Below are 96,546 nucleotides of genomic sequence, written 5' to 3'. Positions count from 1 at the left end.
GATCTGCACTGGCATTCCGGCACCCACCCTGCCGCCTATGGTGCTACGCTGGACCTGACCATCGGCAATGATGCCGGGGTGCTGGGACGGATTTGCACATTGATCGGTGAGAAGAAGGCCAATATCTCCAACCTGGAATTCATAGACCGCAAACCGGATTTCTATCGCCTGATGATCAGCGTCGAATTGCGGGATGTGGAACAGTTGCATTCGTTGATGCTGGCGCTCGAGGCCGAGGGTGACGTGGCCTCGGTCGAGCGCTACAGGGAAAAGGCCAAAGCGGGCGCCGCGGCCGGGTAAAGGCCGACAGGCAGGGAAAGGACATCCAAGCGTGGTTTTCAAGCGCCGAGATCGACGCTCTCCGCTGCAGGTGCTGTGGGAACTGATCTGGCCGCGTGGCGGTTGGACCCGAGCCTTTCACTATGTCAAACACCGGGTCCGCCGTCTGCCGGACCGGCCCGAACGTATCGCGCGTGGCATCGGGGCTGGGGTGTTCGCCTCGTTCACACCGTTTTATGGCATCCATTTCGTGATCGCGGCGGTTCTGGCACGGCTGATCAACGGCAATATCCTGGCCGGGCTCAGCGGGACATTCTTCGGCAATCCGCTGACCTATGTGCCGATCGGGGTGATCTCTTTGCAGACCGGCCATTTCCTTTTGGGGACCGAGTTTCACGAAGGCGCCAAACAGGGCCTGATGCGCAAGTTTGCCCGTGCCGCGGGCGACTTGAAGGATAATTTCCTGGCGCTCTTCACCGATCGCGACGCCGACTGGCAGGCACTCGACCTGTTCTATGAAGAGGTGTTCTTTCCCTATCTGGTTGGTGGTATCGCACCGGGTATCTTTGCGGGTGTGCTCTGTTACTACCTCAGCCTGCCGGTTATCAGCACCTATCAGAAACGCCGCCGCTCCAAGATCAAGGCCAAGTTCGAGGCGATCAAGAAAAAGGCGCAGGCCGATCTGCCAAACCCGGAAAATCCCGGCTAGGGTCGGGCGCGAGCGAGTCGGAAAGGAAATCCCGTCATGTCTGTTCCCCACCTGCGTCTTGGCGTGAATATCGACCATGTGGCGACCGTGCGCAACGCGCGCGGCGGTGCCAGCCCCGACCCGATCCGTGCCGCCATCCTGGCCGAGCAGGCCGGTGCCGACGGCATCACCGCGCATCTGCGCGAGGATCGCCGCCATATCACCGATGCCGATATCGACGGGTTGATGGCGGCGCTCGACGTGCCGCTCAACTTCGAGATGGCCGCAACCGACGAGATGCAGAAGATCGCGCTGCGCCACAAGCCGCACGCAGTCTGCATCGTGCCCGAAAAGCGCGAGGAACGTACCACCGAAGGCGGGCTTGAGGTCGCGCGCGAGGAAAACCGGCTGGCCCATTTCATCGCGCCGCTGCGCGAAGCGGGTTGCCGGGTGTCGATCTTCATCGCCGCCGACAAACGCCAGATCGAGGCCGCGCACCGGATCGGCGCGCAGGTGATCGAACTGCATACCGGGGCCTATTGCGATGCCCATGCCGAAGGCGATTTCGCCAAGCGCGACCGCGAGTTGGAGGCGATGCGCGAAATGTCCGCCTTTGCCCATTCGCTGGGGCTGGAGGTGCACGCCGGCCACGGCCTGACCTATGACACGGTGCAGCCGGTCGCAGCCTTTCCCGAGGTGATGGAGCTGAATATCGGCCATTTCCTGATCGGCGAGGCGATCTTTCGCGGGCTCACACCCGCCATCGCCGAAATGCGCCGCCTGATGGATGAGGCGCGGGCATGACCCGGGCGCAAGACTTTTTCAAAAAGTCTTGCCCAAAGTTTCCGGAAAACTTTGGGACACCGCAATGATCCTGGGTATCGGCACCGATCTGGCCAATATCGAGCGGATCGAGCGCACGCTCGACCGCTTCGGTGACCGCTTTCGCAAACGCGTCTTTACAGAGATCGAGCAGCGCAAGGCCGAGCGTCGCGCCGACACTGCCGGCACCTATGCCAAGCGCTGGGCCGCGAAAGAGGCCTGTTCCAAGGCGCTGGGCACCGGCCTGCGCATGGGTATCGCCTGGAAGGACATGGCGGTCAGCAACCTGGCGACCGGTCAGCCCGTCATGCAGGTCACCGGCTGGGCCGCCGAGCGTCTGCGCGAGATGACGCCCGAAGGCTACGAGGCGATCATCCATGTCACCCTGACCGACGATCACCCCTGGGCACAGGCCTTTGTCGTGATCGAGGCGCGCCCGCTCGCCGAGGCGGGGGAGGTGAACTTGACTTACCCCGCCCCGCCCCGCATGTAGCCCCCGAAACGCCCGCAGCAACTGGAGAGCCTGATGGCCAGCAAAGCCGCCAAGACCGGAAATGCCTTTGTCGAGACGATCAAGACCATCGTCTATGCGCTGCTGATCGCGGGCGTGTTCCGGACGCTGTTCTTTCAGCCGTTCTGGATCCCCTCGGGCTCGATGAAGGAAACGCTGCTGATCGGCGATTTCCTCTTCGTCAACAAGATGGCCTATGGCTATTCCTATGCCTCGTGCCCCAGCCTGGTATTGCCGCAATTCGGCATCGACATCGACGCCGAGGATGTTTGTGGCTGGGCCAAGGGCGATAATGACCGCCTGTTCGGCGGCACGCCCGAGCGTGGCGACGTGGTGGTGTTCCGTCACCCGGTTTCGGGGCGCGATTTCATCAAGCGTCTGATCGGCCTACCGGGCGACCGCATCCAGATGAAGGACGGCGTCCTCTACATCAACGATCAGGCGGTAAAGCTGGAAGATGACGGCGTGTTCGAAGAGCTGGCCGAGGCGCAAGGCCCCCAACGCCTGCGCCCGCGCTGCGAGAACGGTCCAGTGGGTGAGGGCGGCATCTGCCAGAAATCGCGCCAGATCGAGACGCTGCCCAACGGCGTCAGCCACAAGATCATCAATATCGGCAATCAGGCCTCGGACCATACCGGCGTCTACACGGTGCCCGAGGGACATTACTTCTTCATGGGCGACAACCGCGACAATTCCAGCGACAGCCGCCTGCCGCAATCGGCGGGCGGGGTCGGCTTTGTGCCTTACGAGAACCTGATCGGCCGGGCCGACCGCATCATGTTCTCGTCGGCGGGCCGGTCGATGCTGTTCTTCTGGACCTGGCGCAGCGATCGTTTCTTCAAGGGGATCGAGTGAAGCTTTCGGCAGAGATGAAGGCCTTTGAGGCGCGGCTGGGCTACTCTTTCGAGCGGCCCGAGCTTTTGGTGCGCGCGCTGACCCATGGTTCGATCTCCTCGGCCACCCGGCAGGACAATCAGCGGCTGGAGTTTCTGGGCGACCGGGTGCTGGGGCTGGTGATGGCGACGGCATTGCTGGAGGCGGACAAGGACGCGACCGAGGGTCAGCTGGCACCCCGCTTCAACGCGCTGGTGCGCAAGGAGACCTGCGCCGAGGTCGCCCGCGAGGCCGATCTGGGCGCGGTGTTGAAACTGGGCCGCTCCGAGATGATGTCGGGTGGACGGCGCAAACTGGCGCTGTTGGGCGACGCGATGGAGGCGGTGATCGCCGCCGTCTATCGCGATGGCGGTTTTACCGCCGCCGAGGCGGTGATCCTGCGGCTGTGGGGGGCGCGTATCCATCAGGTCGAGGCTGACGCGCGCGACGCCAAGACCGCGCTTCAGGAATGGGCGCAGGCGCGTGGCCAAACCCCGCCGCGCTATACTTTGGTGAAACGCTCTGGCCCCGATCATGCGCCGGTCTTTACCATTCTGGCGGAACTGGCCGATGGCCGCCGGGCCGAGGCCACCGCCGGGGCCAAGCGGCAGGCCGAACAGGCCGCCGCGCGCAAGCTGCTCGACGGTATGGATTAAGGTCCGCGATGCTGGCCCGCCTCGCCCTTCTGTTGCCCGCGCTGGCGCTGGGATATTGCGGGCAGGATGAGACCGCCACCGCCTATGGCGCCGCCGGGCAGGCCTGGCAGGTCGAGAGCATAGACGGCACCGCCTTTGTCGCCGAGGCAACGCTGCGCTTTCCCGAACCGGGCCAAATTGCGGGGCAGGGGCCGTGCAACAGCTTTACCGCCCGGCTGGACGCGCCCTATCCGTGGTTCGAAATCGCCGATCTGGTCGCCACCCGCGCCGCCTGTCCCGAGTTGGAGGCCGAGGGGGCGTTCTTCGCGGCGCTTCTGGCGATGGAACAGATCGAGGTCTCGGGGGCGGTGCTGATCTTGAGTAATGAGGCTGGGCACGAGATGCTTTTCAGGGCAACCGACTGATCAGGTCGATCAGCCGCCCGCGCGCCTGTGGCAGCGGCGCGTGGCCCAGGGCGGGCGCGACTCGGTGTTCCAGAAAATAGCCGGTGGTGCGCAGGGCCTGCGCGATCTCGGGGTCCGGCGCCGGGCCTTCGCCGCGCAGGCAGGGCGGCAGTGGCAACAGCCGCTCGGCCCATTCGCCAGCTGCCCCCGCGCTGACCGCGCGCCCGCTGCGCGGCGAGACATAGACCAGATCGTCGCTGGACCCGGTCACCGCGCAGCTGCTCAGATCAAGGCCAAAGCCCAACGCGTCAAGCAGCGCCAGTTCCCAGCGCAGATAGGCCAGCGGCCAGATCTCGTCCTGCCCAAGCAGGTCCAGAAGCTGTTCGGACTGCTTGTATAGTCGGGGATGCGCCTCGCGCTCGGGCAGACAAAAGGACAAGAGAGAGACGACCGCGTTCAGCCCGGCCAGCGCCAGTCGCCCTGACATCGCCGCCGCCGCGCGCGAGCGCAACGGTTCCACCGTGAAACTGCCCAGATGCTCCTCCAGCCGGGCGCGCCAACTCAGGTCGAGCTGCGCTCCCGGTTGCAGGATCGGCGCGATGCGGCGGCTGGTGCCACCCCGTACCACGCCCGCATGGCGGCCATGGCTGGCGGTAAAGGTGTCGATGATCGCCGAAGTCTCGCCATGGCGACGCACGGAAAGCAGGATGCCCTGATCACGCCAATCCATGTCGCCCCTCACGCTCGTTCGGGGACAGAATGGCCGCATCCGGGGGCAGACCGCAAGGCCCGCCCGCGCGGCTCAGGCCCGTCCGGGCCTCAACCGCATTTGGAATGGCCGCAGCTGCGGCAGGTCATGCAGCCCTCGACCATCTGCATGTCGAACTGGCCGCAGCTGGGGCAGGCCTTGCCACGCGGCGCGTCGCCGTTCACCACCTGCGCCTGCGGGTCCGATTTCAGGCCCATGCCCTCGCCTTCGAGAAAGCCGATGGCGATCAGGTGCTGTTCGATCACTCCGCCGATGGCGGCCAGGATCGAGGGGATGTACTTGCCCTTGACCCAGGCACCGCCGCGCGGATCGAACACGGCTTTCAGTTCCTCGACCACAAAGGACACATCGCCGCCGCGCCGGAACACCGCCGAAATCATCCTGGTCAGTGCCACGGTCCAGGCGAAATGCTCCATGTTCTTGGAGTTGATGAACACCTCGAACGGGCGACGGTGGCCGTTGATGATGATGTCGTTGATGGTGATGTAGAGCGCATGCTCGCTGTCGGGCCACTTGATCTTGTAGGTGTTGCCCTCAAGGTGTTCGGGCCGGTCCAGCGGCTCGGACATGTAGATGACGTCGCCATGGGGGGTCTGGGGTTCGGCATCGGATTTGGCGACGATGGTGGGGGCGGAGTTTTCGCCGAAAAGCAACCAAGATGGTCCTACACCGAGTGTTTTGGCTAGGCGGGTTACAAGGTCAATCGAGGCGGTGCTTCCATTCTCCAATTTGGAAATATGAGCTTGAGACACACCGACGGCTTCAGCAAGCTCTGCTTGTGAGAGAGATTTTTCTTTTCTGGCGTCTCTCAACCGTTGCCCCGAAACAGGTTTCTCCTCAGCCACACTCAACACACTCCCCGTCACATCATTCGGCCGGTACGTCGTGCAGCCCTTGCAGCCCAGATCCCAGGCCTGCATGTAGACATCCTTGAACGCGTCGAACGAGATATCCTCGGGGCAGTTGATCGTTTTGGAGATCGAGCTGTCGATCCATTTCTGCGCCGCCGCCTGCATCCGCACGTGATCGGCGGGCGCCAGCGTCTGGGCGTTGACGAAATAGTCGGGCAGGGGGGTGTCGCCGAACTTGTCGCGCCACATCTGCACGGCGTAATCGACCACCTCTTCTTCGGTCCGGCTGCCGTCTTTTTGCAGCACCTTGCGGGTATAGGCATAGGCAAAGACCGGCTCGATCCCCGACGACACGTTGCCGGCATAGAGCGAGATGGTCCCGGTGGGCGCGATCGAGGTCAACAGAGCGTTGCGGATGCCGTGGGCGCGGATCGCCTCGCGTACATCCTCGTCCATGGCCCGCATGGTGCCCGAGGCCAGGTATTTCTCGGCGTCAAACAGGGGAAAGGCGCCTTTTTCCTTGGCCAGCTCGACCGAGGCGAGATAGGCGGCGCGGGCGATGGCGTGCAGCCAGTCTTCGGTCTGTTTGGCGGCCTCGTCGCTGCCATAGCGCAGGCCCAGCATCAAGAGCGCATCGGCCAGTCCGGTCACGCCCAGCCCGATCCGGCGCTTGTTCTGCGCCTCGGCGGCCTGTTCGGGCAGCGGGAATTTCGAGGCATCGACCACGTTGTCCATCATCCGCACGGCGGTGGCGACCAGCTTTTGCAGCGCCTCGGGGTCCAGTTCGGCTGCGTCTTCGAACGGGTTCGTCACCAGCCGTGCCAGGTTGATCGAGCCCAGCAGGCAGGCGCCATAGGGCGGCAGGGGCTGTTCGCCACAGGGGTTGGTGGCAGCGATGGTCTCGACATAGTTCAGGTTGTTGGCCGCGTTGATCCGGTCGATGAAGATCACGCCCGGTTCGGCATAATCATAGGTGGCCTGCATGATCTTGTTCCACAGGGTGCGTGCCTCGACCGTGTGATAGACCTTGCCGTCGAATTGCAGCTCCCACGAGCCGTCGGCCTTGACCGCCTCCATGAAGGCATCGGTGACCAGCACCGACATGTTGAACATGCGCAGGCGGGCAGGGTCGGATTTGGCGGCGATGAACTGTTCGATATCGGGATGGTCGCAGCGCATGGTCGCCATCATCGCGCCCCGGCGGGAACCGGCGGACATGATGGTGCGGCACATGGCATCCCACACATCCATGAAGCTGAGCGGCCCCGAGGCATCGGCGGCCACGCCTTTCACATCGGCCCCGCGCGGGCGAATGGTCGAGAAATCGTAACCGATGCCGCCGCCCTGCTGCATGGTCAGCGCCGCCTCTTTCAGCATCTCGAAGATGCCGCCCATGCTGTCGGGGATGGTGCCCATGACAAAGCAGTTGAACAGCGTCACCTGCCGCGCAGTGCCCGCACCGGCGGTGATGCGCCCGGCGGGCAGGTATTTGAAATCCTCCAGCGCGGTGTAGAATTCCCGCTCCCAGCGGTCGGGATCCTGTTCGACGCGGGCCAGATCGCGGGCGATGCGGCGCCAGCTGTCCTCGACCGTCTGGTCGATCGGGGTGCCGTCCGCCTGTTTGAAACGGTATTTCATGTCCCAAATCTGCTCGGCGATGGGGGCGGCGAAACGGCTCATCGGATGATTCCCTCGTGCTGGAAGAGATATCCAGATTAAACCAAATGTGAGGATGGCCACAACAGCTTGATGCCCGAGCGCGGTGAGCTACAATATCAAGGTGGTCTTGGGACGACTCTGTGGGAAAGCTGTGGATAACTACGTCAATCTGATCAAGCTCAGCGTCGGTTCGGAAAGTGTCGACAGTTTGGCCGAATGGCAGGCGATGCGCCGGGCGCAGACCAAGGACGGATTGCCGCGCCATGTCACCCGCATGTGGCCCAAACGTGAGTCCGAGATCCTGGCGGGCGGGTCGATCTATTGGGTGATCAAGGGGTTGATCCAGTGCCGCCAGCGGGTGCTGCGGATGGACGAGGTCACCGGACAGGACGGCACCCGCCATTGTGCGCTGGTGCTCGACCCCGAATTGCACCGCACCCACAGCACCCAGAAACGCCCGTTTCAGGGCTGGCGCTATCTGAACCCTGCCGACACACCGCCCGACCTGCCCAAGGGACGCGCGCAGGACGATGCGTTGCCCGAGGACCTGAACCGGGCCTTGGCCGAGATCGGGGTGATCTGAACCTCAGCCGGTCCAGGGGCTGTGGCGCAGGATGTCGGAGAATTCCTCGACCAGCTGCGGGAACTGGGTCCGGGTGTGGATCAAGAGCGACACGCTGCGCTGTTCCTCCAGCCCGGCGATGGGGCGGAATGTCAGTTCTGTCGGCTGAACCCGTGCCACCGAGCGCGGCAGGATCGTCACCCATTTGCCCGTCCTCACCATCGCCAGCAGCGAATGGGTGTTGTGCACGGTGATCCGGGCGCGGGGCAGGGCGGCGTGTATCTCGGGCGCCTCGATCAGCCCGCACAGGCTGTTGCGGATGAAGCCCGAGGCAAAGACCGCGTCGATATCGGGTGCCTGTGGTTGCTGTGCGAGCGGATGACCGGTGGCGCAAAGCAGGCCGTATGCGTCCTCGAACAGGGTTTCGCTTTCGACCCCGTTCAGCACCGGCTGGCCCGAGACAATGCCCAGATCGGCCTGCCCTTGCAGGATCGCATCCACCACCCTGCCGCTATCCATGTCACGCAGTTCCAGATCCAGTGAAGGGTTGCGGTGCATCATCGTCTCGATCGCGCCAGGCAGCGCCAGCCCCGAGGCCGAAGGGATCGACGCCACCCGCAAGATCCCTTGCGGCGCCCGCGCCGCCGCCTCGATCGCCTGTATGGTATCGTCGAACTGGCGCAGCTGCTGCTGGGCAAAGCGGAACACCTCTTGCCCCAGCGGGGTCAGGCGGTTCTTGCGCTCGTTCTCGAACAGGCGCTGGCCCAGATGTTCCTCAAGCTGTTTCAGGGTCATCGACAGCGCGGACTGGGTCCGCCCCATCCGCATTGCGGCATCGGCAAGGTTTCCTGTTTGTGCAACAGTGCTGAAACAGCGCAGCATCTCGATCTTGATCATGAGTTCAGAAAACCTGAAATTTCATTAAGAAGTTTAAGTTTGACCGATATGGTGCGCGGAGTCCACCATGACCCAATTCATTCGAGGAACTGGGCCAGAGGCATGTCGGACACAAAACTCAATCTCATCGCGGGCGAATGGCTGGCGGGCGAAGCTGAAATCGAAAACCGCAACCCGTCGGACCTGAGCGATCTGGTTGGTATGTTTGCCCAGGCCAGCGCCGATCAGCTCGATGCGACGCTGCTTCAGGCCCGGCGCGCACAGGCGGAATGGGCGGCTTACGGGATGGAGCGCAAGCAGGCGGTGCTGATGTCCATCGGCACCGAGCTGATGGCCCGGGCCGAGGAGTTGGGCACGCTACTCAGCCGCGAAGAGGGCAAACCGCTGGCCGAGGGCAAGGGCGAGGTCTATCGCGCCGGTCAGTTCTTTACCTATTACGCCGCCGAATGCCTGCGCCAGCTGGGCGAGAATGCCGACAGCGTGCGCCCGGGCGTCGAGATCGACGTGCGCCGCGAGGCGGTGGGCGTGGTCGCGGTGATCAGCCCGTGGAACTTTCCCACCGCCACTGCCTCGTGGAAGATCGCGCCCGCGCTTTGCTATGGCAATGCGGTGGTGTGGAAACCGGCCAATATCACCCCGGCCAGCGCGGTGGCGTTGACCGAGATCATCGCGCGCCAGGACGTCCCCAAGGGCCTTTTCAGCCTGGTCATGGGTTCGGGTCGCAGCATTGGCCAGCGGCTGGTGGAAAGCCCGCTGGTCAATGCGATTTCCTTCACCGGCTCGGTGCCGGTGGGCAAGGGTATCGCGTCCGCCGCCATCCAGAACCTGACCAAGGTTCAGATGGAGATGGGGTCCAAGAACGCGCTGGCGGTGATGGACGATGCCGATCTGGATCTGGCGGTGACGCTGGCGCTGGGCGGTGCCTTTGGCGGCACTGGGCAGAAATGCACCGCAAGCTCGCGGCTGGTGGTGCATGCCGCCATCCACGACGCCTTTGTCGAGAAGCTGGTGGCGGGCGCACAGGCGATGAAGGTGGGCCATGCGCTGGCCGAGGGCACCCAGATGGGCCCGGTGGTAAGCCAGCAGCAACTGGCCGAGAACCTCGCCTATGTCGATCTGGGCAAGTCCGAGGGCGCCGAACTGGCCTGCGGCGGCCAGCGGCTCGATATGCCGCAGGACGGCTATTACATGTCGCCCGGCGTGTTCCTGAACACCACCAACACCATGCGCATCAACCGCGAAGAGATGTTCGCGCCGCTGACCAGCGTGATCAAGGTCGGCAGCTATGACGAGGCGCTGAGCGTGGTGAACGATACCAATTTCGGCCTGACCTCGGGCATCGTCACCCAGTCGCTGGCACGCGCCACCCATTTCCGCCGCAACGCGCGCACCGGGGTGGTGACAGTGAACCTGCCGACGGCGGGCACCGATTACCACGTGCCGTTTGGTGGCCGCGGTGACAGCTCTTACGGGCCGCGCGAACAGGGCAAGGCGGCGGCCGAGTTCTATACCACGGTCAAGACCGCTTACATCAGCGCGGGGGCACCACAATGAGCTATCGCATCGACGGCCTGCAATATGCCAACTGGTCGGAAAAGATCTTTCGCCAGCTGCGCGCGGGCCATGTCGATGCGGTGCATGTCACCATCGCCTATCACGAAAGCTTTCGTGAGACGGTCCTGAATTTCGAGAAATGGAACCGCTGGTTCGAACAATATCCCGACCTGATCATGAAGGGGCAATGGGCCCGCGATATCGACATCGCGCGCGAGACCGGGCGCACCGCGATCTTTTTCGGGTTCCAGAACCCCAGCCCGATCGAGGACGATATCGGGCTGGTCGAGATCCTGCACACGCTGGGCGCGCGTTTCATGCAGCTGACCTATAACAACCAGTCGCTGCTGGCGACCGGCTGTTACGAGGCCGAGGATGCGGGCATCACCCGCATGGGCCGTCAGGTCATCAAGGAGATGAACCGCGTGGGGTTGGTGGTGGACATGAGCCATTCCGCCGACCGCTCGACCATCGAGGCCGCCGAGATCTCGGAACGCCCCATCGCCATCACTCATGCCAACCCGCATGACTGGGCCCCGGCCCTGCGCAACAAGCGTGACGACGTGATCCGGGCGGTCACCGAAAATGGCGGCATGCTGGGCTTTTCGGTCTATCCGCACCACCTCAAGGACAAGTCCGACTGCACGCTGGACAGCTTCTGCGAGATGATCGCGCGCACCGCCGAGCGGTACGGCGTCGAACATCTGGGGATCGGCACCGACCTGTGCCAGGACCAGCCTGACAGCGTGGTGGAATGGATGCGCACCGGGCGCTGGTCCAAGGAGATCGACTTTGGCGAGGGTTCCGCCAGCGCGCCGGGCTTTCCCCCGATGCCGCACTGGTTCCAGGACAATCGCGATTTTGGAAATATCGAGAACGGGTTACGCGCGACCGGCCTGAACAAGGACGAAGTGGCCGGGATCATGGGCGGGAACTGGTACCGGTTCTTTGCCCAGAACTTCGTCCCGCAAGGATAAGAAAGATGGACACAGCCCCGAACAGGCAAATCCAACGCAGGGATCCGGCAACAGTCATGCGGCTGTCGCGGCTGGGGTCGCTGCATCAATGCCGCCTCAGCTTCATGCGCATCCTGACCCGGCGCATGGCGCGCGAGAACTGGAGTTTTTCGCGCCCGGTGTTCCGCGTCGACGCGGCGGGCGTGGGCCATGCGGTCTATACCGCGCAGGGACCCGAACGTGCCTATTCGCTCGTGGCCTTTGCCCATGACCTGCCGCCCGAGATGCGCTCGGATCGGGTGATCGCCACCGCCTGGGACGCCACATTCACCCTGTTCGATGGCATCCCGACCGAGGATGATATCGCGCGGCTGTCGCAGAACGTGCCGCTGCAAGAGGCGGGCCGGGTCAGCGAACGCGAGATCTCGGTCAGCCGGGCCAACCGGTCGGTGCGGCTCTGGGCGCATGTGGTCGACGCGCTCGCAAGCGGGCAACAGCCCGACCGCGCCGAGATCGACAAGGTGGGCTATCTGATGCGCACCACCGCCGTCTATGGCTCGGGCAAGCTGGGCGCGGCGGATCGCGAGCAGATCGCTGACCGCCCCGAGATGCAGGTGCCGTTTCAGGCCGAGATGCTGTCGGTCTATCTGACCCGTGTCTTCGTGCGCGATCTGGTGCAGCACATGGCGCGGGCCAAGGGCGGCGAAGGCGCGGTCGATCTGGACCCGGCGCTGGCCCGGCGCATGGGGATCGGCAATTCCACCGGCCTGGGCATGGCGCCCTATATCGTCAATCACCCGGTCCTGTTCAACAACTGGGTCATGGCCCGTGAAGAGGCGATTGCACGCGTGCGCGGTGTTGCCACCGCCAGCCCCGACGCGGCCGCGCGGTTTCGCCGGATGCTGAGGCGCAGCGAGGTGTCGCTGGGCCAGTGGCGTTCCGAACACCCGATTCAACTGGCGAAACTGACCGATCTGCGCCGCGACATTGAGGTGCTCTCGCGCCATGTGGCGGGCGACGACCTGTTGAACGATCATCCATGGGACCGGCTGATGCGCTGGGCAGAGGGTGCGCTCAGCGAGGAGGGGCAGGAACTGGTCGCCTCGCTGATCCTTGAACCCTATCCCGATCTGGTGGACGGTCTGGCCAGCTGCATGGCCGACGGCAATCCGGGCGCGTTTCGCATCGACGGTGCGATGCCGATCTCGGAGCTGCGCGAGTTGATCGCGGCCAGCTACGCCTGGGCCTTTGACCTGGACTGGTCGGCGCCCGAAAACTGCGCCCGCGCCTGGTATGTGTCCGAGGAGAAGCTGGAACCGCGTCTGGGCGAGCGCTTTGACGAGCCGATTGCCGAGTACGAACAGCCGCTGGCGCCTGCCCGCGATGCGGCACTCGCGCATGCCGCGCTGGCCGATTGGGACGGCGCCCGCCCGGTGGCCGAGTTCCTGCTGGCCCATCCCGAACACCGCCATACCGTGCGACGTGCGCAGATGAGCAGGCTGGCCCCCTATGGCGAGATCCATGACAACACGATCAGCGCCTCGGTGCTGCCCATCGACATGCTGCGGGCGAAACTCGCCTTCTTTGGCGCCATCCATTTCGACCCGCGTTCCGACCGCTGGGTGCGGATCTGCATGTATTCCGGCGCCCCTTACCCCGAGGAGCTTTCGCCCGAAACGGCGGATGACTGGGTCTATCCCGAGGTGCCGGCATGAGCTTTTCCCTCAACGAGATCGAGGCCACCGCCAAGCGCGCCACGCGCGGCGCGGGCTATCCCTGGGGCCTCGCCGAAGAAGCGGCCAAGGCCACGCGCTGGCTGGCCGCCCATGACATTGACGCCTGCGCCGAACTGGCCGGGCTGCTGACCCGGGTCGACGGGGTGCCACTTGCGGATCTTTCTCCTGACCCGAAGGGCACGACCTGGGTCGCGTCGGGCGGAACGATGTGCCCGCTGGCGGTAGGGGCCGCGCTGTCGGATCGCGCGGCACAGCTGGGTGATGCCGGGATCCGGCTGGAACAGGTAGCCCGGCCCGCGCTGCTGGTGCCTTTTGCCGCGCTGATGGCGCAGCAAATCGGCCGCCCGGTCACCCTGCGTTGGGAGGGCGGCGGTGCCGTCACCGATGGTGCGGCGCTCGATCTTTCCGGAACGGCGCCGGACCAAGCGCCTCTGGTCGAGGTGACCTCGGGCGCCCAGATCGACGCCGTGACGCCTATCCGCAGCCGCGCCCAGCCCGCGCCCGAGGCCTGGGCCACCCTGAACCGCCTTGCCCATCGCACCTATGCCCCGGCGACCGAAGAATCCCGGTTGAAGGGCGCAGGTGCCGGGCTTTCCGACAATGACTGAATCGAGGACCCCATGACCGAAACCCGCACCCTGAGCCTGGACGAGATCGAAGATCTGAGCTTTCGCGCATTGGTGGCTGCAGGTACGTCCGAGGCCAATGCACGGCCATTGGCCGTGGCCACCGCCGCGACCGAGGCCGACGGCATCGCCAGCCACGGCCTGCTGTATATCCCGATCTATTGCGAGCATGTGCAATGCGGCAAGGTCGACGGGCGGGCCGAACCCCGGCTTGACCGTCCCGCGCCCTCGGTACTGACTGCGGATGCAGCGACCGGCTTTGCCCACGCGGCTATCGACCTAGGCTTTGACCAGCTGATGCCGCTGGCGCGCAGCCAGGGCGTGGCCGTTCTGACCGTGCGCAACAGCTATAACTGCGGGGTGCTCGGCTATCACACTGCCCGTCTGGCGCGCGCCGGGCTGGTGGGGCTGGGCTTTACCAATGCCCCCGCTTCGATCGCGCCCTCGGGTGGCTCGAAACCGGTGGTCGGCACCAACCCGTTCTCGCTTGCCGTGCCGGGCGAGGATGGTGAACCGGCGATCCTGATCGACCAGAGCGCCAGCACCATCGCCAAGAGCGAGGTGATGAAACATGCCCGCGAGGGCAAGCCGATCCCGGTTGGCTGGGCGCTGGATGCCGACGGCAACCCCACCACCGACCCCGAGGTCGGGCTGAAGGGCTCGATGGCACCGTCCGGCGGCTACAAGGGAGTAGGGGTTGCCCTGCTGGTCGAGACCATGGCCGCGGCGCTCACCGGCGCTACTCTGGGCATCGACGCTTCGCCCTTTTCCGGTACGGCGGGCGGGCCGCCGCGCACCGGACAGTTCTTTATCGCGATCGACCCGGGCGCGACTTCGGGTGACCGGTTTGCCCCATTGGTTGCGCGTCTGGCGGGGGCGGTTCATGACCAGGACAACGCCCATTTGCCCGGCGACGGGCGTCGCGCCCGCCGACTCCGCTCGCGCGAAGAGGGGGTCGCGGTCAACGTCGCGACCCTCGAACGGATCGAAAAGATCATCGCGGCATAAGCGACATTTCAAACGTCGTTTCCGCGACAAAAACCATCGGTCCTGCGTCACTCTGACCGGCGTGGGATCGCTAGAGTAAGCAAATTGTTGCGTCAGGGAGGGATCGCATGTCAATAAAACCACCGTTCACCGAGATCGAGGTCAAAAGGGCCGCGTCCGGTTTCTATCAGGGGCATAGCGTCGAAATCGCTCTGTTCTCCAAAGCGATCATGGTCGGCCTGGTTCTTTGGGCCCTGGTCTGGCCCGCGAATGCCAATGGCGTTCTGGGCAGCCTGAACTGGCGTCTGCTGGAGGACTTCAACGTCTTCTATATCGTCATCGTCGGCTTCTTTGCCGTGTTCCTGTTCGTGCTGGCGGCCCTGCCGCAGACCGGCAAGCGGATCATGGGCCGGCCCGGCGAGGGCACCGAGTTCTCCAACTTCTCCTGGTTCTCGATGATGTTCGGAGCCGGTCTGGGCGTCGGCCTGATGGTGTTCGCTACCGCCGAACCGCTGGGCCTTTGGGGCTCGAACCCTGTCGTGGTTTCGGGCGCTGTTGCCGGCAACTCGGAGGAGGCGCTGCAATCGGCCTATCGCTATACCTTTGCCCATTACGGCTTTCACGCCTGGGCGATCTATGTGGTGACCGGCCTGGCGCTGGCCTATTACGCCTATACCCGTGACATGCCGCTGACCATCCGTTCGGCGCTGACGCCGCTGTTCGGCCCGCTGATGAACGGGTTTCTGGGCCATGTGGTCGACATTCTGGGCGTGGTGGCAACCATCCTGGGTGTGTCGGTGACCATCGGCTTTGGCGTGTCGCAGTTCATCGATGGCATGTATGCCATCACCGGCATGGAATGGATGATGGACATGACCGGCGAGGCGCCTGCACCGGGCACCGTCGGCCTGATCTCGGGTCTCTTCGTGATCATGGGGCTATCGGTCATTTCGGCGGTGTCGGGCGTGGGCCGCGGCGTGAAGTACCTTTCGAACCTGAACCTGGTGATGTCTCTGATCCTGCTGTTCACTTTTGTGGTGTTCGGTTCGTTCCTGTTCGCCATGACGACCTATGCCACGGCGCTGGTGGACTATATCCTCCACTTCCTGTCGATCAGCTTTGGCGCCTATGGCCCGCAGGATCCGGCCGCTTTTGCCGCTGCTCTGCCGACTGAGGCCGCCCCCTATGCCGACGCGCTGCGCGGTGGGGCGACCAATGCCTGGGGCTCGTTTGACGGGTTCAAATCCGGCCTTGAAGGCGAAGCCGCCGCCCTGTCCGACGAGGTTCTGGCGGCAGCCTATGCCGCGGGTGAGCCGGGCCGTCAATTCGGTTGGCAGGCTGGCTGGACCACCTTCTACTGGGCCTGGTGGATCGCGTTCTCGCCCTTTGTTGGCCTGTTCCTGGCGCGCATCTCGCGCGGTCGCACGGTGCGTGAGTTCATCGTCGGCTGCCTGTTCGCCCCGGCGCTGGTCTGCTTTGCATGGATGACCATCCTGGGTGGCACCGCCATCGACCTGGAACTGACCGGCAATGCCAATGGCGCCATCATCGGCGCGTCGAACACCGCCAAGCTGTTCGTGACCCTGGGCCAGATGCTGTCGGGTGGGTTCCTGTCGGCAATCACCGTCATGTGCGTGGTGCTGATCATGACCTTCCTCGTCACTTCGGCGGACTCGGGCATCCTGGTGATGAACACCATCATGTCGGGCGGCGATCAGGAAGTCGGCAACAAGCACAAGATCGTCTGGGGCGTGATCCTGACCGCGGTGATCGGTACGCTGCTGATCGCGGGCAAGACCAATGGCGGCGCAGACCCGATGGAGGCGCTGAAGAGCGCGATGATCATCGGTGCTCTGCCCTTCACTGTGGTGATGGGGCTGATGTGCGTGTCGCTGGTCAAGGCGCTCTATCGCGATGGTAAGCGCGAAAAGCTTGGTCTGACCGTCGGCAAACCGGCCGAATAAGCCAATGTTCCGGGCGGTTTGCCGCCCGGCCCCAACTCTTGCAGACGGACCCGTGCCGCAACGGCGCGGGTCCGTTTCGCTTTCGGGTTACGCCGTCGCCAACAGGGCGCGCAGCATGTCCAAAGCCGGGTCCATCTCTGCTTCTGAGAAGGCGCAGAACCCCAGGATCAGCCCGTTGCCGCGTCCCGGCACCGCGCAATAGCGCGAGAGGGCGGACACGGTCAGCCCCGCCGCAAGGGCGCGCTCGGCAAGTGCCGTGTCGTCAAGGCCGGGGTGCAGGTGCAGCACCGTCTGCATTCCGGCCTGATGGTCGGTGGCGGTTCCATATTCGGCAAACTCCCGTGCCAGCCGGTCCAGCAGATAGCGCCGTCGCTCGCCATAGACCCGGCGCACCCGGCGCAGATGCCGGTAGAACTCGCCGCTCGACATGAACTCGGCCAGCGCCTGTTGCGGCATCGAACTGGCCCGCACGCCAAAGCGGCGAACGGTCTGGCGGAACGGCTCCAGCAGTGGCTCTGGCGCAATCAGGTAACCCAGTCGAAGCGCATTCGAGAAGATCTTGGAAAACGAGCCCACATAGATGGTACGGCTTAGTGGATCAAAGCCCGCCATGGCGGGGATCGGACGTCCGGCATAGCGGAACTCGCTGTCGTAATCGTCCTCTATGATCCAGGCATCGCCGGACCGCGCCCATTGTGTCCAGGCACTGCGACGGCTGGGGGACATGGCACCGCCCAGCGGATAGTGATGCGAGGGGGTCAGCACCGCCAGTCGCGGCGCTGCGTCGGGTGGCGGTAGGGTCGCTCCTTGTTCATCAAGCGGCAGAAACACCGGCTGTAGCCCCTGTGCCGTGGCAAAGCTGCGCAGCGGTTCGTAGCCCGGATCCTCCAGTGCGATGGCGTCGCCAGGACGCGACAGGGAGCGCATGCACAGTTCCAGCGCATCGGTGGCCCCGGCAGTGATGATGATCTGTTCCGGCGCGGCTTCGACCCCGCGCCAGTCACGCAGATGCGCGGCAATGGCGCCGCGCAGCGCCGGATTGCCAAAGGTGTCGCCGGTCGTGAACATCGCTTGCGGGTTCGACCGGCAGAGCCGCGCCACGGTGCGCGCCCATTGCCGATAGGGAAACAGTCGCATGTCCGGCGTGCCCGCCACGAAAGGACGCGCTTTGGCGGGGGCGGTTTCGACCTGCGTCGGTCGGGTACGTGCGGCCGGAGGGGCGGTCTCGACTTCCCCCATGGCACAGACGACATGGCCCGAGCCTTGGCGTGCGCGCAGATACCCTTCGGCCACCAGCTGCTCATAGGCGGTTACCACCGTCGAGCGGGACACGCCTAGCTCCACTGCCAGAACCCGGGTGGGCGGCACCGCTGTGCCCTCGGGCAGGGCGCCGGTACTGGCGCGGGTTCGGATGGCGGCACAGATTTGTTCAAAGACGGGCACCGGGCTGTCGCGCTCAATCGATATTGCGGGCCAAGAGGTCTGGCTCATGAAATTGGTCTGCCTGTTTGTTCTGATTTTGGAAGTTAACTGCTGTCCGCCTTGCGGGCAAACAGAGACTAGCTCAGGAGGGGCGGAGATGGCGGAACGCAGAAACGAACTGGGTCAGCCTATCGGGGTGGCGCTGCCGGGTTGGCGGGGATGCCCAAGACCCGAGCGGCAGCAGATGGAGGGCAGCTTTGCCCGGCTGGAGCCGTTGCAGGCGGCGCGTCACGGCGTTGATCTCTGGCATGCTTTCGCCGCGGATACCGAGGGGCATGGATGGACCTATCTGCCCTTTGGCCCGTTTGACGGGCAGGCCGAGCTGGAGACGTTCCTCGACACCATGAGTCGGGGAGAGGATCCGCTCTACTTCGCCATTTGCGACAAGGCCAGCGGGCAGGCGCAGGGGATCGCCAGCTATATGCGCATCCAGCCCGAGCATGGGGTGATCGAGGTTGGCGGTATCGCCTTTGCGCCGGTTCTGCAACGCAGCCGGGTGGCGACCGAGGCGATGTTCCTGATGATGGCGCATGCCTTCGACACGCTGGGCTATCGCCGCTACGAGTGGAAATGCGACGCGCTGAACGCGCCGTCGCGCCGGGCAGCGGAACGGTTGGGGTTTCGCTATGATGGTTTGTTCGAACAGGCCATCGTCTACAAAGGCCGTAATCGCGACACGGCCTGGTTTTCGATCCTGGATCGGGACTGGCCCAAGCTGCGGGAGCGCTTTGCCGACTGGCTGGCGCCCGAGAATTTCACCCCCGACGGCCAGCAACGCCGCAGTTTGGGCGACGACCGGGCCTAAGCCCGGTCCACATCCACAAAGGTTTCGTTATAGCACGCGCCCCGCTCGATATCGGTACGGATATCCGAGGGGATCAGCACATTCACCGTCTGCCCGGTGGAGGAGCTTTCGAGCCAAGTGCCCTTGGGGCTGTAGAGGACACCGGGCCGGGTGGCGTCGGTGATCTTCAGCCGCAACGCCACCGCGCCACGCCCATTGCGCAGAACCACGGGGTCGCCATCGCTGAGATCCAGCCGCGCGGCATCTTGCGGATGCATCTCGACCGTCTCGGGGTCAAGGCTGTCCGCGTGCCCGCCAAAGGTGGCATTTGTCCGTTTCGACGAACTGGGTGTGATCAGGGTGAAGGGCAGGTCGGGCGCAACCGGATCATGGCACGGCACGCCGCAGCCGAACCGATCCTCCAGATCCTGACTGTAAAGCTCGATCCGCCCCGAGGGCGTGGCGGGCAGCACGGTGTCGCACATCACCAGCGGCGCATCGGAAGGCCTTGCCATATCCAACGCGCGATCGGTCGGCATTTGACTGGGCGCATGGCCCCCCAAACGCGGATCGGTGCCGTCTATCGCCTGGTCCATCAGCGCTGCGTCACTGTCGCGGAACTCGGGCTCCTCATAGCCGAACCGGGCGGCCAGCCTGCGGAAAATCTCGGTATTCGGCAGGCTCTCGCCCACCGGCGCAATCACCGGTTCGGCCCGTTGCAGCCAGGTCTGCCCATAGGCGCCATAGATATCGTCGAACTCGAAATGACTGGCGGCGGGCAGGATCACGTCGCAATAGGCCATGCTGTCGGTCACGGTCACATCGGCGCCGACGATGAACAGATCCGGCCGGTTGAGCGCGCGGATCATATTGGATTGGTCCGGATGGGTGGCCACCGGGTTGTGGTTGTAGATCATCAGCGCACGGATTGGCGGGTCGAGCGTGTCGTCCAGCAGATGCGCCGCCACATCGACGATGTTGAACACCCGCGTTCCGGGCTGTTTCAGATGGTCACCCTGAAGTCGTGCCGTGGTGCGGGGAAAGGCAAGACCCGGTTTGGCGATCACGCCTGCGCCGGGGCGGCCATGCTGGCCGGTCAGCGCGTTCAGGGCCATTGCCGCGCGCAGGCCCGCCCCGCCCGAGCGGCCGCGCTCGATCCCGTTGCCCAGAGAGGTTGCCATTGTGCGTGCCCCCGCGATCCAGTCGGCCAGCATGTGGAACTCGACCGGGGTCAACCCGCAATGGCGCACCACCGCGTCCACATCATGGGCGCGCGCAGCCTCCAGATACCGGTCGGCGCCCAGCACCCATTTGTCGATGAAACCATGGTCCAGCGCGCCGCGTCGTTCCAGCTCCGCCGCCAGCGCCAGTGCCAGCACCACGTCCGAGCCGGGGCGGAGTTGCAAGTGCAGATCGCATTGTTCGGCCAGCTTGATCCGGCGTGGGTCGATCACCACAACCCGACCACCCGCCGCACGCACCCGTTTCAGAACCCGCATCAGATGCAGGTTCGAGACGGTGACATTGTTGCCCCAGACCAACACCAGATCTGCCTGTTCCGCCTGCTCCGGCGGCATGCCGGGGGCAGAACCATAAAGGCTGGTATAGGCAGTGCCGCGCACGCCGCCGCAAAGCGGTCCTCGATCCAGCATCGTCGCCCCCATCCGGTAAAAGAACCGCCGGTCCATCGACCCGCCTGCCAGCTCTCCATGCGGGCCAGCATAGTTCAGCGGCAGCACCGACTGCGGCCCATCTGTGGCGATAGCGCGAGAGAACCCCTCGTGGATCAGGTCGAGCGCAACCTCCCAGCTGATGGGCTCGTACGCTCGCGAACCGCGCGGCCCGGTGCGGCGCAGGGGGTGGGTCAGCCGACGGGGACCATGAACGAAATCAGGGTAATAGCGCGCGACCTTGTTGCAGATAACCGCGGCTGTAAACGGATTGGCCGCAGACCCACGTACCTGCGCAACCCGGCCGTCCTCGACAGTGACGCTCAAACTGCACGTATCAGGGCAATCCAGCGGGCAGACAGAGGGCAGGGTAAGGGTCATCTTGGTCTCCGATCAGAAGGTGAGAGGCCAAGATAGCCAAACAGGACTGGTCGAAAATGGCCAAAATAAGTCATAATAAGCAGACCAATCAACGGCGAGCATCCGCAACTCAGCCTTGGACCGCATCACTGCGGCCTTAAGAACACGTTTTAAGAGACTGGAAACAAAGTTCTTCCCCTATCAGCAATAATTTGCTACCGAAAAGCTAATAAAAAAACTGAGGCAGGCAGACGGTTAATGAAAACGGGCTTTCGTGGCACGTTCGTCATTTCCTGGTCGCAAACGGATTTGGATGGTCTTGAGGGGGCTCCCCTCGACGCGCTGACTGCGGGGGCGGTCTGGTCATGGCGTGGCGAGACCGTGCAGGTGGATGGACCCACGGGTGTATTGCGACTGGACCGGGCGGACGGAGAAGAGGCGCTGCGCAAACGCGCGGCCCGCAAGGTGAGGCGTCTGGTGGGGGCCGCGGTGCAGCACCGCACCGATGTCGAGGCGGTCGAGGTCGAGGACCCGCTTATGGATCAGGCCTTTGTGGTCACCAACGGGGCGCAGAGCTATACCATCACCCTTATCGAAACAGGCAATGGCACGCCGCCGCTGCTGATGTTCATCGACGAATTGCCACCGCGCGATACCGATCTGTGGGTGGTGCATCACAACCTGAACAGTGCCGATCCGCTGCCGGGCGCCCGCGAACGCGGCGGCGTGATCTGTTTCACCCCCGGAACCCGCATCGCCACGCCGACCGGCCCGCGCCTGATCGAGGAGCTGCGCGAAGGTGACAAGGTCCAGACCCGAGACAGCGGCCCGCAGGAAATCCAGTGGATCGGTCAACGCCGGATGACCGGCGCGCGGCTGTTCGTAATGCCGCATCTGCGCCCGATCCGCATGCGGGTGGGGGCGCTGGGCATCGACCGGCCCGATGCCGAGTTGCTGGTCTCGCCCGAACACCGGATGTTGTTGCGTGGCCCGACCGCGCAGGCGCTGTTCAACACCGACGAGGTGCTGGTGCCGGCGCGCGACCTGGTCAATGACAGTACGATCATGGTCGACCTGTCCCTGCGCGAGGTGACCTATGTCCACCTTATGCTGCCCAGCCACCAGATCCTCTGGGCCAACGGCATCGAAACCGAAAGCTTTCATCCCGCCCACGCGGCGCTTTCGGCGCTGGCCGAGACCGACCGGCGGCGGCTGTTGCAGCGCATGCCCGAGATCGAGGCCGACCCGTATCTCTATGGTGGCTTTGCCCGGCGCAGCCTGACCCCGACCGAGGCGGCGTTGATGTTGCACGAGGCCGCTTGAGGCCGATCCCGGATGCGCGGGCGGATCATTCCGCGCATCCCCTGCAAAACCCCTGTTGACTCCCCCTGCCGCGCGGCTATAAGCGCGACTTCATTGGTGTTGGTGGCTCCCGCAAGGGATTGCCTGTCATGCCGCAAGGCAAGAGGACAACGCCCTTCATAGTGGCCTTTGCGGGCCTCGACCATATCGAAGGAGATCAGCCGTGACCAAACGCACGTCTGCCAAGTACAAAATCGACCGCCGGATGGGTGAAAACATCTGGGGCCGTCCGAAATCCCCGGTCAACCGCCGCGAATACGGCCCCGGCCAGCACGGCCAGCGCCGCAAGGGCAAGATGTCCGACTTCGGCCTCCAGCTGCGCGCCAAGCAGAAGCTGAAAGGCTACTATGGCGACCTGACCGAGAAGCAATTCCGCCGCATCTACGGCGAAGCCGAGCGTGTGAAGGGCGACACCGGTGAAAACCTGATCGGCCTGCTGGAACGCCGCCTGGACGCCGTCGTCTACCGCGCCAAGTTCGTGCCGACCGTCTTTGCCGCCCGTCAGTTCGTGAACCACGGTCACGTTCTGGTCAACGGCAAGCGCGTCAACATCCCGTCCTACCGCGTGAAAGAGGGTGACGTGATCGAGGTGCGTGACCGCTCCAAGCAGCTGGCCTCGGTTCTCGAAGCCGTGTCGCTGGCCGAGCGCGACGTTCCAGATTACCTGGAAGTCGACCACTCGAAGATGACCGCCACCTTCGTTCGTACCCCCCACCTGGGCGATGTGCCCTACGCGGTGGTGATGGAACCGAACCTGGTCGTCGAATACTACGCCAAGAACTGATCCGTTCAGCTCTTACGAATTCAGAAAGTCGCGCATATTCTGCGCGGCTTTCTTTTGTCCGGGTTGACCCTGTCGGTCCCTGTGGTATCGCGCGGCCAGTGCCCTTGAGCAACTGGAGCCTGCCGCCATGACCGCCAGCAAACGTATCGTCCTGTCCAGCGATCACGCCGCCATCGACCTGCGCCGCGCGGTTGCCGACCATATCTCGGCCCAGGGTTGGGAGGTGGTCGATATCGGCCCGCAAACACCCGAAAGCACCCATTACCCCAAACATGGCCGCGCGGCGGCAGAGCGGGTCGCCTCGGGCGATTGCAGCCTGGGCATCATTTTGTGTGGCACCGGTCAGGGCATCATGATGGCCGCCAACAAGGTTGCGGGCATCCGTTGCGGTGTCTGTTCCGACACGTTCTCGGCCCGGATGATCCGCATGCATAATGACGCCAACATGCTCTCGATCGGCGCGCGCGTTTTGGGCGAGGGGCTGGCGCTGGATATCGTCGATGCGTTTCTGTCTGCCGAATTCGAAGGCGGCCGCCATGCAACTCGCGTGGACATGATCGAAACGACCGAGGATTAAAGCGGCAGCGGCCGCCCCTCGGCAATCGCCTCCATCGCGAAATAGCTGGTGACGCTGTCCAGTTCGACCTTTTCAATGAGCCGCTGATAGACCTTGTCATAGCTGGCCATGTCGCGCGTCACCACCTTGAGTTGATAGTCGTAGTCGCCCCCGATGCGGTGGAAATCCACCACTTCGGGGATGGTCAGCACATGTGTGCGGAACTTCTGCAGCCACTCCGCCGAATGGTGGCGGGTGCGCAGCATGACAAAGACCACCAGATCCAATCCAAGCTTCTCGCGCGCGACGCGGGCGGTGGAGCCTTTGAGCACGCCCTCATCCGTCAGCGCCTTCAACCGCCGCCAGCAGGCATTCTGCGACAGCCCGACCCGGTCGGCCAGGTCCCGCTGGCTGAGCGAGGCATCACGTTGCAGCTCTTTCAGCAACCTCGTGTCAATGTGGTCTATATTTTTCATATCTTCTATCAAATGACACGGAAATCTGGAAAATCAACTAAAGATAGGTGAGAAATTCTCTGTTTTGTTAGTTCAATCTGCCTCCATCAGCAGGAGGCCGCAGACATGACCCTTTCCCAGTTTCGCCAAGTGATCGAAGCCGATGCCCGCGCCGGACGCTTGGCCAACGGGCTGATCGGAGAAGGGGTGATGATCCCCTGCCTCAACGGGGACGTGCCGCTGGTCTATGCCGATTACGTCGCCTCGGGCCGGGCGCTGCGGCAGGTGGAGCAATACATTACCGAACATGTGCTGCCCTTCTATGCCAACAGCCATACCGAGGCGTCTTTTTGCGGATCGTATATGACTCGTCTGCGCAGGGAGGCGCGGGACGAGATCGGCCGGTGTGTCGGCGCCACGGAAGACGACGCGGTGATTTTTGCCGGGTCGGGCGCCACTGCCGGATTGAACCGGCTGGTCAGCCTGTTTGGGATTGGGGAGGCTGACCGGCCGGTTGTCTTTATCGGACCCTATGAACATCACTCCAATATCCTGCCCTGGCGCGAAAGCGGCGCCAAGGTGGTCGAGATCCCCGAGGCGCCCGAGGGCGGGCCGGACCTAGTCGCGCTGCAAACGGCGCTGCGTGCACACGCGGGCAGCGACCTGATGATCGGTGCCTTTTCTGCGGCCTCGAACGTGACCGGCATCATCACCGACACGGTGCCGGTGACCCGCCTGCTCAAGGCGCATGGCGCCCTGTCGGTCTGGGATTATGCGGGTGGCGGGCCCTATCTGCCCATCGACATGGGTGAGGGCGGGTTGCGCAAGGATGCCATCGTGGTCTCGCCGCACAAGTTTCCCGGCGGCCCCGGCGCCTCGGGCGTTTTGGTGGTCAATCGCGGCGCGGTGCGGCGCGACGTGCCGACCTGGCCCGGTGGCGGCACGGTCAGCTTTGTCTCGCCCTGGGGGCATGACTACAGCCCCGACCTGGCCGCGCGCGAAGAGGCGGGCACCCCCAACGTGATCGGCGATATCCGCGCCGCGCTGGCCTTTGTCGTCAAGGACGCGGTGGGCGCGGACGAGATCGCCCGGCGCGAGGCGCTTTATAACGCCATGGCGCTGGAGGGCTGGGCCGATAACCCGCATCTGATGCTGCTGGGCACCGACAAGGGTCACCGGCTGCCTTTCTTCTCGTTCCAGGTGCGCGACGACGCTGGCCGCCCGGTGCATCAGCAGCTGTTCACCCGGATGCTGAGCGACGTGCATGGCATCCAGGCGCGCGGCGGCTGTGCCTGTGCCGGTCCTTACGGCCACCGGCTGCTCGGGATCGACCGGGCCACCTCCGAGGCGCTGCATGCCGATCTGGCCGCCGGGCGCGAGATGCACAAGCCCGGCTGGGTGCGGCTCAACTTCTCGTATCTCATGAGTGAGGACACGGTGCGCTTCATCATCGACGCGGTGAACGACCTGTCACGCCGGACCGGAGACTATGTGCCGCTCTATCAGGGGGATCCGGCCACCGCGCGCTTCAAGGCCGCATGAGGGAATTGCGTCTTTTCTCAGACGGATGAGACCGGTATGAGGGGCTAATCTTCAGGAGCGCCCCGCATGAACCAGTTCACCCCGCAGCCCGGCATCATGGACATCGCCCTTTATCAAGGCGGCAAGGCCCATGTGGACGGCGTGGCCAATGTGATCAAGCTCAGCTCGAACGAGAACCCGCTGGGCCCCAGCCCGGCCGCGGTCGAAGCGATCCGCGCCACCGCGGCGCAGGCGCATCGCTATCCCAGCACCGATCATGCTGAACTGCGCGCCGCCATCGGCGCGGTGCATGGGCTGGACCCCGACCGGATCATTTGCGGTGTCGGCAGCGACGAGGTGCTGCAATTCGTGGCCCAGGCCTATACCGGTCCGGGGGACGAAGTGATCTATACCGAGCACGGGTTCTCGATGTACCCGATCTTGGCGCGGATGGCGGGGGCGACCCCGGTTCAGGTGCCTGAGCGTCAGCGCGTTGTCGATGTCGATGCGATCCTGGCCGCCGTCAACGACCGCACGCGGCTGGTGTTCCTGGCCAATCCGGCCAACCCCACCGGCACCATGATCTCCGAGGCTGAGGTGACCCGGCTGGCGGACGGTCTGCCAGGCCATGTGCTGCTGGTGCTCGACGGGGCCTATGCCGAATTTGTCGAGGGGTTCGATGGTGGCGCCGGGCTGGTTTCGGCCCGCGACAACGTCATCATGACCCGCACGTTTTCCAAGATTTACGGGCTGGGCGGGCTGCGCATCGGCTGGGGTTATGCGCCGCGCGCGATCATCGACGTGCTGAACCGTATCCGCCAGCCCTTTAACCTGTCGACCATGCAGTTGGCCGCGGCCGAAGCAGCGGTGCGCGATCAGGACTGGGTCGCCCGGTGCCGGGAGCAGAACACCATCTGGCGGGGCTGGCTGGCCGCTCGGCTGGCCGAGCTTGGCGTGCCTTCGGACGTGTCCTGCGCCAATTTCATCCTGTCCCGTTTCGCCGATCAGGATGAGGCCGAGGCCTGCGACCTGTTTCTGCAATCGCGCGGCCTGATCGTGCGCCGGGTGGCCGGGTATAACCTGCCTCAGGCGCTCAGGATCACGGTGGGGGACGAGGCCGGCTGCCGTGCCGTGGTCGATGCCGTGTGCGCCTTCAAGGAGGGTCGCCCATGAGCCCGGTCTATGACCGCGTCGCCCTGATCGGTCTGGGCCTCATCGCCTCGTCCATGTTCTGGGCGATCAAGCGCGCCGGACTGGCGGGCGAGGTGACCGGCTATGCGAGATCAGAGGCGACCCGCGACACCGCGCGCCGGATTGGCCTGTGCGATCGGGTTTGTGACAGTGCCGCCGAGGCGGCCGAGGGCGCCGATCTGGTGGTGCTCTGCGTTCCGGTGGGTGCGATGGGGCAGGTGGCGGCGGAAATCGGCCCGGTGCTGAAACCGGGTGCCACGGTGTCCGATGTCGGCTCGGTCAAACGCGCGGTGATCGACGCGGTGGGACCGCATATTCCCGAAGGCGTGCATTTCGTCCCCGCCCACCCGCTGGCCGGGACCGAGCATTCGGGGCCGCAATCGGGCTTTGCCGAGCTTTATGACAACCGCTGGTGCCTGCTGGTGCCGACTGAGGGTAGCGATCCGCAGGCTGTAACCCGGTTGCGCGCCCTTTGGGAGGGCATGGGCGCCAATGTCGAAGAGATGGAGGCCGATCATCACGATCTGGTGCTGGCGGTGACCAGCCATGTGCCCCATGCCATCGCCTATACGATGGTGGGGGTGGCCGACCATCTGCGGCGGGTGACCGAAAGCGAGGTCATCAAGTATTCGGCGGCGGGGTTCCGGGATTTCACCCGAATCGCGGCATCGGACCCGACCATGTGGCGCGACGTGTTCCTGAACAACCGCGAGGCGACATTGGATATCCTGGGCCGGTTTACCGAGGAGTTGTTCATGCTGCAACGCGCCATCCGGATGGGCGACGAGACCTATCTGTTCGACTATTTCACCCGCACCCGTGCGATCCGCCGGGGTATCATCGAGGCGGGGCAGGACACCGACGCCCCTGATTTCGGCCGGGTCAAGGGCAAGCCCACATGACCGGGCGCGGGCGTTTCCTGTCAGCGCTGGTGCTGGCGTTCTGGGCGTTACCGCTGGCGGCGAATGCACCGGCGCGGTCGCTGCGGCCCGAGGCCCGCGCGGCTGCCGCCGACCCCGTTATTCAGGCCGCCATCGCTGTGGCGACTGAGGAGGCTGCCGCCTCGGTGGCGGTTACCCGGATGCGCCCGAACCTGCGCCCGCCCTCGGAACAGGAGATTCTGGCCGCCGCCACGCCAACCCGCCCAGACGCGCCCGGCCTTGACCTGTCGCCGCGGCCCGAGCTGCGCCCGAAAGAGGTGGAGGAACGCGCGCTGTTCGGCCGCAAGAAGCGGATGAAGGGCGCGGTCTGCGGAAACCCGGATATTCAGGGCAGTGCGGCAGGCCGGGTTCCGGGCAAGATCAAGGGTTGCGGCATCAAGGACGCGGTGCGTGTCACCTCGGTTTCGGGTGTACGGCTCAGTACCCCTGCGGTGATGGAATGCGGTACGGCCGAGGCGCTGAATCACTGGGTTGCGCGCAGCGTCAAACCGACCTTTCGCCGTCGCGGTCCGGTGGTCGAATTGCAGGTTGCCGCGCACTACGCCTGCCGCACGCGCAACAATCAGCGCGGCGCCAAGATCTCGGAGCATGGCAGGGGGCGCGCGATTGACATCTCGGCCTTTGTGATGAATGACGGCGAACGGATCACCGTGCTCGAAGGATGGAAGCGCGGCGCAACCCGCAAGATGTTGCGGCAGGTTTGGAAAGAGGCTTGCGGCCCGTTCGGCACCGTCCTGGGTCCCGAGGCGGACCGCTATCACAAGGACCATCTGCATCTGGACACGGCCCGTCACCGCGGCGGCCCCTATTGCCGCTGACGCTTTTGTGTCCTAGCGCAGGATGATGCGCGGCGCCGGTCCCAGCGGGATTGGTCCCAGCGTCACAAAACCCTTGCGAAAGCCCAGTTCCACATCCAGCGCGTCCGGGTTGCCGCCCAGCCCCGCCAGCATGGTCAGCACCCGGCTCAGCGGCTCTGCGGCCTGCTGGGGCAGGGCGCCCGCCTGCTGTGCCATCGCCACCATCTCGCGCCAGTTCTCGGCCTTCAGCGCCACCGCTCCGCTGGGGATCCCGTATTCGTCGACGCTGACCTTGCCGGCGGAGAAGAGGCGCAATTCGCCCCAGGCGGCCTCGGCGAGCGAAAGGTCGATCTCGACCGGTTGCGGGCGGCGCTCCTCGAGCGCGGCGCGGTCCCAGGGGCGGTCGAATGTCACCGCCATCGAGATCTCGGCCCGTTCGAAACTGCGCGGCAGCCCCTCGGCCCCGCCCATGGCGTGGCGCAGGTCGCGACCCGGTGCCAGATCGCTGAGTTCGGCGTGCAGCACATAGGATTCGGGTTGATCCTGTTGCGTCATCGACAGGGTCAGCGCATCGGCGTCGGCCAGAACCTCGCCATCGCGGGTGACCGACCATTCGCCCGCGCTCAGCCCCATCGTGCGCAGTTCCAGCACCACCCCCGGCGCCAGATCAAGGTCGGCGCGCATAGCCTCGGCCTCGATCACCAGGGTCCGGTCGAAATAGGACAGCCGCTGAGGTGTGTCGGGAAACAACAGGCTTCGCCGTCCGGGCCAGATCGCCGGGCTTTGCAGCACCAGCCGGTCGGCCTGCCAGGCGGTGCCGGTGTCCGGATCGGCCAAAGCCGGAGCCTCGATTTCGATCCGGTGACGGAAGGGATAGCCCGACAGGCCGGTCTCGGCAAATTCGGCCTGCCAGCCGCGCGCGGCCTGCGTTTCGAACCAGGTCACGACCGAGCCGCGCAGGCCGAACCCAGCAACCGCCCAATAGCCCGACCAGACCACCGCCGCCAGCAGCGCCACCCGCACCAGGTTCAACATCGCCTGCCCCTTTTGTCTCTGCTCGATTTCCTGTTTATAGGCCGAAACGGGCAAGGACCAGCATGATGACGATGTGGGTATTCGGATACGGATCTTTGATGTGGAACCCGGGTTTTCCGGTGGCAAGGCGCGAGTTGGCGACGCTGAACGGCTGGTCGCGATCATTTTGCATGAGTTCGATCCACCATCGCGGCACCGAGGAAAAACCGGGACTGGTGCTGGCGCTTGACGCCGTGCACGACGCACAGTGCCGCGGCATCGCCTTTGCGGTCGAACCGGGGCACGAGGCACGCACTCTGGACGAGTTGCGCGAACGCGAGCTGATCTCCTCGGCCTATCTGGAGCGTGAGCTGGATGTGGCGTTGGATATCGGTGGTCTGGTGCGCGCGGTGACCTATGTCATCGATCCCCACCACGAGCAGTATTGCGGCGGCATGCCACTGGAACAGCAGGCGCAAATCATTGCCACCGCCATCGGTGGGCGCGGCCCCAATACCGAGTATCTCTACAACACCGCGGCCCATCTGGCGGAAATCGGTCTGGGCGATCCCGATCTCGACTGGCTTTCCGCCCGTGTACGCGAGATTACCGCATAAATCCTTGGCGTTGCGCCTCTCTTTTCGATAGGTTCGGGTCAGAGCAGTCAAGGGTTCAGGAACGCCACGTATGGCCCAGCCAGACCGAGAAGCGAGGCCACAATTCTCGCACCCGACCCGCCAGATCCTGATGATGCTGATCGTCATCGGCCTGTCGGGTTTTGGCGTCTTTGTCGCCATGCCGCGCGTCTTGCCGGTGTTTCAGGCCAACCCCTATCTGAACGGGTTCATCCTGCTGGTTTTCCTCATCGGCGTGCTGGCCTGTTTCTGGCAAGTGGTGCAACTGATCGGGTCGGTTCGCTGGATCGAGGAGTTCGCCGCCGGGCATGAGCGCGAGGATACCAGACCGCCCTCGATGCTGGCGCCGCTGGCTTCGCTGCTGCGCTCGCGCGCGGCTCGGATGCAGATCTCCTCCAGTTCCACCCGCTCGATCCTCGACTCGGTGGCTGAGCGGATCGAGGAAGAGCGCGAGATCACCCGATATATAACTAACGTACTTATTTATCTTGGACTTCTTGGCACGTTCTTTGGTCTTGCCACCACGATCCCGGCAGTGGTGGACACCATCCGCAGCCTTAATCCGCAGGAAGGCGAAGAGGGGCTTGCCGTTTTCAACCGGCTGATGACCGGGCTTGAGGCACAGTTGGGTGGCATGGGCACCGCCTTTGGTTCGTCGCTGTTGGGTCTGGCCGGGTCTCTGATCGTCGGACTGCTGGAGCTGTTCACCGGCCACGGACAGAACCGGTTTTACCGCGAACTTGAGGAATGGCTGTCGACGATCACCCGGGTCGGGTTTTCCTCGGGCGAGGAGGGACACTCCGAAAGTGGGGCCATTGCCGGGGTCCTCGACGCGATGGTCGAGCAGATGGATGCGCTGCACGCCATGTTCGCCACTTCCGAAGAGGGCCGGGCCGAGGTCAATGGCAAGCTGGGGGCGCTGGTCGATACCATTGCCGAGATGAACCAGCGCCAGGCCGAGACCGAGGATGTGACCGCCGCGCTTGACCGGGTGGCGGCGGGGCAGGAGGCGCTGATCGACTTCCTGCGCGAACAGGGCGCCCATGACGGGCTGGACGCTGAAAGCCGGATGCGCCTGCGCTCGATCGACGTGCAGATGCTGCGCATTCTCGAGGAGATTTCGGCCGGTCGGCAGGAAAGCATGGCCGAGCTGCGCAAGGATATCGAGCTATTGGCCAAGGCGCTGTCGGTTCCGCGCCGTCAACTGCGCGGCGTCACCCGCGACGAGGGCTGATCCATGGCCCTGTCGCGCCGCACAGGACACAGGTTTCAAGGGTCGGTCTGGCCGGGTTTCGTGGATGCGATGACCGGCCTTCTGATGGTGCTGACCTTCGTACTAACCATTTTCATGGTTGTGCAGTTCGTGCTGCGCGAGACCATTTCCGGGCAAGAGGACGAGCTGGACGCGTTGGCGGGCGAGGTTGGGCGGCTGGCGCAGGCGTTGGGGCTAGAGGAACGCGCCAACAACCAGTTGCAGGCGCGGTTGGGCGCGCTCAACGCCACGCTCAACGATACCCAGGATGATCTGAGCCAGGCGCAGGCGCTGATCGCCTCGCTGACGGTCGAACGCGACCGCAGCCGCGCCGCGCTGGACGAGGCCGCGACCCGGATTACCGCCTTCGAGGCGCAGGTCGCCGCGCTGTTGGCCGATCGCGACCGGGCGCTGGGCGATGTGGCGGCGCTTGAGGCCGAGCGGGGCCGGCTTCTTAGCGAACAGGAGGCGTTGAACCTGGCACTGGCGCAGGCTCGTGACGAGATCGACGACCGGGCCGAGGCGGCAAGGCTGGCCGCAGCCCGGCGCGAGGCGTTGGAGGCGATGATCGCCGATCTGCGCCGCTCGGGCGAAGAGAACGCCGCGCAGATCAGCACGCTGGAACAGCAGCTGAGCGAGGAAGAGGCCGCCCGACTGGCCGAGGCCGCCGCCGCTCAGGCCCTGCGGGAAAAGCTTGAAAATGCGGATGCGGAACTCACCGCGATGACCCTTGCGCTCGAGGCGCAGCGCCGTGAGGCCGAGGATACGCTGACCCTGCTGGCGGCGGCGGATGCCGCGCGCGAGCAGCTGAATGCGAAACTGGCCGAGGCGCTGGACCAGATCGAGGCCGCACGCGCGCAGGCGCGCGAGCGCGACGAACTCGCCGAACGTCTGACACGGGTGCTGGGCCAGATGGAGGTGGCCCGCTCCGAGGATGCCGCGCGGGTGAATGCGCTCGAGGCGGAGTTGGATCGTATCCGCGCCGAAGGGGGCGAGACCCGCGCCGCGCTGGCCGCAGCGCGCGCCCATGCGGAAGAAACGCAAAGCGCGCTTGAAGCGGCCCTGGCCCGGCAGCGCGCCGCCACCGTGGCGACCCGCTCGCAATATCAAGATGAGCTTGACCGGCTGCAATCCGAACATGCCGCGGCCCGTGAGGCGCTTGAGGCGGAACTGGCCAAGGCCCGCGCCGAGGCTGACACCACCCGCACCGATCTGGAGGCGCGTCTGGCGCGTGGCGAGGCCGAGGCGGCCAGCGTCCGAGCCGGGCTGGAGGCTGAATTGGCGCGCGCGCGCGCCGATCTGACCGCCGCGCGCGCCGCCGCCGATTCCACCGCCGAAGATCGCGCCTCGGTCGAGGCGCGGCTGCTGATGGCGCTGGAAACGCTGGAACGTGCGCAGGCCGCCGCCTCGGATAACGAGGTGTTGCAGCGGCGCCTGCTGGCGGCGCTCGATGCGCAGACCGAGGCGGAAGGCAGTGCCGCCCGCCAGCGCAGCCTGGCCGAGGAACGCGCCGCGCTGCTGGCGCAGGCCCGAGCGGCGTTGAGCGAGGAACAGGCGGTCTCGACCGAGGCGCAGCGCCAGACCGCACTGTTGAACCAGCAGGTCGCGGCCCTGCGCAACCAGCTGGGCAGCCTTCAGGCGTTGCTGGATGATTACAAGGCCCGCAACGCCTCTGCCGAAGTGCAGTTGCAAAGCCTGGGCCAGGACCTGAACGCTGCGCTGGCCCGTGCCGCCTCCGAGGAGCGCAAGCGCCGCCTTCTGGAAGAGGCCGAGCGCAAGCGGCTTGAGGAGGAGGCACGCGTACTGGCCGAACAGGCCAAGGATCTGGAGCGCTATCGCTCTGAGTTCTTCGGGCGGCTACGCGACGTGCTGGGTAATCAGGAAGGCGTGCGGATCGAGGGCGACCGTTTCGTGTTCTCGTCCGAAGTACTGTTCGATCCGGGTAGCGCCGATCTGTCGCCCGAGGGTCAGTTCGAGATCGCCAAGGTGGCTCGTATCCTGCGCGCCATCGCCGCCGATATCCCGCCGGAAATCAACTGGGTGATCCGGGTCGATGGGCATACCGACAACGTGCCGCTCTTGGGCACCGGCAAATATGCCGATAACTGGGAGTTGAGCCAGGGCCGGGCACTGTCGGTGGTGCGCTACATGGTCGATGCGCTGGGTCTGCCGCCTGACCGCCTGTCAGCGAACGGGTTCGGCGAATACCAGCCCGTCAATCCTGCGGATACGGCCGAGGCGCGGGCGCAGAACCGGCGGATCGAACTGAAGCTGACCGAGAAATAGCGGCTAGTTCACCGATACCGCTGACCGTACCCGGTCAACCTCGACCCCGCTGCGCAACAGCGTTGCTGTACCTTGATATATTCCACCGGGCCAGGACGCGCCCTTGAGCCGTCGGCCCGCGGCGCGAAAGAATTGGGCCTGGGCGCGGTCCAGCGCCGAATCCTGCTGGATCAGCAGCCCTTGCGGACCCTCGATGGTCAGCCGAACGATATCGCCGGCCTGCCCGCCAAAGGCCAGTATGTAGAATACCAGCGCACCTGCGTCCGCAGGCAGATCGGGGCGGGCGGCGGTCCCGTCCTTGACCTGGTCGTAGTCGGGAACCGCGTCGGAAAAGCCCGCGTCGAGCAGCCCGCTGGCCGCGTAGGCGGGCGTTTCTCGCCAGAGGCTGCCCGAGGATGCGCCGCACTGCGTCACGTCGCCGGTGTGGAACGGGTCGACCACCTCTCCGTTGTGGCGAACCGAAAGATGCACATGCGGAAACTGGGCCTTGCCGCTGATCCCGACCTGACCCAGAACCGTGCCGCTTTCGACCCGGTCGCCTTTGCGCACGCTGACCGAGCCATTCTTGAGATGGCAATACTGAGTTTCCCAGCCGTCTTCGTGCCGCAGCACAACCCCATTGCCGCATTCGCGGCCCTTGACCGCCGCGGCATTGTCGGGGCCATAGACGCGGTCCTCAACCCCGTCGCGCAGCCCGGTAACGATGCCGGGCGCCGTGGCCAGAACATCGACACCGGCACGCATCCGGGCCATGGTGGCCAGCGCGAAATCGGTGCCCTTGTGCCCATCATAGCTGAGTCCGCCGCAGGTGAAGTCGCGCGCACCCGTGCCGGGATCGCGGTCGACATATTGCTGGATGTGACAGGTCTCGCCCAGGGTACAGGCAATTGGCAGGTCCAGAACAGGATCGCTCGCCGCGGGCAAGGCGGCGAGCGAAAACACGAGCGTCAGCCCCAGGCGCATCAATCGGCGGTCAGCAGCGGTGGCTTGTCGCCGGAAATTCGCGGCCGGTCGGGCCCGTCGATCTGCAGCACCAGTTCGCCGCCCTTGACGCTGACCCGGACGACACCGCCCTTGGCCAGCTTGCCGAACAGCAGTTCCTCGGCCAGCGGCTTCTTGATGTGCTCCTGGATCACCCGGCCCAGCGGGCGGGCGCCCATCTTGTCGTCATAGCCCTTGTCTGCCAGCCACTCGGCGGCCTGCGGGGTCAGTTCGATATGCACATGGCGATCCATCAGCTGGGCCTCCAGTTGTAGCACGAACTTTTCGACCACCTGCAGGATGACCTCCTTGGGCAGCGGCGCAAACGAGATCACTGCGTCCAGACGGTTTCGGAACTCGGGCGTGAAGGTGCGCTCGATGGCGGCGGTATCCTCGCCCTCGCGCCGGTCGCGGCCAAAACCGATGGCCGATTTCGCCTGTTCCGAAGCCCCTGCGTTCGAGGTCATGATCAGCACTACGTTGCGGAAATTGACCGTGCGCCCGTTATGGTCGGTCAGCTGGCCGTGATCCATCACCTGCAACAGGATGTTGTAGACATCCGGATGCGCCTTTTCGATCTCGTCCAGCAGCAGCACGCAATGGGGATGCTGGTCGACGCCGTCGGTCAGAAGCCCGCCCTGATCAAAGCCGACATAGCCCGGCGGTGCGCCGATCAGGCGCGAGACGGCGTGTTTCTCCATGTATTCCGACATGTCGAAGCGCAGCAGTTCCACGCCCAGCGTCTCGGCCAGTTGCTTGGCCACCTCGGTCTTGCCGACACCAGTGGGACCGGCGAACAGGTAGTTGCCGATCGGTTTTTCCGGCTCGCGCAGGCCTGCGCGCGCCAGTTTGATGGCGCTCGACAGGGCCTCGATCGCCTTGTCCTGGCCGAACACCACCCGTTTCAGGCTGGCTTCGAGATCTTTCAGAACCTCGGCATCGTCCTTGGTGACGTTCTTGGGCGGTATGCGGGCGATCTTGGCCACCACGGCCTCGATCTCCTTGACGCCGATAGTCTTGCGCCGCTTGCTTTCGGCAACCAGATGCTGCGCCGCTCCGGCCTCGTCGATCACGTCGATCGCCTTGTCGGGCAGCTTGCGGTCGTTGATGTAGCGTGCGCTGAGTTCCACCGCCGACTTGATCGCATCAGCGGTATAGCGGACCTCGTGATGCTCCTCGAAATAGGGTTTGAGCCCTTTCAGGATCTTGACGCTGTCCTCGACCGTGGGTTCGTTCACGTCGATCTTCTGGAACCGGCGGCTGAGCGCGCGGTCCTTCTCGAAATGCTGGCGGAACTCCTTGTAGGTGGTCGACCCCATGGTGCGCAGCTTGCCGCCCTGCAACGCAGGTTTCAGCAGGTTCGAGGCATCCATCGCCCCGCCCGAGGTGGCCCCGGCACCGATCACGGTATGGATCTCGTCGATGAACAGCACCGCGTCGGGATGATCCTCAAGCTCGTTGACCACGGCCTTGAGCCGTTCTTCGAAATCGCCGCGATAGCGGGTGCCCGCCAGCAGCGCGCCCATGTCGAGCGAATAGATGGTGGTCTTTGACAGCACCTCGGGGATGTCCCCGGCGACGATCTTGCGTGCCAGCCCCTCGGCGATGGCAGTCTTGCCAACGCCGGGATCGCCCACCAGAAGCGGGTTGTTCTTGCGGCGGCGACACAGGACCTGGATGCAGCGTTCGACCTCGTGGTCACGGCCGATCAGCGGGTCGATGTCGCCGGCGCGCGATTTGGCGTTCAGGTTGACGCAATACTTGGACAGCGCGCTTTCCTTCTGCTCGCCGTCGCCGGAGGGCGCACTCGATGTCTCTTCCTCGCCATGTTCGGCGCCGGTCACCGGGCGGTTCTCGCCATAGGCGGGATCCTTGGCGACGCCATGTGCGATGAAGTTCACCGCGTCATAGCGGGTCATGTCCTGTTCCTGCAGGAAATAGGCGGCGTTCGATTCCCGTTCGGCAAAGATCGCGACCAGCACGTTGGCGCCTGTCACCTCGGTTCGGCCCGAGCTTTGCACATGGATCGCGGCGCGCTGGATCACGCGCTGGAACGCGGCGGTCGGTACCGCCTCGGACCCGTCGATATCGGTGACGAGGTTCGACAGATCCTCGTCGATGAATTCCACCAGGGTATCGCGCAATTCCTTCAGATCGACGCTGCACGCCTGCATCACCCGAATGGCGTCGGGTTCGTCCAGCAGCGCCAGCAGCAGATGCTCCAGAGTGGCGAATTCGTGGCGCCGTTCGTTTGCAGCCGCCAGGGCGGCGTGAATGGCCTGCTCAAGTGTGCTCGAGAATGAAGGCACAGGCGTGCTCCTCTGTCTTGGGTCGGGAGGGGGCCGAGTAGCGGTCGGACCCCACATCCAACCATGTGCTCATAGTATTAGAGTTTGGTTGATGTGTGCGGCTCTTCAAGGGTTTTCTTGACTTTGCCGCTCACATTTCTGGTGACAGGTGGCGCGAATGTTGCATTTGCGGCATCAGAACCGGTCCTTGCGGGCGCGGATTTCCGCGAAGACACGGGCGGGGTCGGCGCCCTGCATGCCCAGATGGCTCTGGATACCGGGATCGGCTGCGCGCAGGAACGGGTTGGTGGACTTTTCCAGCGACAGCAGGCTGGGAACGGTAGCACGCCCCTCGGCCCTCGCTTGATCTATCTCTGAGGCGCGAGTTTTCAAGGCTGCATTGTCGGGATCGACGGTCAGCGCGAAACGGGCGTTCGACTGGGTGTATTCGTGGCCGCTGCACACCAGCGTGTCGTCGGGCAGGGCGGCGAGTTTCGAAAGGCTGGCCCACATCTGGTCCGGCGTGCCCTCGAACAGGCGACCGCATCCCAGCGCCATCAGACTGTCGGCGGTAAAGACTGCCTTGGCTGCGGGCAGGTAAAGGGCGATATGCCCGACAGTATGGCCCGAGACGTCGATGACTTCGACCGTTGCGCCTCCGAACTCGAACCGGTCGCCCTCGGACACGGCCAGGTCCAGCGGAGGCAGGCGATGGGCATCAGCCTCGGCCCCGATCACCGTGGGGTCATAGCGGGTGCGCAGCGCCTCGAGCCCGTCGACATGGTCCCAGTGGTGATGAGTCAGCCAGACCTGATCCAGCGACCAGTCGTGGCGGTTCAGTTCGGCCTGGATGGGCGCTGCTTCGGGGGCGTCGACCAGCGCGGTCTTGCCGCTATCGCTGTCATGTACGAGGAAGGCGTAATTGTCGCTTAGGCATGGGACCGTAACGATTTCAAGGGGCATGGTCTTTTGGCCTTTCGTTGCTAGACTGCCCCAGCCAAACAGATCGGGCGAGCGGCTGCAATGCATCTGGACGTGCAGGACTTGAGGAATTTCTACTACCGCAGCACATTGGGGCGGGCGGCGCAGGCGGCGATCCGTGGCCGACTGCTGGAGATCTGGCCCGAGGCCAAGGGCCAGACGGTAGCGGGCTTCGGCTTTGCGGTGCCGCTGCTCAGGCCTTATCTGGCCGAGGCGCGGCGGGTGATCGGCCTGATGCCCGGCCCGCAAGGGGTGATGCCCTGGCCCGCTGGAATGCCCAATGTCTCGGTCCTGTGCGAAGAGACGCTGTGGCCGATCGAGACCGGTCATGTGGACCGGCTGGTGGTGATGCACGGGCTTGAAACCTCAGAACACCCAACCCAGGTGCTCGATGAATGCTGGCGGGTGCTGGGGCCGGGGGGCAAGGCGATATTCGTGGTACCCAACCGGGCCGGGCTGTGGTCACGTTCGGACAAGACGCCATTCGGCTTTGGCCGCCCCTATACACTTGGCCAGCTGGAGACCCAGCTGCGCAAGCACCAGTTCCTGCCCGAGTTTCATTGCTCGGCCCTGTATCAGCCGCCCTCGTTCAAACGGTTCTGGCTGAAATCGGGCGCTCTGATCGAGCGGACCGGAACTCGCCTGCCCACCATCATGGCGGGTGGGGTGTTCATCGTCGAGGTCTCGAAACGAGTGCATCCGCCGCGCGGAAACCCGGTGCGCGACGCCACGCGCCGCCCGGTCAAGGCGCTGGACGGGTTGTTGAAGCCGGCCTGATCAGGCCCCGGATGCGTCACAGGAATCGCGAAAAGCTGCAAACGGGTAACATTTTTCAACCACTTAAGAGGGTCCAAAGGGTCGCAGTTCAGGTAACGCCTTGAAAACGCAGGATTTGGGTCCAAAGCCGTTATCGCTATACTATATTGCGACACTGGGACTGCTCTGCTACATCCCCCCTGATTTTGATGACCTGCCGCCAGGGCGGGGTATCTTCACGCCCCCGGGGTCGCGCGCCACGCGCGTTCGGGGCCAAAATATCGGAAGGGTGGACGTGTCCGAACCAGCTTCGATTTCCGCAGGCATCGCCGAGCGCTATGCCACCGCGATCTTTGCGATCGCGCAAGACAATAACGACCTCCAGGGGCTGGAAACCGGCATCAACGATCTGACCGCCGCCCTGGGTGAAAGCGCCGATCTGCGCAGCCTGATCGCCTCGCCGCTGGTCTCGCGCGCCGATCAGGAGGCCGCGATCACGGCGGTTGCCAAGAAGATGAAACTGAATCCGGTGCTGGCCAACGCGCTGGGCCTGATGGCGCAGAAACGGCGCCTGTTCGTGCTGCCGCAACTGCTGAACGCGCTGCGCGATGCGCTGGCAGAGGCGCGCGGCGAAGTCACGGCAGAGGTCGCATCGGCCAAGGCGCTGACCAAGACCCAGATCGAAAAGCTGACCAAGACGCTGAGCGAAAAGGTTGGCAAATCGGTTACCATCAATGCGACCGTGGATGAAAGCCTCATCGGCGGTCTTGTCGTCAAAGTTGGCTCGAAGATGATCGACAGCTCGATCCGCTCCAAGCTCAACTCCCTCCAGAATGCAATGAAAGAGGTCGGATAAATGGGTATCCAAGCTGCAGAGATTTCTGCAATCCTGAAGGACCAGATCAAGAATTTTGGTCAGGAAGCAGAAGTGGCCGAAATCGGCCGGGTGCTGAGCGTCGGCGACGGTATCGCCCGCGTTTACGGCCTCGACAATGTTCAGGCCGGTGAAATGGTCGAATTCCCGGGCGGCATCATGGGCATGGCGCTGAACCTGGAAAGCGACAACGTCGGCGTCGTGATCTTCGGCTCCGACCGGGACATCAAGGAAGGCGACACCGTCAAGCGCACCAACTCCATCGTGGACGTGCCGCAGGGCGACGAGCTGCTGGGCCGCGTTGTCGACGGTCTGGGGAACCCGATCGACGGCAAGGGCCCGATCAATGCCAAGCAGCGCGGCGTTGCCGACGTCAAGGCGCCCGGCATCATCCCGCGTAAATCGGTGCACGAGCCGATGGCGACCGGCCTCAAGGCCGTCGACTCGATGATCCCGATCGGCCGCGGCCAGCGCGAGCTGATCATCGGCGACCGTCAGACCGGCAAGACCGCAATCGCGCTCGACACCATCCTGAACCAGAAATCCTATAATGATGCCGCTGGCGACGACGAGAGCAAGAAGCTCTACTGCGTCTACGTGGCTGTTGGCCAGAAGCGCTCGACCGTGGCCCAGCTGGTCAAGAAGCTCGAAGAGAACGGCGCGATGGAATACTCCATCGTCGTGGCAGCCACCGCATCCGACCCCGCGCCGATGCAGTTCCTGGCGCCTTATGCCGCAACTGCGATGGCCGAGTATTTCCGCGACAACGGCCGTCACGCGCTGATCATCTACGATGACCTGTCCAAACAAGCTGTGGCCTATCGTCAGATGTCGCTGCTGCTGCGCCGTCCGCCCGGACGCGAAGCCTATCCGGGCGACGTTTTCTATCTGCACTCGCGGCTGCTGGAGCGTTCGGCAAAGCTGAGCGAGGACTTCGGTGCTGGCTCGCTGACCGCTCTGCCCGTCATCGAAACCCAGGGCGGCGACGTGTCGGCCTTTATCCCGACCAACGTGATCTCGATCACCGACGGCCAGATCTTCCTGGAAACCGAACTGTTCTACCAGGGCATCCGCCCCGCTGTGAACACCGGTCTGTCGGTGTCGCGCGTGGGTTCTTCGGCCCAGACCAACGCGATGAAAACCGTTGCTGGTCCGGTGAAACTGTCGCTGGCCCAGTATCGCGAGATGGCGGCCTTTGCCCAGTTCGGTTCTGACCTGGACGCCGCAACCCAGCAGCTGCTGAACCGTGGCGCGCGCCTGACCGAGCTGATGAAACAGCCGCAGTATTCGCCGCTGACCAACGCGGAAATCGTCTGCGTCATCTTTGCTGGCACCAAAGGCTATCTCGACAAGATCGCCCTTAAGGACGTTGGCCGGTGGGAAGCGGGCCTGATCGCGCATATGCGCGGCAAGCGGGCCGATGTTCTTGAGTGGATCACCAAGGACGATCCCAAGATCAAGGGCGACGCCGAGGACAAACTCAAGGCAGCGATCGACGAATACGCCGCCACGTTCGCATAAGGAGAGAGTTGGGACATGCCTTCTCTCAAGGACCTTAAAAACAGGATCGAGTCGGTCAAATCGACCCGCAAGATCACCAAAGCCATGCAAATGGTCGCGGCGGCAAAGCTCCGCCGCGCCCAGGAATCCGCTGAAGCGGCCCGCCCCTATGCCGAACGGTTCAATGCCGTGATGGCGGGGCTGGCGGCCTCGGTCGGCGGCAGCGACAGTGCGCCCCTTCTGCTCCGTGGTACGGGCAGCGATCAGGTGCATCTGCTGGTCGTCATGACGGCCGAACGCGGTCTGTGCGGTGGGTTCAATTCGAACATCGCCAAGTTGGCCCGCGCTCGGGCACACGAGCTGCTGGCCAAGGGCAAGACGGTCAAGATCCTGACCGTCGGCAAGAAGGGCCGCGATTCGATCAAACGTGACTTTGCCGCCAACATGGTGGGTCACGTTGACCTGAGCGGTGTCAAATCCCTTGGCTACGCCAATGCACAGGATATCGCACGCGACGTTCTTGCGCGGTTCGATGACGGTGAATTCGACGTTGCCACGATCTTCTACGCGAAGTTCGAGAACGTCGTGACCCAGGTGCCGACCGCGCAGCAGATCATCCCGGCGGCCTTCGAAACCGAAGGCGAGGGCGACGAAGTTGCGCTGTTTGACTACGAGCCCAGCGAAGAGGCGATCCTTGCCGACCTGCTGCCGCGTGGCGTGGCGACGCAGATCTTCTCGGCTCTGCTCGAAAACGGGGCCTCGGAACAGGGTGCCCGGATGTCGGCGATGGACAACGCGACCCGCAACGCGGGCGAGATGATCGACAAGCTGACCATCGAATTCAACCGCTCGCGTCAGGCCGTCATCACCAACGAGCTGATCGAAATCATTTCCGGCGCCGAGGCGCTGTAAGAAAATCCGGAGACGAAACATGGCGAATGCAAAAGGCAAAGTCACGCAGATCATCGGGGCCGTCGTCGACGTCCAGTTCGATGACGCACTGCCTGAAATTCTGAACGCGCTGGAAACCGAGAACAACGGCAAGCGCCTCGTTCTCGAAGTGGCTCAGCACTTGGGCGAGAACACCGTCCGCACCATCGCGATGGACGCGACCGAAGGTCTGGTCCGTGGCGCGGTGGTGTCCGACACCGGCGGCCCGATCTCGGTGCCGGTTGGCAATGCCACCCTGGGCCGCATCCTGAACGTGATCGGCGAGCCGGTGGACGAAAAGGGCCCGGTCAACGCGACCGAGACCCGTGCCATCCACCAGCCTGCACCCGAGTTCGAAGAACAGTCGACCGCGACCGACATCCTGGTCACCGGCATCAAGGTCATCGACCTGCTTGCCCCTTACTCCAAGGGCGGCAAGATCGGCCTGTTCGGCGGCGCCGGCGTGGGCAAGACCGTTCTCATCATGGAACTGATCAACAACATCGCAAAAGTGCACTCGGGTTTCTCGGTGTTCGCGGGTGTGGGTGAACGGACCCGTGAGGGCAACGACCTCTACCACGAGATGATCGAATCCAACGTTATCAAACCGGATAACCTGGAAGAGTCGCAGGTGGCCTTGGTTTACGGCCAGATGAACGAGCCTCCGGGAGCCCGTGCCCGCGTCGCCCTGACCGGCCTGACCCTGGCCGAGCAATTCCGCGACCAGTCCGGTACCGACGTTCTGTTCTTCGTGGACAACATCTTCCGCTTTACCCAGGCCGGTTCCGAAGTGTCCGCTCTGCTCGGCCGTATCCCCTCGGCCGTGGGTTACCAGCCGACGCTGGCCACCGACATGGGCGCGATGCAGGAACGCATTACCTCGACCAAGGCAGGCTCGATCACCTCGATCCAGGCCGTCTACGTTCCCGCGGACGACCTTACCGACCCCGCGCCGGCAACCACCTTTGCGCACCTCGACGCGACCACCGTTCTGTCGCGTGCGATCTCGGAACTGGGTATCTATCCGGCGGTGGACCCGCTCGACTCGTCGTCGCGGATCCTCGACCCGCAGGTTGTCGGTGAAGAGCACTATCAGGTTGCCCGTGACGTTCAGGGTATCCTCCAGCGCTACAAGTCGCTTCAGGACATCATCGCCATCCTCGGCATGGATGAACTGAGCGAAGAGGACAAGCTGACCGTGGCCCGCGCCCGGAAAATCCAGCGTTTCCTCAGCCAGCCCTTCGACGTGGCGAAAGTGTTCACCGGCTCGGACGGTGTGCAGGTTCCGCTGGAAGACACCATCTCGTCGTTCAAGGCGGTTGTGGCCGGTGAGTACGACCACCTGCCCGAAGGCGCCTTCTACATGGTTGGCGGCATCGATGAAGTGATCGCCAAAGCCGAGCGGATGGCCGCAGAAGCCGCCTAAGGAGTATCCCTGATGGCAAACACGATGCAATTCGACCTCGTCAGCCCGGAGCGCCGCCTCGCGTCGCTTCAGGTCAGCGCGGTCCAGATTCCCGGCGCGGACGGGGACATGACGGCGATGCCCGATCATGCCCCCACCATCACCACGCTGCGCCCCGGGGTGCTCAAGGTCGAAGGACCCGAAGGCACCAGCGAATACCTGGTCACGGGCGGCTTTGCCCAGATCGGCGCCGACACGCTGTCGGTGCTGGCCGAGAAAGCCATTCCGGTAACCGAGGTGACGCGTGCGCATCTGGACGAACTGATCGCCGAGGCGCGCAGCTCGCACGAGGCTGCCAAAGGGCAAGAGCATACCAGCGTCGTTGACGACGCAGCCAAGCTCTTGGCCGATATGGAGGCCCTGGGCACACATATGGGGCTTTGAGCCTCTGTCGCGCATGGGAGATGAACATGGGCCAGCCGGGCAACGGGCTGGCCCTTTTTGCGTCAAGCTTTGGCCCGATTGACCGGGTAAGACGCAGGTAACAGACAAGGACTGCCCGGATTTAGAGCCAATGAAGCTTCTTTCTTCCCATTCCGTCGCCATTCAGCAGGGCGACGAGACGATGTTCTCTGATTTCGAGAATGGCGGTGACATGTGGACCGGCTCGGGCACCCGCGAAAGGCGCAAACCCATCGGTTTCGAGCAGCCCTTTCGGTCTGCACCGGTAGTGATGGTTTCAATCTCGCTGTGGGATGTGGATACCGGTGCGGCTGTGCGGGCCGAGGTCAAGGCGGAGAATGTCTCGCCCGAAGGTTTTGATCTGGTATTCCGAACCTGGGCCGATACCCGCGTCGCTCGTCTGCGGCTGGGATGGACTGCGATCGGCGAGGTCCAGAACGAAGACGACTGGGAGGTGATCTGACCAGCTGCGGTGACCCCAGAAAATTCGTCGAATTTTCTGGGGCGCCGACCGGATTCCGGTTCGTTTGAACCGGAATCCGGTCTCAGTCCATGTGATAGAGCGACTCGTAGATCGGGCGCAAAGTCTTGTCTTCGAACAGCGATGAAACCGAGGTGCCGTTCCAGATATTCAGGATTGCCTGGGTAAAGATCGGCGCGGTCGGGACCACGCGGATATTCGGCGCCGCCAGAATTTCGGCCGTTGGCTGGATCGAGTCCGTGATTACCAGCGATTTCATCACCGAGTTGCTGACCCGCTCGACCGCTGGACCGCTCATCACCCCGTGCGAGATATAGGAATGAACCTCGCGCGCGCCATTGTCGAGCAGCACCTGAGCTGCTTTGCAAAGGGTTCCGGCCGTGTCGCAGATGTCGTCGACGATCAGGCAGATCTTGTCGGTCACATCACCGATCACCGTCATCTCGGCCACTTCACCAGGTTTCTCGCGGCGTTTGTCGACGATCGAGAGCGGTGCATTGATCCGTTTGGCGAGTTCACGCGCGCGGGCCACGCCGCCCACATCCGGAGACACCACCATCAGATCGGCCATCCGCTCTTTGAACTGAGTGCGCACATCCAGCGCAAAGATCGGCGAGGCATAAAGGTTGTCGACCGGAATGTCGAAGAAGCCCTGAATCTGGGCCGCGTGCAGGTCCATGGTCAGGATCCGTTCGATCCCGGCGCCGGTCAACATGTTGGCGACCAGCTTGGCGCTGATCGGGGTGCGCGCCTTGGTGCGGCGATCCTGCCGGGCATAGCCGAAATAGGGTATGACCGCGGTGATCCGGCTGGCCGACGACCGGCGCAGCGCATCGGCGATGATCAGCAACTCCATCAGATTGTCATTCGCCGGGTTCGAGGTGGGCTGGATGATGAACATGTCCTCGCCGCGGACATTTTCGAACACTTCGACGAAAATCTCGCCGTCGTTAAACCGCTCTACCCGAGCATTGACCAGCCCCTGGTCGACCCCGCGATAGAGGCTCATACGGCGGGCGATGGAGCGGGCAAGCGGAAGGTTGGCGTTCCCAGCGATCAGCTTGGGCTCGGTGAGTGACGGCATGACGATTATCCCCAGGCAGCACTGTCTGTTGTGACAGATTCGTGATGTTGACACCGCTTAGCATGGGCGTACGGTCCCGCAAAGCGCAGGCAGCGGAGAAAACGAATATGGCTGATATCGACTACTTTTTTGCGACACTTTCCCCTTTCTCCTATCTCGCGGGGCAGCGTCTGGAGGAGATCGCTGCCCGCCATGAGGTGAAAATCGCCTACAAGCCGATAGACATCATGGCGCTGTTTGCCCGTACCGGTGGCGTGCCGCCCAAGGATCGCCACCCGTCGCGTATCGAATATCGCGCGCAAGAGTTGCAGCGCCAGACGCGAAAGACAGGATTGCCCCTGAACATGAAGCCGGCTTTCTGGCCGACCAATGCCGCACCGTCCTCCTATGCGATCATCGCGGCTGGGCAAGCAGGCGGTGGCGATCAGGGTGCGCTCTGCCATGGCATCCTGCGCGCCTGCTGGGCAGAGGATCGCGATATCGCTCAGGATGAAGTGATCCGCGACTGCCTGTCCAGCGCCGGGTTCGACCCGGGATTGGCCGATAGCGGCCTGCTGGCCGGGTCCGAAACCTATGCCGCCAATCTCGAAGAGGCGGTCGAGCGCGGTGTCTTTGGCGCACCTTTCTACATCACCGCTGACGGACAGCGGTTCTGGGGCCAGGATAGGCTCGACGATCTCGACGCCCATCTGGCGGAGATGAAGGGGTGAGGGTGGCGCAGACCCTGCCGCAAGTCGCCCATGTCAGCCATTTCGGCCATGGTCCACGCCCGGTGCTGGCTCTGCATTGCACCATCGCCCATTCCGGCGCCTGGAAGGGGCTGACCCGGATTCTGGGGGAAGAGGCACGCTTTACCGCCCCCGACATGCTCAGCCACGGGCGCAGCCCGGACTGGGACGGGCAGGGTTGTTTTCAGGACCGTATACTGGGCATCGCCGAGACCTGCCTGACCGAGGCACCGATGGATGTGATCGGCCATTCCTTCGGCGCCACGGTGGCGCTGCGCCTGGCGGTGGAACACCCCGAACGGGTGCGCAGCCTGACCCTGATTGAACCGGTCTTTTTTGCTGTGGCCCGCCAGGACGCGCCCGAGTTGATCGACAGCCACGCGAGCGACGCACAGCCCTATCTCGATGCGCTATTGGCCGGAGACCGTGCGCTTGCCGCGCGGCTTTTCAACCGGATGTGGAGCACCGCCTCAAGCCCGCGCTGGCCCGATCTGCCCGAAGCGACCCGCGCTGCCATGATCCGGGGCATCCATGTGGTGCCGACGATGGATGCGGCGCTGTTCGACGACACCGCCGAGCTTCTGGCGCCAGGGAGGCTCGATCGTGCGGCGATGCCGGTGCTGCTGTTGCGGGGCGCATTGACCCACCCCGTGATGGAGGCAATTTCGAAGGGCCTCGAACGTCGCCTGCCCAATGCAACGGAAAAGGTTATCTCGGGTGCGGGCCATATGCTGCCCATCAGCCACCCGGCAGAGACGGCGACCCATATCCGCGCGCTCTGGTCGCGGGCAGGCTGAGCACGCCTCTTCATTTCGCCAAAAATACTCCGGGGGAGGTGACAAAATTCTACGAATTTTGCACCGGGGGCAGCGCCCCCTGCACCCCTTCAGAGCAAGGAAAGGAACTGGTCTATCTGATCCGTACCGATAGACCAGTCGCAAACCATGCGACAGGCCAGCATCTCGTTCTCGTCCGCGCCCTCCAGCTCCGCGCCCCACAGGTGATAGGACGCGCCCGCACCCATCAGTCGTCGGTGGGTCGCGCGGGGAAAGCTGGCAAAGACGATGTTGGCCTGCGGCTCGTGCAGGAAGCTGGCGCCCGCCGCCCGCAGCCCGCCGACCAGGCGGGCGCAATTGTCATTGGCCCGCCGCGCCGAGCGCAGCCAGAGATCGTCGGTCAGATAGGCATCCATCTGTGCCGACAGATAGCGGTGTTTGGAAAAGAGATGCGCGCCGCGCTTGCGGCGCAGCTCGAATTCCCAGGCATGTTTCGGGTCGAAGAAGATCACCGCCTCGACCCCCATGCAGCCGTTCTTGGTGCCGCCAAAGCTGACCGCGTCAACGCCGGCCTTCCAGGTCATCTCGGCGGGTGAGGCGTTGAGGGCGACCAGCGCATTGGCAAAGCGTGCGCCATCCAGGTGCACCGGCAGGCCGTACTCCTTGGCCACAGCGCAAAGCGCCTGCAATTCGGCAATGGAATAGACGCCACCGCGTTCGGTCACCTGGGTGATCGAGACCGGGCCGCGCTGCGGCCCGTGCACGCCACGGGTCTCCTCGCCGGTAATAGAGGCGCGCAGCGCCTCGGGTGTCATCCGGTCGCCGCCGGACACAAGCGTCAGTTTGGCGCCGCCCGAATAGAACTCGGGCGCGTTGCACTCGTCCTCGTGGATATGGGCGACGGGCGAGCAGAAGATCGTCTGCCACGGTTGAGACAGGGTTGCGAGTGCCAGAGAGTTGGCCGCCGTTCCGGTTGCCACCAGATAAACCGCCGCGTCAGGCGCCTCGAAAATTCGACGAATTTTCTCCTGCACCGCCTGCATCTGCGGGTCTGCCCCATAGGCCATGGCATAGCCCTGGTTGGCCTCGGTCAGGGCCGCAAGGATCTCGGTATGGACGGGACCGGAATTGTCAGAGGCAAAGAACATCAGATCGGCTCCTCGATGATATGGTCTTCCCAGTCTTCTTCGGGGGTTTCAAACTCGGATACGGTGATGCCGCGCACCGATACGCCCGCGCGATGCACGCTTTCGGGGTCGCCCGAGATCAGCGGGTGCCAGTCGTAAAGCGGCTTGCCCTCCCAAAGCAATCGATAGGCGCAGGTGCGGGGCATCCAATAGGCGTGGCTGTCCAGGTTGTCGGGGGTCAGCACGATGCAATCGGGCACGAACTGGTGCCGGATCGGGTATTGCGTGCAATGACAGCTCTCGTCATCCAGCAGTCGGCAAGCGACCCGGGTTAGTTCGACCTCGCCGGTATCCTCGTCCTCGAGCTTATTGAGGCAGCATTTGCCGCAACCGTCGCACAGCGCCTCCCATTCGGTCTTGTTCAGCCGCGCCAACGGCTTGCGCTCCCAGAACCGCGGGCGCAGCCCGTAGCGCTCGATCGGATCCTTCATGGCGCCGCCAGGATGTCGCGGGCGCGGGCGCAATCGGCGTCCATCTGCGCGATAAGGGCGTCCAGCCCGTCAAAGGTCATTTCGGGGCGCAGATACTCGACCAGCCCGACGCTCAGCGTTGCGCCATAGAGATCGCCGGAGAAGTCGAACAGAAAGGTTTCGATATTGGGTTGCTCGCCGTTGAACATCGGCCGTACCCCGACCGAAGCAGCACCGCGATAGCTGCCCTTGTGCGGTCCGTCCAGAACATCGACTAGCACCGCATAGACGCCAAACCGGGGCGGGTGCAGCCCGTCGATGGACATGTTGGCGGTGGGAAAGCCCAATTCGCGCCCGCGCTGCTCGCCACCGATCACTTCGCCCTCGATCCGGTGCCAATGGCCCAGCATCGCGGCGGCGTCGCGCGGGCGGCCGTCGCTCAGCGCGGTGCGGATCGCGGTCGACGAGATCACGCGCTCGGTCTGTTCCAGAAGCGGCGCAACGGTGACGCCGAACCCCATTTCCTGACCAAACCGGACCATGTCGGCGGCATTGCCGCTGCGGCCCTTGCCGAAACAGAAATCGGCACCGATCACGACATGAGCCAGGCCCAGCCCGTCGCAGATGACGCTGCGCGCGAATTCTTCGGGTGTCAGCCCGGCCAGCGCGGCGTTGAAAGGCAACTCATACAACCGTTCTACACCCAGTTTTTGCAGCCGATGCGCGCGTGCCGGGCCACGCATCAGGCGAAAGGGCGGACTGTCGGGGGCGAAATACTCGCGCGGATGTGGCTCGAAGGTCATCACGCCAAGCGGTACGTCGGGCGCGGCCTGCCGCGCCAGCTCGATCACCGAGCGATGCCCGATATGCACACCATCGAAATTGCCGATGGCGACACTGGCGCCCCGGTCGGCAGGTTCGACGAATTTGTAATCCCGAATGATCCGCATGGCAGCAGGCCTAGCGTCCCGCGACGGCGGGATCAAGCGCTGCTTGCCGGAACCGGTTCGGCAACGCATACTCCGGGACCGGCGGGGGTGTTTTCGACCCTCCCGACAGGAGTTACAATCGGATGCAAACTCTGTTCCAACTGCCGGTTCCGGTTGCGGCGTTCGTGTTCGTTGCAGCAACTCTGGTGCTGGCATTGTCGGCCTATGGGCTGACCCGGGCGATACTGTGCCGCTCGGGTGAGGCAAAGTCCGACCTGGCCGGCCCGATCTTTACCCGTGTCGGGGCGTTGCATGCACTGATCCTGGCGCTGGTTTTCGCACAGGAACTGATCAATGTGCGCGACATCAGCACCGCCAGCGCGCGCGAGGCGGTTCTGGTGGGGGACGCGTTCTATGATCTCAAGCGCTATGATCCGGAGGAAACGCTGCCTATCCGCAAGGACCTGGCGGTTTATGTGCGTCTTGTCCTTGAGCAGGAATGGGATAGCCTTGCAGAGGCGGATATCCTCTCTCCCGAGGCCTGGGCGGCCTGGGAAACGGCTTATGTTGGGGCCCTGGAACTGGAACCCGCGACGGATCGGCAGAACGTGCTGAAGGGAGTTGTCATCGACCACCTGCGCGAGGTGTCCGGTTTGCGGCGATTGCGCGAGAATGCGGCGATCGCCAATGTGCAGGACCTGTTCATGATGGCCGCGGTTGCCGGGCTGGTCCTGACATCTGCGGGCCTGTTCACCCATGCGCCAAACACAAACAACATCTTTCTGTTGTCGATCTTCGCGGCCTATACCGGCTTGATCGTGTTCTTTGTGGTCGCCTTTGCCAATCCCTATCACGCGCCGGGCATGGTGATGCCGACGGGGTTTGAAAATCTGTTCATGGGAGAGCTGGCCGAGCTTGGCCGATGACGTGGCCGAGACGAACAAGGGAACACCGCAGCACCAGAGGTGCTGCGGTTGCATTCGACAGCAGTCGGGTTCAGTCGAACTTGCGTGAGGGGGCCAGCACCATCGCTTCGCCCACCAGCACCTTTTTGCCATCGACGGCGCAATGGCAGTCCAGCTTGACCCGGCGCTTGGCAAAGTCGATGTCGATCACCTTGACCTCGGCATAGACCGTGTCGCCGGGGCGCACCGGCGCCAGGAATTTCAGCGACTGGCCCATGTAGACCGTGCCATGTCCCGGCAACTGCTCGCCGATCACCGCCGAGATCAGCCCGGCGGTCAGCATGCCATGGGCGATGCGTCCCTCAAAGATGGTGTCGCGGGCGTATTCGTCGTCCAGATGCACTGGATTGCGGTCGGTCGAGACCTGGGCGAACATCTCGATATCCTCGTCGGTGACCTGCTTGCGCAGGTACCGGGTCATGCCCATCTCGATATCTTCGATACAGATCGTTCCGCGCGGCAGGTTGTCCAACATGTCACCCTCTCTATCCTGGTGGCGGAGCAACTTTGAACAAGTCTCCACCTGAGTTTGGCAACTTTATTACTTTGCAGGTGCAGAAAATCAAGTCCTTTCTGCTCAGCGCAGTTGTCCAATAGTATAGGTCGGGGTCCGGTTTTCCCTGTCCAGATAGGCCGTTAGCGCCGCGGGGTCGGGGCTGTGGCCAGTTTTGGTTTCCGATGCGGCCAGACCGCCCGAGATGAAGAGGGAATCAATTCCTTCGCCCATCGCCCCGGCGATGTCTGTCTGGATGCCATCGCCGATGGCCAGGATCTCGCCATCGCCCACATCCTGGCCCAGCGCGGTCAGCCGACGGCGGGCCAGATCATAGATCGGCGGGTGCGGTTTGCCGAAATAGAGGCTCTCACCCCCCATCTCGGTGTAAAGCCGCGCCAGCGCCCCGGCGCACCATTCGCGGATTTCGCCGCGGTCGACCACAATATCGGGGTTGGCACAGAGCAGTTTCATCCCCTTGGTCTTGGCATAAAGGAAATCGGGCCGGTTCACCGCCGGGTCGGCCATGGGATCGAAGGGACCGCAACAGACGATGCCCTCGGCCTCTTGCAACGGAACACGGGTGATCTCGACCGGGTTGTCCAGCAGTTTGAGCGGCTCGAAAAAGCCCGCGTCGCGGTCCCATTCGCCCATGAAATAGACCTTTTGCCCAACCGCGCCCCGGAACATGGCGGACCGGGCACTGTCGCCACTGGTGGCGATGGTGTCATAGGCGTCCTGCGGCACGCCAAACTGGGTCAGCTGCGTCGCCACACCCGCGCGCGGCTTGGGCGAGTTGGTGACCAGCACCACGATGCCGCCCGCCGCGCGATAGGCCTGCAACGCGGCGACCGCATCGGGGTAGGCCGTCACCCCGTTATGGACACAGCCCCACAGATCGACGAACAGCGCGCGATAACGGTCGGAGATGTCGGAGAGGGTGTTGATGATCTGGGTCATTTCGAGGTCCGGCTTTGTAACTGTCGCAGGCCGTGTATGCCGCATGCGCCGGACGATGACCATGGGCAAGCGCTGACCATCAAGTGCGAAAGCTTTCCAGCCGCCGCCCGGTGCGGCGCGTCATCACGCGGCGGAGCGCGGTGGCATCACCATATCCGACCCGATGCGCGATCTGTTCCAGACTCAGCCCGCCCGAACGATAGAGGCGGATTGCCTCGGTCACCCGCAGGGTCTGGGCAAACTCGCCGGGGGTCATGCCCGCGACCCGAGACAAGCGGCGGGCAAAGGTGCGCGCACCCAGTCCGGCAGCATCGGCCAGTTCGGCCAGCGGCACCTGCCTGGCGATATGGCGACGCAGATGCAGTTCGGCCCGTTGCAGTGCCGGATCGCCCGCCACCAGTGTTGCCACTGACAGATAGGGGAGTTGGCTGGGTCGGCTGTCAGCCAGCAGAAAGCGGCGGCAATCCTCGGCCAGAGCATAACCTGCCTGTGTCTCGATCAGGTGCAGCATCAGGTCGATCTGGGCAAAGGAGGCCCCTGCCGTCACCAGCGCCCCATCGCTGCACAGCACCTCGCCCATCTCGACCCGGGCTTTGGGGAACCATGATCGCAGCAGTGGCGCCAGCCACCAGGTGGTGGTGACACGGCGCCCGTCAAGCAGACCGGCTGTCGCAAGGGCAAAGACACCGGAGCAGGCACCGGCGATGCGGGTGCCGGGCCGGGCGAGGTGGCGCAGCACCGCGCTTAGCGTCGCAAATGCAGGGCTGTCCATCGCGGCCCGCAACTCTTCGGCCGAGGCCAGCCCCAAACCCGGCAGCACGACCAGATCGGGCGTTGGAGTTTCGGCGGTCACCTCCTCGGGGCGCAGGGTGTGACAATGAAACGGAGCCGTTTCGCCGCGCAACCCGGCCACCCGGTTGGCGCTGTCCAGCATGTCCTCGGCGATGGCCAGGCTGGACCGTTGGCAGGGGGTGGGATGCAGCAGGAGGACTTTCAAGGCGAGTTGTCCATTTTGGTTTGAATAATGTCATTTGTGACACTAGCCCCATGTGCCGCCCACGTCCATTCTTGCCCGCGAAACCGAAGCCGGAGACCTGGAATGACCCTTACTGGCGGATGTTATTGCGGCGCTCTGCGTTACGAGGCCGAGGGCGCGCCAATGCTCAAGGCGCAATGCCATTGCCGCGCATGCCAAACCTACTCCGGTGGCGCGCCGAACCTGTTCATGGTGATGCCCGCCGCTGGCTTTCGCTATGTCAAAGGCACGCCCAAGAGTTTTCGACTGGAGGACCGGCCCGACCGCGTGACGCGCGATTTCTGCGCCACCTGCGGCACCGGGATCGCCTCGCACCGCCCCGGACTGTCGGCGGTGATCCTCAAGATCGGCACGCTGGACGACCCCGCGGTATACAAGGGCCCCAAGGCGGCGGTCTTTGCCGCAGAGAAACAGATGTTTCACATCATCCCGGAGGGGGTGCATGCCTTTGACGGGCTGCCCACGGTGTAACGGGATTCTCCTGTCTCGTCGGGTCAGATCACAACGCGATGCGGAACCGGGCGAACCCGTCCGGCCCATCGCCCGCGGCCTCGATCTTCACACCTTTTATCCCGTCAGCATATTGCGCGGCGGCCGGCCCGGTGTCGAACAAGACCGAGGTGCCGGGCAGGGGCGCAAACGACCAGTTTGCATCGGCGCTGGGATTGATCGTGCCTTGTTCGACAATGTAGCGCACGATCACGTCCCGGTTGGTGTCGGGTCCCTCGAAAATTATCGTATCCGGCGAGGCGCCCGGGAAGCTTCCGCCGCCGCTGGCACGGTAGTTGTTTGTTGCGACCACGAATTCCATGTCATCCGTCACCGGCTTGCCATTGAAGGACAGGTTGACGATGCGCTGGGCCTCGGGATTGGCCATGTCGCCCTTGGCGGTAAAGCGTGACGGCTGGCTGAGGTCGATCTGATAGGTCACCCCGTCGATCACGTCGAAATTGTAGGACGGGAAATCGGGGTTCAGCAGAACCTGGTCGGCCTCGCCCGGCGTGATCTGGTTGAAGATCCCGGCAGACCGTTCCAGCCAGCCCCGCAGCTGCGCCCCGTTCACCCGCGCGGCGCGCACCGTGTTGGGGTAAAGGTAAAGGTCCGCAACATTGCGGATCGCCACGTCGCCCACCGGGACATCGGTGTAGTACTGCGGCCCGCCACGTCCGCCCGCCTTGAACGGCGCTGCGGCCGACAGAATGGGCAGGCCCTCGTGTTCGGTGCCCTTCATCATTTCGGCGATGTACCAGGTCTGGGCAATCGACACGATCTGCACCGAGGGGTCATCTGCCACCAAAGCGAAATAGCTGTGCAGCGCTGCGTCGGTCTTGCCCACCGGGCGGCGGACATAGGCGAGTGTCGCCTCATGCTCGGCGCGCGCGGCCTCTTCGACCTTGGCAACACTTTCGACCAACGGCGTGATCGAGCGATCCTCGTTGCGCTTCGAGATCGGGCGCGCCTCGGCGGTATGGGCCACGATGCGCCATGCCCCGCCGTCACGTTCCAGCATCAGATCGATCAGCCCCATGTGAGAGCCCCAGAAGCCGCCCATGGTCGCAGGTTTGCCCATGATGGTTCCGGCAGTCGAGTCGACGCCCGCGGTCCCCTCGTATTGCGGGCCGGGGAAGACGCGGTGATGATGGCCGGTCAGGATCGCGTCGATCCCGTCGACGGCGGCCAGCGGAATAGCGGCGTTTTCCTGCCCGTCCACATGATTGGCCTCGCCGATGCCCGAATGGCACAGCGCGATGATGATATCCGCGCCCTGTTCCTTCATCTGCGGCACATAGGCCCGGGCGGTATCCACGATATCCCGCGCGATGACATTGTTCTCGAGGTGCCGCCGGTCCCAGTTCATCACCTGTGGCGGGACAAAACCGATCAGACCGATCCGGATCGGATGGGGTGTCCCGTCGCCGTCGATGACCTCACGATCCAAGATGACATAGGGCGGCAACAGCGTCTTGTCCTCGCGCGGGGAACTGCCCGCCTCGCGGGCGATATTGGCGCAGACAACCGGGAAATTCGCGCCAGCCAGCGACTTTGTCAGGAAATCGAGCCCATAGTTGAACTCGTGATTGCCCAAGGTCGATCCGTCAAATCCCAGCGTGTTCATCGCGGTGATGATCGGGTGGCTGTCGCCCTCGGCCATGCCGCGTTCATACGCGATGTAATCGCCCATCGGGTTGCCTTGCAGGAAATCGCCGTTGTCGATCAGCAGCGAATTGGTGCTTTCGTCCCGGATCGACTGGATCAGCGCGGCGGTGCGCGACAGGCCGACGGTGTCGATCGGTTTGTCGGCGTAATAGTCATAGGGGTAGACATGTACATGAAGGTCCGTCGTCTCCATGATCCGCAAATGGGCCTGCATCCCGGATGCCCTTGCCGAGAACGGATGCAGCGCGATAAAGCCGGCGGTTGCGCCGATAAAGGAACGGCGGTCCAGGAGAAGCGGCATTTTAGTACCTCCGGTTATTGAAAATGAGTTATCAATTCTAAAGGTCGGAGCACTGAACCCCGCCAGCACGCAGAGATCGGACAGCCCGATTCCCAAGGGCGCTGAACAAAGTGTCTCACTATCGCGGCCACAAAAAAAGGGCGCGTATCCGCGCCCATTCTCCGGTTTGAACCGGTTCGACAGAAGTGGCTGTCAGACCTTGAGGTTCGGGATGATCTGTTTCTTGCGGCTCATGATGCCGGGCAGGACAACCGTGTCGCCCGAAACCGAGGCGCCAAAGCTCTTTTCGGCCACCGTCTTGACCAGATCGTTGGGTACCAGCAGGGTGGCTTCCTCGTTCAGGATGTCGATCACGAACAGCAGCACCTGATCGGCGCCGTCTTCCTTGGCCACGTCGATCATCGAGGCCATCAGGCTGTCCTTGCGGTCCAGCAGCACCTGCGGCGCGGTGGTTTCCAGAACCGAGACCCGGAATTCCTTGCCGTCGACATTGTACTCTTTCGAGTCCATCCGCAGCAGTTCGGCATCCGAGAAGGACGACACGTCCGACTTGGCCGCGAACATTTCGGCGGCATAGGACGGAATGTCGATGCCCAGATCGGCGGCCAGTTTCTCGGCCACGGCGCGGTCGTGATCGGTGGTGGTGGGCGAGCGGAATTCCAGCGTGTCGCTGAGGATGCAGGTCAGCGCCGCACCCTTGATCGCTTCGGGCATGCGGGCGGCATCGTCGCCCATCAGGTCAACCATGATGGTGGCGGTGCAGGCCAGTGGGCGCACCGTGATGTCGATCGGGCCCTTGGTCTTCAGCCCGCCGATCAGCGCGTGATGGTCGATGATCTGGCGGATATCGGCGTCGTTGACGCTGGCGGGCAGTTCTGCGGGGTTGTTGGTGTCAACGATCACGACCGGGGCGTCTGCTGCCAGGTCTGAGATGATCTCGGGCTTGTCGAGACCCCAGCGGTTCAGCATGAAGGCCGCTTCGGTGTTGGGTTCGCCCAGCAGCACCGGTTTGGCGGCCTGGCCCTTCACCTCGGTCAGATACCAGGCCCAGACGATGGGCGAGCCGGTGGAGTCGGTGTCGGGGGATTTGTGGCCGAATACCTGAATGGTCATGTCTCTATCCTGCGGATGGTCGAATTTGCGCGCCTTATAGGGGCGTGGACTGGGCTTGTCACGGGGCGCTGTGCGGGCTGCGACCCTTGGTCTGTCCCGGCGTCAGAATTCGGCCCGTTTCAGGCTGTAACCCGCCTCGGCCAACAGGTTCAGCAGACCCTGTCGCCCATGCAGATGCGCGGCGCCCACGGCGACCACGGCGGTCTGGTCGCGAATCTCAAGGATATGGCGCATCCAGTTGTGATTGCGCCCCTCGACCAGCTCCAGCATGAAACTGTCCCAGAGCGGGGCGAACTCTTCGCGCGTCAAACCGCTGCGCGCCATCGCGTCGCGTCGCGAGAATTCCAAGAATTCAGCGTGGCGCTCTTCGAAATACATCGCGCTTAGCGTTACCAGCTGGTCGGCATTGGCGCCCAGCATGTTCGAGAACAGTTCCATGTCGCGCGCCTGTTCTTCGATCGGGGTGGCGGTGAACAAGGCCAGCAGTTCGGCGCTGGTCTCCAGCGAGTGCTGCGGCAGGCCATGGTGATCTGCCAGAACAGCAAGCCGCCGGTCCATGCCCAGTTTCGCCTTGGGATCGCGCAGCAGGCAGGGCGGCAGTGACAGGACCGAGCCCAGAACCCAAGGCTGCATCTTGGCCCCCATCCAGGCCGGGATATTGCGTTCTGCCAAGGCTGTGGCAATGCGGTTCCATCCCTCTTCGCTCATCAACTCTATCAGGGTCGGGCCTTCGGTGATCAGCGCCACTTCGGGGTTGCTCATCACCTCACGCTCGAATTCCGCCAGATCGGGGGTGTTCATCTCGAACCAGACCGCATCGGCACTTTCGATCACCGGCGCCAGCCGCTGGGCCGCGACGCTCATGCGGGCATCGTTCACATGCAGGGTACCGATCAGGTGCAGCGTGGTATCGCCCCGGGTCGCGACCCAATGATTGCCTTCGGGAAAAGGGATGGCTGCTGCGGCCTGCTCCAGCTCGGCGCGGTGCTTGTCCAGCAGATCGTCACGCAGATCGTGCCCCTCGCAGGCGGCCTGCGCTGCCAGCGGCATCAGGAGAAACAGCAGGACAGAGAGAAAACGCATCCCAAGCCCCCGCAAAGATCAGAATTCGGCCCGGCTAAGGCTGTAGCCCTGCCGTTTCAGCAGGTTCAGGATGCCGGTCTTGCCCGGTAGATGGGCAGCCCCCACCGCGACGACCAGAACCGGAACGTCTGCACGCAGGATCACCGGCAACCAGGCCCGGTTGCGCCGGTCCAGGATATGAGCGTCGAACTGGCGCAGCAGACGCGCGACTTCGCTGCGCGACACCTTGAGGTCGCGATAGAGTGTCCAACTTTCGATCAGCATTGCCTCGGCCAGGCGCTGTTCGAAATATGCATTGGCCATGGTAACGACCTGATCATCGTAGTTCATCTCGCTCTTCAGATCGAGCAGCAACAACTGGATCTGGTCGCGGATCGGGATTGCTGACAGCGCCCGCATCCCGTCGCCGACATTCTCGAGCGAGCCGATCGGCACCTTAGCCCGGATCGCGGTCTTTTCGATGCGGTCATCCAGGCCCTGATAGGCAAACAACCCGCGCCCGCCGCAGCCCGAGGTAGACAGGCTCATCGAGATGAACCAGGGCTGCATCCGGGCCAGCACCCGCTCGTCGACCCCAAGCATGGCCATCTTGACGCTGAGCAGGCGCCAGTCCTCGGCCCGCATCATCTCGTTCAGTCCGGGCCCCTTGGGGATGGTCAGCAGGCCGGGTGTGTTGCGTAACACGGTGTCGAGCGTGGCCAGCTTCTGCTGTGTCACCTCGAGCAGCACCGCATCGGCCGACCGGATCACCGGCGTCAGGTTGCGCATCGCCGCCCGCATCCGACTGTCACCGGTATGCTGTGTGCCGATGACATGGATGCGACGGTTGCCCTTGGTTGCGACCCAATGATTACCATAGGCAAAGGGAACCTGCTTGATGTCGCGTGCAAGGCGCGCCTCGGCCTCGGGAGTCAGCCGGTCGCGCATGTCGGTTCCGGTGCAGCGGGCCGCTGCTCCGCCTGCCACCAACAGGCAGAGGCAGATCAAAAACACGCGAAACATGACAAGGCTCCTGCAATTTCCGGCTTTCCCCACAGCTAGGCCGCCCGGGTCGGGGGGACAACCCCGGGGCAGGGGCACGATTGTATTGCCGCGGCGATGTGCCTAGCGTGCAACCATGCTACGCGAACAGGATCTCTACCCTCCGCTCAAGGCGATGTTCGAGCGGCAGGGTTATGTCGTCAAGGGCGAGGTCGGCGCGGCCGACCTGGTCGCGCGCCGGGGTGACGAGCCGCCGGTGATCGTCGAGATGAAGCTGCGGTTCTCGCTGTCGCTGTTTCATCAGGCGGTGGCACGGCTCGCGCTCAGCGACAGTGTCTATGTCGCAGTGCCGCGCCCGATCGGGCGCACGGCGCGGCGGGCATTGCGTGACAATCTGGCGCTGTGCCGGCGGCTGGGGTTGGGCCTGATCACCCTCCGCGCCGATGGCCGGGTCGAGGTCCAATGCGATCCCGGTCCCTACCGCCCGCGCAAGTCGAAGGCGCGCGAGGGACGGTTGCTGCGCGAGTTCGACAGGCTTCAGGGAGACCCCAACGCGGGCGGCGCCACCCGCCACGGCATCGTCACCGCCTATCGTCAGGATGCGCTGCGCTGCGCGGCTCATCTGGCCGACAGGGGGGCGTCACGCGGCGCTGACGTAGCACGCGTAACGGGTGTTGTCGCCGCGACCCGGCTGATGCGCGATAATCACTACGGCTGGTTCGAACGGGTCGAAAAGGGGGTCTATGCCCTGACCGACGAAGGCCGCGCCGGGCTGGTTCACTGGGCCTATAGCTGGGATCACGAGGAGGCGGCGGGCATATCTGAGGCAAAGACCGGTTCCGGATAGCCCACCCGTGCCAGGTAGAGGCCCTGCGGCGGGCAGACCGGCCCACAGGCGGCACGGTCGCGCGCCTCCAGTGCGCGGCGCACGTCCTCGGGCGCCCAGGCACCGGCACCCACGCGCTCCAGCGTGCCCACGAAACTGCGCACCTGGTTGTGCAGGAACGAGCGCGCGCGCACGTGGAACCGGATCTCGGGGCCGGCGAAGCTCTGGACCTCTTCGACGCGAAGCTCGTCCAGCGTCTTGACCGGGCTGGCGGCCTGGCAGATCGACGAGCGGAAGGTGGTGAAATCGTGCCGCCCCAGCAACAGGTCGGCGGCGGCCTGCATGGCGCGCGCGTCCAGCCGGTGCCCGACCTGCCAGACCAGCCCGGCATCATGGGTCGCCGGAGCCCGCCGCATCAGCAGGCGGAACAGGTATTGCCTTTCGGTGGCCGAGAAACGGGCGTGCCAGTCTTCGGCGACTCGCGCGGCGGCGGTGATCGCCACCGGTTGCGGTTTCAGGTGATAGTTCATCGCCTCCGACAGGCGGAACGGGTCCCAGTCGCGGGTCATGTCGCAATGGGCCACCTGACCCAAGCCGTGTACGCCTGCATCGGTGCGCCCGGCCGCAGCGATGGTATGGGGCCCCGGTTCCAGCCGCGCCAGCGCCGCCTCGATGGCGCCCTGCACCGAGGGCAGGTCCTTCTGCCGCTGCCAACCGGCAAACGGGGCGCCCAGATATTCGACTTTCAGTGCATAGCGTGGCATGGCCGCGCTGGTACCGTGCGCCCGTCGCCCTGTCCAGTGGGGGCGCTGCCCCCGACGCCGCAAGCGGCGACTCCCCCGGAGTATTTCCGGCGGTCTGAAGCAGGGCCGCATGGGCTTCTTTCTGGTGGGAAATACTTCGGAGTGCGAGGCGGAGCCTCGCAAAAAACATTGCAACCCTAGCAACCGGGCGGCGCGCTCTTTATCTTGGCGGGGAAACAGGCAGGGGCAGAACTTGGTCATAACCTCCATCGCAGACCGCGTGGTGCGCGGCGTCGAGAGCGTTTCGGATACGCTGAGCGAAGCGCTGTTCGAGCCGGTGATCCGGCTGGGCGTGACCGGGCTGGCGCGATCGGGCAAGACCGTGTTCATCACCTCGCTGGTGGCCAACCTGCTCGACCGGGGCCGTATGCCCGGCCTTGTCGCGGCACAGGAGGGACGGATCGAGGCGGCGTTCCTGCAACCCCAGCCTGACGACACCGTGCCGCGCTTTGACTACGAGGCGCATCTGGCGGCACTGACCGGCCCCGCGCCGCACTGGCCCGACAGCACCCGCGCCGTGAGCGAGCTGCGCCTGTCGCTCAGGGTACGGCCCGGTGGTCTGCTAGGCGGATTGCAGGGTCCGCGCACGGTGCATCTGGATATCGTCGATTATCCCGGCGAATGGCTGCTCGACCTCGGCCTGATGGACAAGAGCTATGAAGACTGGTCGGCCGAGGTGCTGGCGCGCATCCGCCCTCGGCTACAGGCGGCGGCCTATCTGGCGGCGCTCGAACCCGTCGATCCCACCACGCGCCATGACGAGCCGCAGGCCCAGGAACTGGCGCGGGCCTTTACCGTCTATCTCGAGGCGGCGCGCGTGGCGGGGTTTTCCGACTGCACGCCGGGGCGTTTCCTGCTGCCCGGCGATCTGGCCGGTTCGCCGGTGCTGACCTTTGCGCCGTTGCCGGTGACGGGCGCCGCGCCGCGCCGTTCGCTGCACCGGGAAATGGCGCGCCGGTTCGAGGCCTACAAGGCGCAGGTGGTGCGCCCGTTCTTTCGCGATCATTTCGCTCGTATCGACCGGCAGGTCGTGTTGGTCGATGCGCTGGGCGCCATTCACAAGGGTCCACAGGCGGTTGAGGACATGCGCCTTGCGATGGCGGATATCCTGAACGCCTTCCGGCCCGGCCGCAATGCCTGGCTGAACCGGTTGCTGCTGGGCCGCCGGGTCGACCGAATCCTGTTTGCCGCCACCAAAGCCGATCACCTGCATCATAAACAGCACCCGCAGTTGACCGCGATCATCGAGGCGCTGACCCGTGAAGCGCGCGACCGGGCGCAGTTCGCCGGAGCCGAGACCGCCGCACTGGCGCTTGCTTCGCTGCGCGTCACTACCGAGGAGATGCGCGCCCATGACGGGCGCGATCTGCCTTGCGTGCGTGGCACCCTGCTGGAGGGTGGACGGCAGGCGGCCTTCTATCCCGGTGCCCTGCCCGAGGACCCGGGCCAGCTGCTGAGCCCGGCCCGCGCCGGGGCCGAGGCCTGGTTGGGGGCGGGGTTCCAGGCGATGAGTTTTTCGCCCGCGCCGCTGCAGCTGAAGCCGGGCGACGGGCCGCCGCATATCCGGCTTGACCGGGCGGCGCAGTTCCTGTTCGGGGACCGGCTATGAACGCGGTGCTGCGCCTGGCCCGGCCCGGTGATGCCGAGGCGACCGGAGACATCCTCTATAGGTTTGCACAGGACACGCCCTGGATGCCCAAGCTCTATGAACGGGCCGAGACGGTGGGTTTCTGCGGTATCATGATCGGGCGTGGCTGGGTAAGCGTTGCTGTTATCGGCGGGCAGGTGGTCGGATTCATCGCCCGCGACGGGCAGGAGATCTGTTCGCTCTACCTTGCAAAAGCGGCGCAGGGACAGGGGCTGGGCGCGGCCCTGTTGGCTGATGCGATGGGCCAGAGCGACCGGCTGGAACTCTGGACCTTTCAGCACAATACCGGAGCGCAGCGTTTCTATGCGCGGCACGGCTTTGTCGAGGCCGCACGCACCGATGGCGCGGGCAACGAAGAGCGCCTGCCCGATATCCGCTATGAATGGAGGCGGTCATGACCCAAGGCCCGATCCTGTTCGATCTGAAGGACGAGAAAACGCCGCCACCCGCGGTGGTCGAGGCGCCGCCGGTGCCCGATGCGGATCGCCCGCAGGGTGCGGCCATGCAAACTGCCGCCCGCGTGGCGGCGCGGCGCCCCTCGCGGCTGGCGCGTTGGTTCTGGGGTCTGGCCGCTGCGCTTTTGGGGGCGGTGATCTCGGTCGCGGCCTGGGATTTCGTTACCGGGCTGATGGATCGTGTCCCGGTGCTGGGTTGGGCGATGAGCGCGCTGCTGGCGGGTTTTGTGCTGGTGGCTTTGCTGATCGCGCTGCGGGAGCTCGCGGCGATCGGGCGGCTGGGCCGGGTCGACGGGCTGCGCCGCGCCGCCGATGCGGCACTGGCCGAGAATGACCTGGCTCAGGCGCGCGCCGTGTGCCGAAAGCTCGATACCTTCTATCGTGGGCGCGAAGAAACCCGCTGGGGTCGCGAACGGTTGGCCGAACGCGCAGGCGAGCAGTTCGAGGCGCATGACCTGCTGGCGCTGGCCGAGGACAGTCTGCTGGCCCCGCTGGATGCCGAGGCGCAGCGCGAGGTCGAGGCGGCCGCGCGCCGGGTGGCCACCGTCACCGCACTGGTGCCGCTGGCGCTGGCCGATGTGGTCGCCGCGCTGGCCTCTTCGCTCAGAATGATCCGGCGTGTGGCCGAGATTTATGGAGGTCGTTCTGGCGTGCTGGGCAGCTGGCGGCTGACCCGCGCGGTTATGGCGCATCTGGTGGCCACTGGCGCTGTCGCAGTGGGTGACGACCTGCTGGAGCCGGTGCTGGGCGGCTCTGTCCTGAGTAAGCTGTCGCGCCGGTTCGGCGAGGGGCTGGTAAACGGCGCGCTGACCGCGCGGGTAGGTGTCGCAGCGATGGAGGTTTGCCGGCCCCTGCCGTTTTCGGCACGGCGCCGACCTTCGGTCCGGGGCGTGGTGCGCCGCGCCCTGACGGGAATTGTCAGCAAGGCCAATGGCTGACTTCGGGTGGTAAGGGGGCGCTGCCCCCGCCGACAAATTCGTCGAATTTTACCGGCTCCCCCGGAGTATTTTAGGCGAAATGAAGACAGGGTCAGAGAAGCGAGGGAATCTCGTCCGAGTTCTGTCGCATCGAGGTGAGCCCCATCCGCAACCCATGGCCGATCCGGTCGGCCAGCGCCCCCCAGCGGGCGGCGGTGTCGGCGGCAAGCTCTTGGGCCAGGACCTCGTGAAAAAGGGCAAGCCAGAGCGGGAAATGATCGGGCCGTATATCGGGGCGCGCGACATGCACCCGCATCGGGTTGCCGTCGTAGCAGCGCTCTTTCAGGATGGCATTGCGCCAGAAGGCGGCGATCCGCGCCTCATGCGCTGGCCAGTCGCGCACATGGGCGGCAAAGACCGGGCCCAGTTCGCCATGGGCGCGGATGCGGGCATAGAAGACCCTCACGACGCGGTCGATCTGGGGGGCGGTGATCCGGAACAGGGGCAGGGGGCTGGGCATTGGCGTCTCTTTTCTGACTGTTAAAGTCGGATATAGGATTCCGATCCGCAAGCGCCATACTGTCACAGGCGGGCGCTTGATCTGGGACAAGGACAGCCCACCGGGCAAACGGGAAGGCTAGCGCCATGAAAGAACATGGACATAGCCCGAAAGAGGTCTCGCAGCGGATCGGCGCCCCGCCCGGGCGCGGCGTGTTGCGCGACGTTGTTTATGGCGGCATCGACGGGTCGGTGACCACCTTCGCCATCGTGGCGGGCGTGGCAGGGGCGGGCCTGCCGCCCTTTGTCATCGTGGCGCTGGGGTTGGCCAATGTTCTGGCCGACGGGTTTTCGATGGCGGCGGGCAACTACTCGGGAACCAAGGCCGATCTCGACAACGTCCGGCGCCTGCGCGTGGTCGAAGAGCGCCATATCGCCCACTACCCCGAGGGCGAACGGCTGGAGGTGCGCGAGATCCTGGCGCAGAAGGGGCTGTCGGGCGAAGTTCTGGAACAGGCCACCGACGCAATCACCGCCGATCGTGGCAACTGGGTCGCGCTGATGATCGACGGTGAATACGGCCTTGGCAGTGTCGACCCGCATCCGATGCGCGCGGCGCTGGCGACATTCGCGGCCTTTCTGCTGGCGGGCATGATCCCGCTGTTGCCGTTCCTGTTCGACTTGGACGGCGCGTTCACCGTTTCAGCCTGGATGACTGCGGCGGTGTTCTTTGCCATCGGCGCGTTGAAAAGCCGCTGGTCGCTGGCGCCGTGGTGGCGGTCGGGGCTGGAGACGCTGGCCATAGGCGGGGCCGCGGCGGCCATCGCCTATGGGGTGGGAACGCTGTTTCACGCCTGAAGCGCCGGTAAGGCGCGTTATTGCAGTTCGATCTTCAGCGGATAGCCATACAGATCCTGTGTCTTGTCTCTCTGGCTTGCCTGGCTGGCGGTGACGGCGGCGCCAACCAGACCATAGCCTATCAAAACATGTGCCGCTGCGGCTGCCGAATAGGCCTGTTGCGTCAGATTCACCGGCTTGATCGTTTCGTCGAATTCGAACTGCTCCGAGGTACAGCGCACCCGCATCGGCGGTGTCTTGGTGCCATAAGAGGGCAGATTGACCTCGCCTGGAATTTTCACCTCGGCGGTGAAATGGCTGCTGGTAAGCTGGCAGGTCTTGGGCTTAAACGCTGGCGGAACGGCAGAATAAGACCGGCTGTCGGGAAAGGTGATCCGCACCGGGGTGATCTTTTCCGGGGCGGTCGCCTTGCCGGCAGCGCTCAGTTGCACGCTGTTGGAAAGTGTCAGTGCGGCTTGCGCGCCGGGAGAGGCCGGTTCGGTACAACCTGCAAGATTGCTTGTCAGCGCAAGGGCGAAAAAGGGCAGGAGGGGTTTGTTCATTTTGGTCTTTGTCGTGGATTGCTGTTCGCCCTTGGAATGCGTAACCAGGCACTCGTTTGCAAGCCCATTTGACGCCAATGCGCGTAAGGCAACCCGGCTGTGTCATAACGGCGCTTTCCCCCCGTTCGGGAATTGCCTATAAGGCGCCCATGACCCACCGTGCGGCCATCATTATTCGAATTACCTCCCCGGCGCTCTGACCAGATCGAGACGCCGGGCAAAGGTGCTTGAGCCATCGCACCGAACCGAATATCCCCCAACCGACATGATTGCCAGAGGACGCCCGAGATGTGCGCCGACACGACCGCTGAAACGCCCGAATACAAAGACACGCTGAACCTGCCGAAAACCGATTTCCCGATGCGCGCCGGATTGCCCGCGCGCGAACCGCAATGGCTGGAGCGTTGGGAACGCATCGGCGTCTATGACCGCCTGCGCGAAAAGCAGGGCCGCGCGCCCTTTACCCTGCATGACGGCCCGCCCTACGCCAACGGGCACCTGCATATCGGCCACGCGCTGAACAAGACGATCAAGGACATGATCGTGCGCAGCCACCAGATGATGGGGTTCGACGCGCGTTACGTGCCCGGCTGGGACTGTCACGGCCTGCCGATCGAATGGAAGATCGAGGAACAGTACCGCAAGAAGGGCAAGAACAAGGACGACGTCAACGTTGTCGAGTTCCGCCAGGAATGCCGCCGCTTTGCCGAGGGCTGGATCGACATCCAGCGCGAGGAATTCAAGCGCCTGGGCATCACCGGCAACTGGGCCGATCCTTATGTCACCATGGACTATCACGCCGAGGCGGTGATCGCCGACGAGTTCATGAAGTTCCTGATGAACGGCACTTTGTATCAGGGTTCCAAACCCGTGATGTGGTCGCCCATCGAACAAACGGCGCTGGCCGAGGCCGAGGTCGAGTATCACGACAAGGAAAGCTTCACAATCTGGGTGAAGTTCCGGGCGGTGAACAGCGGCGATCTGGACGGTGCGCAGGTGGTCATCTGGACCACTACGCCCTGGACCATCCCGTCGAACAAGGCGGTGGTCTACGGCAAGGAGATCGCTTACGGCCTCTACGAGGTGACGGGCACCCCGGACGAGTGCTGGGCCTCGGCGGGCGACAAGTTCATCCTTGCCGACAAGCTGGCCGATGACGTGATGCGCCGCGCCCGGCTGGACCCGGACATGTATCGCCGCGTGGGCGACGTGGACCCGTCGCAGATCGGCGGCCTGACCCACCCGTTGCATGGCGCCGAAGGCGGCAATGGCGAGTGGGATGATATCCGCGATTTCCGCGCCGCCGAATTCGTGACCGATACCGAGGGCACCGGTTTCGTGCATTGTGCCCCATCCCACGGGATGGAGGAATTCGAGCTTTACCGCGATCTGGGCATGCTGGAGCAGGTCATCACCTATAACGTGATGGACGATGGCTCGTTCCGGGCCGACCTGCCGTTTTTCGGCGGCAAGTACATCCTGTCCCGCAAGGGCGGCGAGGGCGATGCCAACAAGACGGTGATCGACAAGCTGGTCGAGGTCGGCGGGCTGCTGGCGCGCGGCAAGATCAAGCACAGCTATCCCCATAGCTGGCGGTCCAAGGCGCCGATCATCTATCGCAACACGCCGCAATGGTTCGCCAGCGTCGACCGTCCCGTCAATGACGGGCAGGATACCTATGGCAAGACCATCCGCGAACGCGCGCTGACCTCGATCGACCAGCTGGTGAAGTTCACCCCGCAAACCGGGCGCAACCGGCTCTATTCGATGATCGAGGCGCGGCCCGACTGGGTGCTGTCACGCCAGCGCGCCTGGGGCGTGCCGCTGACCTGCTTTACCCGCAGGGGCGCGCTGCCGACCGATGCGGACTTCCTGCTGCGTGATCCGGCCGTCAACGCCCGCATCTTTGCCGCGTTCGAGGCCGAGGGCGCCGATTGCTGGTATGCCGAGGGCGCCAAGGAGCGCTTCCTCGGCAACGATTACAAGGGTGACGAATGGGATCAGGTGTTCGATGTGCTCGACGTCTGGTTCGACAGCGGCTCGACCCATGCCTTTGTGCTGCGCGACCGCGAAGACGGTACCGCGGACGGCATTGCCGATGTCTATATGGAGGGCACCGACCAGCATCGCGGCTGGTTCCACTCCTCTCTGTTGCAGGCCTGCGGAACGCTGGGCCGCGCGCCCTATCGTAACGTGGTCACGCACGGGTTCACCCTCGACGAGAAGGGCATGAAAATGTCCAAGTCGCTGGGCAACACCATCGTGCCCGACGAAGTGGTCAAGCAATACGGCGCCGATATCCTGCGGCTTTGGGTGGCGCAGACCGACTATACCGCCGACCAGCGCATCGGGCCCGAGATCCTGAAAGGCGTGGCCGACAGCTATCGCCGGCTGCGCAACACCATGCGCTTCATGCTGGGCTCGCTCTCGGATTTCACCGAGGCCGACCGGATCGAGGATCCGGCCGAGATGCCGCCGCTGGAACGCTGGGTGCTGAGCCGCATGGCGGAACTGGATGAGCAGGTGCGCAAGGGCTATGCGACCTTCGACTTCCAGGGCGTCTATAGCGCGGTGTTCAACTTTGCCACCGTGGACCTGTCGGCCTTCTACTTCGATATCCGCAAAGACGTGCTTTATTGCGACGGCGACACGGCGCGCCGCCGGGCGGCTCGCACGGTGCTCGATCTGCTGTTCCACCGGCTGACCACCTGGCTGGCACCGGTGCTGGTGTTCACCATGGAAGAGGTCTGGCTGGAGCGCTATCCGGGCGAGGACAGCTCGGTCCACCTGGTCGATTTCCCTGACACACCCGCCAGCTGGCGCGACGCCGAGCTGGAGACGCGCGTCGCCCGCATCCGCCGGGTGCGCCGGGTGGTGACCTCGGCGCTGGAAATCCAGCGCCGTGACAAGGTGATCGGGTCGAGCCTCGAGGCGGCCCCGGTGGTGCATGTCGAGGATGCGGGCCTGCGCGAATTGCTCGCCGGGCTCGACATGGACGATCTCTGCATCACCTCGGGCCTGACGGTGACCGGTGATCCGGCCCCTTCCGAGGCGTTCCGCCTGCCCGAAGTCGAAGGCGTCGGCGTGGTGTTCGAAACCGCCGAGGGTGAGAAATGCCAGCGCTGCTGGAAGATCCTGCCCGATGTCGGCCGCCACGCCCATGCGGGCGTCTGCGGCCGCTGTGACGCGGCGCTGGGCTGAGGGGATCGCTGCCGGGCGGCAGCGACCGGGGCGAGGGGCGCTGCCCCTCGCGCTCCCCGGAGTATTTGTGGCGAAATGAAGTTGGAACAGGGCGCGACATCTTGTGCATGATCCGCTGCGGCGCCATGGTCGGGGCATGCCGAGCCTGACCGTTGATACGCCGACCGGCACCTTTGTCCTGACCGAGGAGGATGGTGCGATCATCCGCGCCACCTGGGGGCTTGGCGGATCGGACCACACGCCTCTGCTGGAACGGGCGGCGGCGCAGGTCAGGGCCTATTTCAGGGGCGAGTTGGAGCAGTTCGAGCTGCCCTTGAAGGTGCGCGGCTCGGCCTTGCAACGCGCCGTTTGCGACGCGATTGCTGCGATCCCCTATGGCTATACCCGCACCTATGGCGAGATCGCGCGCGATCTCGGCTCCTCGGCCCAGGCAGTGGGCCAGTGCTGTGGCGGCAATCCGATCCCGGTAATCATCCCCTGTCACCGGGTGATGGGCGCCCGAGGCCTGACCGGGTTTTCCGGAGAGGGTGGCGTGGAGACCAAGGTGGCTCTTTTGCGACTGGAAGGGGCTGCGGGCTTGCTCATCTGACCCAGATCAAGGCAAGCTGGGCGTCAACCCATTCAGATATCGTCTGGAACATGGACAGGAGACGAAGATGACCGACCGCGCCGCGCAGAAACAGGCCGTGCATGACAAGCTGATGTCGCTGGAGGCAGCCGAACTGGCTGCGGCCAAGGCGCATTACGAAGCCTTCCTGAAGGAGGCGCAACTGGGCGACCGGGAGGTGCATGACAAGGACGATCTGGTGGCCGCGCGCGAGAACCGCGATCTGGCCGCTGCATTCGATGCGCCGGTGCAGGCGCATCACGCCAAGATCGACGTGATCGAAAACACCGATTTTGCGTTGACCGACACGGTTGGGCCGGGCGCGGTGGTCTCGTTTGGCGGTCGCAACTTCGTCGTCTGTGTCTCGACCACCCGGTTTGAGGTCGATGGCAAAACCTATATGGGCATCTCGACCCAGAGTCCGATCTATCTGGCGATGAAGGACCTGCGGGCGGGAGAGAGCTTTGCCCATAACGGCCAGGACTTCGAGATCGAAGATATCATGTGAGCGGCTTGCGTGGCCGGCATGTGCGGTGTGGCTATGCGGCCGAGGCCGAAGCGCTGATTACCGCTTTCGAGGCGCTGGACAGTGCAGACGTGCTGGCTCCGGTCATTGATGATCTGCCTGAACCCCCCGGTCTTTGTCTGGATCTCGGGGCCGGCAGTGGACGGGATGCGGCTTGGCTGGCAGCGCGCGGACTTCGGGTCTGGGCAGTCGAGCCGGTGGCTGCCTTTCGCATTGCGGGGCGGCAGCGTCATCGCGGCCACCCGATCACCTGGGTCGATGACAGATTGCCCAACCTGACCCGGCTTCGCGGGTTGGGACTGCGCTTTGACCTGATCCTGACGATCGGGGTGTTTCATCACCTGTCGCCGCAAGCGCAGCAAGAGGGATTGATCACCGCTTTGGCACAGTTGTCGCCGCGGGGCCGGATGATCCTGTCATTGCGCCATGGGCCGAACCCGGCAGCGAGGCCGGGCCACCCGGTCGATACCGACGCATTGGTTGCGAGTGCCACGGCGCAGGGGATGCGGATCCGGCGCCTGATCCGGGGAGTGCCCTCGATTCAGCCCGGCAACCGGGCGTCGGGGGTCAGAAGGGACTGGCTATGTCTTTCTCGGGAATGACCATCTGGGCAATCCCCGCAAAAATCAGGTAGAGGCTGGTCACCACCAGGCCCCAATGCGCCCAGCTTTCGGGGTGAAACCCGACCCAGGCGGCCCAGCCCGCGAAAAAGGTCCAGGCCAGCGCCATCGGCAGGGTTACCGCGCGCCAGCGCTGAGTTCTGACCGGATGAACGAATTTCAGCGGCAGGAACATCGACACCGCCAGCACGGTGACCAGCACAAGGCTGACCCAGAAATTTGGCTCGAGCGCGAATATCACCAGGACAACCATGTTCCAGCAGCCCGGAAAGCCCGAGAACGAGTTGTCCTTGGTCTTCATCCTTGTGTCGGCGAAATACATGGCGCTGGCAAAGGTGATGATGATGATCGCGAACCAGCCGGTCCAACCATCCATTAACCCGGATTTGAACAGGGCAAAGGCGGGTATGAACACATAGGTCAGATAGTCGATGATCAGGTCCAGCAGCACCCCGTCGAATTCGGGCGCATAGGTCTTGACGTGATAGCGGCGGGCCATAGGCCCGTCGAGCCCGTCGACAAAGAAGGCCACAACCAGCCACAGGAACATCAGGTCCCATTTGGCATCTACCGCCGCCAGCATCGCCAGCATGGCAAAGACAGCGCCGGTGGCGGTAAAGAGATGGACGAAGAGGGCACGGAACTGAGGTGTCATCCGCCCCTCATGACGGAAAAATGTTCGGGTTGCAATTCGTCTGCAGCAATCGGTTCCGGGGCGTGGGCGTCAGGCCTTGGGGTGGCTACGGTTGTAGACTTCCATCAAGTGGGCGGTGTCGACGGCGGTATAGGCCTGTGTGGTCGACAGAGAGGCATGGCCCAGCAGTTCTTGAATCGCGCGCAGGTCGCCGCCGGCTTCGAGCAGGTGGGTGGCAAAGCTGTGGCGCATCGCATGCGGGGTGGCGGTGGCGGGCAGGCCCAGCTGCATCCGTGCCTTGGCCATCACCGCCTGGATGCTGCGGGCGTTCAGCGGGCCGCCCCGGGCACCGCGAAACAGCGGTGCCTCGGGTTCCAGCGGCCAGGGGCAGAGCCGCAGATAGGCGTCGACCGCTGCACGAGCGGCCGGGATCACCGGCACCAGACGTTCCTTGCCGCCCTTGCCGCGAATGCGCAGCGTGGCGGGCAGTGGTGCCGCGTGCCCGGTCAGCGACAGCGCCTCTGAGATGCGCAGCCCGCAGCCATAGAGCAGGGTCACCACCGCCATGTCGCGGGCAGCGATCCAGGGTTTGGTCGATTGCAGCTCGACCGTGTCGATCATCGCGCGCGCCGCATCCTCGGCCAGTGGGCGGGGCAGTTTCTTTTGGAACTTTGGCGCCCGGGTCGACAGCACGGCGGTGGGTTCGAACCCCTCGCGTTCGGCCAGCCAGCGATAGAAGCTCTTGACCGCCGAAAGCTTGCGCGCCAGCGAGCGCGGTCCGATCCCGTCGGCGCGCATCTGCGCCATCCAGGCCCGCATATCGGGCACCCCGATACGGGCCAGCGGCGCCAGCCCCTGCGTCGCGCCGAAATGCAGGGTCATGAAGGAAATGAACTCGACCACATCGCTGCGATAGGCGGTGATGGTATTCTCTGCCCGACCCGCCAGTGCCCGTTGCGTATCCAGCCAAAGCTGCAACGCATCGCGGCAGGCGGGTGAGATCAGGCTCACGACAGCCAGCGGCGCATCGTGCGTTCGAACACGCCGGCAAAGAAAGAAAGCAGGTCGGTACCCAGTTGCGGGGTGAACTGATGCGGGTCCTCGGCTCCCATTGCGAGCATACCGGGCAGGCGTCCGGGCCCCAGGTCGAGTTTCAGGCAGGCCTCGGATCGGATCCAGTCGGCGCGGCGGCCATAGACCTGCGGCGTGGCCTGTTGCAGCTGGCGCAGCGTGACCTGACGCGCCACCGCGTTGCGCCCGGCGGTCAGGTAACTGTCGACAAATCCGGGCTGTGCCACGGTCAGTACATCGTCGAGCCGTTCCAGCGAGGCCCCGCGCTCGGCCTGGTTGCTTTCCAGCACCAGCCGGATCGCATCGACGCGCAGAACCTCGGCCACTTCGGCGCCGAGATCGCGCAGGAAGGTTTCGAAATCCACGGGGTCGAGCAGCCTAAGGACCGCGCGCTGCACCTGATTGGTGCCGGCAAGATTCTCGTAAGCGGCCGCGATGACCGAGCGATGCGTGTCCTCGAGCCGGTCGAGCCGGGCCTCGAGCCGCTCCATCGCGATGCCGCGCAGATCGACCACATTGCCGCCCATCGCTCGCTCGTTCGCGGCGACAAGCGCATGCATGATGTCCTTGTCATCCAGTACCGCCTGCGGCTTGGCGATGATCGCTTCGCGCAGGGTTTCGTCCAGTTTCGGGCTGCTGCTCATTCACGCCTCGTTTTATGTTGGGACGTTTTATAACACGGGATTGCGATTTTTCTGCCGAAAAATCAACATCCGTGCGGAATTCTACTACCGGATGTGCTCTGACACGGTTCGTGTAAGCATGCTGACATTACGGGGCGCCGAAGAAAATTCGTCGAATTTTCTTCGGCCTTTCCCCGACTTTTCACAGCGCGCGGCCACGCCACAAAGGTTATGTCTCAGAGGATCTTGATACCGGCGGCCTTGATATCCGACAGGAACGCATCGAGACCCTTATCGGTCAGGGGATGGTTTACCATCGCCTTGATCACGGCGGGCGGTGCAGTGATCACGTCGGCGCCGATCCGCGCGCTGTCGAGGATATGGTTCACCGAGCGGATCGAGGCCGCCAGGATCTGCGTTTCGAACCCGTAGTTATCATAGATGGTGCGGATGTCCTGGATCAGGTCCATCCCGTCCAGGTTGATATCGTCGAGCCGCCCGATGAAAGGCGAGATGAAGGTCGCGCCTGCCTTGGCCGCCAAAAGAGCCTGGTTGGCAGAAAAGCACAGCGTCACGTTCACCATGTGACCATCGTCCGACAGCACCTTGCAGGCCTTCAGCCCGTCCCAGGTCAGCGGCACCTTGACCGCGATGTTCCCCGCGATCTCGACCAGCTTGCGGCCTTCGGCGATCATGGTCTCGGCATCGGTGGCGGTCACCTCGGCGGACACTGGCCCGTCGACCATGGCGCAGATCTCACGGGTGACCTCGATGATGTCGCGGCCCGATTTCTTGATCAGCGAGGGGTTGGTGGTGACGCCGTCCACCATGCCCAGGTCGTTCAACTCGGCGATGGCGTCGATCTCGGCGGTATCAACGAAGAATTTCATGGGGCAGTCCTTTGATGGGTTGGCCTCGGTCTGGCTTGCCTTTACCTCATGAGACAGGCGGCGCAAACCCCGAATGCCGGGCTGTGCCGGCACATGAGGTTTGACGGGAGCCATCAGCTTGGACACGGGCGGCTTGGACAGCGGCGGGTTTTTCGAAGAGGGGGCGCTGGTCTCGGTCCTGACCACGCAGCCGCTCGACCGGACGCTCGATTACAAGGCGCCCGAAGGGGGCTGCTTTTCAGGTGCCTTTGTCGAGGTACCGCTGGGCCCGCGCAAGGTGCTGGGCGTGGTCTGGGGGCCGGGGCGGGGTGACTTTGACCGGTCCAAGGTACGCTCGGTGCTGAGGGTGCTCGACGTGGCGCCAATGCGCGAGGAAATGCGCGCCTTTCTGGGCCGGACCGCCGACTACACGCTGACCCCGATGCCCGCGATGCTACGCCTGGCCACCCGCGCACCGGGTCTGGGTGACCCGCCTTCTATGCGCAAGATCTATCGGCTGGGCGCGGGGGACCCCGACCGCATGACCGATGCGCGCGCCCGTGTTCTTGAGGTGTTGCGCGACTATGGTGGGCTCGCCTTCACCCTCAAGGAACTGGCCGAAATGGCGGGGGTGACCGCGTCGGTGGTCAAGGGGCTGGTCAAACAGGGGGCCGTGCGGGAAGAGGACAGCCCGCGCGATCTGCCCTATCCGCATCTCGATCCCGACCTGCCCGGCAAGGCGCTGACCGAGGATCAGGCCCGCGCCGCCGACAGCCTGCGCGCCGGGCTGCGCAGCGGGCGCTACGGCACCACGCTGCTCAAGGGGGTGACCGGTGCCGGCAAGACCGAGGTCTATCTGGAGGCGGTGGCCGAGGCGCTGCGCATGGGGCGACAGGCGCTGGTGCTGCTGCCGGAAATCGCGCTCACAGCCGAGTTCCTGACCCGGGTCGAGGCGCGGTTCGGTGCGCGGCCCGCCGAATGGCACTCAGGTGCCACCATGACCGAACGCCGCCGCGTCTGGCGCATGGTGGGGCAGGGCGAGGCACAGCTCGTGGTGGGCGCGCGCTCGGCGCTGTTCTTGCCGTTTCGGGATCTTGGCCTGATCATCGTCGATGAGGAACACGACACATCTTACAAGCAGGAGGATGGCGTCCTCTATAATGCGCGTGACATGGCGGTGCTGCGGGCGGCGATCTGCGGCGCGCGGGTGGTGCTGGCCAGTGCCACGCCCTCGCTGGAAAGCTGGGCCAATGCGGATGCGGGCAAATACGAGCGGCTGGAGCTGACCTCGCGCTATGGGTTGGCGGTGTTGCCGCAGATGCAGGCCATCGACATGCGGGCCGAGACGATGCAGCCTTCCAGTTGGATCTCGCCCAGCTTGCGCCGGGCGGTAAGCGATCGGCTGTCCAAGGGGGAACAGTCGCTGCTTTTCCTGAACCGGCGCGGCTATGCCCCGGTTACGCTCTGCCGGGCCTGCGGCCAGCAGATCGGCTGTGACCATTGCGACGCGCGCATGGTCGAACACCGGTTCCTGAAACGGCTGATGTGCCACCAGTGCGGCGAGACTAAGCCGATCCCCGAAACCTGTCCCCATTGCGGCGCCGAGGGGCGGCTCGCCCCTGTCGGCCCGGGTATCGAGCGGTTGGCCGAAGAGGCCACCGCCAGTTTTCCCGAGGCCCGCATCGCGGTGCTCAGCTCGGACATGTTCGGCACCGCCCGCGCGCTGAAGGAGCGGATCGAGGCGATCGCGGCGGGTGAGGCAGATATCGTCATCGGCACCCAGCTGGTGGCCAAGGGGCACAACTTTCCCTTGCTGACGCTGGTGGGGGTGATCGATGCCGATCTGGGCCTGCAGGGTTCGGACCTGCGCGCCGCCGAGCGCACCTTTCAGCTGATGCGGCAGGTGGCGGGCCGGGCAGGGCGGGCCGAGAAGACCGGACAGGCGCTGTTGCAGACCTATCAGCCTGACCACCCTGTGATACGGGCCATTCTTGCCGGCGACGAGGAACGGTTCTGGCGCGCCGAGGCGGCTGAGCGTCAAACCGCCGGAGTGCCACCCTATGGGCGGATGGCCGGGATCATCCTGTCGGGCCCCGAGGCGGGGCCGGTCTTCGATCTGGGGACCGCCATGGCGCGCAACGATGCGCCCCTGCGCCAGATCGGGGCGCAGGTCTTCGGCCCCGCGCCCGCGCCCATCGCCCGCGTCCGGGGTCGTCACCGGGTGCGGCTCCTGGTCAAGGCGCCCAAGGGCGCACCGCTGCAAGAAGCGATCTCCCGCTGGATCGCGCCGCTGCGCCTCAAGGGCGACCTGCGCCTCAGCGTCGATATCGACCCGCAGAGCTTTCTTTGAGTTTTTTGCGAGGCTCCGCCTCGCGCTCCGGAGTATTTTGAACCAGAAAGAAGCAGCAGCCCGGTCCGGCTTCTTTCTGGTCGGCAATACTCCGGGGGTGAGGCCTAAGGCCGAGGGGGCAGCGCCCCCTGTCCGGCCCCTCCGCTGCTACAGCAACTGCTCATAGGCGCTGGTGGCCATCTGGCGCAAAGCGTCGCGGGGCAGGGCGCCGGTCAGGGCAAATCCCAGTCCGCCCTCGGCCCAGTGCAGGCTTTCGGTCTGCCGGTCTCCAGCAAAGCGAAAGGCGCTGTCGCCCGTCTCTTGCTGCGCCACAAAGAGGGTGATCCGCTGGCCTTGGGCATTTTCATACATGTAGAGCCCGGCCACTCGGTCGCCTGCGGGCAGGACACGCCCTCCTATAAGGGCAAAGCCCGAGGCCGACAGGTCCGGTGGGCTGACCGGCGCGCCGATGCGCTTAGACATCCAGCTGTCCATATGGTCGCGCTGGCTGGCCGGGACCTCGACCGGATGCTGCTCCTAGACCACATAGGTGTTATGCGCAGTCAGCGCCGCATCGGCCAGCGCCGGGGCGGGGGCGCCCAGCCGCCCACGAGACCCAGCGCCAACAGGGCCATCCCCGCCAGCGCCTGCCGCAGCAGCGCCGCGCGCGGCGCCGGGGGTGGGCGCAGGGCCTCACTCAGCCGCGTGGGCACCGGTTCGGCATCGGCCTCGCCGTAAAGCGCGCGGATATCGGCGTTCTGCCGCGCCCAGTCCGACAACAGCGCTTGCGCGCGCGGATCCTGCGCCAGCCGCGCCCCCAGCGCGGCGCGCTCGTCCATTGGCAGCGCATCCTCGAAATAGCCGATCAGCTCTTGGTCGCTCAGCGGGTCCTGGGTCATACGTCTTTACCCCTTTCGGCCTGGCCGGCGGAGGGTTCCCCGCGCCCGGTCATGGTTCTCAGATTGGCCCGCGCGCGCCAGACGCGACATCAGCGTGCCCTTGGGGATGTCGAGCGCCGCCGCGGCCTCGTCGAAACTGGCCCCGGCCAGCGCCAAGAGCAAGAGCGCGCGGCGCTGATCCTCGGGCAGGCGGGCAATCGCGGCCTCGGTCTCGCGCAGGCCATATGGCTATCCTGACCGGCGGGATGCGCCGGTTCCACCACAAGATCCACGACCGCCATCAGATGGCCCGCGCGCGCCGCGCGGCGGCGCAGGTCGCGATACCAGTTGGTCAGGATGCGGAACAGCCACGCCCGGAGCGCACTGTCGGGGCAGCGGTCGGCAAGACCCGCCACCGCCTGTTCCAGGCAATCCTGAACCAGGTCGTCGCCTGCCTCGCGGTCCCGCATCAGCGCATGGGCATAGCGGCGCAAGTCGGGGATCAGGGCTTCGATCTGGTCGAGGATCGCCATTCTACCGCTCCGCCCTCAGGGACGGGCCAGACGCCAGACGCCCTTGACCCCGTCACCGGTGATGTCACCGGCCTTGGCATCCTTGATCCAAGTGTAAAGCGGCATGCCCTTGTGGGTCCACTGGCGCGAGCCGTCGGAGCGCAGCACGATCCCGAACGCGCCCTGCGGGCGGGCGGTGTTGGCGGCCTCGAGCGGCGGCCACTTTGCCGCGCAATCGTCATAGCAGTTCGATACGGCAGGCGTGTCCTTGTCAAAGGTGTAAAGCGACAGGCCATTGCCATCGGTCAGCACCGCCCCCTTGGCGGTGTCGCCGGTCTGGATCGCGGTGGCGGCCAGGGCGGATGTGGCAATGGCCAACGACAGGGCGGCTAGGGCAAGGCTGGGTTTCAGGGTCATATCGGGTGTCCTTCTGATCTCTCGCAACCGGTGCCTCATGCAACCGGCAGAACAAAGGACGCCACCGCGCCGGAAATAATCCGTGTCCTCGCGGTTTCGTGATCAGGCGGGCGACGGGCTGGCGGCGCGCTGGTCGATCAGGAAATCGGTGGCCATGGCCCCGACCCACATGAAGAACAACGCCGCCCAGGCGGTGCCGACAAAGATCGAACCGCCGGTCACGCCCGCGCCGATGGCGCAACCGCCCGCCAGCATGCCGCCGAAGCCCATCAGGGCGGCGCCGATCATCGCCTTGCGCATGGTGACCGGCCCGTCAAAGGCCTGGATCTTCATCTCGCCCGCCAGCGCCGCCGCGATCATCGCGCCGATGAACACGCCCGGTACCAGTCCGACGTCGAATTCCAGAACCGCGTTGCGGTCGAGAAAGAACATCAGCGTATGCGCCGAGGGGCCGGTAAAGGTGGCGCTTTCGATCTGTACCGGCTCGAACGCGACTTGGCTGAGCGCATAGGTCAGCACCCAGCCGAGCGCCACGGCAAAACCCACGCCCGAGGCAAAGACCAGCCGCGCCGCGCCGATCCGGTGGCGCCGCGCCAGCACCAGCGCCAGCACCGCGCACATCAGGCCCAGCACCAAACCGCCGTATTCCGGCAGGCCAAAGGTGGTAAGCAGGTTGATGTTGCGCCCGCCCTCGGTGATCCACAGTGCCGCCAGCTTGTCGCGCAGTGGCGATAACAGGCCCGACAGGCTCATCTGCGCCACCACCGCAAAGATCAGCCCCGACACGACGGAACGTAGGTTGCCGGTCGCCGCCAGCACCAACAGCCGCCCCGAACATCCGCGTGCCAGAACCATGCCAGCGCCGAACATCAGCCCCCCGATGATCGCCCCCGACCAGCTGCCGGGCACCGCCATCATGCGGGCATCGGCACCGTTCATCAGCCCCATCAGTTGCGCCGCCTGCACCCAGACCAGAGCGGTCGAGAAGGTCAGCAGCCAGACCGCCACCTTGTCCTCCATCCGGCCGCGCGCGAATTCGACCGTGGCCGCGCGCAGGCAGAACCGCGACCGCTGGGCCGCGACACCAAAGGTGATGCCGGTGATCAGCCCGAACAGGGCGGCGGTTGGGGCTTCGCCGATGCGTTCGATAAGGCTGACAAGGTCCATGACGCTCTCCGCGCTGCAAAAGTTGCGCCGTTATAGCGACACATTCCGATATGTGATTTGATTTAGGTCATGCGGCGGTGTCAAACCGTCCTGCGCGCTGGTGCAGGGTGGATGTGCGGCGCTGGCTTTGCTCTCGCCAAGATCGGGGAATGGGCGTAAGGCATTTGCCATGTTTCGACCCGTTCCCCTGTCTCAGGCCGCCGGCCTGCCGTTCTGGCGCCGCCCCATCACGCTGTTGTTCGCGATGGCCATTGCCATGCCGATCGCCTTCAACGCGTGGAGCGCGCTGCTCAACAACTTCGTTATCGAGGTGGCGAACTTCGACGGCGCCGATATCGGCCTGCTGCACACGGTGCGCGAGATTCCGGGCTTTCTGGCCGTTGGGGTGATCGCGGTGATCCTGGTGATGCGCGAGCAGGTGCTGGGGCTGATTTCGCTGATATTGCTGGGGCTGGCCACGGCGGTCACCGCCTGGTTTCCCAGCCTTGGCGGGCTCTTGATGGTCACTCTCTTCAGTTCGATTGGTTTTCACTATTACGAGACGGTGAACCAATCGCTGCAACTGCAATGGCTGTCCAAGGAGCGGGCCCCGCAGATGCTGGGCTGGCTGGTGGCCACCGGATCGGCCTCGACGTTGGTGATCTATGGGCTGATCGTGCTGACCTGGGACCGGTTCGAGCTGAGTTATAACACCGTGTTCATGGCGGCGGGCGGATTGACCGTGGTGATTGCCCTCTTTTGCCTGCTGGCCTATCCGCAATTCGATGCGCCGACACCGCAGACCAAGAAACTGATCCTGCGCCGCCGCTACTGGCTTTACTACGCGCTGCAATTCATGGCGGGCGCACGGCGGCAGATCTTTGTGGTCTTTGCGGGATTCATGATGGTCGAGAAGTTCGGCTTTGACGTGCACGAACTGACCGGCCTCTACCTGATCAACCTGGTGATCAACATGATCGTGGCGCCGCTGTTGGGACGGGCGGTGGCCCGGTTCGGGGAACGGCGCACACTGATATTCGAGTATGCCGGTCTGGCGATGGTCTTTGCCGCCTATGGTGGCATCTACTGGTTCGGCTGGGGCGTGATGCTGGCGGCGATCCTTTACGTGATCGACCATATCCTGTTCGCCTTGGCGCTGGCGCTGAAGACCTATTTCCAGAAGATCGCCGACCCCGCCGATATCGCCCCCACCGCTGCTGTCGCCTTTACCATCAACCATATCGCGGCGGTGTTCCTGCCGGTGTTGCTGGGTCTGCTCTGGGTGGTGTCCCCTGCGGCGGTGTTCGGGCTGGCGGCCTGCATGGCGCTGATCTCGCTTGGCCTGTCGCTGCTGATTCCGCGCCACCCCGAGCCGGGCAACGAGACGGTGCTGTCGAAATACATGCCCGCCGCCCCGGCGGAATAAACGGATGGAGCGGCGCGGGCGGTTCCTCGAAGGCGCAACAATGGGGCATGTGATCCGCATGACCCTGACCGGCGCGATGGGGATCACCTTTGTCTTTCTGGTCGATGCCGCCAATCTCTACTGGATTTCCCGGCTAGGGGATCCGCGCCTGATGGCGGCGATCGGCTTTTCCTTTGCCATCCAGTTCCTGTCGGTCAGCGTCGGCATCGGGCTGATGATCGGTGCAGTGGCGCTCATCTCGCGCGGGATCGGGCAGGGGCGGCGCGGGCTGGCGCGGCGGCATGCCACCAGCGCGATGATGATCGCCTTCGCGGTTCAGAGCCTTGCCGGGCTGCTGATTTTCCTGTTCCGCCACCAGATCGTCGCCCTGTCGGGCGCAACCGGTGAAACGGCGGCATTGGCGGCGCGCTATCTGGCGTTGACGGTCCCGTCGCTTGGCGTGATGGCGGCGGGAATGGTCGCCAATGGGGCACTCAGGGCCGAGGGCGACGGCATGCGCTCGATGTCGGTCACCCTGACCTCGGGCGGAGTGGCGATGGTGATTGACCCGTTCCTGATCTACGGGCTGGAAATGGGGCTGGATGGCGCCGCGCTGGGCGTGGTGTTGTCGCGGTTTGTCATGCTGGCCATGGCGCTGCGTTTCGCGACCGGGTCGCATGACCTGCTGGCCCGGCCCCGGCGGCGCGACCTCATGGGAACGCTGCGGCCTTTCATGGCGATTGCGATTGCGGCGATCCTGACCCAGCTGGCCGCCCCGGTCGGCAATTACATCCTGACCTCGGTCATGGCGCAGTTTGGCGATGAAGCGATGGCGGGTTGGGCCGTGGTGGGGCGGCTGACGGTGGTGGCCTTTGGCGGCATCTTCTCGCTGGCGGGGGCCATCGGCGGTATCTTCGGCCAGAACTTCGGCGCCGCAGAGCACGCCCGCCTGCGCAGCACCTATCGTGACGCGGTGCTGTTCGGCCTTGGCTATACGCTGGTGATGTGGGCGCTGCTCAGCCTTGCCGCCCCCGGTATCGGGGCGGTGTTCGACCTGCAGGGACCGGCGCTCGACGTGCTGCATGCCTTTACCCATGTGGGCGCGGGCGGATTTGTCTTTGCCGCGCTGCTCTTTGTCTCGAATGCGGCCTTCAACGCGATGGGCAAGGCGCGGCGGGCGACGCTGACCAACTGGCTGCGCGACGGGGCGCTGACGTTGCCCGCCGCGCTTTGGCTGGCGGGTGCCTATGGGGCCGAGGGCGTGATCTATGCGCAAGCGCTGTGCAGCCTCGTGGTGGGGCTGGGGGCCGCGTTCTGGGGCTGGCGGTTCGTGGTCAGCCTGGGCCGCTGTCACCTGCCACGGCTTGACCTCGCGCCGCCACGGCCCTACGCGCATCCGGACAGATACAGGAGACGCTGATGCCCACCTTTACCGCGCTGACCACCCTGACCGGCAAATCCCAGGCCGAGGCGCTGGGCGAGGCGATGGAGAGCCTGACCCCCGAACCCACCGGTATCGGCGTGTTCGAGCTGGAGGACGGCTCGGGCCTGTGGGAGGTCGGCGGCTATTTCACCGAGACCCCCGACGACACTTCACTGGCGCTGCTGGCGGCGGTTCATGGCGCCCAGCCCTTCGTGGTGTCGGAACTGCCCGAAACGGATTGGGTCGCTCATGTCAAACGCGAACTGGCACCGGTCGAGGCGGGGCGTTTCTTTGTCTATGGCAGCCATGACGCCGACAAGGTGCCAGCGGATCGCATCCCACTGCTGATCGAGGCGTCGATGGCTTTTGGCACCGGGCACCACGGCACCACGCTGGGCTGTCTGCGCGCGCTTGATGGGCTGATCGAGCAGGGATTCAGCGCCGCCAAGGTGGCCGATATCGGCTGCGGCACCGCGGTTCTGGCGATGGCGGCGGCGCGGGTCTGGCGGGGCGAATTCCTGGCCTCGGATATCGACGCGGTCGCGGTCGAGGTCGCCGAAGCCAATCTCAAGGCCAACGGCATGGAGGGCGCGGTCACCTGTCTGGAGGCGGCAGGCTTCGACCATCCGGAACTGGCGGCGCATGCGCCCTATGACCTGATCTTTGCCAACATCCTGAAAGGGCCGCTGGTGGCGTTGGCCCCCGATCTGGTGGCCCATCTGCGACCCGGCGGTTATGCGATTCTATCCGGCATCCTGAACGAACAGGCCGATGACGTGATCGCTGTTTATTCACATGCCGGAACCAATCTTGTAGATCGCGGGGTGATTGGTGACTGGACCACGCTGCTGCTTCGCAAAAACGACGCATTTTAAGCCAGTTTTAAAGGCATTGTAGGCATGGGCCTTGGTTTTGCCTCATTTCGACCGTAGCTTGGATACAACGCTGGTGGGGGCCGGTGTATGGAGGCTGCCATGGTCGATAACAATGTCGACTTCGACCAACGCATTCGTCGACTGAACAAGAAGCACGCGGCCCTGTCGCGCGGGTATACAGCCCGCATGCGCACGGACGGGCTGATCGAGTTGAAGCCGCGGCGGGGGAGCGGTCGTTCCCCGCTCAGGGCTCTGTTGCTGCTGTGCCTAGCCATCCTGGCGTTCAAGGCATTTCTCTTGGCCAGCCTCGGCCCGGACAGTTATGACGCCCGCCTGTCGCGCTTGGCAGAGGGCACTCCGGTCGAAAAGGCCGGAGCTTGGGTGATGCAGGCCGATCCGGCAAGCCGGTTCGTGGCTGAACAGATCGGACCCATTCTGCGCTGATTTCCCTCGGCAAAGAAAAAACGCCGCATGCATCTTATGGTGCATGCGGCGTTTGCTGTTGTCCCGAGGGAGCGGGATGAACTTAGTAGACGGTCTTGCCTGCGGCGACGGTGTCGATGTCGGCGCGGCTCAGGCCGATATCTTCCAGCTCGCGGTCGCTCAGCGCGGTCAGCGCATTGCGGGTTGCGCGGGCGTCGTTCCAGGCGGCAATCGCGGTTGCGATGGTGGTGCCAAGAGCAGCGAAACGGCCAACGAGGCCGAAGGAGCCTTGAGCGAAGCGGGTGGTGTCCAGTGCGGCCATATCCGTGCGTCCTCTATAGGGTTGTGAGTAGTGGTCGTTGTTTCAGCCGGGCATCTAGGCGCCGAAAATCGACAAAGCAAGCGCGCAAATTGCATGTTGGGCATGCGCTGTGCGCATAGGTCAAAATCACCGAAACCCTTATGAAATATTGGGTAAATCGACTGTGAAAACCTGTCGCTTTCTGCATTGCAGCATGTCGCTTTTGTGCAGAAAGTCGAAAACGGGATCCGAGGCGTCGGAATCATGCGTGAGCGTAAAGCGCTTGGAAAATGTTCCCCTTTCGTGCTAATTCGTGAAAAAAGTTACAACAACGGGCGGGCAGGGCGGACACATGCGTATACTTGGCATTGATCCAGGCTTGAGAACGCTGGGCTGGGGCGTGATCGAGTCGCGGGGCAGTCGGCTGTCGCATGTGGCCAACGGGCTGTGTCATTCCGATGGCGACGATCTGGGCGAGCGGCTGTTGTCGCTGCACAATCAGATCGTCGAGGTGATCGCCGCGCACCGACCTGATCAGGCGGCGATCGAACAGACTTTTGTCAACAAGGACGGGGCGGGCACGCTGAAACTGGGTCAGGCCCGGGGTGTGGCGCTGCTGACGCTGGCGCAGGCCGGGCTGCCTGTGGGCGAATACGCTCCGAACCGGGTCAAGAAGACGGTTGTGGGCGTGGGCCATGCCGAAAAGGAACAGGTCATTCACATGGTCAAGCTGCAATTGCCCGGCTGCCTTCCCAAGGGGGCGGATGCGGCGGACGCGCTGGCCATCGCCATCTGCCACGCCTATTACGGAGGCGCGCGGGCGCTGAGCCAGAGGGAGGTGCGGGCATGATCGGCAAGCTGACAGGGCGGCTGGATTATCGCGCGAGCGACCATGTGCTGATCGATGTGCGCGGGGTCGGCTATATCGTCTACTGCTCGGATCGGACGCTGGCGGCATTGCCGGGCGTGGGCGAAGTGGTGGCGCTCTATACCGATATGGTGGTGCGCGAGGATCTGATGCAGCTTTATGGCTTCATGTCGCTGGCCGAGAAGGAATGGCATAGGCTACTGTGCTCGGTCCAGGGGGTCGGGGCCAAGGTGTCGCTGGCCATTCTGGGCGCATTGGGGCCGGACGGGGTAAGCCGGGCGATTGCGCTGGGCGATTGGGCCTCGGTCAAATCGGCCAAGGGCGTGGGGCCGAAGACGGCGCAGCGCATCGTGCTCGACCTCAAGGACAAGGCGCCGGGCGTGATGGCGATGGGCGGCACGGTGGCGCAGGCAATGGAGGGCGCGGCAGAGGTGGTCGAGGTGATCGAGCCGGTTACCCCGGCCCCGCGCAAGACCGCGGCGCCCAGCGGTGCCGGCGCGGCGACCGCTGGCGCGCTTTCGGCGCTGTCGAACCTGGGCTATGGACCCTCGGATGCCGCCGCCGCCGTGGCACAGGCCGCCGCCGAAGCGCCCGAGGCTGGAGAGTCAGAGTTGATCCGCGCGTCGCTGCGCCTACTGGCGCCCAAGACATGAGGCACGCTCGATCCGCCCTGGCGGGCGTCCTCGCGGGAGATGACAGATGACCGACGCCGATCCGACCCTGCGGCCCGACCCTTTGCCCGAGGACAATGACCGCGCCCTGCGTCCGCAGGCGCTGGACGAATTCATCGGTCAGGCCGAGGCGCGGGCCAACCTGCGCATCTTCGTGCAATCGGCTCGCCAGCGGGGCGAAGCGATGGATCACACGCTGTTCCATGGCCCGCCTGGCCTGGGCAAGACCACGCTGGCACAGATCATGGCGCGCGAGTTGGGAGTGAATTTCCGCATGACTTCGGGGCCGGTTCTGGCCAAGGCGGGCGATCTGGCGGCGATCCTGACCAATCTCGAAGCGCGCGATGTGCTGTTCATCGACGAGATCCACCGGCTGAACCCGGCGGTCGAAGAGGTGCTCTATCCTGCGATGGAGGATTTCGAGCTGGATCTTGTGATCGGGGACGGGCCCGCCGCACGTACGGTGCGGATCGAGTTGCAGCCCTTTACCCTGGTAGGGGCGACCACGCGGATGGGTCTCTTGACCACGCCGCTGCGCGACCGGTTCGGTATTCCCACCCGGTTGCTGTTCTACACTGTCGACGAGTTGTTCGAGATCGTCAGCCGCAATGCACGCAAATTGGGTGCCCCCGCCGACGAGGCCGGCGCGCGCGAGATCGCGCGGCGTGCTCGTGGTACCCCGCGGATCGCCGGGCGACTGCTGCGCCGGGTGGTGGATTTCGCCGTGGTCGAGGGCGACGGGCGCATCACCCGCGAACTGGCCGATCACGCGCTGACCCGGCTGGGGGTCGACCAATTGGGGCTTGATGGGGCCGACCGCCGCTATCTGAAGTTGATCGCCGAGAATTACGGCGGCGGGCCGGTGGGGATCGAGACCCTGTCAGCGGCGCTGAGCGAGAGCCGGGATTCGCTGGAAGAAGTGATCGAGCCTTATCTTTTGCAGCAGGGATTGATCCAGCGCACCCCGCGCGGGCGCATGCTGGCGCAGAAGGCCTGGACGCATCTGGGCCTGGACGCGCCGCGCCCGCCGGGGCAGAGCGACCTGTTCGGCTAGGGGGGATGTGCAAGGGGGCGCTGCCCCCACCTACAAAATTCGCCGAATTTTGTAGGCTCCCCCGGAGTACTTTGGGCAAAGTGAAGGGGCGCAGGTTGCGATTTTGCAATGGCGGGGGTGGACCTTGGCGCCGGTTTCGACAAGAAACGGGGCGCTTTCTTGCGGAGCCTGTCCACCATGCTGACACCTGAGACAATCGAAGCCATGTTCACCCGCGACGACGGCAGCTTTCAATTCGCCCGCTGGGGGCGGCCGGTGGTGCCGATCGTGTTCGGGGTCGAGGATGAAACGCTGTCGGTGGTAAAGGGCGCGTTCGAGGCGGTGATGGCGCTGACGGACCACAAGATGGCCGAGACAGATCCCGAATTGGGGGCCAACTGCATGGTTTTCTTCTTTCGTGACTGGGAGGAACTGCTGGCGGTGCCAGACTTGGACAGGCTGATTCCCGATCTGGCGCCGCTGGTCGAGCGGCTGACAGCAGCAAGTGCGAACCAGTATCGCGCCTTTCGTTTTGACGAAGGAGGCGCGATCCGCGCGGCATTCGTCTTTTTGCGTATGGATGCGCAGATGGCGGCACAGCCGGCCCAGACGCTGGCGCTGGCCCAGGTGGTGCAAGTCATGCTGTTGTGGTCCGAGGCCGCGTTCCGCGAACAATCGCCGCTTGGGCTGGCGGGTGACGCAACGATTCTGCGGCCCGAGATTGCCGGGTTGATCCGTGCGGCCTATGATCCGGTCCTGCCAGGGGCGGCGCGGGACGCCTCTCATGCGCTCAGACTTTTTGCCCGCATGGAGCGCCCGCAATGACGCATGTGTTTCCCGTTCGGGTCTATTACGAAGACACCGACATGGGCGGCATCGTCTATCATGCCAACTATTTGCGGTACATCGAGAGGGCGCGCTCGGACTGGGTACGCAACCTGGGCAACGACCAGAACGCGATGCGCGAGGCCGGGTTGGTCTGGGTGGTGCGCAAGATTGAGGCCGAATACCTGGCGCCCGCGCGGTTCGAGGACGACTTGACGGTGCTGACCGAGGTGGTCTCACTGTCAGGGGTGCGATTGACCATGGCGCAGAGCGTCCGGCGCGGCGAGACCGAGATCTTTCGGGCCACCGTCACCGCCGTCTGCATGAACAGCGAGGGACGCCCGGTGCGTCTTCCGGCGGAGATTCGCGCATTGCTGTAACAATTTTCGGCGCCTCTGCTGTTCTGTTGGAAATCGCCGGGAATCTGCTATAGCGTCGTGCGAAACAAGGCCGGAAAACCGGTCATAGGGCAATAAAGAGCAGGTTCATGGAAACAGAAGCCCTGGCATTGGCGCAGGAAATCGATTTCTCGATGTGGGGGCTTTTTGCCCGCGCGACGCTGACGGTCAAACTGGTCATGCTGTTGCTGCTTCTGGCATCGTTCTGGGCCTGGGCCATCATCATTCAGAAACACATCCTGTATCGCGCGACCCGGCGCGAGGCGGACCGGTTCGACCGGTCTTTCTGGTCGGGCGAGCCGCTGGACGAGTTGTTTGAGCAGATCGGGACGGATCCGGAGGGCAGTTCCGAGAAGATATTCGCCGCCGGCATGATCGAATGGCGTCGCTCGCATCGCAACGACGGCGGCCTGATCGCCGGGGCGCAGGCGCGCATTGACCGGTCGATGGACGTGGCCATCGCCAAGGAGGCCGAAGGGCTGCAACGCGGCCTGCCGGTGTTGGCGACGGTCGGATCGACCGCGCCCTTCGTGGGTCTTTTCGGCACCGTCTGGGGCATCATGACCGCCTTCATCGAGATTGCCGAGCAGCAGAACACCAACCTGGCCGTTGTGGCGCCGGGCATCGCCGAAGCATTGCTGGCCACCGGTCTGGGCCTCTTGGCCGCGATCCCGGCGGTCATCTTCTACAACAAGCTCAGCGCCGACAGCGACCGGATCGTTGCGGGCTACGAGGCGTTTGCCGATGAGTTCGCCACCATCCTCTCGCGTCAGCTGGACAGCTGAGCGATGGGGGCCGCGGTTCAGCAATCCGAAGGCGGGTCAGGCGGGCGTCGGCGGGGTCGCCGCCGCGGTCGCGCCCGGCCGATGTCCGAGATCAACGTTACCCCGTTTGTGGACGTGATGCTGGTGCTGCTCATCATCTTCATGGTGGCGGCGCCGCTGATGACCGTCGGGGTGCCGGTCGAACTGCCCAAGACCGCCGCCGGCGCGCTGCCCTCGGATGACGAGGAGCCGCTGACCGTAACCGTCACGGCAGCGGGTGAGGTGCAGATCCAGACATCTGCCGTGCCGCGTGACGAACTGGTTGCGCGTCTGCGTGCCATTGCTGCCGAACGCAGCAGCGACCGCGTCTATCTGCGCGCTGATGGCGGCATTCCCTATGCCCAGGTCATGCAGGTGATGGGCGCGCTGAACGCGGGCGGATTTTCCAATGTCGGGCTGGTCACCGATACCGGCGGACCACGGCTCGACAGTGGCGGAGAGTGAGGCAGCGGTTTGCAGACCGGCACCAAGATTTCCGCGCTCGCCCATGTGACTTTGGTTACATGGGCCTTTCTGGGCGGTGCCTTCCGCTCAGATCCTTTGCCTTTCGAGGTGCAGGAGGTCTCGGTCATTTCGGCCGAGGAGTTCGCGGCGCTGAGCGCGCCGCGCGAGGCGCCCGAGATCATTCCTCAGCCCGTCGAACCGGAGCAACCCACCGCGCCGATCGAACAGCCCGCGCCGGTAGAGCCCGCGCCCGAGCCGGAGCCCGCGCGCCCCGAGCCGCAGCCGGTGGCCCGGCCCGAACCCGAGCCCGAACCCGCGCCGCAACCGGTCGAGCCCACCCCGGAACCGCAGGTGCCCAGCGAGGCGCCCAGCCTGGAGCGACCCGAACCCGAAACCGTGCTGCTGCCGGAACCACCGGGCAAACGTCCGAAACCGCGCCCGGTTGAGCGCGTCGCCCCCGAACCGGTAGCAGCACCGCCGCCCGATGCACGCCCGGATCCTGTTGAAACCCCGCCCGTGAGTGCCGAGGAAGGGGCCGAGACACCGCAGCCCGAGCAGCCCGCCACCGCGCCCGAGGAGGCGACCGACCGGATTGAACCTGAGGCTGACCCCCAGGCCGAGGTGGCACCGTCGCGCTCGCCCCGCCCGAAGACGCGCCCGCAGCAGCCGACTCAGACAGCAGAGGCCAAGCCCGCGGCCACACCAGAGGCAAAGCCCACAGCAAAACCCGAGGCAAAGCCGGCACCCGCCGCCCAGGCCGCCGAGACCCGCAGCGCGGTCAACGACGCCCTGGCCGAAGCGCTGGCCCCGACCGAGGAACCGGCCGCCGCACCGGCCCCCAGTGGCCCGCCGCTGACAAGCGGCGAGAAGGACTCGCTGCGCGTGGCGGTGTCGCAATGCTGGAACGTGGGCTCGCTTTCCAGCGAGGCGCTGAGGACGACAGTGGTAGTTTCGGTGCGGATGAATGCCGACGGCACACCCGATACCGGCTCGATCCGCATGATCGAAAGCTCTGGCGGATCGTCGGGGGCCGCGAAACAGGCCTACGAGGCCGCGCGCCGTGCTATCATCCGTTGCGGGGCCAAGGGCTATAAACTTCCCAGTGAAAAATACGATCACTGGCGCGATATCGAAATGACATTCAATCCCGAGAGGATGCGGATCAAATGATGAGATTTCTGACCAGCCTTGTTCTGGGTGCAGCGCTGCTGGCCGGAGCGGCCCAGGCGCAGAACCAACCGCTCAGGATCACCATCGATGAGGGAATCATCGAACCCTTGCCCTATGCAGCGCCGAATTTCGTGCCCGACAGTGCCGCGGCCACCGAATACGCGGTCGAGATCGCGCGTGTCGTCGCTGCGGACCTGACCGGCAGCGGACTGTTCCGTGAGATCCCGTCCAGCGCCTATATCAGCCAGGTAACCTCGTTTGATGCGCCGGTGCAATTCGCCGACTGGAAGGCGATCAACGCGCAGGCGCTGATCACCGGCGCGGTCAGTGTATCGGGCAACCGTCTGACGGTGCGGTTCCGCCTGTGGGACGTGTTCGCCGGGGCCGAACTGGGCAGCGGCCTGCAATTCGCAGGCACCACCGACGGCTGGCGCCGCATGGCACACAAGGTGGCCGATGCGGTCTATAGCCGGATCACCGGCGAAGGCGGCTATTTCGACAGCCGCGTTGCGTTTGTCTCGGAAAGCGGGCCCAAGGACCAGCGCCGCAAGCGGCTGGCGATCATGGATTACGACGGCGCCAACGTGCAGTATCTGACCGACAGTTCCTCGATCGTGCTGGCTCCGCGCTTTTCTCCGTCCGGCGACCGGGTTCTCTATACAAGTTATCAGGGCGGTTTCCCGCGTATTCATATTCTTGATGTGGGGCAGGTTCAGCAGCGCGTCCTGCAAAGTCAGGACGGCACCATGAGTTTCGCGCCGCGCTTTTCGCCCGATGGCCAGACGGTTGTTTTCTCGCTGGCTCAAGGCGGCAATACCGACCTATACGCGATGAACATCGCCTCAGGGCAAAGCACCCGGCTGACGAGCGCCCCCTCGATCGAGACCGCACCCAGCTATTCTCCGGACGGCAGCCGCATCGTGTTCGAAAGTGACCGGTCCGGCACGCCGCAGCTCTATGTCATGTCCGCCTCGGGCGGCGAGGCCACGCGGATCAGTTTCGGTCAGGGCCGCTATGGCACGCCGGTCTGGTCGCCGCGTGGCGACCTGATCGCATTCACCAAGCAGAGCAAGGGCAGGTTCCATATCGGCGTGATGCGCACCGATGGGAGCGAAGAGCGCCTGCTGACCGCTTCGTTCCTGGACGAAGGGCCGACCTGGTCTCCCAATGGCCGCGTGATCATGTTCACCCGCGAGACGCAGGGCGCCAGCGGGCGCGCCGCGCTCTATTCCGTCGATATTTCGGGCCGCAATCTGCGCCCGGTCCGCACCCCCGATGGCGGCAGCGATCCTTCGTGGTCGCCGCTGCAAAAGTAAACCCCGGTTTTCCCCACCTCGGTTCGCGTTCACATGGGCGAGCCGATGTGGTATGAAAGAGCCAACAAAAAGCATAGGCGAGGCACCTGAAATGAACGTATTGAGCAAGCTTGCCGCCCTGGGCGCGCTGGTGGCGCTGGCCGCCTGCACAAATCCCGAGGATCTGGGCGATGGAAATTCCGTCGATCTGAACGGCGCCGGCGCGGGCGCCGGCAGCGGCCTGGTGAGCGATCCCACATCACCGGCCTATTTCAATCAGGCGATCGGTGATCGTGTCCTGTTTGCGGTCGATCAGTCGACGCTCAGCGCCGAGGCGCAGGCAACACTGGGTGCGCAGGCGCAGTGGTTGCTGACCAACACCGACTATACCGCCACAATCGAGGGTCATGCCGACGAACAAGGCACCCGCGAATACAACCTTGCGCTGGGCGCCCGCCGCGCCAACGCTGCCCGCGAATACCTGATTTCTCGCGGGGTTGCCGGTAGCCGGCTCAAGACTGTCAGCTATGGCAAGGAACGCCCGATCGAGATTTGCAGCCACGAGGCCTGCTATTCCAAGAACCGCCGTGCGGTGACGGTTCTGACGACGGATCTGACGGGGTAATCTGATGAGAGTTGCAGGCGCGGTTCTGGCGGTTTCTCTTGCGTTTGCGGGGCAAGCTCCGGCGCAGGATCAGCAGACCCTGGCCGATATCCGGCAGGAACTGACCGTCCTGCATGTCGAGGTGCAGCGGCTCAAGCGCGAGTTCTCGACCACCGGATCGCCCTCGCCTTCGGCGGCGGGAGGCACGGTGCTGGAGCGGGTCGATGCCATCGAGGCAGAATTGCAGCGACTTACCCGGCTGACCGAACAGCTCAATGCCCGGATCGACCGGGTGGTGGCCGATGGCAGCAACCGGGTGGGCGATCTGGAATTCCGTCTGTGCGAGTTGGAAGCCGACTGCGACATCTCGACCCTGTCTCAGGGCACAACCTTGGGCGGTGAGGCGCCGGCGACACCTGCGGCGGCGCCGCAATCCAGCCAGCCAAAGACCGAACTTGCGGTGGGCGAACAGGCCGAGTTCGACAGCGCCAGCGAGTCACTCGAGGCGGGCGACTATGCCAAGGCGGCTGACCTCTTTGCGCAGTTCGAGGCCTCCTATCCCGGCAGTCCGCTGGCCGCCGAGGCGCATCTGAAACGCGGTAAGGCACTGGACGGAACGGGCGACACCCGCGAGGCGGCCCGCGCCTATCTGGCCAGCTTTACCGGTGACAGTACCGGGCCGCTTGCCGCCGAGGCGCTTTTCCAGCTGGGTGCAGCGTTGGGTCGACTGGGGCAGACCAGCCAGGCTTGTATCACGCTGGGCGAAGTATCGGTCCGGTTCCCTTCGGCGGCTGCCGTCGCCGAGGCAAATCGGGAAATGTCCTCGCTGGGGTGCTCTTGACGGCTGGCGGCCAGAACCTCGTCGACCATCTCAGGGCGCAGTTCTCCGCCCAGCCGCCTCGGCGGCTGGGCGTTGCCGTTTCCGGGGGTGGGGACTCGATTGCTCTGATGCATCTGCTGGCCCGCAGTTTCCCGGGTCGTGACGTCACGCTGCTGGTCGCGACAGTCGACCATGGCTTGCGGCCCGAGGCAGCCTCCGAGGCGGCGCTGGTCGCCCGCCAGGCCGCTGGCTTGGGTCTGTCGCATGAAACCCTGCGCTGGACCGGCTGGACCGGCGAGGGCAATCTTCAGGACCAGGCCCGCCGCGCCCGCTATACGTTGCTGACCGAATGGGCGCTGCGCAACCGTGTGACCACGCTGGCGCTGGCTCACACCGCCGACGATCAGGCGGAAACGCTGCTGATGCGGCTGAGTCGATCCGCCGGTGTATCCGGGCTTGCCGCCATGGCGCCGCGACGCATGCAGAACGGGGTGGTGCTGATCCGGCCCCTGTTGGGCATCACCCGCGACACGCTGCGCAACTTTTTGCGTATCGAAGGCATCAGTTGGGCCGACGACCCGTCAAACGAGGATGCCCGTTATGACCGCATCAAGGCGCGTCGGGCGCTGGCGGATCTGGCACCCTTGGGCATAGACGCGCAGGGTCTGGCAGAGGTGGCGGCCAACATGGCGCGCGCGCGCGAGGCACTGGACTGGTACACTTTTCTGGCGGCGCGCGACCTGACCCGGATCGATGGCGGCGACGTCCTGCTCGAGCCGCGCGGTTTTCGCACCCTGCCTGACGAGATCGCGCGACGGATGCTGTTGCATATCGTCGGCTGGATCGGTGGTGGCGAATATCCGCCGCGCCGTGCCGCGGTGGCAGAGGCACTTGCTGCGCTGCGCCACGAGCGTTCGGGCCAGTTGGGAGGGTGCCTGATCCTGGGGCAGGGGCGCCGTATCCGGTTTTGTCGTGAACACAAGGCGGTTGAAACCCACACCGCACCGCAGGGCGAACTGTGGGATGGGCGCTGGGTGCTGCGCGGCCCGGTGGTCAAGAACGGAGAGTTGCGCGCTCTGGGCGCGGCGGGGTTGAAACTCTGCCCGGACTGGCGTCTGACCGGGCGCCCCCATGCGGCGCTGATCGCCAGCCCGTCGGTCTGGAGCGGCGACACTCTGGTCGCCGCGCCACTGGCCGGATTGCCCAATGGTTGGACTGCCGAATTGGAAAGCGGTGAAGAAGACTTCTACGCGTCCCTTTTATCGCATTGAACCTCGCCCGATCCTCTCTATTTTAAGAAACAAGCTGGCTGCGGAGTTCCGCGGCCGGAAAGTATTGGGAGAATGTCCTTGGGCAACGCACGTAACATCGCCTTCTGGGTCGTCCTTTTCCTGTTGATTCTCGCTCTGTTCAACCTGTTCAGCGGGTCGGGCGGAACCTTGCAGAGCCAGGAAAAGACCTATTCTGAATTTGTCAGTGCCGTCGATGAAGGCAATGTGACAAAGGTGATCCTAGACGGTGAGCAGATTCGCTACCGCACCACTGATGGTCGCGATTTCGTCACGATCAAGCCTGGCGATGCCGAGGTGACCACCCTCTTGATCGACAAGAACATCCCGGTGCGCGCCGAAAAGCAGCAGCAATCGGGGTTCCAGTCCTTCCTCATCACGCTGCTGCCTTTCCTGCTGCTGATCGGGGTCTGGGTCTATTTCATGAACCGGATGCAGGGCGGCGGGCGCGGTGGCGCCATGGGTTTCGGAAAATCCAAGGCCAAGATGCTGACCGAGAAGCATGGTCGCGTCACCTTTGATGACGTCGCGGGCATCGACGAGGCCAAGGAAGAGCTGGAAGAGATCGTGGAATTCCTGCGCAATCCGCAGAAATTCAGCCGTCTGGGGGGCAAGATTCCCAAGGGCGCGCTTTTGGTGGGCCCTCCGGGCACCGGTAAAACGCTCTTGGCGCGCGCCATCGCGGGCGAGGCGGGCGTGCCCTTCTTCACCATTTCCGGTTCGGATTTCGTGGAAATGTTCGTGGGTGTGGGTGCCAGCCGTGTGCGCGACATGTTCGAACAGGCCAAGAAAAACGCGCCCTGCATCGTTTTCATCGACGAGATCGACGCCGTGGGCCGCCATCGTGGCGCCGGTTACGGCGGCGGCAATGACGAGCGCGAACAGACGCTGAACCAGCTGCTGGTGGAAATGGACGGGTTCGAGGCCAACGAGGGCGTCATCATCCTGGCGGCCACCAACCGCAAGGACGTGCTGGATCCCGCGCTGCTGCGTCCGGGCCGGTTCGACCGTCAGGTCACCGTCGGCAACCCCGACATCAAGGGCCGCGAGAAAATCCTGGGCGTGCACGCGCGCAAGACCCCGCTGGGCCCCGATGTCGATCTGCGCATCATTGCGCGCGGCACGCCGGGCTTCTCGGGTGCCGATCTGGCCAACCTGGTGAACGAGGCGGCGCTGATGGCCGCCCGCGTGGGCCGGCGTTTCGTGACCATGGAGGATTTCGAGAACGCCAAGGACAAGGTCATGATGGGGGCCGAGCGCCGCTCGATGGTGCTGACCCAGGACCAGAAGGAAAAGACCGCCTATCACGAGGCGGGTCACGCGGTGGTGGGGCTTGCCCTGCCGATGTGCGACCCGGTCTACAAGGCCACGATCATCCCGCGCGGCGGCGCGCTGGGCATGGTGGTCAGCCTGCCGGAAATGGACCGGCTGAACTGGCATCGCGACGAATGCCAGCAGAAACTGGCGATGACCATGGCGGGCAAGGCGGCGGAAGTTCTCAAATATGGTGAGGACCATGTTTCGAACGGACCGGCGGGTGACATCATGCAGGCTAGCCAGCTGGCCCGCGCCATGGTGATGCGCTGGGGCATGTCGGACAAGGTCGGCAATATCGACTATGCCGAAGCGCATGAGGGATATTCGGGCAATACTGCCGGTTTCTCGGTCTCGGCCCATACCAAGGAGCTGATCGAGGAAGAGGTCAAACGCTTCATCCAGCAAGGCTATGATCAGGCCCATGCCATCCTGACCGAGCGCCGCGAGGACTGGGAACGTCTGGCACAGGGTCTGTTGGAGTACGAGACCTTGACCGGCGACGAGATCAAGCGGGTCATGAAGGGTGAACCTCCGCATGAAAGCGATGACGAGGATCCGGGCAAGGATCAGGGCAACGCCGCCAGCGTGACCGCGATCCCCAAAACGAAGCCCAAGGCGCCGCCTGCGGGTGGGTTGGAACCCGAACCCACAACCTGATCGCGACCGAATTGACAGAAAGGCCCGGCATCCGCCCGGGCCTTTTTCGTTTTGGCTGGTCACCGACAGCGAGGCAGCTAAGGTTGCCACCGTTGCTGTAAGGAAAGTGGACTAATGCCAGTTCTTGAGAAAAGCGGTCATTTAGGCCGGGTTGAATGGCTGGGGTGGGTGCCTGCGGGTGGGGTGCTGCGGGCGGAACCTGTCGATATGCTGGAGCTTAGCTTTTCCGGGGTAACAGGCGAGCGGCACGAGGGCGCCACGCGTCCGTCCTGCGTGCGAGTGCGCAACCTCTATGACCGCGATACCGAGATCCGCAATGTGCGTCAGCTGACGATTCTGTCGGCCGAGGAACTGGCTGCCATCGCCACTGAAATGGGGTTGGACCGGCTCGACCCGGCTTGGCTCGGCGCCTCGATCGTGGTCAGTGGCATTCCCGATTTCACCCATGTACCGCCCTCTTCGCGTTTACAGAGCAGGGACGGGACCACCCTGACCATCGACATGGAAAATCGCCCCTGTGTCCTGCCGGGACGCGAAGTCGAGGCCGACAAGCCCGGTCATGGCGCGGCCTTCAAGCCCGCGGCACAGGATCGGCGCGGCGTCACCGCCTGGGTCGAACGGCCCGGTACTTTGCGGCTGGGCGATGACCTGACGCTGTTCATTCCCGATCAGCGCCCCTGGGCACCATAACGCGGAACCGGTTTCCGATCCGCGACCCGCGAAATCAGCGCGCGACGTTTCGCGTCGCGAATATGTCGGAATCCATATCCTGCCCCTGCAAATGCGACGTTACTCCTGTCACCAGCCCGGCGCGTGTGCGCCGGTATACCAGGACACCAAGCAGGGATTGCACCCATGGCCTATAAATCCGACATAGAAATCGCCCGCGAGGCAAACAAGAAGCCGATTTTGGAGATTGGCGCGAAGCTGGGGATCGGGGCGGAGGAGTTGCTGCCTTATGGTCATGACAAGGCGAAGGTGAGCCAGGGGTTCATCGATTCGGTTCAGGACCGCGCCGATGGCCGGCTGATCCTGGTGACGGCGATCAACCCGACGCCTGCGGGCGAGGGCAAGACCACGACCACGGTGGGTCTGGGCGACGGTCTGAACCGGATCGGCAAGAACGCGATGATCTGTATCCGCGAGGCGTCTCTGGGGCCGAACTTCGGCATGAAGGGGGGTGCTGCCGGGGGCGGCTAT

At 64.5% G+C, this 96,546-nt stretch carries 101 protein-coding genes; 65 read left to right on the top strand and 36 right to left on the bottom strand.

Translation table 11 applies throughout. From position 1 onward, the window contains the following. From AC2FL1_RS09685 to AC2FL1_RS09655, 7 genes are all read left to right on the top strand, one after another. Positions 1-300 (top strand): ACT domain-containing protein (locus AC2FL1_RS09685; RefSeq protein WP_496876768.1); only part of this gene is annotated, 300 nt, incomplete at its 5' end. Between the two features lie 31 nt (positions 301-331). Beyond that, on the top strand, positions 332-988 hold the full coding sequence (locus tag AC2FL1_RS09680) for a DUF2062 domain-containing protein (protein WP_496876767.1): 657 nt from the start codon (positions 332-334) through the stop codon (positions 986-988). Positions 989-1,024: 36 nt separating this feature from the next. Further along, positions 1,025-1,771: a pyridoxine 5'-phosphate synthase gene (locus tag AC2FL1_RS09675; RefSeq protein ID WP_496876766.1), complete on the top strand. Its 747-nt coding sequence runs from the start codon at positions 1,025-1,027 to the stop codon at positions 1,769-1,771. Positions 1,772-1,835: 64 nt separating this feature from the next. Then, on the top strand, positions 1,836-2,282 hold the full coding sequence (acpS, locus tag AC2FL1_RS09670; protein ID WP_496825732.1) for a holo-ACP synthase: 447 nt from the start codon (positions 1,836-1,838) through the stop codon (positions 2,280-2,282). Between the two features lie 33 nt (positions 2,283-2,315). Further along, the gene (gene lepB / locus AC2FL1_RS09665; protein ID WP_496876765.1) at positions 2,316-3,155 is read left to right on the top strand and encodes a signal peptidase I; all 840 of its coding nucleotides are present in this window, start codon (positions 2,316-2,318) and stop codon (positions 3,153-3,155) included. Continuing rightward, positions 3,152-3,829, top strand: a complete 678-nt coding sequence (rnc, locus tag AC2FL1_RS09660) for a ribonuclease III (protein ID WP_496825728.1) — start codon at positions 3,152-3,154, stop codon at positions 3,827-3,829. The genes lepB and rnc overlap by 4 nt, the downstream gene beginning before the upstream one ends. Before the next feature lie 8 nt (positions 3,830-3,837). Next, positions 3,838-4,233 (top strand): META domain-containing protein, encoded by a 396-nt coding sequence (locus AC2FL1_RS09655; RefSeq protein WP_496876764.1) that lies wholly within the window; start codon positions 3,838-3,840, stop codon positions 4,231-4,233. Here the strand turns inward: AC2FL1_RS09655 and recO are convergent. Both recO and AC2FL1_RS09645 read right to left on the bottom strand, forming a co-directional pair. After that, complete coding sequence (gene recO / locus AC2FL1_RS09650) at positions 4,217-4,942, bottom strand: DNA repair protein RecO (protein WP_496876763.1); 726 nt, start codon at positions 4,940-4,942, stop codon at positions 4,217-4,219. The genes AC2FL1_RS09655 and recO overlap by 17 nt on opposite strands. 89 nt (positions 4,943-5,031) lie before the next feature. After that, complete coding sequence (locus AC2FL1_RS09645; RefSeq protein WP_496876762.1) at positions 5,032-7,512, bottom strand: adenosylcobalamin-dependent ribonucleoside-diphosphate reductase; 2,481 nt, start codon at positions 7,510-7,512, stop codon at positions 5,032-5,034. Positions 7,513-7,642: 130 nt separating this feature from the next. Here AC2FL1_RS09645 and AC2FL1_RS09640 point away from each other — a divergent pair, with 130 nt between their 5' ends. Continuing rightward, on the top strand, positions 7,643-8,074 hold the full coding sequence (locus AC2FL1_RS09640; protein ID WP_496876761.1) for a DUF1489 family protein: 432 nt from the start codon (positions 7,643-7,645) through the stop codon (positions 8,072-8,074). Positions 8,075-8,077: 3 nt separating this feature from the next. Here the strand turns inward: AC2FL1_RS09640 and AC2FL1_RS09635 are convergent, their stop codons facing one another. Further along, positions 8,078-8,950 (bottom strand): LysR family transcriptional regulator, encoded by an 873-nt coding sequence (locus AC2FL1_RS09635; RefSeq protein ID WP_496876760.1) that lies wholly within the window; start codon positions 8,948-8,950, stop codon positions 8,078-8,080. 102 nt (positions 8,951-9,052) lie between these two features. Here AC2FL1_RS09635 and AC2FL1_RS09630 point away from each other — a divergent pair, with 102 nt between their 5' ends. The 6 genes from AC2FL1_RS09630 (at position 9,053) to AC2FL1_RS09605 (ending at position 16,773) form a co-directional block, all read left to right on the top strand. Further along, on the top strand, positions 9,053-10,504 hold the full coding sequence (locus tag AC2FL1_RS09630; protein WP_496876759.1) for an aldehyde dehydrogenase family protein: 1,452 nt from the start codon (positions 9,053-9,055) through the stop codon (positions 10,502-10,504). Continuing rightward, complete coding sequence (locus AC2FL1_RS09625) at positions 10,501-11,481, top strand: membrane dipeptidase (protein WP_496876758.1); 981 nt, start codon at positions 10,501-10,503, stop codon at positions 11,479-11,481. The genes AC2FL1_RS09630 and AC2FL1_RS09625 overlap by 4 nt, the downstream gene beginning before the upstream one ends. A gap of 5 nt (positions 11,482-11,486) precedes the next feature. After that, entirely contained in the window at positions 11,487-13,175 is a 1,689-nt protein-coding gene (locus AC2FL1_RS09620; protein ID WP_496876757.1) for a hypothetical protein, read from the top strand. Further along, a complete protein-coding gene (locus AC2FL1_RS09615; protein WP_496876756.1) occupies positions 13,172-13,804 on the top strand; it encodes a DUF3726 domain-containing protein in 633 nt (210 codons plus the stop codon). Before AC2FL1_RS09620 ends, AC2FL1_RS09615 begins: the two co-directional genes overlap by 4 nt. Positions 13,805-13,816: 12 nt before the next feature. Next, on the top strand, positions 13,817-14,830 hold the full coding sequence (locus tag AC2FL1_RS09610) for an Ldh family oxidoreductase (RefSeq protein WP_496876755.1): 1,014 nt from the start codon (positions 13,817-13,819) through the stop codon (positions 14,828-14,830). Positions 14,831-14,937: 107 nt separating this feature from the next. Further along, positions 14,938-16,773, top strand: a complete 1,836-nt coding sequence (locus tag AC2FL1_RS09605; RefSeq protein ID WP_496876754.1) for a BCCT family transporter — start codon at positions 14,938-14,940, stop codon at positions 16,771-16,773. 87 nt (positions 16,774-16,860) lie between these two features. On the opposite strand, the gene pdxR is transcribed toward AC2FL1_RS09605, so the two are convergent. Then, a complete protein-coding gene (gene pdxR / locus AC2FL1_RS09600) occupies positions 16,861-18,264 on the bottom strand; it encodes a MocR-like pyridoxine biosynthesis transcription factor PdxR (RefSeq protein ID WP_496876753.1) in 1,404 nt (467 codons plus the stop codon). An 88-nt stretch (positions 18,265-18,352) separates the two neighbouring features. Here pdxR and AC2FL1_RS09595 point away from each other — a divergent pair, with 88 nt between their 5' ends. Then, positions 18,353-19,060 carry a GNAT family N-acetyltransferase gene (locus AC2FL1_RS09595; protein ID WP_496876752.1) on the top strand — a complete coding sequence of 236 codons (708 nt, stop codon included), beginning with the start codon at positions 18,353-18,355 and terminating at the stop codon, positions 19,058-19,060. On the opposite strand, the gene AC2FL1_RS09590 is transcribed toward AC2FL1_RS09595, so the two are convergent. After that, the gene (locus tag AC2FL1_RS09590) at positions 19,057-21,090 is read right to left on the bottom strand and encodes a molybdopterin-dependent oxidoreductase (protein WP_496876751.1); all 2,034 of its coding nucleotides are present in this window, start codon (positions 21,088-21,090) and stop codon (positions 19,057-19,059) included. The two genes, AC2FL1_RS09595 and AC2FL1_RS09590, sit on opposite strands and share 4 nt — an antisense overlap. A 237-nt stretch (positions 21,091-21,327) precedes the next feature. Here AC2FL1_RS09590 and AC2FL1_RS09585 point away from each other — a divergent pair, with 237 nt between their 5' ends. From AC2FL1_RS09585 to rpiB, 3 genes are all read left to right on the top strand, one after another. Further along, a complete protein-coding gene (locus AC2FL1_RS09585) occupies positions 21,328-22,392 on the top strand; it encodes a Hint domain-containing protein (RefSeq protein WP_496825698.1) in 1,065 nt (354 codons plus the stop codon). Positions 22,393-22,594: 202 nt separating this feature from the next. Beyond that, the gene (rpsD, locus tag AC2FL1_RS09580) at positions 22,595-23,215 is read left to right on the top strand and encodes a 30S ribosomal protein S4 (RefSeq protein ID WP_496825696.1); all 621 of its coding nucleotides are present in this window, start codon (positions 22,595-22,597) and stop codon (positions 23,213-23,215) included. Positions 23,216-23,342: 127 nt separating this feature from the next. Further along, positions 23,343-23,792 carry a ribose 5-phosphate isomerase B gene (gene rpiB / locus AC2FL1_RS09575; protein ID WP_496876750.1) on the top strand — a complete coding sequence of 150 codons (450 nt, stop codon included), beginning with the start codon at positions 23,343-23,345 and terminating at the stop codon, positions 23,790-23,792. Here the strand turns inward: rpiB and AC2FL1_RS09570 are convergent. Further along, positions 23,789-24,247: an Lrp/AsnC family transcriptional regulator gene (locus tag AC2FL1_RS09570; protein ID WP_496876749.1), complete on the bottom strand. Its 459-nt coding sequence runs from the start codon at positions 24,245-24,247 to the stop codon at positions 23,789-23,791. The two genes, rpiB and AC2FL1_RS09570, sit on opposite strands and share 4 nt — an antisense overlap. A gap of 105 nt (positions 24,248-24,352) precedes the next feature. On the opposite strand from AC2FL1_RS09570, the gene AC2FL1_RS09565 reads away from it, so the two are divergent. The 4 genes from AC2FL1_RS09565 (at position 24,353) to AC2FL1_RS09550 (ending at position 28,697) form a co-directional block, all read left to right on the top strand. After that, positions 24,353-25,768 (top strand): aminotransferase class V-fold PLP-dependent enzyme, encoded by a 1,416-nt coding sequence (locus AC2FL1_RS09565; RefSeq protein ID WP_496876748.1) that lies wholly within the window; start codon positions 24,353-24,355, stop codon positions 25,766-25,768. A 66-nt stretch (positions 25,769-25,834) separates the two neighbouring features. Continuing rightward, positions 25,835-26,920 carry a histidinol-phosphate transaminase gene (gene hisC / locus AC2FL1_RS09560; protein WP_496876747.1) on the top strand — a complete coding sequence of 362 codons (1,086 nt, stop codon included), beginning with the start codon at positions 25,835-25,837 and terminating at the stop codon, positions 26,918-26,920. Then, positions 26,917-27,840 carry a prephenate/arogenate dehydrogenase family protein gene (locus AC2FL1_RS09555; protein ID WP_496825688.1) on the top strand — a complete coding sequence of 308 codons (924 nt, stop codon included), beginning with the start codon at positions 26,917-26,919 and terminating at the stop codon, positions 27,838-27,840. Before hisC ends, AC2FL1_RS09555 begins: the two co-directional genes overlap by 4 nt. Beyond that, the gene (locus tag AC2FL1_RS09550) at positions 27,837-28,697 is read left to right on the top strand and encodes an extensin-like domain-containing protein (protein WP_496825686.1); all 861 of its coding nucleotides are present in this window, start codon (positions 27,837-27,839) and stop codon (positions 28,695-28,697) included. Before AC2FL1_RS09555 ends, AC2FL1_RS09550 begins: the two co-directional genes overlap by 4 nt. Before the next feature lie 12 nt (positions 28,698-28,709). On the opposite strand, the gene AC2FL1_RS09545 is transcribed toward AC2FL1_RS09550, so the two are convergent. After that, entirely contained in the window at positions 28,710-29,711 is a 1,002-nt protein-coding gene (locus AC2FL1_RS09545; RefSeq protein ID WP_496876746.1) for a DUF2125 domain-containing protein, read from the bottom strand. 34 nt (positions 29,712-29,745) lie between these two features. Next, positions 29,746-29,883, bottom strand: coding sequence for a hypothetical protein (locus AC2FL1_RS09540; protein WP_496825999.1), 138 nt, complete (start codon positions 29,881-29,883; stop codon positions 29,746-29,748). Here AC2FL1_RS09540 and AC2FL1_RS09535 point away from each other — a divergent pair. The 3 genes from AC2FL1_RS09535 to AC2FL1_RS09525 all read left to right on the top strand — a co-directional run bounded on the left by AC2FL1_RS09535 (position 29,831) and on the right by AC2FL1_RS09525 (position 33,863). Next, a complete protein-coding gene (locus AC2FL1_RS09535; RefSeq protein WP_496825988.1) occupies positions 29,831-30,307 on the top strand; it encodes a gamma-glutamylcyclotransferase in 477 nt (158 codons plus the stop codon). The two genes, AC2FL1_RS09540 and AC2FL1_RS09535, sit on opposite strands and share 53 nt — an antisense overlap. A 70-nt stretch (positions 30,308-30,377) precedes the next feature. Beyond that, a complete protein-coding gene (locus AC2FL1_RS09530; RefSeq protein ID WP_496876745.1) occupies positions 30,378-31,559 on the top strand; it encodes a biopolymer transporter ExbB in 1,182 nt (393 codons plus the stop codon). Positions 31,560-31,562: 3 nt separating this feature from the next. After that, on the top strand, positions 31,563-33,863 hold the full coding sequence (locus AC2FL1_RS09525; protein WP_496876744.1) for a peptidoglycan -binding protein: 2,301 nt from the start codon (positions 31,563-31,565) through the stop codon (positions 33,861-33,863). Positions 33,864-33,866: 3 nt separating this feature from the next. On the opposite strand, the gene AC2FL1_RS09520 is transcribed toward AC2FL1_RS09525, so the two are convergent. The 3 genes from AC2FL1_RS09520 to gloB form a co-directional block, all read right to left on the bottom strand. Next, positions 33,867-34,826, bottom strand: coding sequence for a M23 family metallopeptidase (locus tag AC2FL1_RS09520; protein WP_496876743.1), 960 nt, complete (start codon positions 34,824-34,826; stop codon positions 33,867-33,869). Next, positions 34,826-37,153 (bottom strand): ATP-dependent Clp protease ATP-binding subunit ClpA, encoded by a 2,328-nt coding sequence (clpA, locus tag AC2FL1_RS09515; protein ID WP_496825676.1) that lies wholly within the window; start codon positions 37,151-37,153, stop codon positions 34,826-34,828. Before clpA ends, AC2FL1_RS09520 begins: the two co-directional genes overlap by 1 nt. Before the next feature lie 174 nt (positions 37,154-37,327). Beyond that, positions 37,328-38,095 carry a hydroxyacylglutathione hydrolase gene (gene gloB / locus AC2FL1_RS09510; RefSeq protein WP_496876742.1) on the bottom strand — a complete coding sequence of 256 codons (768 nt, stop codon included), beginning with the start codon at positions 38,093-38,095 and terminating at the stop codon, positions 37,328-37,330. A 60-nt stretch (positions 38,096-38,155) separates the two neighbouring features. On the opposite strand from gloB, the gene AC2FL1_RS09505 reads away from it, so the two are divergent. The 7 genes from AC2FL1_RS09505 (at position 38,156) to AC2FL1_RS09475 (ending at position 44,503) form a co-directional block, all read left to right on the top strand. Next, positions 38,156-38,890, top strand: a complete 735-nt coding sequence (locus AC2FL1_RS09505; protein WP_496825672.1) for a class I SAM-dependent methyltransferase — start codon at positions 38,156-38,158, stop codon at positions 38,888-38,890. Positions 38,891-39,164: 274 nt separating this feature from the next. Then, positions 39,165-39,725 carry a F0F1 ATP synthase subunit delta gene (locus AC2FL1_RS09500; protein ID WP_496825670.1) on the top strand — a complete coding sequence of 187 codons (561 nt, stop codon included), beginning with the start codon at positions 39,165-39,167 and terminating at the stop codon, positions 39,723-39,725. Further along, on the top strand, positions 39,726-41,264 hold the full coding sequence (atpA, locus tag AC2FL1_RS09495) for a F0F1 ATP synthase subunit alpha (protein WP_496876741.1): 1,539 nt from the start codon (positions 39,726-39,728) through the stop codon (positions 41,262-41,264). A gap of 15 nt (positions 41,265-41,279) precedes the next feature. Further along, positions 41,280-42,155: a F0F1 ATP synthase subunit gamma gene (locus AC2FL1_RS09490; protein WP_496825666.1), complete on the top strand. Its 876-nt coding sequence runs from the start codon at positions 41,280-41,282 to the stop codon at positions 42,153-42,155. A 19-nt stretch (positions 42,156-42,174) separates the two neighbouring features. Next, on the top strand, positions 42,175-43,599 hold the full coding sequence (gene atpD, locus AC2FL1_RS09485; RefSeq protein WP_496825664.1) for a F0F1 ATP synthase subunit beta: 1,425 nt from the start codon (positions 42,175-42,177) through the stop codon (positions 43,597-43,599). A gap of 12 nt (positions 43,600-43,611) precedes the next feature. Next, positions 43,612-44,022, top strand: coding sequence for a F0F1 ATP synthase subunit epsilon (locus tag AC2FL1_RS09480; protein ID WP_234142965.1), 411 nt, complete (start codon positions 43,612-43,614; stop codon positions 44,020-44,022). 130 nt (positions 44,023-44,152) lie between these two features. After that, a complete protein-coding gene (locus AC2FL1_RS09475; protein WP_496825662.1) occupies positions 44,153-44,503 on the top strand; it encodes an H-type lectin domain-containing protein in 351 nt (116 codons plus the stop codon). Positions 44,504-44,585: 82 nt separating this feature from the next. On the opposite strand, the gene AC2FL1_RS09470 is transcribed toward AC2FL1_RS09475, so the two are convergent. Continuing rightward, positions 44,586-45,605 (bottom strand): ribose-phosphate pyrophosphokinase, encoded by a 1,020-nt coding sequence (locus AC2FL1_RS09470; protein ID WP_496825660.1) that lies wholly within the window; start codon positions 45,603-45,605, stop codon positions 44,586-44,588. 107 nt (positions 45,606-45,712) lie between these two features. On the opposite strand from AC2FL1_RS09470, the gene AC2FL1_RS09465 reads away from it, so the two are divergent. Together AC2FL1_RS09465 and AC2FL1_RS09460 are read left to right on the top strand one after the other, a co-directional pair. After that, entirely contained in the window at positions 45,713-46,315 is a 603-nt protein-coding gene (locus AC2FL1_RS09465; RefSeq protein ID WP_496876740.1) for a 2-hydroxychromene-2-carboxylate isomerase, read from the top strand. Between the two features lie 2 nt (positions 46,316-46,317). Beyond that, on the top strand, positions 46,318-47,130 hold the full coding sequence (locus AC2FL1_RS09460; RefSeq protein WP_496876739.1) for an alpha/beta fold hydrolase: 813 nt from the start codon (positions 46,318-46,320) through the stop codon (positions 47,128-47,130). 89 nt (positions 47,131-47,219) lie between these two features. Here AC2FL1_RS09460 and AC2FL1_RS09455 read toward each other — a convergent pair whose 3' ends face one another. The 3 genes from AC2FL1_RS09455 to AC2FL1_RS09445 are packed head-to-tail and all read right to left on the bottom strand — an operon-like array spanning position 47,220 to position 49,656. Beyond that, complete coding sequence (locus AC2FL1_RS09455; protein WP_496876738.1) at positions 47,220-48,257, bottom strand: threonine aldolase family protein; 1,038 nt, start codon at positions 48,255-48,257, stop codon at positions 47,220-47,222. Next, a complete protein-coding gene (locus AC2FL1_RS09450; RefSeq protein ID WP_496876737.1) occupies positions 48,257-48,727 on the bottom strand; it encodes a YcgN family cysteine cluster protein in 471 nt (156 codons plus the stop codon). Before AC2FL1_RS09450 ends, AC2FL1_RS09455 begins: the two co-directional genes overlap by 1 nt. Next, on the bottom strand, positions 48,724-49,656 hold the full coding sequence (locus tag AC2FL1_RS09445; protein WP_496825650.1) for a bifunctional riboflavin kinase/FAD synthetase: 933 nt from the start codon (positions 49,654-49,656) through the stop codon (positions 48,724-48,726). The genes AC2FL1_RS09450 and AC2FL1_RS09445 overlap by 4 nt, the downstream gene beginning before the upstream one ends. Positions 49,657-49,778: 122 nt before the next feature. Here AC2FL1_RS09445 and AC2FL1_RS09440 point away from each other — a divergent pair, with 122 nt between their 5' ends. Next, positions 49,779-50,561, top strand: coding sequence for a bestrophin-like domain (locus tag AC2FL1_RS09440; RefSeq protein WP_496825648.1), 783 nt, complete (start codon positions 49,779-49,781; stop codon positions 50,559-50,561). Between the two features lie 70 nt (positions 50,562-50,631). Here AC2FL1_RS09440 and AC2FL1_RS09435 read toward each other — a convergent pair whose 3' ends face one another. From AC2FL1_RS09435 to AC2FL1_RS09425, 3 genes are all read right to left on the bottom strand, one after another. Further along, a complete protein-coding gene (locus AC2FL1_RS09435) occupies positions 50,632-51,075 on the bottom strand; it encodes a MaoC family dehydratase (protein ID WP_044028673.1) in 444 nt (147 codons plus the stop codon). Between the two features lie 102 nt (positions 51,076-51,177). Beyond that, the gene (locus AC2FL1_RS09430) at positions 51,178-52,053 is read right to left on the bottom strand and encodes an HAD family hydrolase (RefSeq protein WP_496876736.1); all 876 of its coding nucleotides are present in this window, start codon (positions 52,051-52,053) and stop codon (positions 51,178-51,180) included. A 79-nt stretch (positions 52,054-52,132) separates the two neighbouring features. Further along, positions 52,133-53,050: a GlxA family transcriptional regulator gene (locus tag AC2FL1_RS09425; RefSeq protein ID WP_496876735.1), complete on the bottom strand. Its 918-nt coding sequence runs from the start codon at positions 53,048-53,050 to the stop codon at positions 52,133-52,135. Positions 53,051-53,152: 102 nt separating this feature from the next. On the opposite strand from AC2FL1_RS09425, the gene AC2FL1_RS09420 reads away from it, so the two are divergent. Further along, positions 53,153-53,560, top strand: a complete 408-nt coding sequence (locus tag AC2FL1_RS09420) for a GFA family protein (RefSeq protein ID WP_496876734.1) — start codon at positions 53,153-53,155, stop codon at positions 53,558-53,560. A gap of 28 nt (positions 53,561-53,588) precedes the next feature. Here the strand turns inward: AC2FL1_RS09420 and AC2FL1_RS09415 are convergent, their stop codons facing one another. The 4 genes from AC2FL1_RS09415 to AC2FL1_RS09400 all read right to left on the bottom strand — a co-directional run bounded on the left by AC2FL1_RS09415 (position 53,589) and on the right by AC2FL1_RS09400 (position 58,745). Beyond that, positions 53,589-55,547, bottom strand: coding sequence for a bifunctional 2',3'-cyclic-nucleotide 2'-phosphodiesterase/3'-nucleotidase (locus AC2FL1_RS09415; protein ID WP_496876733.1), 1,959 nt, complete (start codon positions 55,545-55,547; stop codon positions 53,589-53,591). Between the two features lie 192 nt (positions 55,548-55,739). Beyond that, complete coding sequence (locus tag AC2FL1_RS09410) at positions 55,740-56,660, bottom strand: manganese-dependent inorganic pyrophosphatase (RefSeq protein ID WP_496876732.1); 921 nt, start codon at positions 56,658-56,660, stop codon at positions 55,740-55,742. 102 nt (positions 56,661-56,762) lie between these two features. Beyond that, positions 56,763-57,743 (bottom strand): TraB/GumN family protein, encoded by a 981-nt coding sequence (locus tag AC2FL1_RS09405; RefSeq protein WP_496876731.1) that lies wholly within the window; start codon positions 57,741-57,743, stop codon positions 56,763-56,765. An 18-nt stretch (positions 57,744-57,761) separates the two neighbouring features. Further along, positions 57,762-58,745, bottom strand: coding sequence for a TraB/GumN family protein (locus AC2FL1_RS09400; protein WP_496825635.1), 984 nt, complete (start codon positions 58,743-58,745; stop codon positions 57,762-57,764). Between the two features lie 115 nt (positions 58,746-58,860). On the opposite strand from AC2FL1_RS09400, the gene AC2FL1_RS09395 reads away from it, so the two are divergent. After that, on the top strand, positions 58,861-59,571 hold the full coding sequence (locus AC2FL1_RS09395) for a DUF2161 domain-containing phosphodiesterase (protein WP_496825633.1): 711 nt from the start codon (positions 58,861-58,863) through the stop codon (positions 59,569-59,571). Here the strand turns inward: AC2FL1_RS09395 and truA are convergent. Further along, entirely contained in the window at positions 59,523-60,314 is a 792-nt protein-coding gene (gene truA, locus AC2FL1_RS09390; protein ID WP_496825631.1) for a tRNA pseudouridine(38-40) synthase TruA, read from the bottom strand. The genes AC2FL1_RS09395 and truA overlap by 49 nt on opposite strands. Before the next feature lie 232 nt (positions 60,315-60,546). On the opposite strand from truA, the gene AC2FL1_RS09385 reads away from it, so the two are divergent. From AC2FL1_RS09385 to AC2FL1_RS09375, 3 genes are read left to right on the top strand one after another with little or no spacing between them, the layout of a single operon-like run. Then, the gene (locus tag AC2FL1_RS09385) at positions 60,547-61,962 is read left to right on the top strand and encodes a YcjX family GTP-binding protein (protein WP_496876730.1); all 1,416 of its coding nucleotides are present in this window, start codon (positions 60,547-60,549) and stop codon (positions 61,960-61,962) included. Further along, positions 61,959-62,399, top strand: a complete 441-nt coding sequence (locus AC2FL1_RS09380) for a GNAT family N-acetyltransferase (protein ID WP_496825627.1) — start codon at positions 61,959-61,961, stop codon at positions 62,397-62,399. The genes AC2FL1_RS09385 and AC2FL1_RS09380 overlap by 4 nt, the downstream gene beginning before the upstream one ends. Further along, a complete protein-coding gene (locus tag AC2FL1_RS09375) occupies positions 62,396-63,394 on the top strand; it encodes a YcjF family protein (RefSeq protein WP_496876729.1) in 999 nt (332 codons plus the stop codon). The genes AC2FL1_RS09380 and AC2FL1_RS09375 overlap by 4 nt, the downstream gene beginning before the upstream one ends. Before the next feature lie 91 nt (positions 63,395-63,485). Here AC2FL1_RS09375 and AC2FL1_RS09370 read toward each other — a convergent pair whose 3' ends face one another. Continuing rightward, entirely contained in the window at positions 63,486-63,893 is a 408-nt protein-coding gene (locus AC2FL1_RS09370; RefSeq protein ID WP_496876728.1) for a group III truncated hemoglobin, read from the bottom strand. A 125-nt stretch (positions 63,894-64,018) separates the two neighbouring features. Here AC2FL1_RS09370 and AC2FL1_RS09365 point away from each other — a divergent pair, with 125 nt between their 5' ends. Beyond that, complete coding sequence (locus AC2FL1_RS09365; RefSeq protein ID WP_496825621.1) at positions 64,019-64,729, top strand: VIT1/CCC1 transporter family protein; 711 nt, start codon at positions 64,019-64,021, stop codon at positions 64,727-64,729. 17 nt (positions 64,730-64,746) lie between these two features. Here AC2FL1_RS09365 and AC2FL1_RS09360 read toward each other — a convergent pair whose 3' ends face one another. After that, entirely contained in the window at positions 64,747-65,271 is a 525-nt protein-coding gene (locus tag AC2FL1_RS09360) for a hypothetical protein (RefSeq protein WP_496825619.1), read from the bottom strand. A gap of 288 nt (positions 65,272-65,559) precedes the next feature. Between AC2FL1_RS09360 and ileS the strand changes: the two genes are divergently transcribed. The 4 genes from ileS (at position 65,560) to AC2FL1_RS09340 (ending at position 70,207) form a co-directional block, all read left to right on the top strand. Beyond that, positions 65,560-68,472, top strand: a complete 2,913-nt coding sequence (gene ileS / locus AC2FL1_RS09355) for an isoleucine--tRNA ligase (RefSeq protein WP_496876727.1) — start codon at positions 65,560-65,562, stop codon at positions 68,470-68,472. Between the two features lie 136 nt (positions 68,473-68,608). Then, entirely contained in the window at positions 68,609-69,061 is a 453-nt protein-coding gene (locus AC2FL1_RS09350; protein WP_234142988.1) for a methylated-DNA--[protein]-cysteine S-methyltransferase, read from the top strand. Between the two features lie 67 nt (positions 69,062-69,128). Continuing rightward, positions 69,129-69,587: a hypothetical protein gene (locus AC2FL1_RS09345; RefSeq protein ID WP_496825615.1), complete on the top strand. Its 459-nt coding sequence runs from the start codon at positions 69,129-69,131 to the stop codon at positions 69,585-69,587. Further along, positions 69,584-70,207: a class I SAM-dependent methyltransferase gene (locus AC2FL1_RS09340; protein WP_496876726.1), complete on the top strand. Its 624-nt coding sequence runs from the start codon at positions 69,584-69,586 to the stop codon at positions 70,205-70,207. The genes AC2FL1_RS09345 and AC2FL1_RS09340 overlap by 4 nt, the downstream gene beginning before the upstream one ends. Here AC2FL1_RS09340 and AC2FL1_RS09335 read toward each other — a convergent pair. The 4 genes from AC2FL1_RS09335 to fsa form a co-directional block, all read right to left on the bottom strand. Continuing rightward, positions 70,173-70,880 (bottom strand): CDP-alcohol phosphatidyltransferase family protein, encoded by a 708-nt coding sequence (locus AC2FL1_RS09335; protein WP_234139774.1) that lies wholly within the window; start codon positions 70,878-70,880, stop codon positions 70,173-70,175. The two genes, AC2FL1_RS09340 and AC2FL1_RS09335, sit on opposite strands and share 35 nt — an antisense overlap. Before the next feature lie 69 nt (positions 70,881-70,949). Further along, positions 70,950-71,870 carry a tyrosine recombinase XerC gene (locus tag AC2FL1_RS09330; RefSeq protein WP_496825611.1) on the bottom strand — a complete coding sequence of 307 codons (921 nt, stop codon included), beginning with the start codon at positions 71,868-71,870 and terminating at the stop codon, positions 70,950-70,952. Next, entirely contained in the window at positions 71,867-72,574 is a 708-nt protein-coding gene (locus AC2FL1_RS09325; protein WP_496876725.1) for a DUF484 family protein, read from the bottom strand. The genes AC2FL1_RS09330 and AC2FL1_RS09325 overlap by 4 nt, the downstream gene beginning before the upstream one ends. A gap of 215 nt (positions 72,575-72,789) precedes the next feature. Beyond that, positions 72,790-73,443, bottom strand: coding sequence for a fructose-6-phosphate aldolase (gene fsa / locus AC2FL1_RS09320; RefSeq protein ID WP_234139771.1), 654 nt, complete (start codon positions 73,441-73,443; stop codon positions 72,790-72,792). A 118-nt stretch (positions 73,444-73,561) separates the two neighbouring features. Here fsa and AC2FL1_RS09315 point away from each other — a divergent pair, with 118 nt between their 5' ends. Beyond that, entirely contained in the window at positions 73,562-75,772 is a 2,211-nt protein-coding gene (locus AC2FL1_RS09315; protein WP_496876724.1) for a primosomal protein N', read from the top strand. 147 nt (positions 75,773-75,919) lie between these two features. On the opposite strand, the gene AC2FL1_RS09310 is transcribed toward AC2FL1_RS09315, so the two are convergent. The 6 genes from AC2FL1_RS09310 to AC2FL1_RS09285 all read right to left on the bottom strand — a co-directional run bounded on the left by AC2FL1_RS09310 (position 75,920) and on the right by AC2FL1_RS09285 (position 78,725). Beyond that, positions 75,920-76,234, bottom strand: a complete 315-nt coding sequence (locus AC2FL1_RS09310; RefSeq protein ID WP_496876723.1) for an anti-sigma factor family protein — start codon at positions 76,232-76,234, stop codon at positions 75,920-75,922. Positions 76,235-76,314: 80 nt separating this feature from the next. Next, a complete protein-coding gene (locus AC2FL1_RS09305) occupies positions 76,315-76,650 on the bottom strand; it encodes an anti-sigma factor family protein (RefSeq protein WP_496876722.1) in 336 nt (111 codons plus the stop codon). A gap of 6 nt (positions 76,651-76,656) precedes the next feature. Beyond that, positions 76,657-76,806: a hypothetical protein gene (locus tag AC2FL1_RS09300; RefSeq protein ID WP_496876770.1), complete on the bottom strand. Its 150-nt coding sequence runs from the start codon at positions 76,804-76,806 to the stop codon at positions 76,657-76,659. Beyond that, positions 76,740-77,162: a sigma factor gene (locus tag AC2FL1_RS09295; protein ID WP_496876721.1), complete on the bottom strand. Its 423-nt coding sequence runs from the start codon at positions 77,160-77,162 to the stop codon at positions 76,740-76,742. Before AC2FL1_RS09295 ends, AC2FL1_RS09300 begins: the two co-directional genes overlap by 67 nt. 15 nt (positions 77,163-77,177) lie before the next feature. Next, positions 77,178-77,558 carry a COG4315 family predicted lipoprotein gene (locus AC2FL1_RS09290; protein ID WP_496876720.1) on the bottom strand — a complete coding sequence of 127 codons (381 nt, stop codon included), beginning with the start codon at positions 77,556-77,558 and terminating at the stop codon, positions 77,178-77,180. A 102-nt stretch (positions 77,559-77,660) separates the two neighbouring features. After that, positions 77,661-78,725, bottom strand: coding sequence for a YeeE/YedE family protein (locus AC2FL1_RS09285; protein ID WP_496876719.1), 1,065 nt, complete (start codon positions 78,723-78,725; stop codon positions 77,661-77,663). A 169-nt stretch (positions 78,726-78,894) separates the two neighbouring features. On the opposite strand from AC2FL1_RS09285, the gene AC2FL1_RS09280 reads away from it, so the two are divergent. The 4 genes from AC2FL1_RS09280 (at position 78,895) to AC2FL1_RS09265 (ending at position 82,851) form a co-directional block, all read left to right on the top strand. Next, complete coding sequence (locus AC2FL1_RS09280) at positions 78,895-80,130, top strand: MFS transporter (RefSeq protein WP_496825593.1); 1,236 nt, start codon at positions 78,895-78,897, stop codon at positions 80,128-80,130. A 4-nt stretch (positions 80,131-80,134) separates the two neighbouring features. Further along, a complete protein-coding gene (locus tag AC2FL1_RS09275; protein ID WP_496825591.1) occupies positions 80,135-81,529 on the top strand; it encodes an MATE family efflux transporter in 1,395 nt (464 codons plus the stop codon). Beyond that, complete coding sequence (locus tag AC2FL1_RS09270; RefSeq protein ID WP_496825590.1) at positions 81,529-82,407, top strand: 50S ribosomal protein L11 methyltransferase; 879 nt, start codon at positions 81,529-81,531, stop codon at positions 82,405-82,407. Before AC2FL1_RS09275 ends, AC2FL1_RS09270 begins: the two co-directional genes overlap by 1 nt. A 99-nt stretch (positions 82,408-82,506) precedes the next feature. Beyond that, complete coding sequence (locus AC2FL1_RS09265) at positions 82,507-82,851, top strand: hypothetical protein (RefSeq protein ID WP_496825588.1); 345 nt, start codon at positions 82,507-82,509, stop codon at positions 82,849-82,851. 82 nt (positions 82,852-82,933) lie between these two features. Here AC2FL1_RS09265 and AC2FL1_RS09260 read toward each other — a convergent pair whose 3' ends face one another. Next, positions 82,934-83,152, bottom strand: a complete 219-nt coding sequence (locus AC2FL1_RS09260; RefSeq protein WP_496825586.1) for a DUF1127 domain-containing protein — start codon at positions 83,150-83,152, stop codon at positions 82,934-82,936. Positions 83,153-83,483: 331 nt separating this feature from the next. On the opposite strand from AC2FL1_RS09260, the gene ruvC reads away from it, so the two are divergent. The 15 genes from ruvC to AC2FL1_RS09185 form a co-directional block, all read left to right on the top strand. Further along, a complete protein-coding gene (ruvC, locus tag AC2FL1_RS09255; RefSeq protein WP_496825584.1) occupies positions 83,484-83,981 on the top strand; it encodes a crossover junction endodeoxyribonuclease RuvC in 498 nt (165 codons plus the stop codon). After that, positions 83,978-84,652, top strand: coding sequence for a Holliday junction branch migration protein RuvA (ruvA, locus tag AC2FL1_RS09250; RefSeq protein WP_496876718.1), 675 nt, complete (start codon positions 83,978-83,980; stop codon positions 84,650-84,652). Before ruvC ends, ruvA begins: the two co-directional genes overlap by 4 nt. A gap of 46 nt (positions 84,653-84,698) precedes the next feature. After that, positions 84,699-85,724, top strand: a complete 1,026-nt coding sequence (gene ruvB / locus AC2FL1_RS09245; RefSeq protein ID WP_496825581.1) for a Holliday junction branch migration DNA helicase RuvB — start codon at positions 84,699-84,701, stop codon at positions 85,722-85,724. A gap of 177 nt (positions 85,725-85,901) precedes the next feature. After that, positions 85,902-86,528, top strand: coding sequence for a hypothetical protein (locus tag AC2FL1_RS09240; RefSeq protein WP_496876769.1), 627 nt, complete (start codon positions 85,902-85,904; stop codon positions 86,526-86,528). Further along, the gene (gene ybgC, locus AC2FL1_RS09235) at positions 86,525-86,908 is read left to right on the top strand and encodes a tol-pal system-associated acyl-CoA thioesterase (protein ID WP_496876717.1); all 384 of its coding nucleotides are present in this window, start codon (positions 86,525-86,527) and stop codon (positions 86,906-86,908) included. The genes AC2FL1_RS09240 and ybgC overlap by 4 nt, the downstream gene beginning before the upstream one ends. 107 nt (positions 86,909-87,015) lie before the next feature. Further along, positions 87,016-87,711: a protein TolQ gene (gene tolQ, locus AC2FL1_RS09230; protein ID WP_234139756.1), complete on the top strand. Its 696-nt coding sequence runs from the start codon at positions 87,016-87,018 to the stop codon at positions 87,709-87,711. A gap of 3 nt (positions 87,712-87,714) precedes the next feature. Beyond that, the gene (gene tolR / locus AC2FL1_RS09225; protein WP_496876716.1) at positions 87,715-88,194 is read left to right on the top strand and encodes a protein TolR; all 480 of its coding nucleotides are present in this window, start codon (positions 87,715-87,717) and stop codon (positions 88,192-88,194) included. A 9-nt stretch (positions 88,195-88,203) separates the two neighbouring features. Next, positions 88,204-89,364, top strand: coding sequence for a cell envelope integrity protein TolA (gene tolA, locus AC2FL1_RS09220; protein WP_496876715.1), 1,161 nt, complete (start codon positions 88,204-88,206; stop codon positions 89,362-89,364). Continuing rightward, a complete protein-coding gene (gene tolB / locus AC2FL1_RS09215; RefSeq protein ID WP_496825574.1) occupies positions 89,361-90,680 on the top strand; it encodes a Tol-Pal system beta propeller repeat protein TolB in 1,320 nt (439 codons plus the stop codon). Before tolA ends, tolB begins: the two co-directional genes overlap by 4 nt. A gap of 91 nt (positions 90,681-90,771) precedes the next feature. Then, the gene (gene pal / locus AC2FL1_RS09210) at positions 90,772-91,284 is read left to right on the top strand and encodes a peptidoglycan-associated lipoprotein Pal (RefSeq protein WP_496876714.1); all 513 of its coding nucleotides are present in this window, start codon (positions 90,772-90,774) and stop codon (positions 91,282-91,284) included. A 4-nt stretch (positions 91,285-91,288) separates the two neighbouring features. Further along, positions 91,289-92,104 carry a tol-pal system protein YbgF gene (gene ybgF, locus AC2FL1_RS09205; protein WP_496876713.1) on the top strand — a complete coding sequence of 272 codons (816 nt, stop codon included), beginning with the start codon at positions 91,289-91,291 and terminating at the stop codon, positions 92,102-92,104. Next, positions 92,095-93,354: a tRNA lysidine(34) synthetase TilS gene (gene tilS / locus AC2FL1_RS09200; RefSeq protein ID WP_496876712.1), complete on the top strand. Its 1,260-nt coding sequence runs from the start codon at positions 92,095-92,097 to the stop codon at positions 93,352-93,354. Before ybgF ends, tilS begins: the two co-directional genes overlap by 10 nt. A gap of 78 nt (positions 93,355-93,432) precedes the next feature. Beyond that, positions 93,433-95,346, top strand: a complete 1,914-nt coding sequence (gene ftsH, locus AC2FL1_RS09195; protein WP_496876711.1) for an ATP-dependent zinc metalloprotease FtsH — start codon at positions 93,433-93,435, stop codon at positions 95,344-95,346. Between the two features lie 114 nt (positions 95,347-95,460). After that, entirely contained in the window at positions 95,461-96,036 is a 576-nt protein-coding gene (locus tag AC2FL1_RS09190) for an MOSC domain-containing protein (RefSeq protein WP_496876710.1), read from the top strand. Positions 96,037-96,201: 165 nt separating this feature from the next. Then, positions 96,202-96,546 (top strand): formate--tetrahydrofolate ligase (locus AC2FL1_RS09185; RefSeq protein WP_496876709.1); only part of this gene is annotated, 345 nt, incomplete at its 3' end.

This window comes from Ruegeria sp. YKSF070 (genome assembly GCF_059612725.1).
This window is presented reverse-complemented; position numbering and strand designations above follow the sequence as displayed.

Bases quoted from the DNA above. Each gene is read 5' to 3' on its own strand.
- AC2FL1_RS09610 (WP_496876755.1), top strand. From the start codon at position 13,817: ATGACCGAAACCCGCACCCTGAGCCTGGACGAGATCGAAGATCTGAGC.
- tolR (WP_496876716.1), top strand. From the start codon at position 87,715: ATGGGGGCCGCGGTTCAGCAATCCGAAGGCGGGTCAGGCGGGCGTCGG.
- AC2FL1_RS09260 (WP_496825586.1), bottom strand. From the start codon at position 83,152: ATGGCCGCACTGGACACCACCCGCTTCGCTCAAGGCTCCTTCGGCCTC.
- AC2FL1_RS09630 (WP_496876759.1), top strand. From the start codon at position 9,053: ATGTCGGACACAAAACTCAATCTCATCGCGGGCGAATGGCTGGCGGGC.
- atpA (WP_496876741.1), top strand. From the start codon at position 39,726: ATGGGTATCCAAGCTGCAGAGATTTCTGCAATCCTGAAGGACCAGATC.
- AC2FL1_RS09345 (WP_496825615.1), top strand. From the start codon at position 69,129: ATGACCGACCGCGCCGCGCAGAAACAGGCCGTGCATGACAAGCTGATG.
- AC2FL1_RS09590 (WP_496876751.1), bottom strand. From the start codon at position 21,090: ATGACCCTTACCCTGCCCTCTGTCTGCCCGCTGGATTGCCCTGATACG.
- AC2FL1_RS09240 (WP_496876769.1), top strand. From the start codon at position 85,902: ATGCTGACACCTGAGACAATCGAAGCCATGTTCACCCGCGACGACGGC.
- AC2FL1_RS09565 (WP_496876748.1), top strand. From the start codon at position 24,353: ATGACCCTTTCCCAGTTTCGCCAAGTGATCGAAGCCGATGCCCGCGCC.
- AC2FL1_RS09505 (WP_496825672.1), top strand. From the start codon at position 38,156: ATGCATCTGGACGTGCAGGACTTGAGGAATTTCTACTACCGCAGCACA.
- AC2FL1_RS09280 (WP_496825593.1), top strand. From the start codon at position 78,895: ATGTTTCGACCCGTTCCCCTGTCTCAGGCCGCCGGCCTGCCGTTCTGG.
- AC2FL1_RS09595 (WP_496876752.1), top strand. From the start codon at position 18,353: ATGGCGGAACGCAGAAACGAACTGGGTCAGCCTATCGGGGTGGCGCTG.
- AC2FL1_RS09270 (WP_496825590.1), top strand. From the start codon at position 81,529: ATGCCCACCTTTACCGCGCTGACCACCCTGACCGGCAAATCCCAGGCC.
- AC2FL1_RS09525 (WP_496876744.1), top strand. From the start codon at position 31,563: ATGGCCCTGTCGCGCCGCACAGGACACAGGTTTCAAGGGTCGGTCTGG.
- AC2FL1_RS09190 (WP_496876710.1), top strand. From the start codon at position 95,461: ATGCCAGTTCTTGAGAAAAGCGGTCATTTAGGCCGGGTTGAATGGCTG.
- AC2FL1_RS09290 (WP_496876720.1), bottom strand. From the start codon at position 77,558: ATGACCCTGAAACCCAGCCTTGCCCTAGCCGCCCTGTCGTTGGCCATT.
- AC2FL1_RS09395 (WP_496825633.1), top strand. From the start codon at position 58,861: ATGCTACGCGAACAGGATCTCTACCCTCCGCTCAAGGCGATGTTCGAG.
- AC2FL1_RS09585 (WP_496825698.1), top strand. From the start codon at position 21,328: ATGAAAACGGGCTTTCGTGGCACGTTCGTCATTTCCTGGTCGCAAACG.
- AC2FL1_RS09400 (WP_496825635.1), bottom strand. From the start codon at position 58,745: ATGTTTCGCGTGTTTTTGATCTGCCTCTGCCTGTTGGTGGCAGGCGGA.
- truA (WP_496825631.1), bottom strand. From the start codon at position 60,314: ATGCCACGCTATGCACTGAAAGTCGAATATCTGGGCGCCCCGTTTGCC.
- AC2FL1_RS09635 (WP_496876760.1), bottom strand. From the start codon at position 8,950: ATGATCAAGATCGAGATGCTGCGCTGTTTCAGCACTGTTGCACAAACA.
- AC2FL1_RS09285 (WP_496876719.1), bottom strand. From the start codon at position 78,725: ATGGACCTTGTCAGCCTTATCGAACGCATCGGCGAAGCCCCAACCGCC.
- AC2FL1_RS09440 (WP_496825648.1), top strand. From the start codon at position 49,779: ATGCAAACTCTGTTCCAACTGCCGGTTCCGGTTGCGGCGTTCGTGTTC.
- AC2FL1_RS09430 (WP_496876736.1), bottom strand. From the start codon at position 52,053: ATGACCCAGATCATCAACACCCTCTCCGACATCTCCGACCGTTATCGC.
- AC2FL1_RS09465 (WP_496876740.1), top strand. From the start codon at position 45,713: ATGGCTGATATCGACTACTTTTTTGCGACACTTTCCCCTTTCTCCTAT.
- AC2FL1_RS09335 (WP_234139774.1), bottom strand. From the start codon at position 70,880: ATGACACCTCAGTTCCGTGCCCTCTTCGTCCATCTCTTTACCGCCACC.
- AC2FL1_RS09570 (WP_496876749.1), bottom strand. From the start codon at position 24,247: ATGAAAAATATAGACCACATTGACACGAGGTTGCTGAAAGAGCTGCAA.
- AC2FL1_RS09470 (WP_496825660.1), bottom strand. From the start codon at position 45,605: ATGCCGTCACTCACCGAGCCCAAGCTGATCGCTGGGAACGCCAACCTT.
- hisC (WP_496876747.1), top strand. From the start codon at position 25,835: ATGAACCAGTTCACCCCGCAGCCCGGCATCATGGACATCGCCCTTTAT.
- AC2FL1_RS09375 (WP_496876729.1), top strand. From the start codon at position 62,396: ATGACCCAAGGCCCGATCCTGTTCGATCTGAAGGACGAGAAAACGCCG.
- AC2FL1_RS09645 (WP_496876762.1), bottom strand. From the start codon at position 7,512: ATGAGCCGTTTCGCCGCCCCCATCGCCGAGCAGATTTGGGACATGAAA.
- AC2FL1_RS09520 (WP_496876743.1), bottom strand. From the start codon at position 34,826: ATGCGCCTGGGGCTGACGCTCGTGTTTTCGCTCGCCGCCTTGCCCGCG.
- ruvC (WP_496825584.1), top strand. From the start codon at position 83,484: ATGCGTATACTTGGCATTGATCCAGGCTTGAGAACGCTGGGCTGGGGC.
- acpS (WP_496825732.1), top strand. From the start codon at position 1,836: ATGATCCTGGGTATCGGCACCGATCTGGCCAATATCGAGCGGATCGAG.
- AC2FL1_RS09265 (WP_496825588.1), top strand. From the start codon at position 82,507: ATGGTCGATAACAATGTCGACTTCGACCAACGCATTCGTCGACTGAAC.
- atpD (WP_496825664.1), top strand. From the start codon at position 42,175: ATGGCGAATGCAAAAGGCAAAGTCACGCAGATCATCGGGGCCGTCGTC.
- AC2FL1_RS09435 (WP_044028673.1), bottom strand. From the start codon at position 51,075: ATGTTGGACAACCTGCCGCGCGGAACGATCTGTATCGAAGATATCGAG.
- AC2FL1_RS09555 (WP_496825688.1), top strand. From the start codon at position 26,917: ATGAGCCCGGTCTATGACCGCGTCGCCCTGATCGGTCTGGGCCTCATC.
- AC2FL1_RS09350 (WP_234142988.1), top strand. From the start codon at position 68,609: ATGCCGAGCCTGACCGTTGATACGCCGACCGGCACCTTTGTCCTGACC.
- tolQ (WP_234139756.1), top strand. From the start codon at position 87,016: ATGGAAACAGAAGCCCTGGCATTGGCGCAGGAAATCGATTTCTCGATG.
- AC2FL1_RS09310 (WP_496876723.1), bottom strand. From the start codon at position 76,234: ATGTCTAAGCGCATCGGCGCGCCGGTCAGCCCACCGGACCTGTCGGCC.
- AC2FL1_RS09360 (WP_496825619.1), bottom strand. From the start codon at position 65,271: ATGAACAAACCCCTCCTGCCCTTTTTCGCCCTTGCGCTGACAAGCAAT.
- pal (WP_496876714.1), top strand. From the start codon at position 90,772: ATGAACGTATTGAGCAAGCTTGCCGCCCTGGGCGCGCTGGTGGCGCTG.
- ybgF (WP_496876713.1), top strand. From the start codon at position 91,289: ATGAGAGTTGCAGGCGCGGTTCTGGCGGTTTCTCTTGCGTTTGCGGGG.
- lepB (WP_496876765.1), top strand. From the start codon at position 2,316: ATGGCCAGCAAAGCCGCCAAGACCGGAAATGCCTTTGTCGAGACGATC.
- AC2FL1_RS09420 (WP_496876734.1), top strand. From the start codon at position 53,153: ATGACCCTTACTGGCGGATGTTATTGCGGCGCTCTGCGTTACGAGGCC.
- AC2FL1_RS09275 (WP_496825591.1), top strand. From the start codon at position 80,135: ATGGAGCGGCGCGGGCGGTTCCTCGAAGGCGCAACAATGGGGCATGTG.
- AC2FL1_RS09530 (WP_496876745.1), top strand. From the start codon at position 30,378: ATGGCCCAGCCAGACCGAGAAGCGAGGCCACAATTCTCGCACCCGACC.
- AC2FL1_RS09545 (WP_496876746.1), bottom strand. From the start codon at position 29,711: ATGTTGAACCTGGTGCGGGTGGCGCTGCTGGCGGCGGTGGTCTGGTCG.
- AC2FL1_RS09480 (WP_234142965.1), top strand. From the start codon at position 43,612: ATGGCAAACACGATGCAATTCGACCTCGTCAGCCCGGAGCGCCGCCTC.
- AC2FL1_RS09445 (WP_496825650.1), bottom strand. From the start codon at position 49,656: ATGCGGATCATTCGGGATTACAAATTCGTCGAACCTGCCGACCGGGGC.
- AC2FL1_RS09410 (WP_496876732.1), bottom strand. From the start codon at position 56,660: ATGACCATTCAGGTATTCGGCCACAAATCCCCCGACACCGACTCCACC.
- AC2FL1_RS09295 (WP_496876721.1), bottom strand. From the start codon at position 77,162: ATGGCGATCCTCGACCAGATCGAAGCCCTGATCCCCGACTTGCGCCGC.
- AC2FL1_RS09370 (WP_496876728.1), bottom strand. From the start codon at position 63,893: ATGCCCAGCCCCCTGCCCCTGTTCCGGATCACCGCCCCCCAGATCGAC.
- ileS (WP_496876727.1), top strand. From the start codon at position 65,560: ATGTGCGCCGACACGACCGCTGAAACGCCCGAATACAAAGACACGCTG.
- gloB (WP_496876742.1), bottom strand. From the start codon at position 38,095: ATGCCCCTTGAAATCGTTACGGTCCCATGCCTAAGCGACAATTACGCC.
- AC2FL1_RS09550 (WP_496825686.1), top strand. From the start codon at position 27,837: ATGACCGGGCGCGGGCGTTTCCTGTCAGCGCTGGTGCTGGCGTTCTGG.
- fsa (WP_234139771.1), bottom strand. From the start codon at position 73,443: ATGAAATTCTTCGTTGATACCGCCGAGATCGACGCCATCGCCGAGTTG.
- ybgC (WP_496876717.1), top strand. From the start codon at position 86,525: ATGACGCATGTGTTTCCCGTTCGGGTCTATTACGAAGACACCGACATG.
- ruvB (WP_496825581.1), top strand. From the start codon at position 84,699: ATGACCGACGCCGATCCGACCCTGCGGCCCGACCCTTTGCCCGAGGAC.
- AC2FL1_RS09605 (WP_496876754.1), top strand. From the start codon at position 14,938: ATGTCAATAAAACCACCGTTCACCGAGATCGAGGTCAAAAGGGCCGCG.
- AC2FL1_RS09655 (WP_496876764.1), top strand. From the start codon at position 3,838: ATGCTGGCCCGCCTCGCCCTTCTGTTGCCCGCGCTGGCGCTGGGATAT.
- AC2FL1_RS09455 (WP_496876738.1), bottom strand. From the start codon at position 48,257: ATGTTCTTTGCCTCTGACAATTCCGGTCCCGTCCATACCGAGATCCTT.
- AC2FL1_RS09305 (WP_496876722.1), bottom strand. From the start codon at position 76,650: ATGACCCAGGACCCGCTGAGCGACCAAGAGCTGATCGGCTATTTCGAG.
- AC2FL1_RS09325 (WP_496876725.1), bottom strand. From the start codon at position 72,574: ATGAGCAGCAGCCCGAAACTGGACGAAACCCTGCGCGAAGCGATCATC.
- AC2FL1_RS09625 (WP_496876758.1), top strand. From the start codon at position 10,501: ATGAGCTATCGCATCGACGGCCTGCAATATGCCAACTGGTCGGAAAAG.
- AC2FL1_RS09380 (WP_496825627.1), top strand. From the start codon at position 61,959: ATGAACGCGGTGCTGCGCCTGGCCCGGCCCGGTGATGCCGAGGCGACC.
- AC2FL1_RS09540 (WP_496825999.1), bottom strand. From the start codon at position 29,883: ATGCAAAATGATCGCGACCAGCCGTTCAGCGTCGCCAACTCGCGCCTT.
- AC2FL1_RS09620 (WP_496876757.1), top strand. From the start codon at position 11,487: ATGGACACAGCCCCGAACAGGCAAATCCAACGCAGGGATCCGGCAACA.
- AC2FL1_RS09475 (WP_496825662.1), top strand. From the start codon at position 44,153: ATGAAGCTTCTTTCTTCCCATTCCGTCGCCATTCAGCAGGGCGACGAG.
- rpiB (WP_496876750.1), top strand. From the start codon at position 23,343: ATGACCGCCAGCAAACGTATCGTCCTGTCCAGCGATCACGCCGCCATC.
- AC2FL1_RS09615 (WP_496876756.1), top strand. From the start codon at position 13,172: ATGAGCTTTTCCCTCAACGAGATCGAGGCCACCGCCAAGCGCGCCACG.
- AC2FL1_RS09405 (WP_496876731.1), bottom strand. From the start codon at position 57,743: ATGCGTTTTCTCTCTGTCCTGCTGTTTCTCCTGATGCCGCTGGCAGCG.
- AC2FL1_RS09365 (WP_496825621.1), top strand. From the start codon at position 64,019: ATGAAAGAACATGGACATAGCCCGAAAGAGGTCTCGCAGCGGATCGGC.
- pdxR (WP_496876753.1), bottom strand. From the start codon at position 18,264: ATGAGCCAGACCTCTTGGCCCGCAATATCGATTGAGCGCGACAGCCCG.
- ruvA (WP_496876718.1), top strand. From the start codon at position 83,978: ATGATCGGCAAGCTGACAGGGCGGCTGGATTATCGCGCGAGCGACCAT.
- AC2FL1_RS09490 (WP_496825666.1), top strand. From the start codon at position 41,280: ATGCCTTCTCTCAAGGACCTTAAAAACAGGATCGAGTCGGTCAAATCG.
- recO (WP_496876763.1), bottom strand. From the start codon at position 4,942: ATGGATTGGCGTGATCAGGGCATCCTGCTTTCCGTGCGTCGCCATGGC.
- AC2FL1_RS09415 (WP_496876733.1), bottom strand. From the start codon at position 55,547: ATGCCGCTTCTCCTGGACCGCCGTTCCTTTATCGGCGCAACCGCCGGC.
- AC2FL1_RS09450 (WP_496876737.1), bottom strand. From the start codon at position 48,727: ATGAAGGATCCGATCGAGCGCTACGGGCTGCGCCCGCGGTTCTGGGAG.
- AC2FL1_RS09675 (WP_496876766.1), top strand. From the start codon at position 1,025: ATGTCTGTTCCCCACCTGCGTCTTGGCGTGAATATCGACCATGTGGCG.
- tolB (WP_496825574.1), top strand. From the start codon at position 89,361: ATGATGAGATTTCTGACCAGCCTTGTTCTGGGTGCAGCGCTGCTGGCC.